Source organism: Facklamia sp. HMSC062C11 (genome assembly GCF_001810675.1).
Taxonomy (GTDB): Bacteria; Bacillota; Bacilli; order Lactobacillales; family Aerococcaceae; genus Facklamia; species Facklamia hominis.
This window is the reverse complement of the sequence record NZ_KV802382.1, coordinates 1-115343: the sequence shown is the minus strand read 5'-3', so window position 1 is coordinate 115343 and position 115343 is coordinate 1. Positions and strand designations below refer to the sequence as shown.

General features: G+C 38.5%; 109 protein-coding genes, 2 tRNA genes, 1 other RNA gene, 4 pseudogenes, 1 riboswitch and 1 other annotated feature (1 of these 118 running past the window's edge). Of the genes and pseudogenes, 28 read left to right on the top strand and 88 right to left on the bottom strand.

Annotated features, from left to right (window positions below; translation table 11 throughout):
- The 9 genes from HMPREF2758_RS02170 to HMPREF2758_RS02130 all read right to left on the bottom strand — a co-directional run.
- Positions 1–1343, bottom strand: the 5' portion of a protein-coding gene (locus HMPREF2758_RS02170) for a sugar transferase (protein ID WP_016648822.1). It extends 52 nt beyond the left edge of the window; only the first 1343 of its 1395 coding nucleotides appear in the window; its start codon is at positions 1341–1343; its stop codon lies beyond the left edge, outside the window.
- 276 nt (positions 1344–1619) lie between these two features.
- On the bottom strand, positions 1620–2594 hold the full coding sequence (locus tag HMPREF2758_RS02165; RefSeq protein WP_035392864.1) for a ribose-phosphate diphosphokinase: 975 nt from the start codon (positions 2592–2594) through the stop codon (positions 1620–1622).
- 24 nt (positions 2595–2618) lie between these two features.
- Complete coding sequence (gene glmU / locus HMPREF2758_RS02160; RefSeq protein ID WP_070608979.1) at positions 2619–3980, bottom strand: bifunctional UDP-N-acetylglucosamine diphosphorylase/glucosamine-1-phosphate N-acetyltransferase GlmU; 1362 nt, start codon at positions 3978–3980, stop codon at positions 2619–2621.
- A gap of 39 nt (positions 3981–4019) precedes the next feature.
- Positions 4020–4910, bottom strand: coding sequence for a pur operon repressor (gene purR, locus HMPREF2758_RS02155; protein WP_148128870.1), 891 nt, complete (start codon positions 4908–4910; stop codon positions 4020–4022).
- Between the two features lie 113 nt (positions 4911–5023).
- The gene (locus HMPREF2758_RS02150) at positions 5024–5869 is read right to left on the bottom strand and encodes a metal ABC transporter permease (protein WP_070608928.1); all 846 of its coding nucleotides are present in this window, start codon (positions 5867–5869) and stop codon (positions 5024–5026) included.
- A complete protein-coding gene (locus tag HMPREF2758_RS02145; protein WP_070608926.1) occupies positions 5818–6522 on the bottom strand; it encodes a metal ABC transporter ATP-binding protein in 705 nt (234 codons plus the stop codon). Before HMPREF2758_RS02145 ends, HMPREF2758_RS02150 begins: the two co-directional genes overlap by 52 nt.
- A 123-nt stretch (positions 6523–6645) precedes the next feature.
- Positions 6646–7848, bottom strand: coding sequence for a YcjF family protein (locus HMPREF2758_RS02140; protein WP_070608924.1), 1203 nt, complete (start codon positions 7846–7848; stop codon positions 6646–6648).
- A gap of 14 nt (positions 7849–7862) precedes the next feature.
- Positions 7863–8561, bottom strand: coding sequence for a zinc metallopeptidase (locus HMPREF2758_RS02135; protein ID WP_006908244.1), 699 nt, complete (start codon positions 8559–8561; stop codon positions 7863–7865).
- A gap of 147 nt (positions 8562–8708) precedes the next feature.
- Positions 8709–9998 (bottom strand): uracil-xanthine permease family protein, encoded by a 1290-nt coding sequence (locus tag HMPREF2758_RS02130; RefSeq protein ID WP_070608922.1) that lies wholly within the window; start codon positions 9996–9998, stop codon positions 8709–8711.
- A gap of 249 nt (positions 9999–10247) precedes the next feature.
- On the opposite strand from HMPREF2758_RS02130, the gene HMPREF2758_RS02125 reads away from it, so the two are divergent.
- Entirely contained in the window at positions 10248–10871 is a 624-nt protein-coding gene (locus HMPREF2758_RS02125; RefSeq protein WP_006908246.1) for a hypothetical protein, read from the top strand.
- Between the two features lie 151 nt (positions 10872–11022).
- Here HMPREF2758_RS02125 and HMPREF2758_RS02120 read toward each other — a convergent pair whose 3' ends face one another.
- The 9 genes from HMPREF2758_RS02120 to HMPREF2758_RS02080 form a co-directional block, all read right to left on the bottom strand.
- Positions 11023–12297, bottom strand: coding sequence for an RNA polymerase factor sigma-54 (locus HMPREF2758_RS02120; RefSeq protein ID WP_070608921.1), 1275 nt, complete (start codon positions 12295–12297; stop codon positions 11023–11025).
- Positions 12298–12367: 70 nt separating this feature from the next.
- Entirely contained in the window at positions 12368–13927 is a 1560-nt protein-coding gene (gene cls / locus HMPREF2758_RS02115) for a cardiolipin synthase (protein ID WP_070608915.1), read from the bottom strand.
- Positions 13928–13955: 28 nt separating this feature from the next.
- Positions 13956–14708, bottom strand: a complete 753-nt coding sequence (locus HMPREF2758_RS02110) for an iron ABC transporter ATP-binding protein (protein ID WP_070608913.1) — start codon at positions 14706–14708, stop codon at positions 13956–13958.
- Entirely contained in the window at positions 14705–15562 is an 858-nt protein-coding gene (locus tag HMPREF2758_RS02105) for an iron chelate uptake ABC transporter family permease subunit (protein ID WP_148128869.1), read from the bottom strand. The genes HMPREF2758_RS02110 and HMPREF2758_RS02105 overlap by 4 nt, the downstream gene beginning before the upstream one ends.
- Before the next feature lie 170 nt (positions 15563–15732).
- Positions 15733–16701, bottom strand: a complete 969-nt coding sequence (locus tag HMPREF2758_RS02100; protein WP_070608908.1) for an ABC transporter permease — start codon at positions 16699–16701, stop codon at positions 15733–15735.
- 36 nt (positions 16702–16737) lie between these two features.
- Positions 16738–17766 (bottom strand): siderophore ABC transporter substrate-binding protein, encoded by a 1029-nt coding sequence (locus HMPREF2758_RS02095; protein WP_070608905.1) that lies wholly within the window; start codon positions 17764–17766, stop codon positions 16738–16740.
- Between the two features lie 222 nt (positions 17767–17988).
- The gene (gene tkt, locus HMPREF2758_RS02090) at positions 17989–19989 is read right to left on the bottom strand and encodes a transketolase (RefSeq protein ID WP_070608903.1); all 2001 of its coding nucleotides are present in this window, start codon (positions 19987–19989) and stop codon (positions 17989–17991) included.
- A gap of 42 nt (positions 19990–20031) precedes the next feature.
- The gene (gene pgeF / locus HMPREF2758_RS02085; protein WP_070608901.1) at positions 20032–20769 is read right to left on the bottom strand and encodes a peptidoglycan editing factor PgeF; all 738 of its coding nucleotides are present in this window, start codon (positions 20767–20769) and stop codon (positions 20032–20034) included.
- A gap of 115 nt (positions 20770–20884) precedes the next feature.
- Positions 20885–22555, bottom strand: a complete 1671-nt coding sequence (locus HMPREF2758_RS02080) for an ABC transporter ATP-binding protein (RefSeq protein WP_070608898.1) — start codon at positions 22553–22555, stop codon at positions 20885–20887.
- A gap of 392 nt (positions 22556–22947) precedes the next feature.
- Here HMPREF2758_RS02080 and HMPREF2758_RS02075 point away from each other — a divergent pair, with 392 nt between their 5' ends.
- Positions 22948–23217 (top strand): type B 50S ribosomal protein L31, encoded by a 270-nt coding sequence (locus HMPREF2758_RS02075; RefSeq protein ID WP_006908256.1) that lies wholly within the window; start codon positions 22948–22950, stop codon positions 23215–23217.
- 197 nt (positions 23218–23414) lie between these two features.
- Here HMPREF2758_RS02075 and HMPREF2758_RS02070 read toward each other — a convergent pair whose 3' ends face one another.
- Both HMPREF2758_RS02070 and HMPREF2758_RS02065 read right to left on the bottom strand, forming a co-directional pair.
- Entirely contained in the window at positions 23415–24104 is a 690-nt protein-coding gene (locus tag HMPREF2758_RS02070) for a PAQR family membrane homeostasis protein TrhA (protein WP_070608896.1), read from the bottom strand.
- A gap of 67 nt (positions 24105–24171) precedes the next feature.
- Entirely contained in the window at positions 24172–26001 is a 1830-nt protein-coding gene (locus HMPREF2758_RS02065; protein WP_070608894.1) for a heavy metal translocating P-type ATPase, read from the bottom strand.
- Positions 26002–26302: 301 nt separating this feature from the next.
- On the opposite strand from HMPREF2758_RS02065, the gene HMPREF2758_RS02060 reads away from it, so the two are divergent.
- A complete protein-coding gene (locus HMPREF2758_RS02060) occupies positions 26303–26602 on the top strand; it encodes a hypothetical protein (RefSeq protein ID WP_070608892.1) in 300 nt (99 codons plus the stop codon).
- A 188-nt stretch (positions 26603–26790) separates the two neighbouring features.
- Positions 26791–28842: an acyltransferase family protein gene (locus tag HMPREF2758_RS02055; protein WP_070608890.1), complete on the top strand. Its 2052-nt coding sequence runs from the start codon at positions 26791–26793 to the stop codon at positions 28840–28842.
- Between the two features lie 75 nt (positions 28843–28917).
- Here HMPREF2758_RS02055 and HMPREF2758_RS02050 read toward each other — a convergent pair whose 3' ends face one another.
- From HMPREF2758_RS02050 to HMPREF2758_RS02010, 9 genes are all read right to left on the bottom strand, one after another.
- A complete protein-coding gene (locus HMPREF2758_RS02050; protein ID WP_070608888.1) occupies positions 28918–31722 on the bottom strand; it encodes a DUF1002 domain-containing protein in 2805 nt (934 codons plus the stop codon).
- A gap of 113 nt (positions 31723–31835) precedes the next feature.
- Positions 31836–32417, bottom strand: a complete 582-nt coding sequence (gene nrdG / locus HMPREF2758_RS02045) for an anaerobic ribonucleoside-triphosphate reductase activating protein (protein WP_070608886.1) — start codon at positions 32415–32417, stop codon at positions 31836–31838.
- On the bottom strand, positions 32401–34398 hold the full coding sequence (nrdD, locus tag HMPREF2758_RS02040; protein ID WP_070608883.1) for an anaerobic ribonucleoside-triphosphate reductase: 1998 nt from the start codon (positions 34396–34398) through the stop codon (positions 32401–32403). The genes nrdG and nrdD overlap by 17 nt, the downstream gene beginning before the upstream one ends.
- A gap of 338 nt (positions 34399–34736) precedes the next feature.
- Entirely contained in the window at positions 34737–36002 is a 1266-nt protein-coding gene (gene rho, locus HMPREF2758_RS02035) for a transcription termination factor Rho (protein WP_246823169.1), read from the bottom strand.
- Positions 36003–36022: 20 nt separating this feature from the next.
- Positions 36023–37297 (bottom strand): UDP-N-acetylglucosamine 1-carboxyvinyltransferase, encoded by a 1275-nt coding sequence (locus HMPREF2758_RS02030; RefSeq protein WP_070608879.1) that lies wholly within the window; start codon positions 37295–37297, stop codon positions 36023–36025.
- 37 nt (positions 37298–37334) lie between these two features.
- Positions 37335–38147, bottom strand: a complete 813-nt coding sequence (locus tag HMPREF2758_RS02025; protein WP_070608878.1) for a hypothetical protein — start codon at positions 38145–38147, stop codon at positions 37335–37337.
- A gap of 139 nt (positions 38148–38286) precedes the next feature.
- Positions 38287–38913, bottom strand: a complete 627-nt coding sequence (gene rpoE, locus HMPREF2758_RS02020) for a DNA-directed RNA polymerase subunit delta (RefSeq protein WP_070608876.1) — start codon at positions 38911–38913, stop codon at positions 38287–38289.
- A 36-nt stretch (positions 38914–38949) separates the two neighbouring features.
- Complete coding sequence (locus HMPREF2758_RS02015) at positions 38950–39366, bottom strand: DUF1934 family protein (RefSeq protein ID WP_070608874.1); 417 nt, start codon at positions 39364–39366, stop codon at positions 38950–38952.
- Between the two features lie 28 nt (positions 39367–39394).
- Positions 39395–39467: transfer RNA gene (locus HMPREF2758_RS02010), tRNA-Arg, on the bottom strand.
- Positions 39468–39557: 90 nt separating this feature from the next.
- Between HMPREF2758_RS02010 and HMPREF2758_RS02005 the strand changes: the two genes are divergently transcribed.
- The 5 genes from HMPREF2758_RS02005 to HMPREF2758_RS01985 all read left to right on the top strand — a co-directional run bounded on the left by HMPREF2758_RS02005 (position 39558) and on the right by HMPREF2758_RS01985 (position 43763).
- A complete protein-coding gene (locus HMPREF2758_RS02005) occupies positions 39558–40412 on the top strand; it encodes a lipoate--protein ligase family protein (protein WP_070608873.1) in 855 nt (284 codons plus the stop codon).
- 31 nt (positions 40413–40443) lie between these two features.
- Positions 40444–41847, top strand: coding sequence for an HD domain-containing protein (locus tag HMPREF2758_RS02000; RefSeq protein ID WP_070608871.1), 1404 nt, complete (start codon positions 40444–40446; stop codon positions 41845–41847).
- Positions 41848–41857: 10 nt separating this feature from the next.
- On the top strand, positions 41858–42268 hold the full coding sequence (locus tag HMPREF2758_RS01995) for a bis(5'-nucleosyl)-tetraphosphatase (protein WP_070608868.1): 411 nt from the start codon (positions 41858–41860) through the stop codon (positions 42266–42268).
- 92 nt (positions 42269–42360) lie between these two features.
- Entirely contained in the window at positions 42361–42903 is a 543-nt protein-coding gene (locus HMPREF2758_RS01990) for a helix-turn-helix domain-containing protein (RefSeq protein WP_070608866.1), read from the top strand.
- The gene (locus HMPREF2758_RS01985) at positions 42834–43763 is read left to right on the top strand and encodes an IS3 family transposase (RefSeq protein ID WP_148128868.1); all 930 of its coding nucleotides are present in this window, start codon (positions 42834–42836) and stop codon (positions 43761–43763) included. The genes HMPREF2758_RS01990 and HMPREF2758_RS01985 overlap by 70 nt, the downstream gene beginning before the upstream one ends.
- A 51-nt stretch (positions 43764–43814) precedes the next feature.
- Here the strand turns inward: HMPREF2758_RS01985 and HMPREF2758_RS01980 are convergent, their stop codons facing one another.
- The 9 genes from HMPREF2758_RS01980 to HMPREF2758_RS01940 form a co-directional block, all read right to left on the bottom strand.
- Entirely contained in the window at positions 43815–44558 is a 744-nt protein-coding gene (locus tag HMPREF2758_RS01980; protein WP_070608863.1) for a CpsD/CapB family tyrosine-protein kinase, read from the bottom strand.
- Between the two features lie 2 nt (positions 44559–44560).
- Positions 44561–45292 carry a YveK family protein gene (locus HMPREF2758_RS01975; protein ID WP_070608862.1) on the bottom strand — a complete coding sequence of 244 codons (732 nt, stop codon included), beginning with the start codon at positions 45290–45292 and terminating at the stop codon, positions 44561–44563.
- Positions 45293–45388: 96 nt separating this feature from the next.
- A complete protein-coding gene (locus HMPREF2758_RS01970; protein ID WP_070608860.1) occupies positions 45389–46171 on the bottom strand; it encodes a tyrosine-protein phosphatase in 783 nt (260 codons plus the stop codon).
- A 22-nt stretch (positions 46172–46193) separates the two neighbouring features.
- Positions 46194–47015 (bottom strand): DUF3021 family protein, encoded by an 822-nt coding sequence (locus tag HMPREF2758_RS01965; protein ID WP_070608858.1) that lies wholly within the window; start codon positions 47013–47015, stop codon positions 46194–46196.
- Positions 47016–47194: 179 nt separating this feature from the next.
- Positions 47195–48067, bottom strand: coding sequence for a MetQ/NlpA family ABC transporter substrate-binding protein (locus HMPREF2758_RS01960; RefSeq protein WP_070608856.1), 873 nt, complete (start codon positions 48065–48067; stop codon positions 47195–47197).
- Between the two features lie 103 nt (positions 48068–48170).
- Positions 48171–48911: a methionine ABC transporter permease gene (locus tag HMPREF2758_RS01955; protein ID WP_070608854.1), complete on the bottom strand. Its 741-nt coding sequence runs from the start codon at positions 48909–48911 to the stop codon at positions 48171–48173.
- On the bottom strand, positions 48904–49953 hold the full coding sequence (locus tag HMPREF2758_RS01950) for a methionine ABC transporter ATP-binding protein (RefSeq protein WP_016648791.1): 1050 nt from the start codon (positions 49951–49953) through the stop codon (positions 48904–48906). Before HMPREF2758_RS01950 ends, HMPREF2758_RS01955 begins: the two co-directional genes overlap by 8 nt.
- A 39-nt stretch (positions 49954–49992) precedes the next feature.
- Positions 49993–50247: a binding site (T-box leader), on the bottom strand.
- A gap of 76 nt (positions 50248–50323) precedes the next feature.
- Positions 50324–51484, bottom strand: coding sequence for an aminotransferase class I/II-fold pyridoxal phosphate-dependent enzyme (locus HMPREF2758_RS01945; RefSeq protein ID WP_070608852.1), 1161 nt, complete (start codon positions 51482–51484; stop codon positions 50324–50326).
- 68 nt (positions 51485–51552) lie between these two features.
- Positions 51553–52326 (bottom strand): nitroreductase family protein, encoded by a 774-nt coding sequence (locus HMPREF2758_RS01940; protein WP_070608850.1) that lies wholly within the window; start codon positions 52324–52326, stop codon positions 51553–51555.
- 87 nt (positions 52327–52413) lie between these two features.
- Between HMPREF2758_RS01940 and HMPREF2758_RS01935 the strand changes: the two genes are divergently transcribed.
- A complete protein-coding gene (locus HMPREF2758_RS01935; protein WP_070608848.1) occupies positions 52414–53553 on the top strand; it encodes an NAD(P)/FAD-dependent oxidoreductase in 1140 nt (379 codons plus the stop codon).
- A 58-nt stretch (positions 53554–53611) separates the two neighbouring features.
- Complete coding sequence (mscL, locus tag HMPREF2758_RS01930) at positions 53612–53986, top strand: large conductance mechanosensitive channel protein MscL (RefSeq protein ID WP_070608846.1); 375 nt, start codon at positions 53612–53614, stop codon at positions 53984–53986.
- A 280-nt stretch (positions 53987–54266) separates the two neighbouring features.
- Here the strand turns inward: mscL and rlmN are convergent, their stop codons facing one another.
- The 12 genes from rlmN to dnaX form a co-directional block, all read right to left on the bottom strand.
- A complete protein-coding gene (gene rlmN / locus HMPREF2758_RS01925; protein ID WP_051009494.1) occupies positions 54267–55379 on the bottom strand; it encodes a dual-specificity RNA methyltransferase RlmN in 1113 nt (370 codons plus the stop codon).
- Between the two features lie 5 nt (positions 55380–55384).
- Entirely contained in the window at positions 55385–55939 is a 555-nt protein-coding gene (locus HMPREF2758_RS01920) for a DNA-3-methyladenine glycosylase I (RefSeq protein WP_246823155.1), read from the bottom strand.
- 15 nt (positions 55940–55954) lie between these two features.
- Entirely contained in the window at positions 55955–56824 is an 870-nt protein-coding gene (rsmI, locus tag HMPREF2758_RS01915; RefSeq protein ID WP_070608844.1) for a 16S rRNA (cytidine(1402)-2'-O)-methyltransferase, read from the bottom strand.
- A gap of 17 nt (positions 56825–56841) precedes the next feature.
- Positions 56842–57183, bottom strand: coding sequence for a GIY-YIG nuclease family protein (locus tag HMPREF2758_RS01910; RefSeq protein WP_070608842.1), 342 nt, complete (start codon positions 57181–57183; stop codon positions 56842–56844).
- On the bottom strand, positions 57176–57952 hold the full coding sequence (locus HMPREF2758_RS01905) for a tRNA1(Val) (adenine(37)-N6)-methyltransferase (RefSeq protein WP_070608840.1): 777 nt from the start codon (positions 57950–57952) through the stop codon (positions 57176–57178). The genes HMPREF2758_RS01910 and HMPREF2758_RS01905 overlap by 8 nt, the downstream gene beginning before the upstream one ends.
- A complete protein-coding gene (locus HMPREF2758_RS01900) occupies positions 57942–58334 on the bottom strand; it encodes an initiation control protein YabA (protein WP_006908289.1) in 393 nt (130 codons plus the stop codon). Before HMPREF2758_RS01900 ends, HMPREF2758_RS01905 begins: the two co-directional genes overlap by 11 nt.
- A 15-nt stretch (positions 58335–58349) precedes the next feature.
- On the bottom strand, positions 58350–59321 hold the full coding sequence (locus tag HMPREF2758_RS01895; protein WP_070608838.1) for a DNA polymerase III subunit delta': 972 nt from the start codon (positions 59319–59321) through the stop codon (positions 58350–58352).
- A gap of 26 nt (positions 59322–59347) precedes the next feature.
- Positions 59348–59677, bottom strand: coding sequence for a cyclic-di-AMP receptor (locus tag HMPREF2758_RS01890; RefSeq protein WP_006908291.1), 330 nt, complete (start codon positions 59675–59677; stop codon positions 59348–59350).
- The gene (gene tmk, locus HMPREF2758_RS01885; protein WP_070608836.1) at positions 59674–60327 is read right to left on the bottom strand and encodes a dTMP kinase; all 654 of its coding nucleotides are present in this window, start codon (positions 60325–60327) and stop codon (positions 59674–59676) included. The genes HMPREF2758_RS01890 and tmk overlap by 4 nt, the downstream gene beginning before the upstream one ends.
- 11 nt (positions 60328–60338) lie before the next feature.
- Positions 60339–60935, bottom strand: a complete 597-nt coding sequence (recR, locus tag HMPREF2758_RS01880; protein ID WP_070608834.1) for a recombination mediator RecR — start codon at positions 60933–60935, stop codon at positions 60339–60341.
- Between the two features lie 22 nt (positions 60936–60957).
- The gene (locus HMPREF2758_RS01875; RefSeq protein WP_006908294.1) at positions 60958–61263 is read right to left on the bottom strand and encodes a YbaB/EbfC family nucleoid-associated protein; all 306 of its coding nucleotides are present in this window, start codon (positions 61261–61263) and stop codon (positions 60958–60960) included.
- A gap of 90 nt (positions 61264–61353) precedes the next feature.
- Positions 61354–63237 carry a DNA polymerase III subunit gamma/tau gene (gene dnaX, locus HMPREF2758_RS01870; RefSeq protein WP_070608831.1) on the bottom strand — a complete coding sequence of 628 codons (1884 nt, stop codon included), beginning with the start codon at positions 63235–63237 and terminating at the stop codon, positions 61354–61356.
- 163 nt (positions 63238–63400) lie between these two features.
- On the opposite strand from dnaX, the gene sufC reads away from it, so the two are divergent.
- The 5 genes from sufC to sufB are packed head-to-tail and all read left to right on the top strand — an operon-like array spanning position 63401 to position 68462.
- Positions 63401–64168 (top strand): Fe-S cluster assembly ATPase SufC, encoded by a 768-nt coding sequence (gene sufC / locus HMPREF2758_RS01865; protein WP_070608829.1) that lies wholly within the window; start codon positions 63401–63403, stop codon positions 64166–64168.
- Positions 64169–64176: 8 nt separating this feature from the next.
- Positions 64177–65334, top strand: a complete 1158-nt coding sequence (locus HMPREF2758_RS01860; RefSeq protein ID WP_070608827.1) for a SufB/SufD family protein — start codon at positions 64177–64179, stop codon at positions 65332–65334.
- Positions 65321–66562, top strand: coding sequence for an aminotransferase class V-fold PLP-dependent enzyme (locus HMPREF2758_RS01855; protein ID WP_070608825.1), 1242 nt, complete (start codon positions 65321–65323; stop codon positions 66560–66562). Before HMPREF2758_RS01860 ends, HMPREF2758_RS01855 begins: the two co-directional genes overlap by 14 nt.
- Complete coding sequence (sufU, locus tag HMPREF2758_RS01850; RefSeq protein ID WP_070608823.1) at positions 66552–67058, top strand: Fe-S cluster assembly sulfur transfer protein SufU; 507 nt, start codon at positions 66552–66554, stop codon at positions 67056–67058. Before HMPREF2758_RS01855 ends, sufU begins: the two co-directional genes overlap by 11 nt.
- Positions 67059–67061: 3 nt before the next feature.
- On the top strand, positions 67062–68462 hold the full coding sequence (gene sufB, locus HMPREF2758_RS01845) for a Fe-S cluster assembly protein SufB (RefSeq protein ID WP_070608821.1): 1401 nt from the start codon (positions 67062–67064) through the stop codon (positions 68460–68462).
- A gap of 111 nt (positions 68463–68573) precedes the next feature.
- On the opposite strand, the gene HMPREF2758_RS08900 is transcribed toward sufB, so the two are convergent.
- From HMPREF2758_RS08900 to HMPREF2758_RS01805, 10 genes and pseudogenes are all read right to left on the bottom strand, one after another.
- Positions 68574–68735, bottom strand: coding sequence for a hypothetical protein (locus HMPREF2758_RS08900; protein WP_155949074.1), 162 nt, complete (start codon positions 68733–68735; stop codon positions 68574–68576).
- Positions 68735–68914: pseudogene (locus HMPREF2758_RS09080) on the bottom strand (glycerophosphodiester phosphodiesterase family protein); the annotation flags it as partial. The gene HMPREF2758_RS08900 and the pseudogene HMPREF2758_RS09080, both read right to left, overlap by 1 nt.
- A gap of 58 nt (positions 68915–68972) precedes the next feature.
- Positions 68973–69770: a hypothetical protein gene (locus HMPREF2758_RS01840; protein WP_070608819.1), complete on the bottom strand. Its 798-nt coding sequence runs from the start codon at positions 69768–69770 to the stop codon at positions 68973–68975.
- A gap of 40 nt (positions 69771–69810) precedes the next feature.
- Positions 69811–70497, bottom strand: a complete 687-nt coding sequence (locus HMPREF2758_RS01835) for a hypothetical protein (protein ID WP_070608817.1) — start codon at positions 70495–70497, stop codon at positions 69811–69813.
- A 20-nt stretch (positions 70498–70517) separates the two neighbouring features.
- Entirely contained in the window at positions 70518–71027 is a 510-nt protein-coding gene (locus tag HMPREF2758_RS01830; protein WP_070608815.1) for a hypothetical protein, read from the bottom strand.
- Positions 71024–71662 carry an ABC transporter ATP-binding protein gene (locus HMPREF2758_RS01825; protein ID WP_006908304.1) on the bottom strand — a complete coding sequence of 213 codons (639 nt, stop codon included), beginning with the start codon at positions 71660–71662 and terminating at the stop codon, positions 71024–71026. Before HMPREF2758_RS01825 ends, HMPREF2758_RS01830 begins: the two co-directional genes overlap by 4 nt.
- Positions 71663–71677: 15 nt before the next feature.
- Positions 71678–72358, bottom strand: coding sequence for a hypothetical protein (locus tag HMPREF2758_RS01820; protein ID WP_070608812.1), 681 nt, complete (start codon positions 72356–72358; stop codon positions 71678–71680).
- A 54-nt stretch (positions 72359–72412) separates the two neighbouring features.
- Positions 72413–73216 carry a hypothetical protein gene (locus HMPREF2758_RS01815; protein ID WP_070608810.1) on the bottom strand — a complete coding sequence of 268 codons (804 nt, stop codon included), beginning with the start codon at positions 73214–73216 and terminating at the stop codon, positions 72413–72415.
- A gap of 82 nt (positions 73217–73298) precedes the next feature.
- Complete coding sequence (locus tag HMPREF2758_RS01810; protein WP_070608975.1) at positions 73299–73709, bottom strand: hypothetical protein; 411 nt, start codon at positions 73707–73709, stop codon at positions 73299–73301.
- Positions 73710–73935: 226 nt separating this feature from the next.
- Positions 73936–74652 (bottom strand): LytTR family transcriptional regulator DNA-binding domain-containing protein, encoded by a 717-nt coding sequence (locus tag HMPREF2758_RS01805; protein WP_070608808.1) that lies wholly within the window; start codon positions 74650–74652, stop codon positions 73936–73938.
- 335 nt (positions 74653–74987) lie between these two features.
- On the opposite strand from HMPREF2758_RS01805, the pseudogene HMPREF2758_RS08950 reads away from it, so the two are divergent.
- A pseudogene (locus HMPREF2758_RS08950) lies at positions 74988–75071 on the top strand (mobilization protein); the annotation flags it as partial.
- Between the two features lie 115 nt (positions 75072–75186).
- Here HMPREF2758_RS08950 and HMPREF2758_RS08790 read toward each other — a convergent pair.
- The 11 genes and pseudogenes from HMPREF2758_RS08790 to HMPREF2758_RS01760 all read right to left on the bottom strand — a co-directional run.
- Positions 75187–75306, bottom strand: a pseudogene (locus HMPREF2758_RS08790) (ABC transporter ATP-binding protein); the annotation flags it as partial.
- 2 nt (positions 75307–75308) lie between these two features.
- On the bottom strand, positions 75309–75752 hold the full coding sequence (locus HMPREF2758_RS01800; RefSeq protein WP_070608807.1) for an Msa family membrane protein: 444 nt from the start codon (positions 75750–75752) through the stop codon (positions 75309–75311).
- A 13-nt stretch (positions 75753–75765) separates the two neighbouring features.
- Positions 75766–76356, bottom strand: a complete 591-nt coding sequence (locus HMPREF2758_RS01795) for a CPBP family intramembrane glutamic endopeptidase (RefSeq protein ID WP_070608805.1) — start codon at positions 76354–76356, stop codon at positions 75766–75768.
- Positions 76357–76407: 51 nt separating this feature from the next.
- Positions 76408–76557 carry a recombinase family protein gene (locus tag HMPREF2758_RS08635; protein WP_371440317.1) on the bottom strand — a complete coding sequence of 50 codons (150 nt, stop codon included), beginning with the start codon at positions 76555–76557 and terminating at the stop codon, positions 76408–76410.
- A 208-nt stretch (positions 76558–76765) separates the two neighbouring features.
- Positions 76766–76855: signal recognition particle sRNA small type (ffs, locus tag HMPREF2758_RS01790), an RNA gene on the bottom strand.
- Positions 76856–77016: 161 nt separating this feature from the next.
- Positions 77017–77562 carry a tRNA adenosine(34) deaminase TadA gene (gene tadA, locus HMPREF2758_RS01785; protein WP_070608802.1) on the bottom strand — a complete coding sequence of 182 codons (546 nt, stop codon included), beginning with the start codon at positions 77560–77562 and terminating at the stop codon, positions 77017–77019.
- Between the two features lie 102 nt (positions 77563–77664).
- Positions 77665–78021: a hypothetical protein gene (locus HMPREF2758_RS01780; protein ID WP_070608799.1), complete on the bottom strand. Its 357-nt coding sequence runs from the start codon at positions 78019–78021 to the stop codon at positions 77665–77667.
- Between the two features lie 94 nt (positions 78022–78115).
- Positions 78116–80602 (bottom strand): ATP-dependent Clp protease ATP-binding subunit, encoded by a 2487-nt coding sequence (locus HMPREF2758_RS01775; RefSeq protein ID WP_006908311.1) that lies wholly within the window; start codon positions 80600–80602, stop codon positions 78116–78118.
- 16 nt (positions 80603–80618) lie between these two features.
- Positions 80619–81098, bottom strand: a complete 480-nt coding sequence (locus tag HMPREF2758_RS01770; protein WP_070608797.1) for a CtsR family transcriptional regulator — start codon at positions 81096–81098, stop codon at positions 80619–80621.
- Between the two features lie 228 nt (positions 81099–81326).
- The gene (locus HMPREF2758_RS01765; protein ID WP_070608795.1) at positions 81327–82493 is read right to left on the bottom strand and encodes a cation:proton antiporter domain-containing protein; all 1167 of its coding nucleotides are present in this window, start codon (positions 82491–82493) and stop codon (positions 81327–81329) included.
- Between the two features lie 65 nt (positions 82494–82558).
- Positions 82559–82639, bottom strand: a riboswitch (Fluoride riboswitch).
- Positions 82640–82673: 34 nt separating this feature from the next.
- Positions 82674–83186 carry a hypothetical protein gene (locus HMPREF2758_RS01760; RefSeq protein ID WP_070608793.1) on the bottom strand — a complete coding sequence of 171 codons (513 nt, stop codon included), beginning with the start codon at positions 83184–83186 and terminating at the stop codon, positions 82674–82676.
- A gap of 740 nt (positions 83187–83926) precedes the next feature.
- Between HMPREF2758_RS01760 and nrdI the strand changes: the two genes are divergently transcribed.
- From nrdI to HMPREF2758_RS01730, 6 genes are all read left to right on the top strand, one after another.
- Positions 83927–84298, top strand: coding sequence for a class Ib ribonucleoside-diphosphate reductase assembly flavoprotein NrdI (gene nrdI / locus HMPREF2758_RS01755; RefSeq protein WP_070608791.1), 372 nt, complete (start codon positions 83927–83929; stop codon positions 84296–84298).
- Positions 84286–86469: a class 1b ribonucleoside-diphosphate reductase subunit alpha gene (nrdE, locus tag HMPREF2758_RS01750; RefSeq protein ID WP_070608790.1), complete on the top strand. Its 2184-nt coding sequence runs from the start codon at positions 84286–84288 to the stop codon at positions 86467–86469. Before nrdI ends, nrdE begins: the two co-directional genes overlap by 13 nt.
- Positions 86470–86483: 14 nt before the next feature.
- Entirely contained in the window at positions 86484–87488 is a 1005-nt protein-coding gene (gene nrdF, locus HMPREF2758_RS01745; protein WP_070608786.1) for a class 1b ribonucleoside-diphosphate reductase subunit beta, read from the top strand.
- A 10-nt stretch (positions 87489–87498) separates the two neighbouring features.
- Positions 87499–87729, top strand: a complete 231-nt coding sequence (gene nrdH / locus HMPREF2758_RS01740) for a glutaredoxin-like protein NrdH (RefSeq protein WP_070608784.1) — start codon at positions 87499–87501, stop codon at positions 87727–87729.
- A 114-nt stretch (positions 87730–87843) separates the two neighbouring features.
- Positions 87844–88545, top strand: a complete 702-nt coding sequence (locus HMPREF2758_RS01735; protein ID WP_070608782.1) for a YaaA family protein — start codon at positions 87844–87846, stop codon at positions 88543–88545.
- An 87-nt stretch (positions 88546–88632) separates the two neighbouring features.
- On the top strand, positions 88633–89976 hold the full coding sequence (locus HMPREF2758_RS01730; RefSeq protein WP_070608780.1) for an MATE family efflux transporter: 1344 nt from the start codon (positions 88633–88635) through the stop codon (positions 89974–89976).
- Between the two features lie 90 nt (positions 89977–90066).
- On the opposite strand, the gene HMPREF2758_RS01725 is transcribed toward HMPREF2758_RS01730, so the two are convergent.
- From HMPREF2758_RS01725 to HMPREF2758_RS01700, 6 genes are all read right to left on the bottom strand, one after another.
- Positions 90067–91281 carry an ABC transporter permease gene (locus tag HMPREF2758_RS01725; RefSeq protein WP_070608778.1) on the bottom strand — a complete coding sequence of 405 codons (1215 nt, stop codon included), beginning with the start codon at positions 91279–91281 and terminating at the stop codon, positions 90067–90069.
- The gene (locus HMPREF2758_RS01720; protein ID WP_070608776.1) at positions 91268–92023 is read right to left on the bottom strand and encodes an ABC transporter ATP-binding protein; all 756 of its coding nucleotides are present in this window, start codon (positions 92021–92023) and stop codon (positions 91268–91270) included. Before HMPREF2758_RS01720 ends, HMPREF2758_RS01725 begins: the two co-directional genes overlap by 14 nt.
- A gap of 17 nt (positions 92024–92040) precedes the next feature.
- Positions 92041–93381, bottom strand: a complete 1341-nt coding sequence (locus HMPREF2758_RS01715) for an efflux RND transporter periplasmic adaptor subunit (RefSeq protein WP_070608774.1) — start codon at positions 93379–93381, stop codon at positions 92041–92043.
- A 158-nt stretch (positions 93382–93539) separates the two neighbouring features.
- On the bottom strand, positions 93540–95318 hold the full coding sequence (locus tag HMPREF2758_RS01710) for an ABC transporter ATP-binding protein (protein WP_070608772.1): 1779 nt from the start codon (positions 95316–95318) through the stop codon (positions 93540–93542).
- 4 nt (positions 95319–95322) lie between these two features.
- The gene (locus HMPREF2758_RS01705) at positions 95323–97038 is read right to left on the bottom strand and encodes an ABC transporter ATP-binding protein (RefSeq protein WP_070608770.1); all 1716 of its coding nucleotides are present in this window, start codon (positions 97036–97038) and stop codon (positions 95323–95325) included.
- Entirely contained in the window at positions 97031–97654 is a 624-nt protein-coding gene (locus HMPREF2758_RS01700) for a TetR/AcrR family transcriptional regulator (protein ID WP_070608768.1), read from the bottom strand. Before HMPREF2758_RS01700 ends, HMPREF2758_RS01705 begins: the two co-directional genes overlap by 8 nt.
- 298 nt (positions 97655–97952) lie before the next feature.
- Here HMPREF2758_RS01700 and HMPREF2758_RS08785 point away from each other — a divergent pair.
- A pseudogene (locus HMPREF2758_RS08785) lies at positions 97953–99366 on the top strand (IS3 family transposase); the annotation flags it as partial.
- 252 nt (positions 99367–99618) lie between these two features.
- Here HMPREF2758_RS08785 and HMPREF2758_RS01685 read toward each other — a convergent pair.
- The 6 genes from HMPREF2758_RS01685 to HMPREF2758_RS01660 all read right to left on the bottom strand — a co-directional run bounded on the left by HMPREF2758_RS01685 (position 99619) and on the right by HMPREF2758_RS01660 (position 105730).
- A complete protein-coding gene (locus HMPREF2758_RS01685; RefSeq protein ID WP_168163127.1) occupies positions 99619–100719 on the bottom strand; it encodes an ABC transporter ATP-binding protein in 1101 nt (366 codons plus the stop codon).
- Between the two features lies 1 nt (position 100720).
- A complete protein-coding gene (locus HMPREF2758_RS01680; RefSeq protein WP_070608765.1) occupies positions 100721–101791 on the bottom strand; it encodes an ABC transporter ATP-binding protein in 1071 nt (356 codons plus the stop codon).
- A gap of 73 nt (positions 101792–101864) precedes the next feature.
- Positions 101865–103193 carry an extracellular solute-binding protein gene (locus tag HMPREF2758_RS01675; RefSeq protein WP_070608762.1) on the bottom strand — a complete coding sequence of 443 codons (1329 nt, stop codon included), beginning with the start codon at positions 103191–103193 and terminating at the stop codon, positions 101865–101867.
- A 65-nt stretch (positions 103194–103258) separates the two neighbouring features.
- Positions 103259–104080, bottom strand: coding sequence for a carbohydrate ABC transporter permease (locus HMPREF2758_RS01670; RefSeq protein ID WP_070608760.1), 822 nt, complete (start codon positions 104078–104080; stop codon positions 103259–103261).
- Positions 104073–104933, bottom strand: a complete 861-nt coding sequence (locus HMPREF2758_RS01665) for a carbohydrate ABC transporter permease (RefSeq protein WP_070608759.1) — start codon at positions 104931–104933, stop codon at positions 104073–104075. The genes HMPREF2758_RS01670 and HMPREF2758_RS01665 overlap by 8 nt, the downstream gene beginning before the upstream one ends.
- Positions 104934–104941: 8 nt before the next feature.
- On the bottom strand, positions 104942–105730 hold the full coding sequence (locus HMPREF2758_RS01660) for an HAD-IIB family hydrolase (RefSeq protein ID WP_070608756.1): 789 nt from the start codon (positions 105728–105730) through the stop codon (positions 104942–104944).
- Positions 105731–105899: 169 nt separating this feature from the next.
- Between HMPREF2758_RS01660 and HMPREF2758_RS01655 the strand changes: the two genes are divergently transcribed.
- The 3 genes from HMPREF2758_RS01655 (at position 105900) to HMPREF2758_RS01645 (ending at position 107901) form a co-directional block, all read left to right on the top strand.
- Positions 105900–106796, top strand: coding sequence for a sugar phosphate isomerase/epimerase family protein (locus HMPREF2758_RS01655; RefSeq protein ID WP_070608754.1), 897 nt, complete (start codon positions 105900–105902; stop codon positions 106794–106796).
- Positions 106797–107501 carry a GntR family transcriptional regulator gene (locus tag HMPREF2758_RS01650; RefSeq protein WP_070608753.1) on the top strand — a complete coding sequence of 235 codons (705 nt, stop codon included), beginning with the start codon at positions 106797–106799 and terminating at the stop codon, positions 107499–107501.
- Positions 107502–107828: 327 nt separating this feature from the next.
- Positions 107829–107901, top strand: a tRNA-Thr gene (locus HMPREF2758_RS01645).
- Between the two features lie 559 nt (positions 107902–108460).
- Here the strand turns inward: HMPREF2758_RS01645 and HMPREF2758_RS01640 are convergent.
- The 3 genes from HMPREF2758_RS01640 to rplM all read right to left on the bottom strand — a co-directional run bounded on the left by HMPREF2758_RS01640 (position 108461) and on the right by rplM (position 109837).
- A complete protein-coding gene (locus tag HMPREF2758_RS01640) occupies positions 108461–108664 on the bottom strand; it encodes a CPCC family cysteine-rich protein (RefSeq protein ID WP_148128872.1) in 204 nt (67 codons plus the stop codon).
- A gap of 325 nt (positions 108665–108989) precedes the next feature.
- Entirely contained in the window at positions 108990–109382 is a 393-nt protein-coding gene (gene rpsI / locus HMPREF2758_RS01635; protein WP_006908329.1) for a 30S ribosomal protein S9, read from the bottom strand.
- Between the two features lie 11 nt (positions 109383–109393).
- Positions 109394–109837 carry a 50S ribosomal protein L13 gene (rplM, locus tag HMPREF2758_RS01630; RefSeq protein ID WP_006908330.1) on the bottom strand — a complete coding sequence of 148 codons (444 nt, stop codon included), beginning with the start codon at positions 109835–109837 and terminating at the stop codon, positions 109394–109396.
- 186 nt (positions 109838–110023) lie between these two features.
- Between rplM and HMPREF2758_RS01625 the strand changes: the two genes are divergently transcribed.
- Positions 110024–111313 carry a BaiN/RdsA family NAD(P)/FAD-dependent oxidoreductase gene (locus HMPREF2758_RS01625; RefSeq protein ID WP_070608749.1) on the top strand — a complete coding sequence of 430 codons (1290 nt, stop codon included), beginning with the start codon at positions 110024–110026 and terminating at the stop codon, positions 111311–111313.
- A 70-nt stretch (positions 111314–111383) separates the two neighbouring features.
- Here HMPREF2758_RS01625 and HMPREF2758_RS01620 read toward each other — a convergent pair whose 3' ends face one another.
- Positions 111384–113228 (bottom strand): muramidase family protein, encoded by a 1845-nt coding sequence (locus tag HMPREF2758_RS01620; protein WP_070608747.1) that lies wholly within the window; start codon positions 113226–113228, stop codon positions 111384–111386.
- A 151-nt stretch (positions 113229–113379) separates the two neighbouring features.
- Entirely contained in the window at positions 113380–115242 is a 1863-nt protein-coding gene (locus HMPREF2758_RS01615) for a LysM peptidoglycan-binding domain-containing protein (RefSeq protein WP_070608745.1), read from the bottom strand.
- Between the last annotated feature and the right edge of the window lie 101 nt (positions 115243–115343).

Sequence of the window (115343 nt, the reverse complement as noted above, 5' to 3'; positions counted from 1 at the left end):
TTAAGCGTCTGTTCTTCAATCCCCCTCGCAGAAACTTTATCGAAGAGAATTTTTAAAGTCTGAAATAGCAATTTAAAATCAAAGGCTAAAGAATACTTCTTAATATACAAGAGATCAAAATTTAGCTTACTATTGAAGTCTGTCGCATATTTTCCATAGACTTGCGCATAGCCCGTAATTCCAGCCCGAACTTGATGCCTAAGGTCATAATATGGATTCTGCTGCTTAAATTGGTTAACAAAAAAAGGTCGTTCAGGCCTTGGACCCACCAAGGACATTTCTCCTTTTAAAACGTTAATCATTTGCGGCAACTCGTCGATTCGGGTAGATCGAATAAACTTACCCACCTTGGTGATCCGTTGGTCATTGGAGCTTGCCAAAACAGGGCCAGAAACTTGCTCTGCCTCTTGGCTCATTGAGCGAAACTTTAAAATTTTAAAAACTTTTTGTCCCTTAGTTACGCGTTCTTGCTTATAAAAAACGGGTCCCGGACTATCAAAATGAATCGCTAGCGCCGTTACCAACATGACCGGCGATAACAGGACTAGAGAAGTTAAAGCCACCAAAATATCTAACGACCGCTTAAGAATAGCTTGTTCAAAAGGAATAGAAAATCCGGATAGTTCAATAATACTTTCATCCTCAAATGACATAATATTAGGATTGACCATCATTAAATTAGCAAATTGAGTGCCTAAAAATAATTTCTTATCTTGACGCATAAGATACTCATAGATTCTTAAACGTTCTGCTTCTTCAACATAACCCGTTAAATAAACAATATCAATCTGATCACTATAATCCTGTACTTTTTGATAGTAATCCTCAAATCCAACAAATACTACTTGATGTCGTTGGTTAGTCATTCGGGAGAAATTGACAACCGCTTCAAAAACCTGATCCTTTTGACCTAAAATCATAATCCGTTTTCGTCCCGACAAACGATGATATAGCCAGTAGGAAAAGGCATTAAAGACATATAAAAGCCCAGTCCCTACTAATAAATTCAGTAAAATAACCGATCTGGGGAAAGTCAGCCAAGCTCCCGCATAGCTCAAAGCCATCATAAAAACCATCATAAAGACCTGGCCTAAAAAGGTAAAATAAAACAAATCCAAATAAGTTTTATTGTAAAAAATATATGTCCCAAATAGAATATGGATCACAATAAAACCCAACAAAATCCAAAGATAAGATGCTTGAAAAGCTTGAAAGTTACGCATTGGGATTTGTGTCCAAAATTTTAAATAAAACGATACATAAATACTCAATAAGTTGACCAAGGAAGCGATGCATACTACAACAATCCGCAATAAATTATTCAATTCTTTTTTATGGGTCATTATAAACCTCTTTTCATAAAGCTAATATCGCTATTATACCATCGTATTCCATCTTTTGTTGACATTTTTAATTTATTCCATGAATTCTATTTAAAAGAAGCAGAGTCTAATCGAACTGTTTGAACGAGTGGATACTCAAAGTTAAATAAAATAACTTACATAAGTATATAATTATTATCCGTTCACTATTTAAAAACTAATTTAAAGAGGCTGTAACTAAAATGTCACAGCCTCTATGCATAATCGATCGCTTACCCCTTATCGGACGAACCATCATTATTTATTAGAAAATTTTTCATTAAATAGGGGTGAAACAGAGCGGTTTTCATGAATTCGTTTGATCGCTTCACCAATTAGTCGTGCGACCGATACAATTTCGATTTTATCAATCCGTTTTTCTTCTGGCAACAGAATCGAATCTGTTACAATCACTTTTTTAATGACGGAATTTGTCAATCGTTCAATGGCAGGGCCTGATAAAACCGGATGGGTACAGCAAGCATAGACCTCTGTAGCACCGCGATCCACTAAGGCTTGTGCCGCAATCGAAATCGTTCCAGCTGTATCAATCATATCATCAATGATAACAGCTCGTTTACCCTCAACCGATCCCACAATATTCATCACTTCAGCGACGTTAGGACGGGGACGGCGCTTATCCACAATGGCAATCGGCGACTTTAAAAATTCCGCTAATTTACGGGCGCGTGTCACGCCTCCGTGGTCTGGAGATACAACCACGACATCATCCCCCACCAAATTATTATCAATAAAGTAATTCGCGAGTAAGGGTGCCCCCAACAAGTGATCAACTGGAATATCAAAGAAGCCTTGAATTTGTGCCGCATGAAGGTCTAAAGCTACTAAGCGATTAACACCTGCATTTTCAAGCATATTGGCTACTAACTTAGCCGTAATGGGTTCACGAGACTGGGACTTACGATCTTGACGGGCATACCCATAATAAGGAACGACCACATTGATCGTTTTTGCAGAAGCTCGACGCAAAGCATCTACCATAATTAACAATTCCATCAAATGATCGTTCACAGGATTAGATGTTGATTGAACAATATAAACATGCGAACCGCGAATCGATTCTTCAATGTTAACACGAATCTCCCCATCAGCAAAGTGGGTTAAAGACACCTTACCAAGCTCGAGGCCAACCGCTTGAGCGACTTTTTCCGCTAAAGGTTGGTTGGAACTCAATGCAAAGATCTTCAACTTTGGGTCGGCGTAATGATTCATATTCGTCAAAGGAAATCCCTCTTTCTATTTGTTTGTATTAAATTTTTGCCAATAATCTGCTTTATTTACCTGTCTACTTCGTGCAATCCCCAAACTTTCTGAATCGATATCCTCCGTGATTGTCGATCCCGCAGCGATCACCGATCGATCCCCCACCACAACTGGCGAGACAATGTTTGAATTGGATCCAAGAAATACTTGGTCGCCAATCTTTGAATGATGTTTCTTTTTACCATCATAATTGCAAAAAATAACACCACAGCCAACATTAACTGATTCACCTAATTCTGCATCGCCAATATAAGCGAGATGCCCAGCCTTTGTTTCTGCGTGTAGGGTCGCATTTTTTACCTCCACAAAATTACCAATATGAACGCCCTCACCTAAATTACTATGGGGTCTTAGATGAGCAAATGGTCCAATCGTTACCTGCTTAGCAATCTGTGAATGTTCCAAGAAGGATTGACGAATTTGCACTCCATCTCCGATCACGCAGCAATCAATCTCTGAATGCGCTCCAATTAAACATCCTTTTCCAATACTGGTTTTCCCTTTAAGTTGAACACCAGCTTCTACAACTGTATCTGAGCCAATCGTAACATCCACTTCTAAGTACACCGAATCCGGATTCGTAAAAGTCACACCCTGACGCATATGATCTTCAACAAGTCGACGATTCATTAGCAATTGAGCCTTAGAAAGCGCCAAACGATCATTGACACCTAAAGACTCACTCACATCTTCCATAACATAAGCAGATACCTTTTCAGATTGATTCGTTAAAATAGAAATAACATCCGGAAGATAATATTCACCTTGAGCATTATCATTTCCCACTTGTTCTAATGCTTGGAATAAAGCCTGATTGTCAAAGATATAAGTGCCGGTATTAATTTCTCGAACAGGCCGTTCAGAATCTTTTGCATCTTTTTCTTCAACAATCCGTATAACTCCACCGTTTTGATCACGGATAACTCGGCCATAGCCTTTAGGATCGTCAATTTCTGCAGTCAATATCGTCGCTTTTGACTGACTTGTCTCATGGTATGTGAACAAATCATTTAAAGTTGATCCTTTTAGAAGTGGCGTATCTCCACAAACCACCAAGGTATTACCTGGCTTATCTTGAAGGAGTTCCTTTGCCTGTAAGACTGCATGTCCTGTTCCCAACTGCTGATCCTGTATAACAAACTGACATTGATCTGCCAATTCATGCTTAACTAAATCAGCACCTTTTCCAACAATTGTTACCTTTTCACTTACACGGCACGCATTAACCGCACGCAGTACATGTCCCACCATGGGCAAGCCTGAAATCGGATGTAACACCTTTGGCAAAGACGACTTCATCCGAGTACCCAATCCTGCAGCTAATATGACTGCCATTCTTTCCACTCAATCAACACCCCTTTTCAACACGTTTACCTACATTATAACGCTTCCTATGTTATTTATCCATCCGCCTTCGCCGATTGAAAAAAAATTCCCTAATTGGGTTTCTAGTTGATGATGCCCCACCTCATTATTATAGGCTAAGCTTGTTTCAAATAAAGCTTGATAATTTGGTAAGGCTACACGCCCTTGTGCTTTATTTTCTGCGAAAACACAAATACCAACCGCCTTAGAATTAAATTCTTCCATCAAACTTAATAAACCGGCCATCGTTCCCCCATTACGTAGAAAATCATCTACCATTAGTACTTTTGAATGAGCTTGTAGCGATTGCTTGGATAGCTCCATTTTTTGAACCACTTGGTGTGATCCAGATATATAATTAATCGAAATGGTAGATCCCTCAATTTTGGAAGATTCTCTTCTTGCGACCACATAGGGAACATTTAAAAATGAAGCCACCATCGCTGCTAAGCCGATTCCCTTGGCTTCAATCGTCACTACAGCATCAATTTTTTTTGAATAATACTTAAAGGCTATTAATTGAGCGATCGATTTTAAAATATATGGATCTTGTAGTAGATCATTCACATAAATATAATTACCAGGTAAAATCCGTTTGCCTTCCAACATCTTGTCCTGAATTAAAGTCTGTAAATCTTGAACAGCTTTTTCCGATAAAGCCGGTCTAAAAATAACCCCGCCGGATTTTCCGGTAAAGGTTTCAACGACACCTGTTTGACGAGCAAGCATAACCTCCTTGATCATCTCGATATCTTCAGAAACAGAGGCCTTTGCACACCCAAATTCCTGGGTAAAACGAGCAAAATTAATTAACTGATTGGGCGCTTGCATTAATACTTGCGTCATCGCAATTAATCGCTGGTTTCGTTTATATTTGAAAGTCCCATGATCATTCGCCATTCTTCTTACTCCTTTAACTGTTTTTTTTACTTTATCACGATTACTTAACAGTTTCAAATATAGCAAAAAGCCATGATCCAAGGATCACAGCTTTATTTAAAAAGGCAATTATGTTAAGAACGAATTTCTAAATTAGCTTGTCTTTTCTTTTGAAAAGTCTGATAAATTTTTTGCCCCAGGGTTACAATAAGGAAAATCCCCATAAAAGATAAGGTAATGCTTGCCCCAGGCGGAGTGTCATAGTTAAAAGAACATACCAGGCCCACAAGAATCCCAAGCATATTAATGATAATACCAATCACAATGCTTTGATTAAAAGAACGTGCGATCCGAATGGCAGTTGCTGATGGGATAACAATTAAAGCTGATACTAATAAAGCACCCACAATCGGCATCATAATTGAAATCGCTACACCTGTTAATACTGAAAAACAAGTAGAGATAAATTTAACCGGCAACCCCGAGGTCCGAGCGGTTGCTTCATCAAAAGACACCACATAGAGAGGTTTGCGAAAGATTAAATATAGGGCCATGACCAAAATAGCTACCGTGACTAATAATTTTAATTCATTCGCTTGAATCAGAATAATTGAACCAAACAAAAACTGATCCACTTGGAAATTACTCTGGCTCGTATTTAAACTGAGTAAAACTAGGGCTAAGGCCATCCCAGTAGACATCATCAAAGCGACTGATATTTCTGAAAAATCACGATAAATCGTTCGAAGATATTCAATACCTAGAGAAGCCAAAACAACCACTAACAAGGTTGCATAAGTCGGTGAAATGTGTAATAACAAACCTAAAGCTACCCCGGCTAGAGAAATATGAGAAAGGGTATCCGCCAATAAGGATTGTTGACGTAAAATTAAAAACAAACCGATAATCGGCGTGATAAAAGACATTGCTAATCCAGCAATGAGTGCTCGTTGGATGAATTCATACTGAAACATCTCCACGGTGACCCCTCCTCTCTGATTAAACGAATTTCACGATCATAGAAGCCCTCTATTTCATCATCAGCATGCGTGACCATCATAATTGTCTTTCCATGTTCTTTAGTCAAGTGCTGTAATAAACGATAAAAACTTTTCCTTGATTGACTATCCATACCCGCTGTGGGCTCGTCAAGCACATAAAAATCGGGGTCTAAGGCAAAAATACGTGCGAGTATCACCTTCTGCTTTTGCCCACCTGATAACTGTCCGATCAGACGATGCCGCAAATGAGCCATACCTACTGCATCAAGAGCCCGATCAACGTGCTCATAGTCTTTATCGTCGAGAGGCTTAAACCAACGCCCTTGGGAATAGCGTCCTGACTCAACAAATCGTTGAACGGTTGAAGGGAATCCCGCATTGAAAGCATTGATATTTTGAGCAACATAACCAATTGATAATTTCCCTCCGCGAGAATTTTTAGGTGCTAAATATACTTTTCCTGTAGCAGGTTTAAATAAACCGATAATATTTTTTATTAACGTTGATTTAGCTGCCCCATTTTCTCCCGTTAAAATGACAAATTCTCCTTCATGAATGGTGAAGTTAATTTGATTTAATACTTTTTCCTGATCGTAATAAAAAGATAAATCTTCTACTTTTAATATTTCCATGTGACCCCTCCGAACCACAAAAAGTAATAATTACTAAATAGCTAGGGTTTATCATAAAATGATCCGTCACCATTGTCAAGTCTAGATGCTAAATACGTGTCACCAGCATTTTTTATTTTGTCATTACTTATTATTCGATTCTAACCATTTTTTCAAGATAGCTTGACCTTGTTTGCTTGAAAACAACTTTTGACCGTGCTGCAATTCACGCTTAAATTGTTGCCTCATCAAAGTTTGTATTTGTCTCAATGGTATCCTCTTACCCTGAGATTCAGAAACAGCAATTTTTCTTAATGCTTCAATGTAAGCATAAGCCAAAGCCATCGTTAATGTTGCGGCAGTCGTTCCATTTAACAAGCCACCCCCTAAAAAAGATAAGCCTGGTACCCATTTAATCATAGAGGTTACAATATATTTGCCTAATGCTGTGGCCCCACTCGTTCCTCCAATACCGGCTAAAATGCTCATTATTTGAGCCATATCTAAAGATAAACCAAACAAAGCCGTAATCTGAGCCAACATGCTAATTTGCATAGGCACTAATAAAGAAGCGTCTGCAACAGGAATCGGGATAAAACCAATACCGAAAGCAGATGAAATATATGTTTTAGCCCAACGTTTCGCCTTAGTAACTTTCAAATCAATATCGGCTTGTTGGGCATTGATAAAAGCCTGGTGAAGCTCCTCTGGTAGAATTGCCATTGTCGTCATTATCAATTCCTTTAATCCAAAAGCAGCCATTTCTTGACCATTGGCTAATTTTACTGGCTTAGCTAAGACAGGAATAACGGCCTTAACTTGACTGAGATGGGCTTCTAAATACTGCTTAAATTCAAAACTAGCTTGACTATAGGCTTGCGTAATCACAATAATAACAGGTAGTTTTTGGCTCAGGTGCTCGATTAAAAGAAGTTCTTGTTCTTCAATTCGACCCATTCCGCCATGAATACAATAGTAAACAAAGTGAATCGCTTCTGTGGGTCCTTTTGCTTTCTGCAAATCAATCAACTCAAATATTCCTTGAATCGTTTGAGATTGTTCAGACTGACCCAATTCCAATCCCCGACTATCATATAAAGTAATAGGCATCCCCTCTTTAGTTAACTTTATCAAGTGATCCGTTACCGGTAGCCCCATACCAGTTCTTGCAACCTCCTCACGAAACAAAGCATTTATCAGCGTTGATTTGCCAGCACCTGTCTTACCGACCAATAAAATATTAACTGGTTGCATTCGATCAACTTGTTGCTGACTCTCTTGAAGTAACTCCTTCGCCATTCGAGGATTCCATTTGAATCGATTTAGCTTTTGCCAGATTTTAGCCATGGATTCCCTCCTCACTAATCTCTTCTAGATCGGTTGGATAAAAGAATTAAACGGAATATTTGTAGAGCGGTTGAAATAGTTGCTGCTAAATAGGTAAATGCCGCTGCCCGGAGAACCTTCCTTGCTGCTGGTAATTCTTCACTCCGAAATACATTTTCTGCTTCTAAGCTCTTTAGAGCACGACGAGAGGCATCTAATTCAACGGGTAGAGTCACCAATTGGAATAACAATGCTGCTGACAAGGCAATAATACCAACCCAAATCAAGCCTGTCAGTTGAAACAAGAAACCAATAATAATCAAGGGCATTCCTATCGAAGAACCGAATTGTGTCACTGGCACTAAAGCAGCTCGCCACCTTAACAAAGGATAACCCACGGCATCTTGAACAGCATGACCACATTCATGGGCCGCTACCGCTACCGCTGCAATCGATGTTTGATCATAGGTGGCATCCGATAATCTTAGCACTTTGTTTTGGGGGTCATAATGGTCCGTCAAAGCACCCCTCACCCGTTCAATACGAACATCATGGATATTATTTGCCCTTAAAATATGATCGGCAGCTTGTTGACCAGAAATATTTTTTTGGGTCGCATACTGGTTATACTTTGAAAATGTCGATTTAACAAGATATTGAGCCAGCATCACTAAGCCCATACCAATTAACACATAAATATAGGTGCTATCAAAATAAAAGCCATAAGGAAACATTGATTCTCCTCCTCTAAAGATTAGTTCTTTATATGTATCTTATCAAAAGCCTCTTAAAAAAACTATTCTTGAGCTTAGGCTTCTTCAACAAAAAAGACCGCAGGCTAGTTCCTGCAGTCTCCATGTTACCTGTTAAATTAATCGTCATTAATCATGGTCAGTTTTTTCTTCTTTTAACATTAAGTTTAAAGCAATTCCGACCAGGGCGGATAGGGCCGTCCCCGAAAGAACAAAGGATCCTCCAAAATCAAGAACTGCACCACCCAAACCTATTACCAACATGGCTGAGGCAATAATCAAGTTACGTGATTGCGTAAAATCAGTCCGATCTTGAATTAAAACTTTCAATCCGTTACTGGCAATAACACCGTAGAGTAGAATCGACATACCTCCTAGAACAGCTGGCGGAATGGTTCCAATTAAGGCATTAAATTTTCCTAGAAAACTAAGGGCTATTGCAATCAGGGCTGCATTACGAATAACATTCACAGAAGCCACTCTGGTTAAAGCGATGACACCTGTATTTTCACCATAAGTCGTATTAGCAGGTCCACCAATAAAAGCAGACACAAAAGTAGCTACACCGTCCCCTAATAGAGTACGATTTAATCCTGGATCTTCTAAGAAATTCTGCTGACAAACTTCCCCTAGAACAATATGATCCCCTGTATGTTCTGAAACAGTCACTAAAGCTATCGGTATGATTGCCCACGCTTCCGGTCCAAAATAAAAGTGATATTGCTTCCAATTTTCTATCGGTGTCGCAAATGGTAAGCTGAGATCAGGCAACTGAATCCATGCTGCTTCAATTACCGGTCCAAAATCAACCATTCCTAATAGGCAGGCTATAATATAACCTCCCACAATCGCAATTAAAAATGGAATAACTCGTATGAAACCTTTAGTGTATACTTGAATAAATACAGAAATTAATAAGGAAGCAACTGCTACAAGGACATTTCGCCAATCTCCACCAGATACGAGCCCAGCATTCGTTACGGCAGATGATGCTAATCCCAAGCCAATTACCATAATCATGGGTCCAATCACAATAGGGGGTAGAATCTTATTCAACCACTTAGTCCCTGTCTTAGAAATAATCAAAGATACCAAGACATAGACTAGTCCAACCATCATGATCCCCGTTTGAGCTGCAGAAATATCCCCACCCATCTGCTCCATAGCTAAGGACATGGCTGTAATATAAGCAAAAGAAGAACCAAGATAGACCGGAACCTTGGATTTCGTCGCTGTAATATATATTAAGGTTCCCACACCACTGGCTAGTAAAGCCGTAGACACAGATAAGCCTAAAATTAAAGGGACTAAAACCGTTGCCCCAAACATCGCAAAGACGTGCTGAAAACTAAGTAGTAACCCCTTGGCAAAACTTGGCTTTTCAGAGGGTTGTAAAATTAATGTTGTCACTTTTTCCATAGTATTCTCCCTTTTTAGGGCATAAAAAATAGCCCTTGTATTCGAAAATAGGGCCTTTAGTTAACTTGAGACTTTAGCATCCTCACAGGAATGCCTTAAAAGACCTTAAATTTCTTCTACTAGTGTAGCATATTCAACTTAGATTGCAATGCATCTGGATCGTTTTTAATATAATTTGTTAAATACTTGTTACCTAAGCGTAAGTATTATTTGTTAGAATTAGGTTGACTATGAAAAGGAGAATGCTTTATGAAAAAATTGCTAAAAAATATCAAATTTTTGCTAGTTTGCCTCATCACTTGTGTTAGTCTAGCACCCACTGTCTTTGCCAACGAATCAGAATCCATAGATCCTTTCCAACTGCCAAAGGATTTACGCTTGCTAAACGAACAACTTGAAGAACAAGCTAGCTATCCTTATCTAACACTTGATCAAGATAAAACTGTCATTCAGGACTTAAATCAAGCGATGAATAAGTACTATGAAGAAGAACTTTCTGACCAAGAAAAATCAGCCAGCCAGGAAGAACTTGTCCCAGAAAATTTAGAAAAAATATTAACCCTTGTTAATAAAGAGAGTGATCTTAGCCAACTAAATCTGGCTATTGACCAAGTCACAATGACTGTAGCAGGAGATGAAGTCCAAGTTCCACGCTTGATTCTCCCCCAATCCTATCGCTATTGTGAAAATCTTGCTAATAACCACGATGCCCGATTAATTAATCATGCATTAAGCGTACTGGGAAATCGACTGATTGTCATTGCATATTACGATCCCGCAAGCGAAGAATTAGTTCCCTTACATTTAGTTTGCAACACCCATTCAATCTATTATAATGAAGCTTTAACCCAAGATGACGTATCGATTGAATAAAATGATTTTCTAAAATATAAATAAGGTTGATGGAAGATCCCTTCTTCCGTCAACCTTACTTTTTTGAATTTTAAACTCATTAAAGATAAAAAGCATTAAAAATAGCAAAGAGAGGAATCATGTCGCAATCGACATGATTCCCTCTTTTAATTTATGGCTGATCATTATTCATGCTATCACGATAACGTTTTACTAAATGATGACTAATCATAATGCGATCTTTGGCTAATAATTCAACCACTGCTTGATCGGTAATAGCTGACCCCTGCTCGTGAATAATATTTTTTATCAAGGCTTGAATATTCAAGGCTGACAATCCTGACCGACCTACTTTAGCAGAAACATTGATAAAATCTGATAAAGAATAGACCACTTCATTAAACATCAAGTTTTTATTCATCACGATTAATCGTACCAAAGCTTCTGATAAGCCCATTTGTTCGGCTAAATCCTTCATTAAATAAGGTTTCGGAGTTGGCGTAACTTTTAAGAAAAAATCTTTTTGATGATCAATAATCAATTGACTTGCAGCAAGCATTAATTGTTCTCGCAATTTTAAGGCTTGTTCCATGCTTTGATATTGATGATAATGCTTTTGAATGTAGGCTTGCAAGTCTGAATCTTCTTGCTCGGTCATCTCTTGATAATATGTTTGATTAAACTTTAACCTTGGATAATACTGATGATTAAACTCCAACTTCACTTGATCTTGATCAATAGAAGCTTTGACATCGGGAATCGATCCCGTCACTGGGCGAGATTCAAATAAAGACGCAGGGACCGGACGAAGTGAATGATAATAATAAACACATTCCTGAATTACCGCTTCGCTCAAACCCGTTGTAGCCTGAATCGCTGCATAATCCTGATGATTTAAATTATCAAAAAAGTTCTCTAATAGATAAGCAGCTCTCGTTGGTGCCTGCTTATCTTGTAAAGTCTGCAACAATAAACATTCCTTGACATTATACGCAGCCACTCCTGCTGGTTCTAATTGCTGCAAAAGAGTAATCGCATCTAAGACAACAATAGGATCTTGATGCAGCTTAGCGGCTAATTCTTCGTAGGTATAAGGTAAATAGCCTTGATCATCAATATAGTCAATCAATGCAACCATGACATCTCGAATAACCGTGTGCCGATGCAACATTGTTTGTTCATATAAAAAAGTTTCCAAAGTTTGCGCTAACCAAGGACTTTGTTGATCCATCGCAGGATCAGCTTCATGTCCATGCCGATCTACCGGCACTTGATTCACACGATGTTCAATGGGATACTCAAACTCGATAAAAGGATTTTCAATAAGCTTATCTTCAAAGTAATACGTTAGTTGTTCTCCGTTGAGATCGAGTATTTCTAATAGGAGATCGTTCTGGAAGATATCTGATTGTTTAATTGCCTGCAAAGGCAAATCTACAACACTCATCACTTCACCTACTTTCTAAAATTGTTCTATAAATTCATTATACCGCAGATAAAGCGCTTTTTCACCCCTTCTAAACAAATGGTGCCAAAAGTCTTAACAAGGCATCGGTAATCTTACCAAAAACCGTTCTTCGTAAATGTTTCTCACGAATTCGTTTGCCTTCTTCTTGAGCCTCCAAGAAATCTGCTTTAATGGCTTTAATTTGAGGATGAAAATAAAGGAGTGTTCCTGTTTCAAAATGTAAATATAAAGAACGATAGTCTAAATTAATCGTCCCTACAATAGCAACTCGATCATCAGATACAAAGGATTTAGCATGTAAAAACCCGGGAAGATATTCATAAATCTGAACACCGCCTTCAATCAGAGGACGATAATAAGACCTCGTGATCCGATATACCATTTTTTTATCTGGAATTCCTGGTGTCATCAACCTTACATCCACCCCTCTTTTGGCTGCTAAAATCATGGCCGTCTGTAATTCATAGGAAATCACTAGATAAGGGGTATAAATATATACATAATCCTCTGCCGCATTGAGGATTTCTCGATAGACATTTTCTCCTAAAGGCTCGCTATCCAATGGTGAGTCTGAAAAAGGTTGAACAAATGAAAGTTTATTTGGATTTTCTACTAAAGCTTGACGACTTTGATCTAAACTAGCAAGATGATCAAATTTTGTAAAATCAAAATCTTCATTCTTATAAGCATTCCATAACAAAAGAAACATGTGAGCGTAATTCCAAACAGCGCCCCCTTTAACACGAATCATCGTATCCTTCCAATAACCAAAACGATTCTTCCTATTGATATATTCATCCGCAATATTAACCCCACCCGTATAAGCCACTTCGTTATCAATAATGATATATTTTCGGTGATCTCTCGTGTTATAGACTAAGGATACGATAGGGCGAACAGGGTTAAACTTTAGGGCTTTGATTCCATACCGTGCCATATCTTCCACAAAAGAATCATTCAAACGTAACAAACATCCAAAATCATCATAGATTAAGCGAACGTCTACTCCTTCTTTAGCTTTTTGCTTGAGAACGTCAAAAATCTGATTATACATCTGTCCTTCTTCAATAATAAAAAACTCAAGAAAAATGTGCGACTTAGCTGCTTTTAAGTCTGCCACTAAATCATCCATGACAGACTCTCCATTTGGGTAATAATCGACCTCTTGATTAACCAAAACAGGCATCCCGGCAAAATCTGAAACATATTTAGCAATCGAGGATAACCGATTAGATCTATACTTAAGAATTGGTAATGCATCCGGGACAGTTTGTCGATCCACTCGATGATTTTCTACTTGATTTTGAATACGTCGGGTCATTTCTTTTAAAGGGCGTTTATTACCTGCAAAAAGATAAAATAACGAACCAAGTAATGGAAAGAGCGCAATCAATATAATCCACGACATCCGATAAGCAGGACTATCATCTTTATTCATTAAATATAAAATAATTAGAAAAGAGAGCAAACTTAAGACCATATTCAGCAAAGCAGAATAACTCAACAGACCCTCAATTATTACCAAAATCCAAGCCATTTGAATGGCTATTAACAGTCCAAATACAATTAAACGAACGATTAAGAATCGTGTTTCATTTGTTTTATTCATAAAGCACCTCTTTTTTGTGGCAATCTCTTTAGTAAATAGCAACCGGCCCTCTATCCCCTTGGATAACTTCGATCTGTGTTCCATAAATTTCTTCTAAGTTCGAAGATGTGACCACCTGATAAGGAGATCCTTCTTGTATCAATTGTCCTTGTTTTAGAGTAAACAGCCAATCACAATATCGGCTGGCAAGATTCACATCATGCAGTACGGCCACAACTGTTCGCCCTAACTCTGTAACAATCTGATTCAAATAATGCATCATTTGAATTGAGGCAGCCATATCTAAGTTATTTAAAGGCTCATCTAAAAGAATATATGGAGTTTCTTGAGCTAATACCATAGCTACATAGGCCTTTTGACGTTGTCCGCCCGACAGTTGATCTAAATAACGCTGACTCAGATCTTCTAAATCTAAAAAGTTTAAATACTGCTGGATGATCCGATCATCCTCTTGATTAATACGTCCTCGAGTATAAGGAAATCGACCAAACGATACCAGTTGTTTCACTGTAACCCGCGCCGTTAAATGATTTTCCTGACGAAGAATTGACACTTGCCGAGCCAAATCATTTTTTGAAAGGGAGTCGATCGAACGCCCGTCTAAGATAACCTGTCCTTGATCACTTTCTAATAGTCTTCCCATCATCAAAAGTAAGGTCGACTTTCCCGCCCCATTCGGCCCTAGAATCGCTGAAAATTTTTCCGATGGAACTGTCAAAGTTAAGGGCCCCAGGCAAAGCTGATCCCCATAAGACTTAGTCACTCCCACTAATTCTATCATACTTGCCCCCCTTTACTATCTTTAAAAATTAAAATTAAAAAAGTAATCCCTCCGATAAACTCGATCAGGATACCCACGACTCCTTGAGCGTTAAAAAGATGATTCATCGTAAAATAAGCCAGTGAAAGAATAAAAACACCTACAACTGGCCCCATTAGAAATAAATGCCGATGATCATAAGTCGGCGTTAGATAATAGGTAAAATGTGCCGCTAAAAAACCAAAAAAGGACAAAGGCCCTACTAAAGACGTAGAAATTGCCATTAAGGCCGCCACTAATATTAAACTAAAAATTAACCAGCGACGAGTATCTAGCCCTAGACTTTTGGCTGTTTGATTTCCCAACATCAAAACATTCAAATACTTGCTTACATAAAGGGCAAGTCCAAATAAAAGTAAAACCAAGGGTATCGCTACAATAAAATTCTCAGCTTGAACATGGTTGACTGACCCAAATAAACGGGCCTGCAAAACATCAAATTCTGAGGGTGTCAACAAACGCCGCATAAACGTTGCTAAAGCAGCCAAACCACTACCTAGCATCACCCCAACTAATAGCATCCGATGAATATCTTGCGCTTGATCCTCCAGTAGCCAAGTATATAAGCATAGACAGACACTAACCATCAATACAAGTTGCAAACAAAAAGCTGGCAAACCCTTAAATTCAATAAAATGAGACATCCCCATAAAGAAGATCAGACTCGTGTGAATCAAATGATAGATTGCCTCAAAGCCAAGCAAAGAGGGAGTAACTAACCGATTATTGGCCACTGTTTGAAAAATAATCGTCGCAACTGGCTGGCAAATACCCACTAGTAAAATGGCAATGATTCCCTTTAAACGCCTCTGCATAACGGGCCAAAAAGAGGGAGAGCCCGCTGACACTGGATTATTATATAAAAGTAAGGTAAGGAGCAAGATACTAACAAGGATAGTTAAACCAATAAAATAGCGATAATATTGTCGCTTAACATCTTTTGAGGTAAACCGATAACTAGACCTTAATGGCGAATATAATTCTTTCAGCGCAAACCCTTCTTTCGTTGAATATATAATAAACCAATAAAAGTCATCGACCCCACCATGGCCAAAACAGTTGATACTGGCACTTCAAACGGCATAATCAACCAGCGCGCCAATAAATCACAAACTAATAAACAAATCATACCCAAAATCAATATAAAAGGAAGATTATTCTTTAAATGGTCACCCCAAAAAATAGCTACGATATTTGGAATAATCAATCCGATAAAAGGCAAATACCCCACTACTGCAGCTACAATACCAACAGACACCGATACCAAAAACACGCCAATAAAAGTTATTTTAGTATAGTCTACCCCTAAATTTGAAGCGATCTCTTCCCCTAGGCCGGCAATGGTTAGTTCATCTGCTAATTTATAAAAAATAATGACTATTCCAATAATTAGCCATAGATACTCGTACCGTCCCTGTTGAACTGAAGCAAAAGAAGCAGTGAACCATACCTCTAGCATTTGATTCAAGTTAAATTGTAAGGCTAAAAAATTTGAAAACGCAGAAATAACGGCCCCGGATAAAATGCCAACTAGTGGAAGAAGAACAGATTGCTTAAAGCGTAAATGACGCACTAATCTTAAAAATACTAGACTTCCCAAAATTGAAAATCCAATACATAAACTCATCTTAAACACTAAAGGGGCTGCCGGATTGATAATATAAGCCAAAATCAAGCCGAGCCCCGCCCATTCCATCGTCCCCATGGTTGTAGGTTCTACGAAGCGATTTTGAGTCAACAATTGCATAATATACCCCGACAAAGCCATCGAAGCACCCGTCAAGACCAAGGCTAACGTCCTAGGAAGTCGGGTAATTAGAAGCATTTTCCAAGCCGTTTCCGACTGCGTTAAATCATAAACTCCAACAAAAAGAGATAAAAGAAACAATCCCAGAAGAATCATCGATAATAAAATAAGCCCTATCTTTCTAGAAACTTTTACTCGTCGAATCATTTCTTCCCTCCTTTAGTAGAAGCTACTAAACATTGTTTAATTTCTCTCTAACGATGCACCCATCAATTGAGCAATTTCTTCAAAGATCTGTGTAAAAGTCTGAATCGATTCATCGGTATAAGTGCTCTTGGGTGCATAATAAATATGTCCTTCTTGAACGACCTGTAAATCCTTTAAAGCCGATGATTGTTCGATAACATCTTTGGCAGGCTTTGCTCCTTCATCGTTCGATTGAATAGCTGCATCCCGGTCTAATACCATCAGCCAGTCAGGTTTACTTTGAGCAATGGCCTCAACCGATATGTCATCCCCTTTATGGTCTGAACTTTCATTAGCAACCTCTAAAGCAGGTTGCCAATTTAGCACTTGATATATCGGACCCCATACACGGCCAAAACCTGGTGCTGCAAAGCCAATATCTCCACCTGATACTACCAGAGACATCACCTTATCCTTTCCATTATATGCCGCTTGCGCCTGAGAAACGGCTAAGTCAAAAGCTTCACAAAGCTTTTGGGCCTCTGTTTCCTTTTGAAAAATCTTCCCTAGAGCCTGAGTCGACTGCTTCATACCCTCAACCAAAGCTTTTCCCGGTTCACTGGCCTCTTCACTCACATCAAAACTAAAATCCACCACAACCGCATCAGGGACAAGCTCTTTTATTTCATCATAATAACTAGCAAACCGTTGACCCACGATGACGAGATCTGGCTGCAAGGCAGCAATCATTTCTAGATTTGGTTCACGATGATTGCCAATATTTTCAATGGAAGAATCTTTAACATAAGCATTGTCAGCAGGCATCACATCTTTGGGTACAGCGACTGGCTTAACCCCCCATTCGATTAAGCTATCAAAGGTTCGATTGTCCAAAGCCACGACTTTTTGAGGGTTCACTGGAACAGTTACTTTTCCATGAATGTCCTCAACCTCAACACTTGTCTGTTCTTGGTTTTCTCTAGCATCTACCAAAAAAGGACGGGTATTTTTTCCATAAAAAGAAAAAGCAGTCGCTACAGACATTAGAATCATCAATAACCTAAAAAATTTTCTATTTTGCTTCATAAAATATACCTCTTTTATTTACTTTATCCCTATTGTACCAAACAAGCATTGAGTAGACCATATTTTTAATCTAAAAATTATTGGTCAATAAGTTTTTAATTATTCTAATTAAAAGTAAAAATGCACCATAAAAATGTAGTGCCTCCAAAAAGTTAGATTTTTGGTCCAACTTTTTGGAGGCACTACAAAGATAACACTTCTACAACACGCTTTTTAATAAAGTTATTTAAAGCTATCTTGGAAAGCTTGACTCACTTTTTCAGCGGTAAAACCATAGTCCCCAACAACTTGGTCCCCTGGTGCTGAGGCTCCAAAACGGTCAATACTGTAAACTACCCCATCAAGGCCAACATACCGTTCCCAACCAAAGCCAGCGCCCATTTCAATCGACATCCGTTGACGAACCGCTGAAGGTAGTACTTCTTCACGGTATGCTGGATCCATTTGGTCAAATAGATTCTGGCACGGCATAGAGACCACTCTCACATTATAGCCTGCTTTCTTAAGCAGCGCTTGCGCCTCAATTGCCAAAGCAACTTCTGATCCTGTCGCAATAAGAATTCCTTGCAAGTCCCCATCTGCTTCAGGAGAGATAATATAAGCCCCTTTGCGCAAGCCATCCTCAGCCTTTTCTTGAGTGTTTGCTAAAACCGGAAGATTTTGGCGGCTTAAAACCAATAGACTTGGCGTTTCTTTGGATTCCAAAGCAACTTTCCAAGCAACCATAGTCTCATTAACATCCGCTGGTCGTAAAACATTCAAATTAGGCATTGCCCTAAAGGCCGCTAAATGTTCAATCGGTTCATGGGTCGGTCCGTCTTCACCCACTGCAATCGAATCATGCGTTAAAACATAGGTGACTGGTAATTTAGAAAGCGCAGATAGGCGAACTGCCGCTTTTAAATAATCAGAAAAGACAAAGAAGGTCCCACCATAGATCTTGCTTCCGCCGTATAGTTGAATCCCATTCATCATAGCTGCCATCGCAAATTCTCTAACACCGAACCAAATATTTCGACCCCGACGTGATTCGGGCATAAAGTCTTCTGTATCCTTAATCATCGTTTTGTTGGACCCCGATAAGTCGGCAGATCCGCCCCAGAAGTAAGGAACGCTCTGAGCAATTGCATTAATTGCTCGACCCGAGGTCGCCCGACTAGCTTCGGCCTTGTCAGCAACATTGGCAAAAGTCATCGCTTCATCATAATTGCTTGGTAATTCGCCAGCAAAGGCTGCCTTAAGGGATGATGCTAATTCAGGATGAGCCCCTTCATATTTAGCAAACAAGTCTTGCCAAGCTCGATAAGCTTTTTGACCACGGTCAATCACTTTTTCTTGGAATAAAGCTCTGGCCCCTTCCGCCACTACAAAGGCTTCTTGCGTATATTTATAGATTTCCTTAGTTTTAGTCCATGCCTCTTGACCGATTGGTGCACCATGAACTTTTGAAGTTCCTTGATTAGGTGAGCCGTAACCGATCACTGTCTTGATCTCAATTAAAGACGGCTGATCTTGAACATGCTTAGCCTTATCAATTGCTTGTGAAATCTGATTCAAATCATTACCATTCGTCACCTTTTGATAATGCCAACCTTGTGCTTCAAAGCGCCCCTTGATATCCTCAGTAAAGGCTTGATCTAAGTCTCCATCTAGGGAGATGTTATTAGAATCATAAAGAACAATGAGTTTGCCTAGCTTTTGCCGACCTGCAAAAGAGCACGCTTCATAGGAGATACCCTCCATTAAGTCACCGTCTCCTACCAGGGCATAGACATAATGATCTAAAATAGGAAATTCATCGGTATTATAAAGAGCAGCTAAATGTTCTTGGGCTGTCGCCATTCCAACCGCCTGAGCAATTCCTTGACCTAACGGCCCCGTAGTTGCTTCAACCCCTTGAGTATGGCGATATTCAGGATGTCCCGGTGTTTTAGACCCTGCTTGACGGAAATTCTTTAAATCTTCGATCGACAAATCAAAACCTGACAAATGCAATAACGAATACAACATGGCTGACCCATGACCTGCCGATAACACAAAACGATCGCGATTAATCCACTCTGCGTCTTGCGGATTCACATGCAAGTGTCCTGCCCACAAAGCATAGGCCATTGGTGCAGCTCCCATCGGTAGCCCAGGGTGCCCCGAATTGGCCTTTTCAATTTGATCAACCGATAAGGCGCGAATCGTATTGACAGCAATTTGGTCTTTCTCGTTAAACATAATAAGCTCCTTTATGATTTAATAATTCTATTATAACATCTTCTAAGCCTGAATCATTGAAAAAATTGCATTTAGTTGATAATTTGTCCCTTCTCGTCGAGCAGAATGAAGCTGTGAAGTCGAGAAAGTAGAGCGAGTATCTGCATAAATTTGCGATTCTTTAAGCCCCGCATCCAACAATAAACACACATTGGCCTGGGTCATGTCTAAATAATACTTGCCGGCTTCATGAGGATCCGGCTTAAAGTAACTCATGCGGTCCGATCGTTTTTCAAAGGCTTGATAGACGATCTCATCCACTTGATAATCGACTTGACCAATAGATGGTCCGACCATAGCCATCAAATCTTCCAGCTGACTATTAAAGTGTGCCTGCATCGATTGAACCGCTTTACGTCCAATTTCCTTAGCGCTTCCTCGCCAACCCGAGTGAACTAAACATTGAGCTTTTTTTACCGGATCATACAACAAAATAGGCGTACAATCCGCAAATTTAGTCATCAAGATGACTTCTGATTTATCAGTGATCAAGCCATCCGTATCTATAAAGCTTCGGCCAAACGCTTCTTCTTGCCCATTTTGTCCCCCACAATATTCAATGCGATCCCCATGGACTTGCTTACCCGAATAGAGCATCCCTTCTGGGAAACCTCCTGATTTTAATGCCAAGTTAATCTGCTGACAGAAAGCTTCCTCTTGCAGCTTAGCCTGACGAAAGTTAAACGAAGCACCTGCTAAAAATACCTTTAGGCCCTTTTCCTCAAAATTTTCTAACTTCAAATACTCACCTCGCTAGAATTTTTAATCGCCTAAATCATAGCATTTTTTATCTGTAAAATCGAATTAAAAAAGGAGCCGCAGCCCCTTTAGTAATCGATCCTCTTCTAATTCTCAATTATTGAATCATTTGTTCATTAACATAACGACGATAATCTTCATGATTAGCATAAAGCGCTCTGTGGCTACCCAAGCCTGTAATTCTTCCTTGATCAAAAAAGATAATTTCGTCCGCATCCACCACTGTTGATAAACGGTGGGCAACAATAATCACGGTAATCGATTCAGGGAGATCCTTGATGAGCTGAATAATCACCGATTCTTTGTCCGCATCGAGATTTGATGTTGCTTCATCAAAAATAATAATTGAGTGTTCCCTTAAGAGGGCTCGGGCAATGGATAGCCGTTGCTTTTGACCCCCTGATAAGAGATTGCCATCTTCGCCCACTGGCGTGTCCAATCCTTGTTCCATGCGAGCAAGGTCCTCACTTAAACCAACTTGTTGTAAGACTTGATGAATCTTTTGATCGGTTGGTTTAGATTTGAGACCAAATAAAAGATTATCTCGTAAACTCCCTGATATAAAAAAGCTGCCCTGAGCAATATATGAAATCGCATTGCGCCATTGATATAGGTCAATCCTATTAATTTCTTGACCATTTATGCTTATCTGACCTTTTTGAGGCTGGTAAAGACGCATCAAGAGTCGAGTTAGAGTGGACTTACCCGAACCCGAAGGACCAACAATGGCTAAACGACAACCTCTAGGAATAACTAAGTCTAATCCAGTAATGATTTCTTTATCTTGATAGGCAAATGAAACATCCTTAATTAGGATATCGCCCGCTTGAAAAACTTGGTCTCCACCCACATCCTCTTTAGCCATCTCAAAAAAACTAAATAGTTTGGCTGAGGCTCCCTTCATTCTAAAATAACTCGAAATTTGATCCGACAACCCACCCATTGGATTCAATAATTGCAGGGTAAATACTAAAAACGACATTAAGGTCCCTACCGTGATTGCTCCCGAGGAAACCCGATAACCCCCATACGCAAAAACAATCGTAATAGCCGCAAATAGAAAAGCCAAACCAACCGGCTGAGTAAAAGCCTCTATTTTTTTCTTCTGAACAGCAAGGCTAAAATTCTCCTGATTTGCTTGATCAAAATCATTAGACACCTGATCTTCTGCTGTTAATAGCTTGATAAAAGCCATATTTTTATAAATCGTTATCAATTTAGAAGTAAGCCTTGAATTCGAAGTCTGAAATTTCTCAGCGTTGGCAAATGACAGCTTAGAGATCGGGATCAATAGAGACAGCATTACCGGAAAAGTAATAACCATCGCTAAAGATAGCTTCCAATCTAAACGAATCAGGGCAATCACGGAAAAAATAATGGTAAAAATACCCAAAATAAAATTCGGTAAAGACTGCGTCACAAATTCACGGATCTCTTGACTATCCGTCATAATCCGTGACACAAACTCCCCTGACTCTTGTTGGTCAAAAAAAGATTGAGGCAAATAGATTAAGTGAGCGTTAAGACGGCTTCTAAGTGATTCAACGGTCTTTTCTCCATTTAGGGCCGCTAAAAATCCTCCCAGTCCCGCCAGTGCTGCTTGAAGGACAAACAAAAGCAATAATATGAAAATGTTCTTTAAGCTAAAATGGCCACCACCATCAATCATCGTTTTTAGAAACAAAGGAATCGTCACACTCATTAATGCCGCTAAAATAGTTAAAACAATCCCCGCTATCAGGCTCAAATCCCAACGAATCGCTTTCATTATCTAACCTTCTTTTCTATTATATTTTCCTACTTAAAAGCAAACGATATCAATCATTTCAAGGCAACTCTTTACCGAGCTCCCATAACTGGACGGTAACTTCTCGGATCTGATAAAGGTATTTCTTCATCGCTTGGTAAATAAAACGTTTTCTGCTGTCATTATACTCCCCCCGTTTTATTTGCAAGCGTTTTACCGGTCGCAATTTTCTAGTGGTTAGAGTCACAGATAAACTTAGTAGTTAGACTCATCTAGTCCAATTTTTCCCTAAAAAGTTTCCCCTAAAAACAACTTGCATCCTCTCTTATTTTTTGCTAAAATACTTTTGTTGCACTTTGTGTAAGAATAACTGTAGGCTAGCGAATAGCTTACGGCAGAAAGGAAGTATAAGCATGAAACAAGGAATTCATCCAGATTACCATCCAGTCGTGTTTATGGATACTTCAACCGGGTTTAAATTTTTATCAGGATCAACTAAAACTTCTCAAGAAACAGTTGAATGGGAAGACGGAAATACTTATCCATTGATCCGGATGGAAGTTACCTCTGATTCACATCCATTCTACACGGGACGTCAGAAATTTACTCAAGCCGATGGTGTTGTTGATAAGTTCAACAAGAAATACGGCTTTGTTGATAAAAACGCTAGAACTGAAGATTAATTTTTATAGAGGCTTGTCAGGTCAAATGACAAGCCTCTTTTTGTATTTTAACTAATAGCTCTCAACTTTTAGAATTTATCTTAAATAATAATTAGCCACACCTGTCGTTTTAATCTTCGCTTTCACTAGGAAAAAATTAATAAAAAACTGCTTGTCCCCTGATCTGGAACAAGCAGTTTTATCATTCTCTCTATCTACTACACATAACAATAGACCGTCACAAAAAGACAAGCTGAGCCCAACATCACAAAGAAGTGCCAGAAGACATGAAAGTAGGCATATTTTTCGTCAAACTTATAGAAAATCGTTCCTAGACTATAGGCTAATCCGCCAGCAAAGAGCCAAATAATTCCTGGTAAGGGTAACTTGGTTAGAATCGACCTAATAGCAAAGATAGCCATCCAACCCATTAACAAATATAAAAGTGTCGAATGTTTAATAACCCACTCATTACCGACTGCTTTTCCCATGATCCCAATTAAAGCTATGCCCCACTCCACAATCACTAAAACCAATCCTAACCAACCGCCAACTAACAATAAGGCGAAAGGTGTATAAGAACCCGCTATCAATAGATAAATCGCAGTGTGATCAAAAAATTTAAAGATGGGTCTTAAGATTGTCCGCGACATTGCATGATACATCATCGAGTTAAAATACATCAAGCACATCGACAAAGCAAAAATTAAATAGGCAATGATACTCATTAGCGACTGACTTTTGACCCCTTTCATGAACAAAAAACAAGTCGCTAGAATTGATAAGACAAATCCAACCCCATGACTAACCGCGTTAAATACCTCAAGGGATATTTGATAAACATCAGAATTCAGAATTTCTGGGCTTGAAAAAACATCCTTCACTTTGAAAGCTTTATACTGTGTCATGCGCTAACCCCCTTCATCAATCTTTCATTCATTGTAACGCAAGCTAAGTCAATATAAAAGCTTTGATCTATTTCAACATTCTTAAGCCATTTAAAATAACAAGAATCGTTGATCCTTCATGGAATAATACGGCATATGGCAAAGTAATCCAACCAAAGAAATTAGCAATAACCAAGCCAATAATCACACCTACAGCAAAAATTATATTTTCTCGAATAATTCGTTTTAATTTTCGACTGGATTCAAATTCTTGATAGAGTTTCGCCAAGTCATTTTTTACAATAACGATGTCCGCAGATTCCATCGCAACGGCTGAACCTGATCCCATTGCCACTGAAATATCTGCCAAGGCTAGGGCTGGCGCATCATTAATTCCATCACCAATCATTCCCATAATATAACCTTTATCTTGACCAGTTTTTACATAGTGAATCTTGTCTTCTGGCATCATAGCCGCTTGATATTGATCAATCCCTAATTCAGCAGCCACATGCTGTGCCACTTTTTCATTATCACCCGTTAGCATATGAACCCTAACACCCGCCGCTTGAAAATTCTTGACCGCTTCCTTAGCTTGAGGGCGAATTTGATCAGATAGTGCTAAATAACCTTGAATTTGTTGATCTTTCGACACTAGGACATAGGTATAATCTGACTGAGATAGTTTACCCTGAATCCCCTTTGGATCTGCAAAACCATTAAAATCAGACGGCTTTCCGATTTGGATCGAACCTTTTCGAAGGCCTGAACCGGTCAATTCTTCAACTTCTTGCTGACGATCCAACTTCGATAGATCGACCGCTTTAAACTTTGTCACGATCGCTTGGGCGATAGGATGGGTCGAATGCTGTTCCATAAATACCACCTCTGCCAACAATTCATCCACTAGCTCATAGTCGACCACATCAAAAGCTCCGAAGGTCAAAGTTCCCGTCTTATCACTCAATAAGTGCTCCATTTGATTCAAAGCTTCCAGAGCAGCTCCCCCTTTCACTAGAATACCGTTTCTAGCCCCTTTAGAAATAGCGGCTAAAGTAGCAGGAGTGGCTGAGGCCACTAAGGCACACGGACTCGCCACTGTTAAGAAAACCATTCCTCGATAAAAAGCTTCTTGAAAACTTAACCCTTGACCAAAATGCAAAAGCGCAATAAAGAGTGGGACCGCAATTAGTACAGACCATACATATTTATTTTCAATTTTATCAATAAACCGCGAAGCCTTACTTGGACGGTTTTCAGCCTCTTCCACCATACGGATAATATTCGAAAAGACTGTTTGATCTGCTGTTTTCGATACCTTGAGCACAAAGGACTGGCCATCATTTACTGTTCCAGCATAGACTTCCTCGCCTATATTTTTATGAACCGGTACGGACTCCCCTGTCAAAGCAGCCTCATTAACTTCAACCGCCGACTCAACCGTTCCGTCAATGGAAATTTGTGCCCCTTTAGCAATCAAAATTTGATCACCAACTTTTAATTCCTCGGTTAATACTTCTTCTGTTTCACCAGAAGGCAAAAGTCGTTGAGCTGTTTCTGGTACTTGGCTCATCAAAGCCGTAATTGCCGACGACGAGCGATCATTGGCATATTGTTCTAGGACTTCTGCGACTGCAAATATAAACAAGAGCAAAGCACCTTCTGATTCAAATCCAATAGTACACGCTCCCAAAGCCGCTAAAATCATCAACAGATCAACATTGAGTTGGCGATTCTGCCAGGTATCTACGATAGCATTTTTGGTGGCTTGATAACCTAAAAAGAATATCGCAATGTAAAAACACAGCGTTGAAACCAGGGGCAAAGATAGAAATTGGCACAAGTAACCAGCTAATAGACATCCTGTTCCTAATAATACAAACCGGCCGCTTCTTTCTTTTAACAAATACGTCAACATCTTTCTCGTCTCCTTTTTAGTCACTAATCTAAATAAGTATAAAAAAAGAGCGCACCAAAGACAGTTAATAACTGTCTCACAGTGCGCTCTGGCTCTGCTGTTACATTTTTCATGTAACCCAGCTGCATAAATAAATTTACCGCTTGTTCAGATTTATCTTATTTGATTGTAGCTTAATTATAATCATTAAAAAGTAAGCTGTCAAGTCTCTGCCTAAAAATTTATAAAAAATAAATAGTGCTTTATCGATGCGTTCATTATAGAATGGAATTAATATCTAGCGAAGAAAGGAAGACTCCTAATGAAAATAGGTCCACGTAAAATGAATCTTGAAAAAAGCATTAAGGCTCGTACCACCGGTCAAATCAAACGGCGTATCAAGCGAAGCCTCAATCCCTTTTATGGAAAAAAAGGAATGGGATGGCTAAGAAATCCGAAGAAAGCCCTCTATAATACCATCTACCGTCGTACCACCTTTTCAACCAATCCGCTTTCTTACCTAGGTAGATCTCGCAAAAAGAGCAAAAAATCAGAATCGTCCAATTCTCGTTGGTTACTCTTTATTATTTTAATAATCCTAGCCTACTATATTTTAAAATAATCTAACAAAAAAGGGACTCGCTCTAACCCCTGAGCACAAGCACTTATCGACTAAAACAGAATCCTACACTAAATACATTTATATAAGTATTATTCGTTATCCCCTTTAAAAAATTCTTTAAATAAACTTTTAATTTATTCTTATTAAGCTTATAATGACCATGAATAACATAAAGAGAGTTGAATACTATGCAAAGCAACCGCATCAAAAGCTTAGACGGCTTGAAGGGACTATCCATTCTTGCCGTTATTTTATACCATCTATGGCCAAATTTGGTTCCAGGAGGCTTCTTTTACGTCAATGCCTTCCTTGTTTTTGGAGGCTATTTTTTAGCGCGTAAGGTTCAAAACCTATCTTTTGATCAATGGAAAACAAATACCCTCCGCTTAATTCAAAAACAATTAGCCCGTCTTTGGATACCACTTCTGTGGCTCATGGCTATTATCGTATCTTTATATTTAATCATTAATCCAACTGCACTAAAAAGTATGCGGAATGATATCTTAGCATCCTTATTTTTCTTTAACAACTTCTTTCAACTAGCTAGTGATAAGTCCTATTTTACTGACATGGCCCTAGCCTCACCCTATACTCATTTATGGTATGTGGCCATTTATGTCCAATCCTTCATCGTTTCATTAATTTTATTGCTTATTAATCGATGGTTTACTGAACGGATTTGGGAGCCTTGGAGAAAGTATCAAGTCTTCTTTTGGCTAGCTATTGTTTTTATCTGTCACGGAGCTTATTGGCAACTCTACCGACCCAATACTGATCCATCAAATGTTTATTATGGTCTCTTTACACGTTACGGTTCATTCGCCACTGGGATTTTCGCATATTTTCTATTTCCAGAACTCAATAAATTATTCCGTCATCTATCCTCGCGAAAAAGCACTATTTTCATCACCCTAATCGGGACGATCGCCCTCTTCGATATGCTCTTGATGACTTTCAGCCTAAATGATAATCATCCTTGGACTTATCAAATGGGCCTAGCTTATTTTGATCTTTTAACATTGGTCTTTTTATTTGCTAATCAACGTTCTAACAAGTTTTTTGAATCAACCATCGGAAATCCTGGTCTGACATATATTGGCAAAGCCTCATACTCTTTCTACCTTTGCTACTATCCGATAACCGTCCTGGCTTTTAGTTTATTGAGGCTCTTTCAAGGGCAAGTTCTTTTATTGAAAATCATCTGCTTTATCAGCATTTTTATGATAGGTAGCCTATTTTATTACTTCATTGAATCCAAGCGTTTTACCTATTTATTTGGTAATGATTTATCCTGGATACAAGATCTTAAGACTTTTGGCTCCTTCTATACCGGAACACCTGGGCTACTCACCTTAGCTCGTAGTTTTATTTTTTGGGGGCTGTGTATGGCGTTGGGCTACGGCATTGCGATCTCTAAAAATGATAAACCTTTAGCCTTATTCCAATTAGAATATGGCAACTACCAAGCCGATCCAAGCCCCTTGAACTTTTATTATCCCTATGATCATTCCGCTAAAAACCTAAAAGACTATCTTAGTCAAGTTGATAAGACGTTAGGAACCCATTTCATTCTTCCTGTGCAAACAAGGGAAAGTCCAGTTGAGCTAGCCTTAAAAGAGGATCCGCGTCAACGAATAGATTTTGCTAGCTTAGATATTTCAGAAGAAAATCAAGCAATTATCGATGAGTTAGCTGTTTTTAATCCGATTATTGCAGAGGCCTTAACACCCCTTCAACAAGTCTATGCTCTGGAAGCAAAAGTGACCCTCTTTGGGGACTCATTAGCCAAGTTGAATGGTCCAGCTTTTGTGAATCTCTTCCGGTCCTCAAATTTCTTTGGTTATGTATCGATGCAAGTATGGGATGCCGATGAAAAGTTGGCTCAATTAATCCAAGAAGGTGTTGTCAATGATACGTTAGTCATTAATATTGGTACCAATGCCGGATTAGACGAGGAAGGGATTAGTGACTTAATTAAAGTTGCTGGCGATCGTCAGATCTACCTGGTTACAACGAACTCTGCTGTCGAGCACCTTAAACAGGTCAATGATATCATTGAGTGGGCTAGTCAAACCTATCCAAATATTCATGTGATTGATTGGCATGCTATCGCTCAAGGTCATCCTGAATATTATGATATTGATGACATCCATCTATCGATTGAGGGAATGGAGTACTTCGTTAGTTTAGTCGCTAAAGATCTTTACCAAGATAACTTTATTAATAATATAACTCCCTAAACTTTATCTTGCTTCACTCAAAAAGCCGAGTCATAACTTTTTATGACTCGGCTTTTTCAATTAATAGATTCAATTTTAGTTAAATAGCGGATACTCCAACATCACATCTGACTCATCAGGAGAAACATTTCCCGCAAAGTTCGGCGTCACTAAGGTCAATTTACCTTGGCGATTAATAAATAAATAGAAATCATTCGAATAGCCTGCATCCTCTCGGATTCCTAAAAGATTAATTCGTGTATCAACCTGAACAGTCCGTATTCCTGATTGATCTGCAGAAAAAATTCGAATTTCTTTAGATGGAATTGATTGAAGTTGGTAGCTGTAGTTTTCACCTTGATTAAAAGGCATCTGACGAAGGTCATCATAATCAAATGGGTTCGCCGAAGTATCTTCTAGGCTATGTAAAAAGATCTCACTTTGAGTAAGGAAAATTCCTTGAGGCACATTCATTCCTTGTAGGAAGAAAGTTAATTCACCACTAGCTTGCTCTGCCAGTGATTGAGTCAACAATTCCATACTTGGCGTCATTTGTTGCTCACCCATTGAATCTTCTTCCTGGTCTTCGGTAGCTGCTTCTGATACATCCTGACTAGACTCAATTGGATCCGTTTGAACATCACTGTCTCCTGAATCAGCTTCCGATAAGTCATCCGACGAGTCCTCAACTTGTTCCTGACCAGTTTCCTGGGATGGCGTAGAATCCTCTGTTTCCTCTTGAACGGCTAACCCATTGAGTACATCAACCATAGCTCGAGAAAATTTTTCTGACAAATCAGCATTTTGACTGTCTGCAAAGGCAAGCGCATTACCCTGATTAACCAAGATATGAGCTTCACCATTGAGATATCCCAAAAGATAAACATGAGGGTCTTCTGGATTACTATCCATATCAGATCGCACCGACACAACGTAAAAGACATCCGCTTGAGGGGTCTGATCAACTCGATCAATTGCAACCGTTAGATTGGATCCATTTATAGGTAGCGAGATCCCATCTAAACCTTGTGCCAGAACTAACCCATTGAAATCCCCTTGCCTAGTATCACCATATTCTAAATAGGATTGACCCATGGCCTTTGACCATTCATTATAGAAATACTCATCAAATTCCTGGCGAGCTTGCCCAGCAAATCGACTCTGACCCAAAGGATCACTCGGTAATACGGGGTCTACTTCTTCCGTATTCTCACTCGTCGTATCCTCGCTTGACTCATCGCTTGTTTCAACCGCTTCTTCAGAAGAGGCTTCTTCCTCATCTGTTGAGCTAGTATTTTCTTGGCTAGAGGCTTCCTCTTGTATCATTTCTTGGCTTGACTCTTGACCGAGAATCAGAGTCGTTTCCTGATCTTCTGCCTCTCTTGACTCTTCCATTGTCTGCAATTGATAATCAGCTGGAATCGGTGCTTTAACTGAGTGATCCTCTACTTCAACACCATACTCTCCTTTAAAGTCATAGACGGGAATAAGTGTCTCATTCGTTGAAAGATCTTTCACAGATAAATCCTCTTCGCTCTTAAATTCAACCTGATACTCTCCAATAGAACCCTCCTGATCCGGATTAACGGATAATATCGCTAAATCTATCTTGTTATCTGATTGACGCTTTAATTGATAATTATAAGCCTCTGGCGCATACCCTGTCGCAAAAGCGATTGCTTGAACCAATTGACTCATTGCAGGATTATCATGGATTTGACGAGCTTGATCCAAAGTCCTTAACCATTTTACTTTTAACGATTCCTGACTATCCTTATTCTCTGGAAGTCCTGCTAGGACTTGATAGCAGAGCGCTCGAATATAATTAAGTGCCTCGTACTCTTCTTGACTCAACGGAGCTTGGAGCTTCTCTACAATAAATGTATGCGAGTACACTGATTGACAAGCTTGAGTATCCCCTGCCTTTAATTGGACCATTAGATGATCTAACAAAGCTGGAATAATCGGATGATAACGATCAGCATCCTGATAATCCGGCAACTTAAGCTGCAAGGCTTGCTCAACCGTTAAACTTCCCTCTTGATTGGTTAAAATTTCTTCCCAACCCGACCCAATCACAGATACTTGTAATTGATCAATCGTCTCTTTACGTCTTGCAGCATCCGTTTCGGCAAAGTCCTGTGCAAATTTTAATAATTCTTGTAATAAATCATTGTTCAAACGATGATCCACTTTAGCTGCTTGAAGTTGATTCATTACAATCAGAGATATTTGATCTGCATTAATCGTAGTATTGTTAGTAATCTGATTAACAATATCAATCTTAATATGAGAAATAATCTGGTTAATCTGATAATTATTGATCTGGGTAATATTTTGGATATTTTGAACAACTTTTATTTCTTTACCTGCCACATCTACATCGTGATTGTCAATCTTTTGTCCTGTTTTTTCAAGCAAGGCATACACACCCACTAGGGCTCCTTCACCAGTTACTTGTATCGGTGTGGCAATTCTTATTAGAACATCTTTAGCCCCCGAAGTGATGGCAGCATTTTGATAAGTCGTTGGTGTCACCATCGTAATATTTTGAGGGGTGACTACTTGAATTTGTACGCCATAGCCAGGTGCTTGTGGAATAATGAAAGCTGAAGAATAGACACCCGTTGCTGAATTCGATCCATCCCGAAGATAACGATTAATCGTATTTCCATCAATTCGTAATGTTTGATTGGTTGGGGTATTCACTGCCCCCAAGTATTGACGCGTCATCGTTTCTTGGTCTGGAGACAAGGTAGCCCCTAAAGATAAAAGTTCTTTTGATTCTTTAGCCAAGACTCGTGGCATGTCTGCACTAAAACTCGTTAGTAATGGTGTCATACTAGGAAAAAGCAGCATCAAGCTAGCACCCGCTAACATAACTTTTAATTGTTTTTTCATGGTAATCCCCTTCCTCCTTAATTAGTTATTTCTATTATACCTAATTATAAAGCGGTATCAATGTCATTAAAATAAAAAGGCCGGTTCATTATCCGACCTCTTTAAAACGATTACTAATCATCAATATAGAGAACCACCCTACCTTGACGATAAGTTTCTTTAACATCAATAATGCGTTGATTACGGCTTCCTCGAAAAGCCTTGGTTAAATCCATTTCAGCTAATAAAAACCGCCCATCAACTAAGACATCGACCATCTCTAAAAGAACTAACTTATCCCTAGACTCTTCTTGCAACTCTTCGAAAGTATAACCTGTCCAGGACCAAATATCCTTACTCTGTCCAAAACGTTGACGCACTTTTTGACATAAGGGCACAAGCACATTGGTATTCAAGAACGGCTCGCCCCCTAACAGCGTTAATCCCTGACAATAAGGTGCTGACAAATCATTCAATATCTGCTCCTCTAATTCAGGCGTATAATCAATCCCATAATTAAAATTTTGCGCCGCCGCATTATAACATCCTGGGCAAGCAAACAAACACCCCGAAACGTAGATAGAACAACGAACGCCCTCTCCATCTACAAAGTTATAAGGTTTATAATCTGCAATTTTACCTTTTGACCAATCCTTGGCCAACCATTCCTTTGGGCGAGGATTTTTTGGTAATTGTGAATTATCCCTTGTGGTCAAAGGTCTCACCCTCTTGATTTTCAATTTTTATACGAGCTAATCGATGCTGATCAGCATCTACTAAAGATGATCCATGCATGTTTTTTACACGAGCATTGATTTCCTTTTGACGGCCTTCAATATAAGGACGTTTCATCGGATTGCCTAAATAACCGCAAGTACGCTTTACCACATCACAAGTATCTGGATTTCGATTTCCACACTCTGGACACTCAAAGCCTTTAGCCGTCGCCTTAAATTCACCGTCAAAGCCACACTCATAGCAATGATCAATTACGGCATTAGTCCCTAAGTATCCTACATAATCATAAGCAAAATCCCATACTGCCTCTAAAGCTTTAGGGTTTTGCTTAATATTAGGGTACTCCGCATATTGAATAAATCCACCCGTTGAATAATGAGAATAAGGCGCTTCGAAGGTTAATTTTTCAAAAGGGGTCCAATCTTTTCGTACATCTAAATGGAAGGAGTTATTATAGTACCCCTTATCAGTAATCCCCTCAATCGCTCCAAATTTTGCCTTATCCAACCTACAAAATCGATCCGTTAAGGATTCACTAGGCGTCCCATAAACCGAAAAATGATAGCCATATTCATCCCCCCACGCATCTGTATGTGCTTTGAGGTTCTTCATTACATCTAAGGTAAACTGACGTGCTGTTTCATCCGATTCCCAATCAGGACCAAAAAACACACTCCCCACCTCATATAAACCGATATAGCCTAACGAAATCGTGGCTCGGCGATGATTAAATAACTGATCTACATCTTCCCCGTCTTTAAGGCGTTTCCCAAAAGCTCCAAACTCATAAAGAATTGGCGCATTTTCAGGTTTTGCTTCCTTAACCCGTTTAATTCGATACAAAAGGGCCGTTTTAGCGATGCTTAAACGTTCCTCAAGAATCTCCCAAAAAAGATCCTTATCACCTTTTGACTCCAAGGCAATCCGCGGTAAATTTAAAGTCACCACCCCTAAATTCATTCGACCTGCATTCACCGCTTTTCCAGTCTCTGGATCTACCCATTTTTGAGGAAAAGAACGGCATCCCATACTCGTCTTAACATCTCCAGTAATCTCTGTTAATACTTTTGCTGAGATCACATCCGGATACATCCGCTTAGTGGAACATTCAACCGCTAATTGTTTGATATCATAGTTTGGATCTTCAGATTTGAGGTTAATACCATCCTGTAAAATAAAGACTAATTTAGGAAAGATCGCTGTACGTTTATCTTTTCCCAAGCCCGCAATGCGAATTTCAAGCATGGCTTTTTGAATTTCTCGAGCATACCATGAAGTACCTAGCCCAAAACCGAAAGTAACAAAAGGGGTTTGTCCGTTGGAAGTATACAGAGTATTCACTTCATATTCCATACTTTGACAAGCGTCATGAATTTCCTTAGCGGTGAGCTCTTTAGCATATGCTTCTTGTTTGGCAGGGTCTTCAATCCATTTTTGAGCCTTTTTAAAGTGCTTTTGATAAGAGATTTCAGCATAAGGAGCCAACACTTCATCGATTCGATCAATGGATGTTCCTCCAAACTGACTGGACGCAACATTGGCAATAACCTGGCTCACTAAAGCCGCTGCCGTTTGAATGGATTTAGGGCTCTCCACTTTGGCGTTCCCAATCTCAAAGCCATTTTTCAGCATACCTTCTATATCTACTAAACAGCAATTTGTCATTGGCATATAGGGTGAATAATCTAAATCATGAAAATGAATATCTCCCTTAAGATGTGCAAAAGCAACAGACTTAGGCATCATTTTTAACCCAACCGCTTTAGCAACACTTCCAGCCGTTAAATCCCTTTGTGTATTAAATACATTGGCATCTTTATTTGCGTTTTCATTAATGACGCGCTGATCTTTATTAATTAATTGTTCCATAGCTTTTTCTAAGCTTGTCGCATTGGTATAAGCTTGATGCATTTCCTGATTCATCCCAGTAAATTGCCATCGATATCTTGTCGTTTCCATGACTTTCATTCCTTTCAAAAAGGAACAGCATACGATTTAGACCATTCCTCATCACTAAAATAAATATAAAAAAACACAATATTTAGTAGATACTTATTATTTCATCACTACATATAGTATCATATCAGATGCAAATGGATTTTCAAGGGATATTTTGCCTTGTTCAAATTTGAGGAGTCACAAAGCCAATGACATCCACCTTTCCTTATTCAAATTTATTTTTTTCACAAACCCAATCAAAAAGGCCATGGCACTCGACCACAGCCTTTAAAAACTTTTTCTTCTAACACTCACTTCAAGAAGGAGGGGCAGATTAAGCTATATAGATCATTATTCATCTATTTTGGAAGCATCTTCTCTAGGGCTTGTAAAAAGGAAATTTGATCTTCTGATCGACTTAAAAGCTGAATCAGCTGGTCGGTTATCTCTAAAGTTTCTCTACCTAATCCCTTTCGTAACCGCCAAATTAAATCCAACGTATGGTCATCCATCAAGTACTCTTCTCGCCTTGTAGACGAGTTTTTAATATCTAAAGCAGGAAAAATACGCCGATTAGCTAACTCACGTGACAAGTGCAATTCCATATTCCCTGTCCCTTTAAATTCTTCATAGATAATCTCATCCATTCGTGAGCCAGTATCCACCAATGCCGTAGCGAGGATCGTTAAAGATCCACCATTCTCAATATTACGAGCTGAACCAAAAAAACGCTTAGGAAAGTAAAAGGCAGCTGGATCAAAACCACCTGTAAGTGTTCGTCCAGAAGGCTTAACCACCAAATTATATGCTCTTGCCAAACGAGTAATCGAATCTAATAAAATGACGACATCCTCACCACTCTCAACAAGCCTTTGGGCATGTGCCAACAATAGCGAGGCTACCCGAATATGATTGCTTGGTGTTTGATCAAAAGTAGATGCAACCACTTCGCCTTCAACAAACCGTTCAAAATCGGTTACTTCTTCAGGTCTTTCATCAATTAGTAGGACGAATAAATGGGTCTTAGGATAATTATGACGAATCCCTCGAGCAATTTCCTTTAACAGAGTTGTTTTCCCTGCTTTTGGTGGAGCCACTATCATCCCCCTTTGACCAAAACCAACTGGAGAGATAAGGTCGATTAAACGGTTGGATAAAACCTCTTGGGCATAGGATAAATGTAACGGTCGATCAGGATATATGGGTGTCAGCGAAGCAAAATGATCACGGTGAACCATTTTTTCCGGATTTTGACCGTTAACAGCAGATATTTGCATCAACCCACTATAACGCTCATTTTCTTTCGGCGGCCTAGCTGGACCCGAAATTCGATCGCCATTTCGTAAGGAAAAGCGACGTATTTGTGAATCCGAAATGTAAATATCCTCACTAGAAGGTGAAAAATTAATGGGCCGAATAAACGATAAGGAATTTTGATCTCTGGATAAATCTAGGATTCCTTCAACTTTAAAAAATCCTTGCTTTTCTTCTTGATGCCGCATTACTGCTAAAGCTAATTCCTTTTTGGATAAATTCGAAAAATCGGGAACACCGAGTTCCCGAGCATACGCATAAAGCTGTTTTACTTCTTGCTTTAATAAGGTTTCTAACGAAAAATCATTCATACGCATTCATTGATCCCTTGCTAATCTTCCACTTGATCATCATCAATCATTTGGATATCCGCTCCAATGGCTTGAAGTTTTTCAATAATATTAGAATAGCCACGTAAAATATTATCAACGCCAGTAATAACTGTCTCACCCTGAGCCATCAATCCCGCTATAAATAAACAGGCTCCCGCACGTAAATCACTGGCCTTTACCTGAGCCCCTGTTAATTGAGTAGGACCTTCAACGCGAATAATATCACCATCGACCTTGATATTGGCTCCCATTCGATTCAGTTCTGGAATATGTTTGATACGTTGTGGATAAATCGTATCTGTAATTGTCCCCTTTCCAATTGCCTTCGTTAATACAGGGGTTAAAGGTTGTTGTAAGTCTGTCGCGAAACCAGGATAAGGTTGAGTTTTCAGAGAAACCATCTTTAAATCATCAGAATGATGCACCAAAATAGAATCTTCACTGATCTCCATGCGAGCACCCATCTCGTCCAACTTAGCAATAAAACTTTCAATATGTTCAAAAATAACATTATTAATTCGAACTTCTTGACCAATCGCAACTGCCATTGCAAGGTAGGTACCAGCTTCAATCCGATCTGGGATAATCGTATGTGAAGTGCCTGTCAGATGATCCACACCTTCAATTCGAATAACCGAGGTCCCAGCTCCTCGAATCTTGGCTCCCATCTTATTTAATAAAGTCACTAGATCAATAATTTCAGGTTCTTTGGCTGCATTTTCAATCACTGTTTTTCCCTTGGCCTTCACAGCCGCTAAAATAGTGTTAATCGTTGCCCCCACCGAAACTACGTCCATATAGATTCGCGTTCCTTGTAAACCTTCTGACCCCGTTGTCAAGGTAATCACACCATATTCATCTTCTACCTGAGCACCTAACGAGCGAAAAGCCTTGATATGCTGATCAATTGGTCTTGGCCCTAAAAAACATCCTCCAGGAAGTCCAATTACCCCTTCTCCAAATTTTGAAAGAGTCGCTCCCATAAAATAGTAGGATGCCCGTAAACTTTGAATTTTTCCAGTCGGCATAGGAATTGATTGCATTTGTGTTGGATCAATTTTTAACACATTATTTTCAAAGGAAGTCTTAACCTTAAAATCATTTAGTATATCGATCAGTGAATGCACATCTTGAATATCTGGCACCCCTTCGAGAACAACTTCTGAGTCCGCTAGTATTGCTGCTGGCATTAAAGCCACAATTGAATTTTTGGCACCATTCACATTGATTTCACCAGTTAAAGGACGGCCACCACGTATTACTAATTTTTTCAAACTATTCACTCCTAAAAAATTATCGCAGATACTCTGCTTATTTATTAAACCCAAGCTGATATTCTTGTCGAATTGCTTTTTCAATCAATTTAAGACCTTGCCATTGCTTCATATCCTTTAAACCAGCTTTATTAGCTAGGCTAATTACATCATGATGGATCTCAGAGCTGTTTTTGCCAATACGGTGAAGCAACCATGCATCATCGACATGGATAAGCTCATGGGCCACAATATTCCGTGTATATTTTTCGATTTGTCGCATTGCTTTGGCTAAATCGACAATATGCCGATCTTGACTATTAGCTTCAATAATCTTCATTAAATGACTAGAAGATAGGTAATGGTCATAATTAAAATATTCACCATAGTATTTATTAAACGTAGCTTGAACTAAATTGGGATGCGACTCAATCTGATCTTGATTCCACCGAATTCCACGATAGATCGAACGCCCTTCCACAGTCTCTTTAAAGACTTCAATTAGGTATCGATCCAAATCAGCTAGAATATGTTCTTGGACTAATAAGCGAAATATATCCACCAATAAAGGGGTCAATTGCCTTAAATAATCATCATAAGCCCCAGATCTTAATTTCAATTCCATGGCTTGAACGCACCGATAAACGCGCTGTTGTAAAAAGCTAGGTGCCACTAAGAATGAAAAACCTAAATCCACAGCCCTCTTTTTGATACGGTCCAAATCCCCTATCAAATAGGCCTCCCGTAAATGTAGAAGATCCAACAAACGATCAGTAACTTCTACTTTTTCCTTAATGATCCATTCTTCAAAAGCGGGAAAGTACCGATGATTGAGTAAAAAGCTACCTATTGCTTGTACTGATTGATCCATAATCTGACCTCCTACTCGAAAGCTACTTATAGGCGTATTTTATCATAATCCCGATCGACATTCGACCCTTGAATCTACAAAAAAGAGGAGGCTGTGAGCTTATGCTACAGCCTCTATACATAATCCTTGAAAGAATATTCTATTCTTCCTCGTCATCTTCATCTTCGAAGTCGTCTTCGTCTTCATCCTCAAAACTTTCCTTTTCATCCAAGTCAATCTCATCTTCACCTAACTCAGATAAATCGCTCGCATATTCGTTTAATTCTTCATCTTCATCATCTTCCTCGACATCGGCGACTAAGACTTCCATTGCATCATCTTCATCTTCGAGGTCCTTATCTTCTTCGTCATCATAGTCATAAGCATTATCACCGTCTTCTGGATCATCATCATTATAGTCAATCGCATTATCTTCATTATCCGCAAACGCGTTATGTTTCCGTTTTTTACGACGTTTCCGTTGTGAGTTCTCTTCTTCTTCAGATGAGGTAATAATTTCTTCATCAATCTCATCGACCGCATACCAAGCTCTCAGACCCCAGCGGTTATCTCCTAATGAGATAAAGCGCCCGTCGATATTTAAGTCAGTATAAAAACGTGTCATTTTCGCCTCTACAAGCCCATCCGACAAATCTAAATAATCTTGAATCTGCAAAAGAAGCTCTGTAAAATCAATGATTTCTCCACTTTCTTCTAAGATGGCATGTGCAACTTCAATTAAGGACAGCTCAGATTTAACTTGACCTTCAAATTCTTTTAATTCCATCATTATCCCCCTTATATACTTCATTATCTTAACTTTTTAATCGTTGAATTTCAATTGAAAATGATAAGAGCCAAAAACTTCTTCCGCTTGACTTAAATCATATTCCAATTCTATCTGAAACCGATCTTGTTCCTGAACAATCATCAATTGTTTTGTTTGGATTTTAAAAGCAATCGGCCCCATCTGTGTTTGATAGTTAACCTGTGTGGGATAGGTCTCGCAAAAAGTAAAAATCCCTTGATTTTTCCGGATCTCTAATAACCAATCATTTGAATCATTTTTTAACCATTTAAGAATGACTTGTTCATCGGATACATCTTGATAACACAATCGACTAAATGTCTTTAAATGGATAATTTCCGCCTGAGCGATCTGATTCAAAGTGTCTTGGATTTGACCCTCTTGATTTTTTATTGATTGTTGGACGTGAATCGTTTTTTGACTGACCTCCATAGACCCTCCTCACTTATTTCAAAGAAAATACACCAGGACGGACTCGAACCATCATTTTTCGCTTAGGAGGCGAGAGCTCTATCCCGTTGAGCTACTGGTGCATCATGAGACAATTTTACTTGACTTCACCCCATTATAACGCATTTTTTGGTATAATCAAAGTGCTAAAAAAGAACAAAAGGAGTCGAACTATGCCTCAAATTGACTATCAAGACTTTATTAATCAACATCAAATTCTTGTTTTCGATGAGAAAAACAACCCGGATAAAGATCAGCGGGATGTGGCCTTAGCCTATCAAGATACTTTTTTAAGGTACCTGCAAGTGATCAATGATCAAAGAAAAGAAGATCAAAAGCCCTATAGCATTTTGCATTTTTACCCTCTTAATGTGGATACCGTATACCTAGGTGCTAAAGACAAAACCCTCGCCCAATTCAGCAAAGGGGTAGAGTTTCTTAAAGAACAAGGATATGTCGTCTCCCTCCGATCTCATGGTGGTCTGGGAGTTGTCGAAGATACCGGAATTTTAAACTTCGCACTGGCGACAGATAATCGTTCTGTTAAGCTCGCCATCGAAGAAGCTTATCAATTAATTATCGACTTAGTACAAGCTAGCTTAGATAATTCATTAAAAGTTGAAGCCTATGAAATCGTCGACTCCTATTGTCCGGGAAGTTATGATATTGTAATCCAGAATAAAAAAGTAGGTGGCATTGCCCAACGACGTTTTAAAGATGGCGTCACGACTGCGGCTTATATTGGCGTGCAAGGCGACCAAATTCAACGCGGTGAGCTAATGAGAGATTTCTATAAAATTAGTCATGCTGATGATCGCTTTCCACAAGTTAATCCCCAATCAATGACCACCCTAAGTGACTTGATCGGTCAAGAAATGACGGTCGCCGATTATCAAAATCGACTCTTACAAGTATTTAACGCCTATAATACGGTTCAATTCGGTAACTATGGAGACGAACAACTTCACAAGCTTTACTTACCTTTATTCGATAAAGCCTTCCAACGCAGCCAACAAATTCAAGCTTAACCAATTTTGATTACCTTTAAGGAGTGAGCGGATGTCCCCATTTGACCAAGCAATTCAAGCACAAAAATTACCGCGTGAGAAAGTTTTTCGTGATCCAGTTCATGACTATGTCCATATTCGTGACAAAATTATCCTTCAACTCATTGATACCCAAGAATTCCAACGCTTACGTCGTATCAAACAACTAGGTACCTCTTCTTATACTTTTCATGGAGCTGAACATTCTCGCTTCAACCATTCCTTGGGAGTCTATGAGGTCACCCGTCGAATAATCAGTCAATTTGACCGAAACTATCAATCAAAAGAAAATAATGATGGCTTATGGCAAAGTCAAGAAAGAATGGTCGCTATTTGTGCAGCCTTGTTACACGATATCGGACACGGTCCCTTCTCTCATACTTTTGAAGGAATTTTTGGAACCAACCATGAAGAACTCACCCAGGCTATCATCACCTCGCCCGAAACTCAAATCAATCAAATCCTTAGTCAACTCGGTACCGACTTTCCTCATAAGGTTGCCTCTGTTATTAATAAGACTTACCCCAACCAACAGGTCGTCCAACTGATTTCCAGTCAACTCGATGCAGATCGAATGGATTATTTACTAAGGGATGCTTTTTATACGGGAGTTTCGTACGGAGCTTTTGACCTAACCCGAATTTCACGCGTCATCCGGCCTTACCAAGATCAAATCGCTTTTGATTTCTCAGGAATGCATGCCGTTGAAGATTTCTTTATCAGCCGTTACCAGATGTACATGCAAGTCTATTTTCATCCTGTCTCACGGGGTATGGAGCAAGTTTTAAAGGCTCTCTTTGCAAGGGCCAAGGATATCTACTTCAATCTTCCCGGCACAAACAAACTCGAATCCGCCATTGAACTACTCGAGCCCTTTCTAACCGGCAATTGGCAAGTTAGAGACTATCTTCAATTGGACGACCATGTTGTAAGTGCCTATTTTCACCTGTGGGCCCGAGAAAAAGACCCCATTTTATCTGACCTAGCCCAAAGATTTTTAAACCGGCAGCCCTTTAAATCAATTATTACCAGTCAAGCCGAACGCGAACAATTAAAAACAGCAGTCTATACTGAGCTCATGCATTTTGACTTTGATCCAGACTATTACCTCTTCGAAGACTCTTGCTTTGACCTCCCCTATGACTACTATCGACCTGGTCACGAAAGCCGAAAAAATCAGATTGAATTAATCACAAAAACCCAGCAAGTCATCGAACTATCAGAAGTTTCCAGCTTAGTTCGTTCGTTAGCAAGTCAGGTTCGTGGCGACCATCGAATCTTTTTTCCCAAAGAATTACTTAGCCAAATTCAAAAAATTGCTCCTGAAGAACGCAATGCCAATCAACAGATGATTCTGCTAGCCTATCTGAACGAACACGAAGATGTTACCTATCACATTCAAGAACGCTTATTCTAGGAGATAAATTATGAAAAAAGAAAAATCATGCGGTGCCATTTGTTATCAACTTAAAAATCAGCAAATCTATTTTTTATTGATCCAGCATAAAAACGGTGGGCACTGGGCTTTCCCAAAAGGCCATGTAGAAAACAATGAGACCGAGGAAGAAACTGCCTTAAGAGAAATCTTTGAAGAAACCCAACTAGAAGTTGAACTCAACACGCAATTTCGAAAAACCTGTCAATACTCTCCTAAAGAGGGAGTAAGCAAAGAAGTGGTATATTTTATCGCTCAAGCACATGACCCAAACGTACAAACACAACAAAGTGAGGTATTAGCTTATGACTGGCTCAATTATGACTCTGCCTTCAACCGCTTAACTTACGCTAACGACCAAACAATTCTAAGTGCGGCAAACAACTTTCTTTTAAAGGAATAAAACTGATTACAAAAAGAACCCCCTCCACAAAATTTATGGTGAGGTGACCCCCAAAAGTTAGAGTTAAAAACTAACTTTATGGGGGTCATTTTATGTCTAAAAGATATAGTTACAAATTTAAAATGCGTGTTGTTGAAGAATATTTTGAAGGAAAACTAGGTTATAGAACATTAGCGAATAAATATAATATTTCTACTGAAAGTCTGGTTAGACAATGGGTTAATAACTATAAGGATTGTGGGAAGAATAGCTTGAAATCTCGCGAAGGAAAAACAAAGTATCCTTTAGAATTTAAACTTAATGTATTACACTATAAGCAAGAAACTGGGGCTTCCTACAGAGAAACCGCCAAAAAATTTGGTTTAAACAATCCATCTCTTATCGCAAACTGGCGGCGGGCTTATCTTGAAGGAGGGGCTAATCAGTTAAATAATCCAATCGGGAGGCCTTCTGACATGCATAAGAAGCCAAAACTAAGTAAAAAATCACAAAGAATGAATCTTAGCGAAAAAGAGGAACTCGAACTTTTACGTCAGGAAGTAACCTATTTAAAAATAGAAAACTTATACCTAAAAAAGCTAAAGGAATTGGGTCTGAAAGACCATCGAGATCCCAACAGACCCAATTCGCTATAGAAATTTTTGAAAAGGGATTTCAGCTAAAGGACATCTTAACTGTTCTGGAGTTACCAGAAAGTAGCTATCATTATCACAAAAATCGGTTAGATCAGTCGAATCCAGATGAAGCTTTAGAAAAAGAAATTCTATCTATTTTTAAAGATTCAAAGGAAACTTATGGTTATCGACGCATTACTGCTGAATTAAAGAAGCGTTTGGATGAAAAAATTAATCATAAGAAAGTTCAGCGATTAATGAAAAAATTAGGCTTAAAATGCACGAAGTTCTGGAGAAAATCACGTAGGTATAATTCTTATAAAGGTAAGGTTGGCAAGACCGCACCGAATCGTTTAAATCGTCGTTTTAAAGCGAAATATCCACTCCAAAAAATTGTCACCGATGTGACAGAATTTAATACAATCGATGGGAAGAAACTTTATTTAAGCCCGATGATGGATTTGTTTAATTCAGAGATTATCGCTTGGAATATCAGCGCTCACCCGACCATAGATTTTGTGATAAAACCTTTAAAGGAAACGATACGTATGATTGAAAGAGACGCTGTATATCGAACCACCATTCATAGCGATCAAGGTTGGCAGTATCAACACAGACAGTGGGTCAACTATTTGAAAGAAAATAAAATCTTTCAAAGTATGTCTCGAAAAGGAAATTGTCTCGATAACTCACCGATGGAAAACTTCTTTGGGATTTTAAAACAAGAAATGTATTATGGTGAACCTTTAATGAGTTATGATCAATTAGAACAAAAAATAAATGAATATATTAACCAATATAATAACCAGCGAATAAAAGAAAAATTGAACGGTATGTCTCCAGTTGAATACCGAAAACATACCGCTCAATTAGCTGCTTAATTAAAACTCCAACTTTTGGGGTTCACATCATGGGAGGGGGTCTTTATATCTCTATTCTTCGTGGCGATAGTAGGAATAAGAATAATAGCCACCTTTTTCCTTACGGTCAACATCATTAAGGACATAGCCCAATACATTAGCATCGACATTTTTTAGCGCCTCAGTTGCCGCTTTGACTTCTTCCTTTCGAACATAACCTGAACGGACAACTAAGATAGCACCATCGACTTTACCGGCCATTATCTGAGCATCCGTGACCGAATTAACAGGTGGAACATCATATATCACCAAATCAAATTGTTTGGATAGCATCTTCATCACCATATTCATTCGAGCTGATGATAGAAGTTCGGCTGGGTTTGGTGGGATCGGTCCTGAAGGTAAGAGATAAACTCCAGTCTCCTGATCACACCGAATTTCCAAGCCAGCTTCAGGATCTTGAGAGACCAAGAGAGAAGTTAGACCCTTTTCATTCGAGATCCTAAATGTCCGATGGAGCGTTGGCTTACGAAAATCCGCATCCACTAAGAGAACAGACTTTTCCGTTGACGCTTGAATTACCGCTAAATTTGAAGATATCAACGTTTTACCTTCAGCTGGAATAGCCGAAGTGACCATAAGAGACTTAAGGTTCTGATCAACTTGCGAAAAATCTATATTTGTCCGCAAGGTTCTAAATTGTTCAGCATAAAGCGACATCGGATCTGCTTGTACTACTAAAGGGGCCCCTAAAGGTTGTTCTTTTAAAAATTTTTCCGCCTTTGCTGTTCGTTTCTTTAATAAATTACCAAACATAATTAGCCCCTCCTTCTATTTACTTTCTTTTGGCCATGTTTTCGGGCTTTTTTACGGTCTTCCTTACTAATACTATAAACTTCTCCTAACTTGATCATGCCTAACCCATTGAGGAAATCCTCATTTTTAACAGTCGTATCCGATAATTCTTGGACAATAACCACTAAAAGGGAAAGGGCACCACCAAGCACCATTCCAATTAAAGCAGATAAAATCGTGCGAGGAGAAACGGCCACCGGATTATAGTTAGCAGACGATAGTAAATATATATTTGAAATTTTATCTCCGTATATTCCTTTCAAGGTCTCTTGAAAAGAAGTCACCACATTATCAACCACTTCTTGAGCCAGCTTTGGATCGGGCAAAGTAGCAGACACCTCAAAAGCTTGAGAATTTTGTGATTGCTCAACATCAATAGAATCAGATAATTGTTCAGCCGTCACTTGTCCACCCATTTTTTGACTAACCTCTGTTAACAGAGATTCCGATTGAATGATATCCTTGTAAGTATTAATCAAATTAATTGAAGTCTGTAAATCATTATATTGAATGGTCTGACTGGAATTAGACTCCTGATTGACAATCAATTCTGCCTTTGACTTATATTGAGGGGTTATAAATACTTTTGTCACTACTACAGAGACGATAATCCCCAATAAAGTCATAAAAAAGATGGTCTTAAAATGTTTTAAAAACAATTTCCATAAGTCTAATAACGAAATTTCCTCTTCCATAATTCCTCCATAAATAATAATTAAAAATATTAAAAAGCACTCTAGCCCTATTATCCACGAACTCGGGCTAAAGTGCAATGCTTAAAATTAATTTCCTTAAAACCATTTTGTAAATCGTTTAAAAAAATTTTTACCTTTCTTTATATGAACGGAATCCCTTTGAACCACATCTCCATTTAAAATAGCCTTAGCATTTTGCTGGAATTGTACGACTTTCTCCCGACCAAAGTCTTTCTCTAACTGAGCGAAGGCCTTTTGATAATGAAAAGAACGCCAGTCTAAATGATGAGCGTCAGATGCTAAGACATGCACCAGCCCTTGATCGATCATATCATAGGCATATTGATACAATTCCTTACCGTATACTCCTGCAATACAAGAAGTCGTCACTTGGCTCAGACACCCTTGATTGATCAAATCAGCTAATAAAGAAAAATCAGCTTGAAAAGCAAGATTACGCTCAGGATGTGCAATCACCGGAGTCAGACCCATATCCAAAAGGTTCTCGAGAATGGCAATCTCTTCTTGACTCGCTTGCTGCGTTGGAAATTCACACAAATAGTAATTCCCCTGATCATCTAAAGATAATAAATGCTCCGCATAGAGGTCATCAAGCAAGTGTGAGGTAATCCGAATCTCTTGACTGGCATGCAAGGTCAGAGGAATTCCTTCTTGATCATAGATGGATTGCAAAGCTTGTGTCGCTGCTCTGACATTCTTGGCATAATTATTATAACGGCCGTTTCGATGGTGGGGGGTTAAAATCTGATGACTCACCCCTTGTTTAACCGCCTCTTTAGCAAGTCCAATTGAATCTTCCAATGTCTGTGCCCCATCGTCAACTCCTGGCAGTAAATGACTATGAATATCAACTATCAAGAAAATGCTCCTTTCCTACAAGCTAATCTTTCAAAGACGACGCTTCTTCCTCATTAGCTTCTTTATCATCATAAGCCAATACATGGGCTGAACTTTTTTCTTCAGTTTGATAGATATAGTCTTTATCCTGGTCTAGATCTGAGATATCACCTTCAAGGCGATGATCTTCTACTTGATCATCTTGACGATCGGGCTCCTGGGAATCATCCATAACTTCGTCAAGCTCGTCTTCATGAGCTTGAATGTCTTGGCTCTGAGATTCTTCCTCTGCCTTTTTGGCTTCTTTTCTGTTCCAGAATTTCAAAACATTCCAATCAAAGGCTTTCGATTCTCCAGCATGCTCTACATTTTTTAATGAAGAATCATCGAGATCTGTAGCTACTTCTTCATTCGTCCTGTCGCTTCCTTCTAACTCATCAGTATAAGTTACTTGCCCAGGAACTGGCGATTGATAACCCCCAGCTTCAACCTCGCTGATATTTGATGTCTTTGGCGATTGGTCTTGATTTTTATAGTAATAATAAGCCAGATATCCTAATAGTGCCAAGCCAGCTAAAATCAAAATCACCATAAAAACTCGTGTCCAATCAATCACGATCCATTGATTAAACAAAGCGACCAATAAAATGGCTAAAGCAGAAAGTCCTATATGAACCCCAAATCGACGACGGTATTCCCACTCTTCGATACCATAAATTAAGAATAATAACCCTAATACAACCCCAAGAACAACTACTGATAAAAAAGTATAAATTTTAGGGATGCCCCAATTCACAATCAATCCATAAACTAGTAATACAGACAGTAACCCACACTGAATAAGATTAGCGACTCGCTTCATCATGACCATTCCTTCCTTTAAAATACATTGATTGATCCAATTATAACATAGATAAAAAGTTGGATATACTCATCCCGATCGATTATCCTTAAAGGATTAGCTAAAAATCAGCTGGATACTTAACCCAGCTGATTTTATACATTCTTATATCAAAACGAACGTTCGAGCGATTAACCCTAATTTTATTCTTTTTCAAATTCAGAAGCAATATTTAAAGGTAAGTCATCTTTTTCTGACCAAGCGGGGACGTCTGAGCCTTTAGACACTTCGCTCAATTTATCCGTCACCTCTTGACTATGATATAGCTCCACAATATGTAAATAAAGTGAATTTTCTTTTTGGTCTGCACGAGCAACGATTACATTCTTATAATCAATCGGTAAACTTGAGATATCTTCGGCATCATTATAAATTGCTTGATCGTCAGACAATCCTGCATCCGTCGCAAAATTATTATTAATGGCTGCTGCTGCCACATCTGGCAAGGCATTAGCTAATTGAGAAGCATCTAATTCTTGAAACTTGATATTTTTATCGTTTTTTATGATATCCGCAACCGTCGGTAAAACACCCTTGGATTTATCAACTTCAATTACTCCCGCTTGTTGCAAAGCTAGCAAAGCGCGACCACCATTAGTCACGTCGCTAGGAATAGCGACTGTATCCCCTTCTTTAAGCTCATCTAAGGACTTTATTTTTTCAGAATACAACTTTAAAGGTGCCACATAAGAGAAGCCGATCGCCTGTAAATCTTCTTTATTTGATTCGTTCCAGTCATTTAGATAAGCCACATGTTGAAAAGCATTGAGATCAATTGATCCATCTGCTAAGGAAATATTAGGTTGAACATAATCATTAAAGAGAACAATCTCCAGATCAATCCCCTCTGATTTTGCTTTATCTTGGACAACCTTCCAAACATCCTCTTCATATTCCGAAGCAACTCCCACCTTCACACTTTCACCCTCAAAAGACTTATCTTGAGCGTGAATTGTCCCCGTCAATAATGAAGCAATTAAAAATACAGATGCAATGGTTTTAAACAATTTTTTCATAATCAATTTCTCCTTTATAATTTAATCTATCTTTGTAGTTTCTATACGACAGAATATCTGTTATCGAAATCTTTTGGACAGTTCACTAAAGCTTATCCCTTGTTTAGTCGCGATGATCGCATAAACGGATCAATCCATTGAAGATCACTTGACTAATAAACACGATCACTAAGATTAAGACAGTTGCCACTAAAATAACATCCATCCTTGAACGCTGGTAACCTCTAGCAATCGCGACAGTGCCTAATCCCCCGCCACCAACAGCCCCAGCCATCGCTGTCAGTCCTATCACACTAATAATCGTAGATGCTGAGACCCTCAACAGGCTTGGAAGCCCTTCCCTCAAATATACTCGAGTAATAATATCCCAAGGGGTTGATCCCATCGCTAAAGCAGCTTCAATCACACCGGGATCTACTTCCAGCAAGGCAATTTCAACTTGTCTAGCAAAAAAAGGAATCGTACCTGCGATAATTGGAACAGCTGCGGCAGACGGACCGATTGATGTACCAACAATCCAACGAGTAACTCCTACCAGTAAAGCCAATAGAATGATAAAGGGAATCGACCGGAAAATATTGATAAACGAGTCCAAGATCTTATAAATCGTACGGTTAGGTAAAATCCCCTTAGGCCCCGTAACAGTAATTATAACCCCAATAATTAAACCTAGTAACCCTGCAAAAATAATCGTTAAGCCAAGCATATAGACCGTCTCAATAAAGCCCTTCACAAACTCATCTAGTAAAGGCCAAGCATAAGGTAAATGCTCTGCCATCCAATTAGAAAAATTTGGAAATTGCTCTTGAATGGAATCAAACAGTTCGATTCTTAAATTATCCATGATATTCCTCCTTATTCGATTGAATTAACTCAACTTGAACCTGTCTTTCCTTGAGATAAGCTAAGGCTTTTTCGAGTTGTTGGTCTGAGGCATCAAAGGTCACCAATAGATTCCCAACGGAGACCCCTTGAAGTACTTCAACGTTCCCATATAAAATATTGACATCTAAGCCATATTCTTTGGCTAAATGGGTAATAATCGGTTGATTCGTTCCCGATCCAACATAAGATAAGCGTGCAATCGTTGGTAAATTCTGTGAACTTGCTTGAATTTTATCTAAAACAACCTTTACCTCACGATCAAAATGGGTAGCCGTATCTATAAATTCCTTGGTCAACGCTTTACGTGGATTGGTAAAAATATCAACGATCGATCCCTGCTCTAAAATTTTCCCATTTTCCATCACCGCCACTCGGTGGCATAAATCTTTTACAACTGCCATCTCGTGCGTAATAATCACAATTGTCAAATTTAATTTTTGATTTAACTGCCGTAATAAGTCTAGAATCGATTGAGTCGTTTTAGGATCCAAGGCAGACGTTGCTTCATCACATAATAAAATATCTGGATCATTAGCCAAAGCTCTTGCGATCGCTACCCGTTGTTTTTGTCCGCCTGACAATTGGTTAGGATAAGCGGCCGCTTTATCCGCTAAGCCTACTAAGGTTAATAAGTCCTGGACCTTTTCTTGCTTTTGACTTTGAGTCAATTTAGATCCTTTCAAAGGAAAAGCAACATTATCTGCAATCGTTCTTGATTCCATTAAATTAAAATGTTGAAAAATCATACCTATTTTCTTACGTGCCTGACGTAACTTACCAGCAGATAAAGCTAGCATATCTTGTCCTTTGACCAACACCTGTCCCTGGCTAGGTCTTTGCAATAGGTTAATCGTTCGAACCAGAGTAGACTTACCAGCTCCCGAGTACCCCACGATACCATAAATTTCTCCTGCCTCAACTTTCAAATTCACATCACTCACTGCGGTTATTTCCCGATCATCCACTTGAAAATGAACCGTTAAATCCTTTAATTCGATCATTCTCATAACTCCCTTCTCCATAAAAAAATCTCGTCCTCAACAAAGGACGAGAAGAATTCGTGTTACCACCTTATTTTGTAGATCCATCACTGAAGCTACCTCAGCCAGTACGCAAGACTTACCGTCTTGTTATACTGCTGCCTATCTAACGGGTGCTGCCGTCTAGTCTTATTGCTATGCATTCAGACTAGCCACTCAGTGGCCATTTTCAATTGGGTTAGACTACTTACTTCCACCAACCGTAAGCTCTCTATCAATCCACGAACAATTTACTTTCCACTTCAACGTGTTTCTTAAACTATTGACCTTATTCTACCAACTATTTATCAAATGTCAATGCTTTTTTAATAAATTAAGAAATATTCTCACTTTACTCGGCCTTCTTAAATGCTGTCATCCGCTGAACAGCTTGTTGCAACAAGTCCATGCTAGCAGCATAAGATAAGCGACAATAACCTTTACCAGCTTGACCAAAGCAACTGCCTGGAATCAAGCCCACGCCAGCTTGGTGAGCAAGGTCTAAACAAAACTGATAATCATCGGCTTGATAGCTTGCTGGCACTTTAATAAAGAGGTAGAAGGCTCCTCTAGGAGAAGACACTTCATATCCCACCTCAGTCAAAGCAGCAACTAAATAATCCCGACGCGTTTGATAAGATTGGCGCATCGAGGCAATCACTTGATCTCCTTGAGTATAGGCTGCCAAAGCCGCGTACTGAGATTGTGTCGAAGCTGCTGTTACACACGCTTGATGCACTTTAAAGACTTCCTGTATTAAGGCTTGAGGGCCACACACGAAGCCCATGCGCCACCCGGTCATAGCGTGAGATTTAGAAGCCCCATTTACTAGTAGAGTCTGATTTGGAATGAACTGAGCCAAGGAGACAGGGTCTTGGTCAAAATTCAAAAAGGAATAAATCTCATCCGCAATGACAAGTAGTTGATGCGTCTTAATAACTTGTGCCAAGGCTTGCACTTCCTGAGCACTGTATGCTTGACCCGTCGGGTTAACAGGGTGATTAAAAATTAACAACCGTGCTTTAGGATGCGCTTTAACCGCTGATTCCAGAAGTCCTGGCGTTAATTTCATAGACTGTTTCGATAAATCAATCGGAATCAACTCTCCCCCAACAACACTAATTTGAGTTTTATAGGCCCCATAATATGGAGAAGGAACCAACACCTGATCACCTGGATTTAAACACGCCATTAAGCAAGCAAATATCCCTTCGGTCGCCCCATTTGTAACGATAATTTCTTGATCAATTGAATAATCCAAGCCAAAATGGCGTTTTAAAAAGGCTTGAATAGCCTTTCTTAAAGCAATAAGACCTCTTGAATGGCTATAACCATTATCTGTTGCTTGAATCGCCTGGATGGCTGCTTCTTTTATAAAATCTGGTGTATCAAAATCAGGCTCCCCAATCGTCAACCGGATCAAATCAGGAATATTTGAAATTTGATCATCAAAAGCGCGTATCGGACTTTGGCTTGCCTTGGCTAAATTTTTATTCAATTGAAATTCTCCCATTCGAAGAAACCACCTTTCTTAACGGTTCTATTTTAGCACATTATTTATCGATGTTTAATCAACAAAGATTAATCCCCATACTCTGTTTCATCTTCTAACCATACATCAAACCCTTGACTTTGAACAACTCGCATCAATTGGGCACGTTTCTTTTTTCCCTGTGCCAATTTGCTAATGACTTGATTAGTAAAGGTGTCCGATCGTTGATCCTTGTTTCGGGTATCATAGTAATGGCTCATAGCCTCATCGTAGGCTTGAAAAGTCTGGTCATAATTGGCCAAATAAGGATAACTATTTTCACCCAACTTCATATTAACCGGAATACGCGGTTTTTTCTCAGGTTGATCATCCGGATACCCCATACCCAAGCCTAGAATCGGAAAAGTTAACTCAGGTAACTTCAGCAATTGAATAACCCTAGTCGGATCATTCAAAATAGAGCCAAAAAAGACCGCTCCTAAACCGGAGGCTTCCGCTGCCAAAGTTAGGCTTTGTGCTTGTAAGTAGGCATCTGCTAGGCCTTGAAAAAAGTTATCCATTGATCGAAATTTGGATCCCTGATAACCCTTGGATTTGGCAATTTGACTATTTCTATAAAGGTCTACAATAAAAATAAATAATTCTGGTGTCTTTGCCAGATAAGGCTGACAGGCTACTTGAGCCAACTCTGCCTTTAACTTAGGATCTGTTACCCTAATCCATGACGCCATTTGCATGCCCGTTGAAGTAGCTGTACGGTTCATGGCTTCAAGCATAGTCGTTAAATCTTCCATTGGAATAGCTTGATCCTTAAAAAAACGAATACTACGATGATTTAATAAGGTGTGAATCGTTGAGTTCATCCTTATTCCCCCTCTTTGCTTTTAGTCCTCATTAGTCTAGAATAGCATTAAACAGGTCCTAAAATCCAATTAGAAAGAGGTCTATTTATGAAAGATCAAAAAATAGCCATTATTGGTGGTGGCATCGTCGGTTCCACCGCTGCCTACTACCTTAGCCGTAAAAACTATGACGTAACCCTGTACGATCATGGAGTCGGTCAAGCGACTCGTGCTTCGGCCGGCATTATTTGCCCCTGGTTTTCAAAAAGACGCAATAAAGCTTGGTACTTTCTTGTATCAAAAGGAGCCGAATTTTACCGCCAGTTTATGGAAGATCTTTCCCAAGACGGTTATAAAACCGATGGTATTTTCCAAGAAGATACTGCCCTTCTTCCACGAAAAAAAGATAAAGACCTTCAATTCGACCTAGATCAAGCCGCTAAGAAACGTCCAGAATCTCCATCTATCGGATTTGTTAAATCACTAACTAGCCAAAAAATCAAAAAAGCATTTCCTCTCTATGAATCTAATCTACCCGCTAGCTGGATTCAAGGGGGCGCTCGCATTGATGGTCTCGCCCTCATTCAAACCCTCCAGCAAGCAGTCAAAGATCGTGGCAAACAGGTGATTCTCGATAAAGCCAGCTTTCAAAGATCTCCTCAAGGAAAATACTTAATTGAAAGCCATGACTATACAGAGTCCTATGATCAAATACTCCTAGCTGTCGGACCATGGTTACCAGAACTCTTAAAACCCTTTGGTTTAGCCTGTGACATCCGTCCACAAAAGGGGCAGCTTTTAAGCTTTTATGATAGCGACTGGACGAATAAACATTGGCCTGTCATCATGCCACCGGGTGAAGTAGATATTATCCCTTTTAATAATGGAGAAATCGTCATCGGTGCTTCTCACGAGGACAATCAGGGATTTGATTTAAAACCGGATGCAAAAGTTCTTAACGAGCTGCTTCAACACGCTTATAACTATGTCCCAGCACTCAAGAATCGATCGATTCATTCAACAAGAGTTGGTACCCGGGCCTATACTTCGACATATGATATATTAGTTGGTGCAGTTCCTCAATTAAACAACGTTTGGGCCATCTCTGGCTTGGGTTCCTCCGGACTAACTTCCGGACCCTACTTAGCTAACCAATGGGTCCAATTGCTTGACCAAGGTAACTGGGAAATTGATGCATCGCTATACCCAATTGAGCAATATATCTATCCTCAATCAATGAGCAAATAACTTGAAGCTTTAGACAAAATAGCCTATATTTAAGATATTGAATATAGGAGGTATTTGTATGTGGAAGGAATTTAAAGCGTTTATCGCTAATGATAATATTATTACTATGGCAACTGGGATCATTATGGGATCAGCATTTACCAAAATCGTGGGCTCCTTAGTCGATAATATTTTCATGCCTTTGATCGTAGCCATCACAGGACAAGCAGATGTGACAGGACTTGCTTTTAATATTGGAAATACGACATTACAATATGGCCAGTTTTTACAAGCCATTATTGACTTCATCTTAATTGCTCTTTTCCTTTATTTAACGCTTAAAGCTTTAGAAAGAGTTCAACATAAGAAGATTGTTTCACCGGATCCTGAACCTGAAGGCCCTAGCGAAACTGAATTGCTACAAGAAATCTTAGGCGAATTGAAAAAAAGATAACAAAATAAACGGGTAAGTAGGTATTGAAACAACTCTACTTACCCGTTTGTTATTTATAGATGGATTACTCTGTATTTTAACAGGCCGAATGTTCTGCACCAAGAAAATGCTGAACATCGACGACAGTTGAATAAACGTTTGATCTAAACCAGACAACACCTCATCAATGATAGCCATCTAATAAGGTTCATAAAACAAACATCGGTTTCTGTCATAGGAGTTTCCACTATACAAAAAGCGATGTTTTTAATTAATTAAAATTTTCTATATCTAGTCAATATTATCCACTAACCCGCTGACGTCGTTTGCGCTCATATTGGCTTCGAAGTTGACCACAAGCAGCTTCGATCTCTGTCCCAAATTCTTTACGAACTACACAGTTGATATTATTTTGCATCAAGATATCAAAAAATTGGGTGATTGCTTCCGGTTTAGATCGACGGTAGGGATTTTCAGGAACAGGATTATAAGGAATCAAGTTGACATAGGCGAGCTTTCTCATCGGTTGCAAAAGATCAGCCAATTCTTGAGCATTGTCCGGACTGTCATTCACTCCATCAATCATAATATGTTCAAAAGTGACCCGTCGATTAGTCAAACGCGTATATTCATAAATGGCGTCAAAAAGTTCTTCCATAGGATACTTACGATTAATCCGCATCATGGAAGACCGCACATCATTATTCGATGCATGGAGTGATACAGCTAGGTTCACCTGAATACCCTCTCGTGCAAACTCACGAATTTTAGGTGCCAAACCGGAGGTCGATACCGTCATATGACGTGCCCCAATCGCTAAACCTTTATCATCATTTACGATTCGTATAAACCGCATCACATTCTCGTAATTGTCAAAAGGCTCTCCAATTCCCATAACGACAATATGACTAACCTTCTCGCCTTCTCCTCGTTGATCTAAGTAACGTTGGATATACATAATTTGGGCGGTAATCTCACCCGTTGTTAAGTCTCTTTGCTTGGGTAAAAGACCCGACGCACAAAACTTACAACCGATATTACAGCCTAATTGAGTCGTTACACAAACAGATAGGCCATAATTATGGTACATCAAAACGGTTTCGATCATCGAATCATCTTCTAACTGGAATAAAAACTTCGTTGTTTTATCTTCAGCTCGTTGCACCACTACCTCTTTGAGTGGGCTAAAAGTAAAATGTTCCTCCATCCGCTGTCTAAGCGCATCTGATAAATTTGTCATCTCTTGGAAGGAAGAAACTCGTTTGCGATAAAGCCATTGCCAGACCTGATCGGCCCGAAATTTCTTTTCTCCCCACTCTAAAAATTGTGCTCCCAATTGTTCACGAGTTAACCCATAGATTGATTCCTTTTCCACCTTTTTATCTCCTTCTATTTTCTCCTCTAAAATACCCATTCTTGCTATCTAAACGAACAATTCAAGTCATGGTCATTGATCACTCCAATTGCTTGAAGATAGGAATAAATAGTGACTGATCCGATATATTTAAAACCATACGTCTTCAAAACCTTGGTTACCTGATCACTCAAGTCAGACCATTTTGCCAGCGCCTCTCCAGATTGACGCTCGACCACTTGGCCTTGTGTAAAGGACCAAATAAAGTGATCAAAAGAACCATAATCCGCTTGCACTTGCAGGAAGGCCTGAGCATTTTTTATACTAGCTTCAATCTTACCTCGATGACGAATAATCCCTCGATTCATTAATAAAGACGCTACTTTATCTGATTGATAGTGGGCAATCACCCGATAATCAAAACCATCAAATGCCTTTTCAAACTCAGCTTCTTTCGATAAAACGAGCTGCCAGGATAAGCCTGTATGAAAAGTCTCCATTAGCAAATATTTGAACAAATAGCGATCTCGATGCTCTGGCTTACCCCAAACTTGATCATGATAAGATATGTAATACGCCGGTTTACCTTGAACCCATTCGCATCGTTGACTCACAATCATTCCACCTTTACATCCTCATTCTAATTCATGATAGGCCGCATAAACCCTTCGCTTATCCACTTGATATTGGTTTGCAACTTCTTTAATAGCTGCTTTAGCAGATAAATCTTTTTCTACCATTAATGCTTGAACCTTCATTTTATAATCTTCTGAGCCAAGTTCTTCCGCTTGGCAAATTCGCTCCTCTTCTAAGTGGACCATCAAGACTATTTCACCTTTAATGGTCTGATCAGCAACATAGGCTTGAACTTCACTAAGACTCCCTCTTAAATATTCCTCAAACTGCTTAGTGAGTTCCCGTCCAATGACAATCGCCGTATCTGATGACCACTGACTGGCCATTATTTTTAGTGTCGTCTTAAGCCGATAGGGAGATTCATAAAAAATCAAACTCTGCTTCTTTCCCCTAAGATCCTGCAACAATTGAAGTTGATCCGACTTTTTGCGTGGGAAAAAACCATAATAAGTGAACTGATTAGCAGGTAAACCGGATGCCACTAAAGCGGTTAAGGCCGCATTAGCCCCTGGCAGCGCAATCACCTGAAGCCCTTGTTCTAATAAAGCTTGTACCAAGGGATGGCCGGGGTCATTAATCAAAGGCATGCCAGCATCAGAAATCAAGGCCAAGGTTTGACCCGATTTAATTTGTTCGACATAGGCAGCGACTTTTTCTTGACTAGAATGTTCATGAAAGGATTGGACAGGCGTTTCTATCTGATAGTAGGACAACAAATAGTGACTGTGCCTTGTATCCTCAGCTAGAATCAAATCGACCTCTTTAAGAACTTCCACCGCTCGGTAGGTCATATCCTTGAGATTCCCAATCGGTGTCGGCACTAAATAAAGGCATGAATGTTGATTCTGAAAACTCTTTTGAACCTGCATACAACTCCTCCTTTCATTTACGCTTGGTCATCAGTTTTTTCTAGAGAGAAATCTCGCATCACATAGGACGAATCCCCTAAATTAGCCAGACCTTGTTCTTTTAAATAACGTTCTTTCTGCGGCCTCGTCAATTGCTTAAAATGATACTCTGCTGACATAGCCAAAGACTTGCTAGACCATTTTTCACAATAGATTAAGCGCACAGGCCGCCTTGTAGAAGGGCGAGTATACTTAGCACCCTTACCCTGATTATGGCAGGCAATGCGTTGGGCTAAATTTACCGTGTACCCTCCATAAAGGGTTTGATCACTGCAGTAAAGCACATAAAAATAAAAACCATCTTCTCTCAATCTATCCATAATAGATCCGCTCCATCTGTGGGCTATAGCTGTTATCTAGTTGGTGGACTATGATCGGTGGCTCTACCTTTATCCCTTGGCGCCCACCGCGATAAATCGCCTCAACAAGTACCCCATTCGCTCGTTGGTCTGGCTTGGGATAAATAAATTTTAAGCGGTTCACAGCAAAGTGATGCGCTAACAAAGCTTCTAGTAAATCATCCATTCGATTTGGACGATAAACGATCACTAGTTTCCCTTTATCCTTCAGAAGAAGTGCTGCCTTTTCTACCCATTCCTCTAAGGTCAACTGAATCTCATGTCGGGCAATCGCATGACAGTTATTTTTATGAAGGCGGTGAGAAGAATCCAACTTAAAGTAGGGCGGGTTACAGGTGATCAGGTCAAATTCCTTGATCGGTTTCATTAATTGACGAATATCTCCCGTTATGATTTGAATTTGTTCATCCAATCCGTTTAATTGAACTGATCGTCTTGCCATTTCTGCGATGGGTTCTTGAATCTCAATGGCCTTAATCTCCGCTTGAGTCTTAGCCGAAATCAATAAGGGAATAATGCCGCCCCCACTACAAAAATCCATAATTCGATGAATCCTCTTATTCAAAGGAGCAAAATCAGCTAAAAGCACAGCATCCATCGAAAAAGGAAAATAATCAGGGTTTTGAATGATATAGCGCTGTTCCCTTAAAATATAATCAACCCGCTCATTCCCACGAACCAAAGCAGCTTGTTCTGGGGATAAAGCAGGCATCAAAGTACTACTTGTCATTTTGCTGATCTCCTAAAGAATCTAGAATATCTTGGCAAAAAATACACTCCTCACGCAAATCACGTTTCTTACCAAAATAATGATGACAAATATGAACCCCTTCATCATAAAATGTCTGAAGACGTTGACGACCCGAGGGAGCTCTTGATGGACTCAGCGGATCGCTTTCTTGAATCTGATCTTGCGATTCATAAGTATCTTCTCCCGTCAAAACTTGAGATAAGGTCATCTGCTCGACAGCGTCATATTGTTGCATCCGAAGCCGGTTATTCTCTAATGTCAACCGATTAACCTCTTGCTTCAATTCAAATACCGTTTGGTTTACTGCTTTCATTTGATCTTCCATTTTTTGAACCAGCATTTCCAAAGATTGATTTGACATAGGCAACCCTCCTTTTTATGACTTCTTTATCTGATTATCTAGTGCTAATTGCTCATAGGCTAACTGCGGCGTCACATTGGCCATTAAAAACTCTTTACATTTTAACAGAGATTGTTCAAAGTCAAAAACTTTTTTTTCATCAATTTGCTTAAATTCTTCCCATCGACTTTGAAAATGGCCTTTCAAATAGTCTGTCTTATCAAGATAGGAATCCAATAACAAAGCACCAGCTACCGCCATCAGGTAATCCACACCACAAACTGCAAACTTAAAATTCAAAAACTCCTTCAACCCTTGCTGAACCCAGACAAAGGCTCGAGGCTTACCTGCTAATAAATAAGTCAAAAATTGATCTAAAGCTTGAATATATCGACTAAACGTCTCCTCCTGATAATCTGCTAACAATAGATGACGATTAGCCGCCGAAAAGCAAGTCATTAATACAGCGTGTTCCTTAGAAAGCCCTTGAGATACCATTTGTTGAACAATCTCTTCCATTGAGATAGGATCCACTCTAAGCTCTTGCGTTCTGGATCGAATGGTTGGCAATAATTCATCGGACTGATTTGCCAACAAAAAGAGGTACACGTTCTCTCCTGGCTCTTCTAAAAAAAGTAAAAGTGCATTCGCAGCCGAGGTGGAAAGCAAATCCGCTTGTTCAATACTAGCGATTTTAAAATTGGCCTCCATTGGACTCGTTGTCAACCAATGCTTAAGCTGTCTTATTTGTTCTACTTTAATTGACCTTCCATCTGGTTTAACCACATAATGATCCACAAATTGCCCACGTTCGACCTTTTGGCAGATTGAACACGACAAACAGGCTTGTCCGGATTCATCTTTATTGGGACAAGCCAGATCTTGAATAATTGCCTGAGTTAATTTAACCTTCGTCTGATGCCCTTCACCTGTCAAAAGATAAGCATGAGATAAATGATTCTGCTTAATTAACCCTCGAAAATACTGCTTAGCTAACGCTAATTTCATATAGAATCCAACCTTTTAAGGATTGATTAAAAATGATGGAAAGAGTCAATTGGAAGCACAAAAACAATTGCTCCACCAACATCTACCTTGAGTGGATAAGTATTAGTTACTTCTAAGTTCATATCTAGATGAATTGGCGACGAAACAAATTGCTCACGAGATTGACAAGATTGCTTAATAATCTCCAAAACCTCATCGATACGTTCATCCTCAATCCCAATCAAGAAAGTTGTATTACCTGATCTCAAAAAACCACCCGTCGAAGATAATTTAGTGGCGCGAATATTATTCTCTAGAAAAGCTTTTCCTAGAATCTGTTGGTCTTGGTCTTGCACAATGGCTACTAATAATTTCATATTTGTTCCTCCTTATGACTAATAATTCCCTGCTGACACAAAATACGATAACATTTTTGACTAATCGCCTCAACGCTTTCCTGACCATCAAGAACCACGATTCTTGGCCAATTTTTGGCTAAGTCCAGGTATGTTTGGCGAACTCGCTGATGAAATTCCAAGGCCTCACGGTCTAAGCGGTCAAATTGCCGCTTTCCTCTTGCTTGATAGATTCGCTCCAAACCCACTTCTGCAGGTACATCAATCAAAATGGTCAAGTCAGGCAGATGATCCTCAATCGCGAACTGATTTATCTGCCAAACTTTATCAATCCCTATTCCACGCGCCATCCCTTGATAGGCTAGCGATGACATTACAAAGCGATCACTCACAACTAGCTTCCCTTGCTCCAAATTAGGTAAAATCGTCTCAACTAAATGTTGACGACGACTAGCCGCTAATAATAAAGCCTCCGCCCGATAATCCATGGCTGTGTTCTCTACCGCTAGAAGGACTTGGCGAATCTGCTCAGCAATTGGAGATCCTCCTGGTTCTCGCGTATAGGCCACTGGGATCGAACTTTCAGCGAGTTTTTCTTTTAACTGATTTATAATCGATGTCTTCCCCGAACCATCCGGCCCTTCAAACGCTACAAAAAACCCCTTAGTCACCAAATCCACTCCTATAATTCTCGTCGACCTTCAATCGCTCGATATAAGGTCATCTCGTCGGCATATTCAATATCTGAACCTACGGCTAATCCATGTGCAAGACGGGTCACTTTAATTCCCGAAGGCTTGATCAAGCGGGATAAATACATGGCGGTTGCTTCCCCTTCAGCAGTCGCATTAGTAGCAACAATCACTTCTTTAACACGTTCATCCTGTAGGCGTTTAATTAAGGAAGCAATGTTCAACTCCTCTGGCCCTAGCCCTTCCATAGGTGAAAGCACCCCTTGCAGGACATGGTATAACCCATGATATTCTTGCATTCGTTCCATCGACATCACATCACGCGTATCTTCAACAACTAATATGGTCGAATGATCTCGCGTTTCGTCTTGACAGATTCCGCAAGGATTTTGATCGGTAATGAGTCCACAGATATCACAATAAGATAGATCTCGCTTCACATTAATCAAAGATTGGGCAAAAAACGATACATCTGCTTCAGGCATTTCTAAAATATAAAAGGCTAGCCGCGCTGCAGTTTTAGCACCAATCCCCGGTAATTTAGTAAAGCTATTGATTAACTTTGCAATCGGTTGTGGGTAATCCATGGTCAAGCTCCCTCCTCATCGCTTAGAAAGGTAAGTTTAATCCTTGGGTAAACCGTCCCATCTTTTCTTCCGTCGCCTGATCGACCTTCACAAAGGCTTCATTAAGTGTCGCAATCAAAATATCTTCCAACATGGCCGGATCCTCCGGATCTACCAATTCAGGTTGAATTTCTAAACGTAAGACTTGTTTCTTCCCGTTCACAGTAACCTCAACCAAATGATTATGATCACTGGCAGTGAATTCACTCGCTTCCAAATCAGCTTGAGCCTTTTGCATATCTTTTTGCATTTTTTGCACTTGTTTCATCATATTATTCATGTTTACCATATGAAAACTCCTTTAGATTCTGATTAATGTCACTGTGCTTAATCTCATTATATAATAGATTTCCTCTAAAAACTATAATTTATCCCCAGATTAGCGGTCGGGATAGATGCGAACATGGTCTTGACCGAATAACTCTAAAGCCTTATCAACTAGGGGATCTTCTTGAGAAATCTCTTCTAAATTTGCCGAATCACTATCGGTATCTGATTCAATTGAAAATAAGGAATTATTGGCAGATGCCATGGGCTCCTCTTCGTCTTCTTCTAATACTCTAGCCGATTGACCTTCTGTCACATTGAGCTGAACGGGTTGACCACCATTTCGATCAAATAATAATTTATAGTCAGCTCGCACGCCTTGCCAATCATCTTTTGCAATCCAGACAAGCTGAATGGTTTTATTTAATAATTGTGTCAGCTCATATTGTAGCAAAGATAGAAGACGCTCATCGGCTTGAACCAGGTGAACTTGCCCCGCTTGACCCAGTGCGACCAACAAATGATCTGGTCCCGCCGCTAAGGGTTGACTGTTTACCAACTTCACCCGTTCTAAAGGAGGAAGAGCCTCTAATAAGTTCGGCCAAATTTTCTTAACAGCTTGAATATCCACTAAAGTTGCCTGATTTAATACTTGATAGATCGCATTTAAATCAAGCTGATACGCTTCCTGGGCAAAACCCGGACGTTGACGGGGATGAAGCCTCACTGATGTTTTTTCTTCCTGGGCGGGTAATGGCTCACTCTTTCTTGGCACCCTTTCTTGCTGTAGAAGCTGGTCAATCAGTTTTTGTTGCGATTGCACTTGTGCTTGGAGACCAGCCAACGTCTCTTCCATTTGCGCTAGTTCTGAAGAATCCGCTTGAACGGGATGGCTCATAGATTGTGCCATCAAATCCTGCCGCCAATCCGACCGACTGAGTCGTAAGGTCATCACTTCAACATAAACTTCTGCTTGGGAGGAGAAGCGCATTTGATCCAGGGCTTGATTTAAGCCAGCAATCAGATAATGATAGAAGTCTGCTGGAATTTTTTGATTCATAGTCGCTAATTCGTGGTCGTTCAGTAAGCTAAAATTAACCTGAGTGAATTGACTTAATAAAAGATCTCGAACAAATAGAATCAAATCTTCAATAAATCGATTAGCTTGCTTTCCTTGCGAGAGAGCTTTATCTAATATAGCAAGAGCTTGCCCACTTTCTTTAGCAAAAACCGCCTCTATATATTGACAATAAAGTTGCTGTGAAAAAGATCCTGTCACTGAGAGGGCTGTTTCTAAATCCAGTCGTTCTTGGGAAAAAGACAAGGCTTGATCTAATAAGCTAAGGGCATCACGCATTCCTCCTTTAGCACATCGAGCAATCAGAGCTAGCGCTTCATCATCATATGAACGATCCTCAAACTTTAAAATCTCTGACATATGGGCAATCAGATCTGTATCCTTAATCCGTTGAAAATCAAAGCGCTGTGTTCGTGATAAGATCGTTGCTGGAATCTTGTGTGGCTCAGTGGTTGCCAGAACAAATAACACATGACTCGGCGGCTCCTCCAAAGTCTTCAATAAGGCATTAAAAGCTCCGGTTGTTAGCATATGTACCTCATCGATAATATAGACCTTATTTTTAACAACCGTTGGTGCATAGCGAACCTTATCTCGCAAATCTCGGATCTCATCAACCCCGTTATTAGAAGCCGCATCAATCTCGATCACATCACTGACTTGCCCTCTCGTAATCGCCTGACAGACCTCACACTCATTACAAGGATTCCCATCAACTGCATTCGGACAATTAACTGCTTTCGCTAAGATCTTAGCTGCAGAAGTCTTCCCCGTACCACGAGGTCCCGCAAACAAATAGGCATGACTCATCTGATCATGAGAAATAGCATTCTTAAGCGTTTGGGCGATCATTGTCTGTCCCACTAATTCATCAAAAGTTTGTGGGCGCCATACCCGATATAAAGCCTGATAAGTCATGAGGATCCTCCTTTAGTCTCTTTCAATCTATTATAGCGAATTATCCTGTTTTTAGCGAACCCATTTAGCAAGTCCCAAAAGCCAGTTAATCGGTGCGTATCGCTTCAATCCAAGCAAATTTATGTTAAAATATAGCCTGAAAGCATACGAAAGGAAGAACTTCATGTCAAAATTAGAAATTATTGATTTACATGTTGAAATTGAAAATAAAGCCATCCTTAAAGGAGTCAACCTTACCATTCAAAGTAATGAAGTGCATGCCATCATGGGACCCAATGGAACCGGAAAGTCTACCCTCTCTCAAGCAATTATGGGTCATCCTGATTATCAGGTAACCCAAGGAAGAATCCTTCTGGATGGCGTCAATCTTCTAGACCTCGATGTTGACGAACGAGCCCGTCAAGGATTATTTATGGCAGTCCAATATCCTAGTGAGATCTCCGGAGTCTCTAACGCGAGCCTAATGCGAACCGCCATGAATGCCCACCGCTCAGAAGATGATCAGATTTCAATTTTTAATTTTTTAAAAAAATTGGATGAAAAAATGGCCCTATTAGATATGAATCCAGAAATGGCTGAACGTTATGTCAATGAAGGGTTCTCCGGAGGAGAAAAGAAACGTAACGAAATTTTACAAATGCTTATGATTGAACCACGCTTTGCCATCCTCGATGAGATCGACTCTGGGCTAGATATTGATGCCTTGCAAGTCGTATCCAAGGGTATCAACTCATTAAGAGGCGAGCAATTTGGAGCTTTAATTATCACTCATTACCAACGTCTACTTAACTATGTCACACCTGACTTTGTCCATATCATGATGGATGGACGCATTGTTAAGTCAGGTGGCCCAGATCTAGCACTTGATCTCGAACAAAAGGGCTATAAAGAATTAGCCGTGGAAAACAACATTCGATTAAACGAAGAATAGGTGATTTTATGCAAGCTATTCATCATATTAATGAACTCAAACAAGCCGCTTACTCAACGTACCCCCAGCTATCTTTACCCAAAATCGAACGGCTAAATCTTAACCAGTGGCAACTTTTTGATAACCCAGAAAACACACCAGAAATACCCTCTATCGATCAAAAACAAGGGGATATTCTCATTTGTGATTTTCAAACAGCTATCGAAAAGTACCCTGACCTCTTTATTAATTACTTAGGCCAAGCTCTCCCCTTAGATGATAGCTCCTTATCAGCCTATCATCTCGCCCATTTATCTCAGGGACTTTTCATCTATGTCCCTGAAGGCTATCACCATCATGAAAAGCTTGAATGGACCCTGGATTTTTCAAAGCAGTCCCATCAATACCTTCTCCTCGTACTTGGCAAAAGAAGCCAGCTTTCATATTTAGAAAAGCTAATAAATAATACACCAAGCGACTTTAGCCAATCATACAGTTTAGAGGTCATCCTTGAAGAGGAAGCCAAGCTGGACTACCAAGCTATTGATCAAATGAAGTCCCACGCCTCTAACATCCTCACTCGTCGTAGTCTCATTAAGGATAGAGCCATTGTAAATTGGACTATTGGTGCTTTTAATGAAGGAAATTCCTTGGAGGATTTTGATTGTAAATTAAGTGGCCTTGCTGCCGAAAGTTATCTCAATATCACTGCTATTTCTAATCTTTCCAACCACCAAGTCATCGATTCAAAAATCAATAATTGGGGAGCTCATTCAATCGGTCATATTAAACAATACGGTGCTGCCATTGAATCCGGTCGGCTCTCTATGAACGGAATTGGGAAAATCCATAAGAATGCCAAGTTGGCTGATGCTCAACAAGAAAATCGACTTTTAATGCTGTCGGATGGTGCAAGAGGGGACGCTAACCCTATCTTATTAATTGATGAATTTGAGGTGACTGCGGGACACGCCGCTTCCATTGCTCAAGTGGACCAAGAACAACTATGGTACCTAATGAGCCGAGGAATCCCTTTAATTCAAGCCAAGTTTCTAGTAATTCGTGGTTTCTTAATGCAGTCAGTCAGTCAAATTAAAGATCCCACCATCCGCCAGTTACTTTTAGATCAATTAGATATTAAACTCCAATCCCTAACCAAAGAGGGGGATCATCATGGCCCAGCTTAATGTTCAAGCCCTTCGCCAAGAATTTCCAATTCTCCACCAAAAAGTACAAGGTGAAAAGCTCATTTACTTTGATAATGCCGCTACTTCTCAGACCCCTCAGTCTGTCTTAGACCGGATCGTCTATTATTATCAACACGAACGGGCCAACGCCCACCGAGCCGTTCATAGTCTCGGGGCTCGTACAACCGAAGCCTTTGAAACGAGTCGGCAAAAAATTGCCGATTTCATTGGGGCTGGGTCAGCTGATGAGATATCCTTTACTTCCGGGGATACCGAAAGCTTAAACCGAGTTATTCGTGGACTTATTGAACCGCGACTCCAAGCCGGTGACCTTATCCTAACGACCCGTTTGGAGCACCATTCAAGCTTGGTGCCCTTACAAGAAGTTTGTCATCGAAGTGGTGCCAAGCTCGTATTTCTAGATTTGGATGAAAATTTTCAAATCACCAAGGAATCCTTGGCACCCTATGACCAAAATCCTAAGGTCAAAGCACTAGTAACTCAACATATTTCCAATGTGCTAGGAGTTGAGCAGGATATTCCTTATCTGAGTCAGTGGGCTTTAAGACAAAGCAATTGCCTCTTCTTGGTCGATGGCGCTCAAGCAGTAGCTCATCAAAAGTTAGACCTTGCTAAATGGCAAGTTGCTGCCTACACATTTTCTAGTCATAAAATGTACGGACCCATGGGTCTAGGAGTGACCTATATCCGCCATGACCTCCTCGAACAGGCCCAGCCTGTTTGCTTTGGGGGCGAAATGATCTATCAAGTCAAAGACGATATTTCTAGCTTTAAGGAAGCACCTTGGAAATTCGAAGCAGGCACCCAGGCAATTGCCCAAATTATCGGATTAGCTGAAGCGATCAATTGGATCCAAGCTATCGGAATCAAGAACCTACATCAACAGGAAGCAGAGCTTGGCCAAAGGCTATATCAAGGGCTTACTCAAGTTGAAGGTCTAGAAATCTATACGCCTCAATCCTTTGCCAAAAATGGTATTATCGCTTTTAATATCCAAGCTATCCATCCTCATGATGCTGCTACAGCTTATGACCAGGCGGGTATTGCACTTCGAGCAGGCCATCACTGTGCCCAACCTTTAATGCGTCTGTTAAAAATTCCTGCCAGCCTAAGAGCAAGTCTAATGGCCTATAATACAAAAGAAGAAGTTGACCGTATGATAGAAGTGAGTCACAAAGTAAAGGAGTTTTTTAATTATGGCGCTTAGTCGCTTAGAACAATTATATCGGGCCGTGGTTTTAGATCATTCTAGCCATCCCCACCATAAGGGACAACTAGACCACCCCACTCATACCATGGAATTACTTAATCCCTCTTGCGGGGACATGATCCAAGTTCAAGCTAATGTAGTAGAAGGAATTATTCAAGACCTAGCCTTTGAAGGTTATGGGTGCTCAATCTCGATTGCCTCCGCCTCCATGATGTGTGATCTCTTAATTGGTAAATCCATTCAAGATGCTATCTCACTAGTCCATGACTTTAATCAATTAGTCGGCGGACAAGTCGAGCCTGATGAAGCTATTAAGGATGATGATACCCTTAATCACAACTTACAAGAAGCTAGCTTTCTTTCAGGAGTCAAACAGTTTCCTGCCCGCTATAAATGTGCCATTCTATCCTGGCGCGCTTTAGAATATGGTTTAAAAGATAATCTCGATCAAGAAAAACTCAGTCGCGATGGTATCGTGAGAAAGGAGGACTAGTCTATGTCCGATGTTCCAGTATTAAATGAATATGAATATGGCTTTAAAGATGATGCTAAGATTCTCTTCTCCACTGGTCGTGGTCTAAATGAAGATGTCATTCGAGCTATCTCCAAAGAAAAAAAAGAACCCCAATGGATGTTGGATTTCCGTCTAGAAGCCTATCAACTTTTTAAGGAAAAATCCCAAAAGCTCCCAACATGGGGTGTTGATTTATCAGAAATTAACTTTGACGATTATATTTATTATCTAAGAGCCAATGATAAACCCGCAAGATCTTGGGATGATGTCCCTGAAAAAATCAAAGAAACTTTTGAACGCTTAGGTGTCCCCGAAGCAGAACGTGCCTTTCTAGCGGGAACCACTGTTCAATATGAATCAGAAACCGTCTACTCTCGCATGAAGGATCAAGTAGATGAACTAGGTATTATCTTTACGGATACAGATACAGCCCTAAAAGAACACCCTGAACTCTTCAAAGAATACTTTGCTACGGTGGTTAAGTCGGGCGAGAACTTCCAGACAGCTTTAAATTCGGCCTGTTGGTCTGGTGGTTCCTTCATCTACATTCCTAAAAATGTTAAGGTCGATATGCCACTTCAGGCCTACTTCCGCTTAAACAATCCAAATGTTGGCCAATTCGAACGGACCCTAATCATTGTAGACGAAGGTGCTTCTGTCCACTATGTGGAAGGCTGTACAGCTCCCACTTATTCCGAAACATCCATGCACACCGGCGTCATCGAAATTATCGTTAAAAAGAATGCCACTTGCCGCTATACCACCATTCAAAACTGGTCTCATAATGTCTATAACTTGGTTACCCAACGTGGTACCGTGGAAGAAGGCGGCACCTTGGAGTGGGTGGATGGTAACTTAGGATCTTATAAAACCATGAAATACCCAGCCTGTATTCTCAACGGTCGTGGCGCTCGAGGAACAGTCTTAACAATTGCCTTTGCTGGTGAAAATCAACACCAACACTCTGGCGCTAAAATTTTCCATAACGCCCCACAAACTTCTTCAACGATCGTTTCTAAGTCCATCTCTAAAGATGGGGGTCGCGTCGATTATATGGGGCAGCTCTACTTCGGTAAAAATGCAGATGGCGCCAAGTCACACGTTGAATGTGACACGATTATCATGGATGAAAAGTCCAAATCAGATACCGTTCCTTTTAATGAAGTTCATAACCCCAATGTCAGCCTAGAACATGAGGCCAAAGTATCTAGAATTTCTGAAGAACAGCTCTTCTATCTCATGAGCCGAGGCATCTCTGAAGCTAAGGCTACCGAGATGATTATCATGGGATTTGTAGAACCCTTTGCTAAAGAATTACCTTTAGAATATGCCGTCGAACTCAACCGACTTATCGCTTATGAAATGGAAGGATCAGTGGGGTAATCCACTCAACAAAACAATCACCCTGCTTGATCAAGTGATCAAGCAGGGCTTTTTGTCATGCTTAAACTATATTAAAAAGTTAACAAAATACGGTCCTATTCAATTGGATCATCAAACAAGTCCTTTAAAGCATAAAACCGAAACATGATTAAATGATGCAATCAATAGACAGTCCACTAAATCATATCCTTGAACTAAAGCCAAGACCGCTTCTAAGCGCGGAGTGATCACTAAGTCTGGAGCCAGTCCTGACCATAATGGTAAGTGCATCATTAAACGAATGTCAGACCTTTAACCCATCCCCTTCCATTGGAAATGAGGTTGATGGTTGCATCATGAATCACTACTAGCTGATGATCTTTTGTCAAATGAACGTCCTACTCCACCCCATCAATCAAGTATTCAATAGCTTTTTGAAAGGCTAGGAGAGTGTTTTCCGGATAACATGCAGAATAACCTCGGTGGGGTAAATTTTTGTGGTCTCTAGTCCTTTAAAAAATAACCTTAAAATTAGATCTGATCTGCCAAGCTTTTAATCTCATCTTGGTTCAACTCAGCTTCATTGGAATACTTCACCCGCTTGATCGATTGAATCACTTTACCATCTTGTTCGATCTCAAAGTTGACAATCTGCTTGGAAGCATCATCAATCTCAATCGTCCAGCGTCCATGTCGAAACATTGACTGGTCTTTATTCATCTGCCCTTCAATGCGATAACTTGATCCCTCTTCTGTCATCTTAAGGTTCTGTAGCTGTCCGACACTTACTAAAATGAAATCATAAAAGAGCACTTTGGGAGAAAGCAAATCCTGCAGCTGACCTTTCTGTTGGTAAAAAGTCTTCTCACCATCGGAATATTTGGTATAAAGCGTTCCTTGGTCATAATAGACGATCTGACTGGACTCAGGAAAAATCAATTGTTCATAGAACAGACCCTGTTTCTTATTAAATACTCCTTTTAATTCTGCCTTTTCACTGCCTTCATACTCGGTCATCTCGTAATGATAGGTCATCTGATCATTAAAATTAAATTGCATCATAGAATCAAAAACAAGCTTTTGAATTGCCGGATCTATATCCGTTGTAGGATCTTCTGTAGAACTCAGTGCCGATAGCGTTCCTAGATAGGTCGGCTCTTGTATATAAGGCTCCTGCTTACTTGTATTGGATGGGTTATCCACCACTGTGCTAATTTCATCTTCTTTTTGCATATGATTCATCAAAGATTGATAGGCTACATACAGCCCTCCCACAATTCCTAACCCTAAAATTACTAAAAAGACCCGGCTAAGTATCTTTTTATTCATTACCTTCATCTCCTTAATCTGATACTTCTCTTCACAAAAGCTAAGTTTCATTGGCTCGTCTTACTCGACTAAGCCGAGTAAAAACGAGATAAGATAAGATCAAAAGAATTAAGAGAATCCCTCCCCTGAAAAGCACCATCCTCCAACCCTCTTCCGTATATGGCTGAGGCATAGCCCACTTCCACTCAGGACGGGTATAAAACGAAAAGACCAAAACTGCTAGATCTAATCCCAAACCTAGGTAGCCAAGCCCTAAGCAATAACAAAGGGTCTCCATTAATAACATTCCCATCATAGTTAAAAAGAGGTTAACCCCTAAATACACCAATTCCCCTAGCGGCAACTCATAAGCTTGCTGCCAAAAAAGACTTAGCACGATCAAAATCCCCACATAAAGCATAATGTAAACTACCATAGCCAATATGACCAAAATCCAAAGCAAGCGTGGCTGTCTAATTCGGATATATACCCACACACTCTGTTGAGCAATCACTTGCCCGAACCAATTAAAAGACAAAATCAAGGGAAAAATATACAGAAAGAGCCAGTGGTTGTTATTCATTAAGCGCTCCGGATCAACGATCGAGAAAAAGCCCCAGCTGGAGTCGTTTTCTAAGCAAAAAGCCAGCCAGTTCATAACAAACAAGAGAATCATGATCACTATTATATGACGCAAACGAAACAACTGATACAATTCTTGACGCAAAAATATCAAAGTCCCCTTCACAATGATCCCCCCTTCAATTACTAATCAGCAGGTCCCTGATAATCCCAAGTTCTTTGAAAGGCTTTATGGACGTTATCTTCAATCAAAGTATCATTGACCGCTATAATCAACTCATTCTCTCCGTGCTTGAAATCCTCATCCCTAAAAGCAAAAAAGAGTCGAAAACCCCATTCCTCAAACTGTGGTGACCCAAAGACTGGCCAGGTCCTCGCTTGTCGATTAATAATCATAGTCAAGCCCATAGCTTTTTCCTTGGTATCCCTTAAATCCCCTTCGATCTCCACCTTTAAGATATAATCTTGGTCTGGATTTAAGATAACTGGGAACTTCTCTCTAAAGTCTTCTTTTTCCTTACCTTCTAATAAGGATATTGAGCGAATTTTTAAGGGGTGTCCTTGGGCAACCAGGGTCTCCTCCATTGAATAGAGCTCCGGCTTGATGCCTTCTTTCGTCACATTAACATAGATAATTCTAGCCAATAAGCATATTAATGAAGCCAATAAGGCAATTTTCAACCTTTTTTTCTTCATCGTTGCCCACCTACTATCCGTCCGTCTGATATCTCGTAGACGTGATCTGCTACTTGATCAATCAAGTGTTGATCATGGCTAGCAATTAAAAACCCCTTCCCCTGAGCCTTCATCTCTGTCACCAAGCCCATAAAAGCTTCTACCGAATCCTTATCCAAACCATTGGTCGGTTCATCTAGGAGCACCAGTATTTGATCTTCCATCATAGCCTGAACGATGGCTAGCTTCTGGCGCATCCCCAAGGAATAATTCTTAACCTGGGTATCCTTATGCTGATAGAGATCAATGGCCTTTAAGAGCTTCATCGTTAAGTCTTCTTGATATTGATCCTTGATAGAAGCTAAATAAACCAAATTATCAAGTCCTGTAAAATGCGGGATGAAGTCTGGATTTTCAATAATAACTCCCACATCGATCGGTAAAGGATGATTAAAAACTACCGGCTGTTCTTCTAGAAAAACTTGGCCTTCTTGTAATCTCATACTACCAATAATTGCACGTAAGAGCATAGTCTTCCCCGATCCATTATGACCCACCAAGCCCACCACTTCTCCCTTATCAACAAAGAGACTCACTCGTTCTAAAACTTGCTTTTTGCCAAATGATTTAGATACTTCTTCTACCCTTAATAACATATTCATTCTCCCTCACTAAATGATAACTTCCCGACGGTACATTAGCCACTCATCAAATCGGTAAAAAATATACATAATAAAGATCGCTTTCATCAAGAGCAAGCAGACACTGAACCAATTAAAGGGGCCTTCACTATAAAAGAAAGCAACAAAAAACTTATTCAAAACCAAGTGCGGCAAGAACATGCCTAAAGAAAGCACAATTAAAAGTGCGATTAATCGCTTGTTAAGAACTGTCTCCAACAAGTAATCTAAAGACCCTAATATAACTAATAATACAAGCTGTTGCATCAGACTAAATATAAATAACTCTATCTCTTGCAGTTGCCCAAATCTAAATAAGCAAAATAACAAGTTGGAAAAATTAAAAATTAGCATCAGCCCTAAAACAATTAATAATGCCTTCCATTTATAGATACATCGGCATTCAACACTATATCTAACACTCTCAAATCGTGTTAAATAAACTCTTAATAAGTAGAGCAGGATTAAAAAAACGGGAATAATGACCCACCTTAATTGATTGGCGTCAAAAAGTTGACCATAATTAAATTGAAGCTGGTCTAATAGCTCGTCCTTATTAGCTAAATTCTGCATGATCAAACCTAGAATATTAATGCCTATCATCAGCGCCAGAAAGCAAAGGGTTCTCCGAAAATGAACTCTTATCTTCTCAATTCGAATGATATTCTTCATAAAAGACGACTCCCCTACTTAATTAAACACACCTTGTCCTTCGCCTTAGTAGAGTTAATTAACATCTCTTAGACTGCCCTTATATTTGAGATAGAAAGAAAAAAAGCTCAATAAAAAGATAGCTAGCCAAAACAGCAACAATTGTGTTAATTCTGCTGAACTTGAAAGCGTCAAATCAAAAATATATAATAAATATTTGTAATCAATCCACCAAACGCCTAGAACAGCGAACACGTTTACAAGCAAGTAGCTTGATAAAAAAGGAAAAAGGAACTCAAAGTAACGCGCTGAAATCCAATAAGAAACAGCCAAGCCCATACACGAAAAGATGCCTGATAAAACAAATATAATTGACATCAACAAAATCAAAATAAGCAAGGGATGATTTGTATATAAATAATAAATCAAGCCAGGATTCATACTAATCTGATCTTGAAGAACATCTGGTAAACACATGGGATAAATTAAAAATAAAAAAACAGCGTGAAAGAAGTAGGTAAATGTTCCTGCTAAACCTCCCGATATAAAGGCAGTTATCCATTGTTGCTTGTAATAATTCTTTCTCCCCCACCGGACCTCTTGCTTCAATATCAAATTCCACTTAAGATCTTCTCGGTAAAGCCCCGCTCCATAGAAACTAACAATCAGTGGCAAGGTCAAAAAATAGATCTCTGTTCCATAGCTAGTATGGTCAATTCCCATCAACCGCGCGAAAACTGAAGGTTCATACATATAGTTAGTCCGATTAAAGGTCAAGAAGTGGAGTAAAGTAATTCCAATTGAATACAACAATAAAATCAAGCCGTTTTTTTGTATAAATAGACGTTTTAGATCTTTTCTTAAATACCTATAGTCCATTGTCAAGCCCCTTTCATAATAAGGAGGTGCATAGCGTCCTTCTAACTATGCACTTCCTTATCATCTGTTCATTCAAGTCAAACTAATTACAATAGATACAATCAGGACTCCAGACTCCTGTTACATGTACATTATCCCAGCCGCCATTTTTTCTTACGCCCAACTTACAAGAGCGATAATTCCATTCATAAGTATATTGATGAATAAAATCTGCCTGACCAGGCGCTAATACAACCGTCGAAGAATTCACATTTTCTCCTCCAGGCCCAACAATAAAGCAATTGATAGACCTAGCATTTGAAAGGCTAGTTATACTGGCATATGAAGAACTTGCATCCGTTTTTGCACGCGGTTCAGTATATTTAGTATTTCTAAATTTTAAGTCAAAAGAAAAACCAGTATCCTGGTGATTATTGGCTGATACCATACTCGTTCCTAACAAGCCGAAAAGGCTAACAGCTAATAAGGCATTTTTTATAATTCCTTTTTTCATAATCTTTTTCCTTTCTTTTTTAATACGATCCATAATAAATAAATGCGCTTTACTATATTAAACAAACCTCCTATTATTACCTCCGCTTATTCTGTAAGCCCTTACTATTATGACGGTTCTATTATATAAAGCATATATACTGTTGCATAGATCTTATAAAAAATTGGCCTCGAATGCCCCATTTATCAATCTTTTTTGGCCTCGAATAAGTCTCGACATCACTTCATCACGCTATAAAACAATCTAACCACTCACTATTTAGAACTGCTTTCATTCTGGATGGACTCAGCTTCACATTTTCTTGATTTTTTAAGGATAGAATCTTTTTACTTTGATCAATTTTTTCTATATTCGAACAATTAACTAAAGTATCACGCTGAACATATTCGACTCGAGGGCGTAAATAATCAAAATGTGTTAAAGTGGATCGAACGTACTCTTTTTCCCCATTGATACAATGAATCTCCACATAGTGAGAACCACGCAAATGCTTAAAGTAATTAATTTGATTCAAATCAAGATCTGCCAGTTTAGACATCTTCGGATCATGCTTTAGAAGCAAGTCATAGAAAATATTCTTTAAGTGTTTCAAAGTATCATTGCCTAATCCCGTTATAATACAATCTTGACAAGTTAAGCTGTGAGCATAAAGCAGTTGAAGGATCCTTGGCGAATGGTGAAGGATTACTGTTCTTTCTAACAAATCTAAATCAATTAATTTCAGGAAGCAACTCATCAATGATTCTCCTAAAAGCCCTCGACAATCCAAAAATAAGTAACAATCTCTTGGCCTCTCCTGATAAACAAGAAATTCTAGATCTCTGTTTAAGTTTTCAATTAACTCAAAAAATTCCAAATCAACCCAATTTTGTTGGATAAAGGCTAACTGATCCTTTATCTCTCGCCAATGCCGCCTTTGTTGAGTGATAATTACTAGCCTCATGGTTTTCCTCCGCTTCTGATTTAATCGTTTTCTACATTAAATTCTAACTCAATAATATTTAAAGCTCAATTAATAACCCTTACAATACAGTTAAATGAATCTCTACTAAAGCTATTGTTCCTATTAAATAGCTTATGTTCCTGGTATTAACCAAAAGACTTTAAAATAAATAGGGTTGATGGAAGAAATTTTATCTTCCATCAACTCTCTCTTTCACCATATTCTTCTAATAGCCAGACTTTATGTTTCTGAAAGAAACAAAGAAGGAACCAAGCAGGGTTTAGCTGCTTGATTCCTTCGGAAATTAGGTCATCAACCTTATTTGACATGGAGCCTCTTTAAATAAAGAACAATTTTCTGACCTTGTTCAGTATAGGGAAAACTATGAAAATTATTATGGGAAGGAAGTGGAGAGGTAACATCTTCACTTCTCACTCTTATAAATTTTTACTATTTTCGATTTCTCTAAAATAATCTCAAAGTTATCTAGTCAATGTTACCAGTGATGCCTTCGTCAAAGTATAAACCTGCAAACCCATTTCTTCCAATGAGTCCAACTATTTCTCCCTTATTAAGTTTAAAACTTACATCATCTAAAGAGTAGAAGTCATTAGTCTTATACTTTTTACTCAAATGACTTACTTCTAGTAACATCTCTATTCCTCTTTTTTATTCTTGTCATTTTCTGACTTTGAAGTAATAATTTTTGTTATTAAATAACTAATAGTCACATACATTATTAAGGTAAATATAAGTTGTGATAAGTCTATTGGACTATTTGCAATTTCGATAGAGGTCTCCCCTACTTCTCTACCAGATCCTAATCTAAAGGCATCCCATTTTCCATTACTCTTAACAATAAGACCAAAGATTATATAAATTATAAAGCTTGTTATAGGTAATAAATAGTGGTGATTGTTAACCTCGTTTGTAAGCTTATATTCCTTTTTTATTAATATAGAATTGACAATTATAGGTAATATTAAAACTAAAAGAACTATACCCATACTCATTTTGTCTATAAATAAAGCTAGAATCAAAAAAATCAACGCATTGATTATAATTGATTTTAAGTAAGTATTTTTTGTAGTGTTTTTCATAAAAATCTCCTTTTTACATATAAAAAAAATCTACTAAAGAATTGTTTAGCCAGTGAAGTGCAAAAGCATTTTCATATCCAAACTTATCATATAAAATATATAGGACAATAGACATAGGAAACTTGCTTATTATATTTATAAGTACATCTACATTTAAATGTAATATTAAAGCAAATAATATGGATCCTATTACTATTGCGTATTTCTTATCAAATCCTCTTAAAAGTATTTCAAATATTATGAACCTAAATAAAAATTCTTCACTACTAGCCACAATTAAATTTCTAAAAATATTTATACTATTAATCTTCAATATATATTTAAAAAATATAAACCCTATTAAGATATAAATTGTATAATTTTTAAGGTTAATCTTTAAATATCTATAATCTATGCCATAAATTTTTTTAGCGATAAAAAAAGGTATAATAACAAAAAAAATGAGCATACACACAGTTAGCCAGCAAGTAGATAGAAGATTAAAATTTTGATTATTAGAACTTATAATGGTTAAAAAACCAGATAAGGCATAACTTATACCAGCAATAGCTATTAAAGCAAAAGATATTAAAATAGATTCAGTTTTTTTAGAATTGTTGTTCATAGCTTCTTCCTTCCTAAATAAAGGGGAAAAGCAATTGTTTTTCCCTAAGCTTTATGTGATAAACTCCGATAAGTCTGTATTATTTCTTCCTAAACGATCTAGCTCCGTGACAACTACAATATCTCCATCACGAATATAATCAATCAAATTCAGTAATGCTTTTCTATTGGTATTAGCTCCACTCTGTTTATCATAGAAAATCTTTGAGCAGTTTTCTCTAATTAAGAAATTTGTCGCTCTAAATTTTGTTCATTTGAACTAACACGAACGTACCCTACCTACTTTCAAATTCCAACCTCTATTCTAAATTAAAAATGTATTATGAACAACCCTATTGAACACTTTAAAAGACTATTAAATGAATATTTTAAAATTGTTAAATAGAGTATACTCTATTTAACATAGAGCCAAAATAAAAAAAGGCACATGGCTTTGTCACTTATAGCTGCTACCTTCCGGTCCTGACTCGGTTCGTGACGCCACCATTGCCATTTTTATAGTATCATACGATGCATCCTTTGTAAAGTTATAAAAATCACCTACTCAATGACACTCGCCCAATCAAAAAGAAAACCTTTAATATATAATTTTGTGATGCTGAACCCATATTATTTAAACTATCAATTTTCTAATTAAAAAGGGACCTGTGTATAAAGCTGTTTATAAGTCCGCATTATCCACAGTTTTTGTGGATAACTTCTCAAGTTTCTTTCTTTTTCTCAATTTTTTGAAAAAATCTTTCATCATTTGACTACAAGGAGCATCAAGGACCCCTTCGATGACTTGGGTCTGATGATTAAAGCGATCTTCCTGAGCTAAATTCATCAAAGAACCTGTACAGCCGCCCTTAGGATCACGACAAGCATAAATAATCGTATCTATTCTTGCCAGAACTGCGGCCCCGGCACACATGGGACAGGGTTCTAAAGTAACATAGAGTCTAGCTCCTTCTAAACGCCAGGCTCCTAAATAATGGTTAGCGGCTTCAATCGCTTGAATTTCCGCATGCCCCGTCGCTAAGTTCTGAGTCTCTCTAATGTTATGCCCACGACCAATTATCTGCCCCTGATAGACAATCACAGCGCCTATTGGTACTTCATCTTTTTCTTGGGCTTTTAGCGCTTCCTTCATCGCTTCTTTCATCCAATACTCATGGTTTTCTCTTTCTTCATTGGATAAATTCATCACGTGGATCAATTCCGGCATCCAATCGCTCCCTCTATATTCATTTAAGTTAATTATAGCGATAAGCAAACAAACAAAAAAGCCAAGTAAGCATATAGTTACTTACTCGGCTTAAATTTTTGATTAGTTTAAAAAGTCTTGTACCTTATCACCAGCATCTTGAGCAACTTCTTTAACCCGATCTACAATATCATTGAAACCTTGGCTCGCTTTTGAATTCATGTCGCTAGTCTTATCTGCTAAGGCCATTAATTTATTAACTTCTGCATCTGATAACTGATCGACTGCAGCCACTAATTTGTCTGAACCATTTAATTTATAACGAACATACGCCTTTACTTTTTCACGGTTAATTATGCCTGCTACGTGATTATGAGTATCTTCATCAAAATACGCATAAAGTGCCAACCCTGCCACTGTTACCAAGGCAGCTGACCCCAATAGAAAACCACCTAAACTAAACTCTTTATTTTTACGCATCTTAACATTCCCCTTTCAAAAAATATTAACTACACTCTAATTATAGCAAAAATCCTGTTGAATGAGTAATTATTTGCATCCGTAACAAGATAACTTAGTCTTGTCGCTTTGTTTGACTTCGATTATTAATATTAATCTCACCGGATCGACCACCAATCGTGATTTGATCGCCTAATTGGATATCTCCCGCTAGTAACATTTCACTCAATTGATCTTCAATTTGTTTTTGAATAGCCCGGCGAATTGGTCTTGCACCATATTCTGGATCAAATCCTGCTTTAGCGATAATATCAACTGCGGTATCTGTCATTCTAGCCTTAATTTCCATTTGAGCTAAGCGATCAACAATCTCATGTGCTTGCAACTTAACAATCTGACGAATCGCTTTTTTGTCTAAAGAATGGAAGACAAGCGTTTCATCAATTCGGTTAAGAAATTCTGGTCTAAATGCTCGTTTTAACTCTTCCAATACTCGTTTTTTCATTGCGTCATAATCATCACTATAATCCACAGCACCAAAGCCAACCGCTTTATCATCCCTTAAGGCGGTTGCCCCAATGTTAGAGGTCATAATAATAATCGTATGTCTAAAGTCTACCGTCCGTCCTTTTCCATCGGTTAACTGACCATCATCGAAAACTTGTAATAAGATATTAAAGACATCGGGATGAGCCTTTTCAACTTCATCCAGTAAAATCACAGAATAAGGTTTTTGTCTAACTTTTTCTGTTAATTGACCAGCCTCATCATAACCAACATAACCTGGGGGAGAGCCAATTAAACGAGCCACGGCGTGTTTTTCCATGTATTCAGACATATCAACACGAATCATATGATCTTTAGAGCCAAACATTGACTGTGCCAATGTCTTCGCTAACTCAGTCTTCCCAACACCCGTTGGTCCTAGGAATAAGAAGGAGCCAATGGGTCTTTGAGGACTCTTAAGCCCTGACCTAGCTCTTCGAATGGCTCGAGCAACTGCCGAGACGGCTTCTTCTTGTCCGATAACACTCTCATGAAGTTCCTCCTCCAAATGCACTAAACGTTTGGATTCCGCTGTATTCATTTGTTGTAAAGGTACCCCCGTTGCCATAGCTGTCACTTCCGCTACTTCCTTTCGGGTCACTTGAGGGCGAGTCTTTGATTCTTGTTCTTTCACTTTTGATTTTTGACTAGCTTTTTGAATGGCTTTTTCGATTTTTTCCTCTTCGGTACGCAATTGACTAGCTAAATCAAAATCACGTTGTAAAATAGCCTCTTCCTTACGCTTGGCAACTGACTTCAATTGAAGATCTAACTCTGCCATTTTTGATGCTTGTTGGCCTTGATTAATGCGAACAAGCGCTGCCGCTTCATCGATCAAATCCACTGCCTTATCAGGCAATTTTCGCTCTGTCATATACCGCGAAGATAACTTGACAGCAGCATCGATTGCCTCATCTGTAATCGTAACCTGATGATGGTCCTCATACTTACTACGCAAGCCATTAACAATTTGAATGGTTTCAGCCGCAGAAGGCTCATCTACCACTACTTTAGAAAATCGCCGCTCCAAAGCAGTATCTTTTTCGATATGTTTTTGGTATTCATCAAAAGTTGTTGCGCCGATAGTTTGGATTTCTCCCCGAGCAAGGGCTGGTTTTAAGATGTTTGCGGCATCAATCGCTCCTTCTGCTCCACCAGCACCGATTAAAGTATGTAATTCATCAATAAAAAGAATCACCTTACCTTCTTGATGAATCTCTTCAATGATCTTCTTCATCCGTTCTTCAAATTCCCCTCGATACTTCGTTCCTGCCACTAAAGCGGCAGTATCAAGCATCATCAAACGCTTTTTGGCCAAATCAGCCGGTACCTTTCCGGTCACCATGTCTTGTGCTAATCCTTCTGCAATAGCAGTTTTACCCACACCGGGTTCTCCTACTAGGACCGGATTATTTTTACTACGTCGAGATAGTATTTGAACCATTCGCCTAATTTCTTCTTCACGACCAATAACAGGGTCTAACTTTCCATCACGAGCCAACTGAGTTAAATCCCTAGATACAGCATCTAAGGTTGGCGTTTCACTATCTCCTTGACCTTTTTGACGAGGACGACTGCTACGTTTACTTTGATTATCCGAGCGCTGCTGTTGATTCAAGCCTATTTCATCAAAAATGGCTTTGCGTAACTGAGAAAGATCGATATCTAAATTTTTTAGTAAAACAGTAGCTAATATTTCTTCCTTTAAAATACCTAATAATAAGTGCTCAGTCCCTACCTTAGAAGCTCCTAAACGCTTAGCATCATTAGAGGCAGACATAATCACTTTTTTGCTTCTAGGAGAATAAGGGATAACCACTTCTCCATGGCTCTTAAACTTCCCTAATTTCCCATGGACTGCCTCAAGGGCCTTCAACAAAGCACCATAATCTGCGCCAAATTCCCTCAATAATTTCCCAGCAATCCCATTTTCTTCGCGGGCTAAGCCCAAGAGAATATGCTCAGTCCCTACCGCTTGGTTATTTAGATAATAAGCGTGTTCAGCTGCAATTAGCATGGCTTCTCTAGCGCTTTGTGTAAATAATTCTTCAAACATACGATCACCTCTAATTTCAATAATTATTTTGAGTTAGTTCATATTTTAATTGTTGCAAAAAACGATTAAGTATCAAGGCTCTGGCCGCTTGATCTTGCGCGGAAATCGACTGAAGAAGATCTTTATCGATAACCGATAGCATCAGCCGCCCCTCACGCTGAGAAATAATATCATCTCGGATGAGGGTTTCAATGATATTCGCAGCATTCCGATAAGAAATCTTATCTCCTACTAAAGCCATCATTTGATCCACTTCATCTGCATTGGAAGTTAGCTGAATTTTTAAAATTCGGATATAGCCTCCACCGCCCCGCTTACTTTCTACTAAATATCCGTGTTCTTGAGTAAAACGGGTATTAATGACATAGTTAATCTGAGATGGCACACAATCAAATCGATCCGCAATATCCGATCGTTTTATCTCTAATCGTTGACTTTCTTGCAAAAATTGCTTGAGATATTCTTCAATAATATCCGACATATTACGGCGTGTCATTTTTTTGCCTCCTATCGTTTTATTTATTAACATTGACTTTCTTTGACTATAATACCTGATGGACTTTCTTCTTTCAAGTATCTTGCTCAAGAAGATCGAACCATCTCCCCTCTTACAAGGGTTGCTAATGTTCTATATATCCAGTATACTCAATTGGTCAAATATGGTCAACCCAAACCTCTCCTCAGTATTAGCAGCCAAGATACAATGACTGCCAACCCCTTGTCTTTACTGAGCTTTACTTGGTTCTAAGAAACGAGGGGCAAAGTAATCAATAAACACGGCTCCCAAAGGTGCTGTTAGGAGAATAGCTACCGACGCGGCAATCAGAATAAGTTGGCCTGATTGAATCCCAGCCATAAGCGGAATTCCTCCTAGCGAAGCCTGAACGGTTGCTTTTGGCAAATAAGCTCCCATGATAAAGGCTTTTTCTTTACCATTGAATCCAGCATGAATAATTGATAGAAACACCCCAATCATTCTAAAAAGAAGACCAACTACAATCACACACACTATAGGCCAGCCCGCTTGCAGAGCTAATTGTCCGTTGACTTGAACTCCTAAGAAAGTAAAAAGCAGTACTTCAGCTATAGGCCAGATCTGATTAAATGAACGAGCTAAGTAACTAGCCGCTTGAGGGTCATTTTTATGAATCATAATATGCAAAGTTAACACTGCTAAAACACCTGAATAGGGGATCCAATGAGTGATAATAGCTTCCATTCCCATAAGGAGTAATGAAAGAGTCAAAGATCCCAATAAACCCTCCATTTTGACAGAGCGATAAACCAGATAAGCACCTAAACCCACTAATCCCCCTGATAACAGGGTTAACGGGACATTCACTAAGGCCCCCCAGCTAAAAGTGCCTCCTTGACTTAGCTGCATAAAGCCTGCAAATAAAACAAAAATTAATATATCGTCCATCGTTCCCCCTGCTAAAATCAATTGCGGAATAGCTTTTTGAGTTCCTAGCCCCCTATCCATCAGATTAGACATTCGAGGCACTAAAACAGCTGGCGACACAGCCGCTAATACACTCGCTAATAACAAGCCATCTACATAGGATATATCGAGTAAAGCAGGTGCGAATAGGCTAATCCCTAAAATTTCACAAAGTGCAGGAACAAAACACATCATGACAGCAGGACGTCCGACTTTAACTAGATCCTTAAAATTTAAGGTCAAGCCAGCCTTTATCAAGATAATCATCAAGGCTACTTGACGAATCACCGCTGCTTGATCGACTAAAGCCGGCTCCAATAAATCAAAACCGAATGGCCCCAAAGCCATCCCAGCTAATAGATAAGCTAAAAGTCGGGGCATCTTTAAAGCGTCCGCCACCTTTCCTCCTAAAAATCCTGCCAAAAACACCATACCCAAACTGAGTAACATTTATTTTCCTCCTTCTAAAAGGGCTTATTGAAATTTTCCATAAAAAAACTTCTACAAGCCCAAATAAGCTTGTAGAAGTCATTAGTTCTTAGAACGGTTCGACTCACGCTTTGTAAGCCAGGAAGCACTTCATTTCCTCAATAAAGCTATCATAAATCAATTCACTCAACGATGCAATCTTTATTCAACTTTTTCAAAAATTGTCTCGTTGAGACCAACTAGCTTGTCACCATCATGAACCTTTAACCGATAAATGGCCTTATCCTCAAAATAAATAATCAATTCTTCATCTTCAAGTTGGTAATTTACTGGCGAGAAAGTAATTTGAACTCTGGGGGCTAAACCATAATCTGAAAACTCAAGCCGAGGAAGGATGCTTTTTTCTAGATCTTCTGTGGAATCCTCTTCTGCAGGATCCAACAGTCCCATTCCTGATTGATTGACCATACGATTACGCCAATCAAGTAAATCTTGCAAATAAGGATCGTTTGACGCTTTTTCCAATTTGGCCTTGGAATTAATCACTAAGGATAACTGATCCTCTTGAATATCGAACCCTAAAAGAATCGAATCGGAGTTTTCATTTTGATAGAATCCATCAATGTCAGATAAATCTTGAGCACTGATCCCCTTAGAGAAAGGCAAGCAAAATAATATAAGTAGAGAAATTAAAAATACATGATATTTTTTCATTGTTCCACCCCTTATCTATTGATAGGTAAGTACATCCAAATAAGTCATTACATAATCTAACTCACTAATATACGAAGAATCAAAATAAAGATAACCTGAATAGCAACCCTCTGTCCAATATAATATTTTAGAAATTTCTTTATTTCCTACTATATAATTACCTAGATTGTACTGGCCTCTCTTGTATTATCTAACAGCACTTTTTGTTATTAGTTTATAAGCAACAAATGGGGAAACATTTTCCACAGAATTATGAGCACCTAGATCAGTAACAGAAACCATAAAAAATAGAATCGATACAAGTAGATAGCTTCTCATCTCTAATCATATCTTTATAAAATAGCATAGTATGCGCTTACTATAGAATAATATTAATAATTTTTATAACAATCGTCAAGTTCAAAGCTTAAAAATTTAAATATTTACATAAAAAGCAATTAATACGGTCTGTTGGTCTAACCGTTTAGAAATCTAAGAAGTAACTAATTTGAACTCAAAACTGAGTGCTTTTCATTTACCAAAAATTTTCTTGTGCTATAATGAATACCGTTGAACAACAGCTCTGTATAGCCTCACACCTGAATAATTATCACGATAACAACACAATATATTGTATTAGATTATATCTGATATCCAATATATTGTGTTTTCATCTTGAAGGTCCGGTCGCTATCTGCTAGAATAGGACTAGCTAGTTGGAAAGACGTTATATAAAATCTTTCCTAGAAAGGGGTCTATCTATGATTATTTTTCAATCGGTCATTGGAAACACACGGGCCTTCGTTCAAAAATCAGGCTTAGAATCCCTTGAGATTACCCCTGAAAATTTTGACGAAATCAAAGTCAACCAGAACTTCATCCTCGTTGCACCAACATATGACCATGAAACAACTTATATCCTCGATGAATTCATGAAATACCAGGATAATTACAAATACTGCCAAGGTGTTTTTGGAGGAGGAAACCGTAATTTTATGGATCTTTTCTGTTATACCGCCAAAAATATCAGCAAGTACTTTGACGTTCCCCTCTTACATCTTTTTGAATTCCAGGGAAGTCAATATGATGTCGATCAACTAATAAAGGAGCATCAAGATAAATGTCAGAACTAAAATCCATCAACAAACCTGAAGAAATTACTTATTTCCAGTTAAATAACCAAATCAATATCCCGATTAACGGTCAGATTCCCCTAGAAAAAGACAAAGAAGCCGTTCGGGCTTATTTTTTGGAACACGTAAACCCAAATACTGTCTTTTTCCATAATCTAGAAGAAAAAATTGGCTATTTAATTGATAAAGGCTATATTGAAGGGGATTTTATCGCCTTATACTCTAAAAAATTTATCAAGTCTTTATTCGACCATCTCTATCAACAAAAATTCCGTTTTAAATCTTTCTTAGGAGCCTTCAAATTTTATACTTCTTATGCGATGAAGACTCGTGACGGCAAACGCTATTTAGAACGCTATGAAGATCGTATCGCTTTTATGGCACTCTATTTGGCTCAAGGAGATGAAGACTTAGCTTGGCATTTAGCCGACGAACATATTCATCACCGACTACAAATGGCCACCCCAACCTTCCTAAATGCCGGAAAGAAAGCCCGTGGTGAAATGGTATCCTGCTTCTTGTTAGATGTTCAAGATAATATGGAATCGATTGGACGTAGCGTCAACTCTGCTCTCCAATTATCTAAACGCGGTGGCGGTGTGGGGGTTAATCTTTCTAACTTACGAGAAGCGGGAGCCCCTATTAAAGGAATCGAGAATGCCGCTTCTGGAGTCGTTCCAGTCATGAAGCTCTTTGAAGATTCTTTCTCTTATGCTAACCAACTGGGTGCACGTCAAGGCGCAGGTGTAACCTATCTATCCGTCTTTCACCCTGATATCTACGCTTTTCTATCCACCAAAAAGGAAAATGCCGATGAAAAAGTTCGAGTAAAGACCTTGTCACTTGGTATCGTAGTACCTGATCAATACTATCACCTTCTTAAAAGCAATGAACCTATGTATCTATTCAGTCCTTACGATGTTGAACGAGAATATGGTGTCCCTTTCTCGTATGTGGATATCACCGCTGAATATCATAATCTGGTTGCTAATCCACGCATTCATAAATACCAAACTCGCGCTCGTGAACTAGAACAAGAAATCTCAAAATTACAGCAAGAATCCGGTTATCCTTATATTATTAATATCGATACCGTGAATCGCGCTAATCCGATTGATGGACGTGTCATCATGTCCAATCTTTGTTCAGAAATATTCCAAGTCCAAGAGCCTTCCATCCTCAACGAAGATTTAAGCTACAAAGAAGTGGGAAGCGATGTTTCCTGTAATTTGGCCTCGACTAATATTCTACAAATGCTCGAGGGGGATGATTTTGAAAAATCGGTTGAAACAGCCATTCGTGCTCTGACCCAAGTATCTAATATGACGCATATGCATGCTGTTCCAACCGTAGAACGAGGAAATGAACTCCATCATTCAGTCGGCTTAGGAGCTATGGGATTACATACCGCTTTAGCTTACCACCATATTGAATATGGATCCCCTGAAGGATTAGAGCTCACTGACCTTTACTTCCGTTGCTTACGTTTTTATGCATTAAAAGCCTCAAATAAAATTGCCAAAGAACGGCAAGAAACGTTTGCTAATTTTGATAAGTCGGACTATGCGGATGGTTCATACATCCAAACTCACTATCTTGATACTGAAGAAGTGACCATTCACTCCGATAAGATCAAGGAAATCTTTAAAAAGATTCAAATCCCTCAAAAAGAAGATTGGCAAGCCTTAAGTGAAGCTATTCAAAAAGATGGTCTCTATCATTCTTATCTATTAGCGGTTGCTCCAACCGGATCAATCTCCTATATTAATGAGACTTCTTCTTCCTTGCATCCAATCGTTCAACGAGTTGAGCACCGACAAGAAGGACAAGTAGGAGCTGTATTCTACCCAACCCCTTATCTATCCAATGATACCCTACCTTATTTTGTCTCTGCCTATGACATGGATCAACGTAAAATTATTGATACCTATGCAGCTGCTCAAAAGCACATTGACCAAGGAATGGCTATGACCCTCTTCATGCAATCCGAGTTACCCGATAACTTCTACGAATGGAAGGTCAATCGTACCAATAAGATGACTACGCGAGATTTAAATATCCTAAGAAATTATGCCTATCGTCAAGGTATTAAATCTATCTACTACATCCGTACGTTTACAGGCGACGAAGAATTAGGTGGAGCCAATACCTGTGAGTCTTGTGTGATCTAAGAAAGGAAAGCATTATGAAAGATTATTTTAATCAAATTATTCATGGAGATGTTCAAAATCATAAAGTCGATTATTACAAAGCAATCGACTGGAACCAAGTAGAAGACACCCTCGATAAACAAACCTGGGAAAAACTCACTAGCCAATTCTGGTTAGATACTCGAATTCCCGTATCCAACGACCTTGCTGATTGGCGATCTCTATCAGATATTGAACAAGATGTTGTCAATAAAGCTTTTGTAGGACTGACTCTTCTTGATACGCTTCAATCAGAAGAAGGGGCCAATGTCATGCGTTCCGATATCCGTACACAACACGAAGAGGCCGTTTTAAATAATATCCTCTTTATGGAGTCCGTCCACGCTAAATCCTATTCCACAATTTTTATTTCTCTAAACCCTAGCCAAAAAATTGATGAAATCTTTGATTGGGGTAACAGTAATCCCTATCTACAATATAAAGCTAAAAAAATCAATGAGGTTTATCAAAATGCAGGCCCACTTGAGAAAAAAGCTGCCTCTGTGCTTCTCGAATCTTTCTTATTCTATTCTGGATTCTTTGCACCTTTGTGGTATTTAGGAAATGCAAAATTAGAAAATGTCGCCGAAATTATCAAACTCATTATCCGCGATGAATCTGTCCATGGTACCTATCTAGGATATAAATTCCAATTAGGCTACCGCGAACTTGTCGAAGAAGAGCAATATCGATTGATGATGTGGGTCCACGAGTTACTAGAGGACCTCATGGAAAATGAAGTCAAATTTGCTGAAAGTGTTTATGACCAAATTGGTTGGACAGAAGAAGTTAAAGTCTTCATGCGTTATAACGCTAATAAAGCCCTACAAAACCTCGGCTTTCCACCTTTCTATGATGACGGTACTGCTGAACATGTCAACCCGATTGTTATGAACGGCTTATCTACCAACACAACGAACCATGATTTCTTCTCACAAGTTGGCTCCGGCTATTTGATGGGCCATGTAGAAGCCATGGAAGACGACGATTATAATTTCTAGGAGGAATACCATGTCTAAAATAACCATTTATTCAAAACCTAACTGCTCCCAATGTAATTTTACAAAACGATTTTTAGATGATCAGAACATCGCTTATCAGGAAATTGATGTCATGCAAAATGACGATGCCTTACAACACATTAAAGAACTCGGCTTCCTATCACTACCTGTAGTAGAAGGTCCCGACTTTGAAAGTTTTAACGGCTTCAATTTAATGAAATTAAAACAATTAGTTCCATAAAATTGATGGCCAAAGAACTAACAGTGATTAATAAAGAGGCTGTGACATTCATGTTGCAGGCTCTTTTATTGTTAGGAAGTCTATTCTTATATACGCTTAGAAAGGATCCGACTCATGAACCTTATCCTCTTATCTCCAAGTAAAGAAATGAGTGACCAACAAGGAACGCTATCCGTTAATTGGTCAACAAACAGTTATCAAGTTGCTACAGCCTTACAAAGCCTTTCCTTAGATGATATTCAAAAGCAATTTCATCTATCTGATAAGCTAGCTCTTCAAACATTCCACCATCATCAACATCTCTTTGATAAGCAAGCTCTGCCGGCTTACCAAGCCTATCAAGGCTTAGCCTTTCGTCAAATCGACTGGTCAAACATTCAATTAGACTATGCCCAAGAACATCTAGCCATCCTTTCTGCTCTTTATGGACTTGTGAGACCCTTAGATCCCATTAATCCTTATCGACTTGACCTCAAAATCCCCTTAAAGATTCAACATACTTCCTTAAAAAATTATTGGCAAAAACGGATTTCTCAAGCTCTCGAAGAACAACAAATTTATAATTTAGCTTCCAAAGAATTCTTTGACCTGGTCAACTTACCCCCGCAACAAATTGTTCAAGTTGACTTTTATCAGGATGTTTCCCTAACAAAAAAAGCCCCGTCAGCTACTTGCAAAAAGCTACGCGGAGCACTTGCAAATCACCTATTACAAAGTCAATCTTTTTCCTGGGATACTTTTTCTTGCTTTACATTCGACCAGTACCAGTTAAGCGCTACAAAAAGTCAAAAAAATCATTTAATCTACCATCGTTAAATAAACGGCTCAAAACATTGAAAAGCTGATGGTCTTTTAGCTACTTTCGTCTATAATAGAACTATCGTGTCAAAAGGAGTGTTTCGAGTGCTTAATGTCAAAGATTTTTATAAAGAAATGCTAGCCATCGCAATCCCTATTGCTCTACAAAACTTAATTGTTTCTAGTCTTAATACCTTAGATACCGTCATGATCTCCACATTAGGATCTGCGGCGATAGCCGGTGTAGGGCTTGCCAATCAAGTCTTTTTCTTTTATTCCATGATCTGTTTTGGAACAGGGACCGGTTCCTCCGTCATGATTTCTCAATATTATGGACGGCGGGATTTTGATAATCTCAAAAAGGTGAATGCCCTATCTAATTTGATCGCCTTTGGCACAGGGATTATTTTTACACTTCTCGCGATCCTAATCCCTCAACAACTAATTGGTCTAATGATCAAGGACCCTTTGGTTATTGAAGCCGGAGCAAAATACCTTCGATTAGTAGCTCTATCCTACATTTTAACTGGATTCTCTTTTTCAACTGGGATTTCATTAAGAAGTACCGGAAATCCGAAAGCCCCCTTGGTCGCTGCAATCGTAGGCTTCGTTTGTAATGCTTTTTTTAATTATGTCTTTATTTTTGGAAAATTGGGCTTCCCAGAATTAGGTATTCTTGGTGCAGCTGTAGGGACAATAATCGCACGAACAGCCGAAGCGAGCATCTTACTTTATGTGAGCACACGCTATCACTGCCCACTTCGGGGACGATTGGAAGAACTTTTTGACTTTAGTCAAGAATTTATTCAACGCTTTATCAAAATTACACTACCCGTTATTATCAACGAGACTTTCTGGGGTCTCGGTCAAATTATGTATTCCGTCGCCTATGCAAAGGTTGGAACAGATGCTACTGCCGCCATTCAGATCGTTATCGCTATCCAAAATATGGCCTATGTTCTAGTTCGTGGCTTATCTAATTCATGCACCATCATTCTAGGAAAGACGATTGGGCAAGGTCTAATGGATGCTGTCTCCCCCTATGCCATGCGATTCTTCAAATTAGGAACCCTCTTAGCTTTGATTATCGCTTTGTTTATTGGCTTAAATCCAGACCTACTCTTGTCCTTCTTTGGTCACTTAAGCCCTGTGGTATATGACTTATCACGTACTTTGCTGATCTTTGTTGGATTCCTATTTACTGTTCGTGCCTTCAATTCCATCCTCGTCGTAGGTGTCCTTCGCGGCGGAGGCGACACTCAGTATTCAATGTACCTAGAAATGGGCTCGGTCTGGCTCGTTGGAGTTCCACTCGCTTTTATTGGAGCGGTAGTCTTAAAATTACCGATCCAATGGGTTTTTCTCATGGCCTCAATGGAAGAAATCACCAAAGCTTCCTTTGGTCTTCTACGAGTAAGATCCAAAAAATGGGTGCATGAAATCAATTAAATAACGCATTATCGCTTAAAAAAAAGAGGCTGTGACTAAAAAGTCACAGCCTCTTTAACATTTCTACAATTCGATTTTGAATACTATTTTCTAGCGTAAAATTTCAATTAAATTCTTATGTGCAGCCTGCCTAGCTGGTAAATACCCCGCTGCTATCCCGATAAACACTGAAATTACAACCGTCACAAAAGCCGTTAGAAGATCATAGGCGGGCTTAAAGGGCAGAAAGTTCCCTGCAATCTTCGCGATGATAAATCCTAAAACATAACCAATTATCCCTCCAAAGGTAGTAATGACAATTCCTTCTAATAGAAATTGCCATTGAATCGATAACCGAGTCGCACCCACTGAACGACGAATACCAATTTCTTTTGTACGCTCAGACACCGAGATATACATCATATTCATCACTCCAACACCAGCAATAAATAAGGAGATCCCTGCAATTGAGGTAATAAATAAAGTAATCATCGTTAATTGCTTACTAATCTCGGCCATTTCTTCCGTTCGATCATAGTACTCATAACTTCCACTATCTTTTTCCTTACCGCTTTCTTTAAGGTATTCGGCAATCCGTTTATTGGTTCCTTTCATATCCGCATCATCCTGATAAAATACCTTGATCGAAAAATTAAAGGTGGATTGTTGTGAAAAACGCTCATAAGTCGCTTTAGGTATCGCTAGTTGAATTGGGTCAGCCATCCATCCCATTAAATTATCTTGCTCTTGGTCCATCGGCATCTGATATACACCTACGATCGTATAATCCTGTCCATCAAGATTGATCGCTTTGTGGTAGGCTTCTTGTGGCGAAGCAAAGAACATACTCGCTGCCATTTCTTCAATAATTACATATGGTTTCTTAGCCTTCGAATCAGATGAATTTAGATTCCGCCCCACCACCATGTTAAAATTTGTCTCTTCCTTGAGGCTAACATTCATATATTCTTGAGTCTTGCGAAAAGAAATTTGCATATACTGCTCGGTTACATCCTGACCATCCAGTTGTACTTCATCGACCCCTGGAAAAGAGCGTATATGCTCTAGATTGTCTTCGGAAAAAGGCTGCAATGTTCCGGGATCAGTGTCTGAACCCGTCATATTATAATAAAAACTTTGACTTCTTCGACCCTTTTCATCCTTAGCTAAGGAATCCAATGTCTGTTTCTCAAATCCCTTTCCCAAGCTTAAAATAGTGATTACTGCCGCAATACCAATCACAATTCCGATCAATGTTAAAAAAGTTCGACGTCCATTCATCTTAAGGGTAGCAAGAGAAGATTTAAGAATTTCACTTACGCGCATCTATGGCTTCCTCCTCTTCTTGACGGAACTTAAGCGCCAATCCGCTTGCTTCCTCAGCTGATACGTCCTGTACCTGTCCATCTAACATTAATAAGTGACGACTGGCATAGGTCTGAAGACTTGGGTCATGAGTGACCATAACAATCGTAACTCCCTCTTCCTGGTGTAACTTTGAAAGAATTGCCATAATTGCTTTTGATGTTTTCGTATCTAAAGCCCCAGTTGGTTCATCTGCAATCACAAAATCTGGTTGATTCACCAATGCACGCGCAATCGCTACACGTTGCCGTTGGCCACCGGATAACTCATGAGGCTTTGCGGTCATTTTCTGTTCAAGCTCCACTTTTTTTAGGACTTGCTCAACCTTTTGCATTGATTGATGATGAGAATAACCAGCATAGAGCAATGGCAACTGCACATTTTTGGAGACGGTCATATTATCTATAAGGTTAAAACTTTGAAAAACAAAGCCTACCTTTTGATTACGCAATTGAGAAATTTGAAAATCATTTCGATCAGAGACAGGCTCTCCTTGAAAAAGATACTCTCCTTCAAATTGATTATCCAAAAAACCTAAGACATTAATAAATGTCGACTTTCCCGAACCAGAAGCCCCCATAACAGACACAAATTCGCCTTCATAAATGGATAAATTAATATCCTTTAAAACATGAAGGGATTGATCACCATTTTTAAAATATTTATTGAGATGTTGTACATGAATGAGTGGTTGATTGGTCATAAATATTTCCTCACTCTCTAAAATCCACTCGGTGGACTCATCGCTCCAGATTGATTATCTTCATCCATCCCACCTAGCTGCATCACCTCAATTTTTTGTCCATCCTTAAGGTCGAATGGATTTAGAACCACTTGCTGACCTTCTTCTAAACCAGACTGAACAACCCGTTGCAAGCCTTGATTTTCCAAATCAACTTCTTTTTTATGAACAATACCTTCTTGATAAACAAAGACATAGCTGTGACCATCCTCTTCCAGTATCGCCTCTTGTGGTAAAACTAAACCAGTCGGTGTTATTTGAACTTTAACGGTAAATCCTGGTTGAATAAATTCATCCGGAGAAACTGTAAATCCAAACTGTGTAGACGATGAACCACCTGCTAAATTGCTTTCAGAAGCAGTAGCATTATTGCCAGAGTCCCGTTGACTTGGAGCGGAACTTGCCGGTGGTATCTCATCATAACGTACTAAGGTTCCACTAACATAACGGTCCTCCGCATTAATATAAATCTGAACAGGAATATCCTTAGCTAGTAAATAAAATTCATACTCAGTTACTGATCCTTTAATTTGAACTCCTTGAGAAATAATCCGCACTAGTGGAACCGAATTGCTCGTTTTTCCGTCAGGATTAAGGATCACCTTACCATCATATTCCGCCCGAACTTCTCCCCGCTGTTTTTCATAGAGCCGTTGCAATTTAATTTCAACATCTTCGATTTGTTGATTCACCTGACGTATCTGATCCTTGGCAGCTGCAGCCGGGTCTTCCTGACCTGCTGTTTGAATGCTATTCACTTGAGATTGATAGGCTTCCTCATCTAAGGGTGTCTCACTCACTAAGGGTTGCCCCGATTTCCCGATCAATTCCGAAACATAATAATAATATTGACCATCCTTCGCCCAATAGCCTTGTAATGTATCGCCTTGATAGTTATACAAAAGACCTGTTTGCTTAGATAAATTATCAATCAATCGATTACGATCATTATATAATCGAGTTTGCTCCCGCAAGGCATCCTCGATGTCATGTTGCAAGTCTCCAGTTTGAATATACTTATACAAGAGGTCGCCTTTTTTGACCTGTTGACCATCCTGCACCAAAATTTGATCAATCTGTCCCTTTTCAGCATCATAAAAATAGGAATTATCTGCCACTAGTTGGACCGTTCCATCGATGGTCACCGGATCCTGGGGATAAAGATCCATCACTTGATAACCCGTCGAATCTATATTGGACATCTCTGCTTCATTTCCAGCTTGAGTGCCTTTTACAAATTGATTGATAAAAAATGCTAATAAAGATAGAGTCACTAAACCAATCCCTATCCCAACAAACGCTCCCTTTTTCAACTTCATTTCTGTACCACCTTTTGCAGTTTGTCATCTAATTAAAACTGATTTGATAACTAATTTTAACATAGAAACGTTTTCCTGACTAGATATCTAAAAAAGTAACGCCAATTTTCTGATAACAGAAAATCAGCGTTTAAAATCAATCATTCTTAGCTATTGAATTAGGCAAACTGTGCATTGTATAAACTAGCATAGAAACCATTTTTTTCTAATAAAGTCTGATGATTTCCTTGTTCTATGACATCCCCTTGATTCATAACAATGATATTATCTGCATCACGAATTGTTGACAAGCGATGGGCAACAACAAAGGAAGTGCGATTCTCTAAAAGCTTAGCCATCGCTTCTTGAATTAAAACTTCCGTCCTTGTATCCACTGATGAAGTCGCCTCATCAAGAATAATCACTTCTGGATCAGATAGAAAAGCCCGAGCGATTGTAATCAATTGTCTTTGACCTTGTGATAAATTATTTCCATCCTCAGTTAAAAGCGTTTGATAGCCATCAGGTAGCGTGGAAACAAAGTCATCTACATGCGCTGCCTTGGCAGCCTGCAAGATAGCCTGATCACTCACTCCCTCATTACCATATTTCAAATTATCCCAAATACTCCCTGCAAATAGCCAGGTTTCCTGCAATACCATGGAATAATGGCTCCGCAAATCTTCTCGGGTATAATTCCGAATATCAATGCCATCATAATAGATAGCCCCTCCTGTTACATCATAAAACCGCTCTAAGAGATTAATAAGCGTTGTTTTACCAGCTCCCGTTGGACCAACAACGGCGATCATCTGACCCGGCTTTACCCTTAAGTTAAAGTCCGTCATCAATAATTGACCCGGCTCATAGCCAAATTGAACATGGTTAAACTCAATCTTATACTGGCTATCTCTCTTTTGCGAATCTCCTTGAGGGTGAATCATTTCTTCCTCGTCTAACAATTCAAATACACGTTCGGTAGATGCTAAAGTCATTTGAATGGAAGCAGCAAGATTAGCAAGCTGCCTAAAAGGACCAGAAAACTGATTGGTATATTGAAAGAAAGATTGAACTGTTCCTATTGGAATCTTACCCTCTAATACCCCAAGACCACCAATAATCGCTACTAAAATATAGATAATATTCTTCGATAAATCGACTAAGGGATTTAAAATACCTGCATAAAATTCAGCTTTCCAAGAGGCTTCATTTAACTGATCACTCTTTTGCTCAAACAAGGCTTTTTCATGATCGATCTGATTATAGACCTTGATGGCTGTTTGCCCTGAATAACGCTCTTCAATAAAATCATTCACATTTCCTAGTAAAACTTGTCTTTGACGAAACAAGTTTTGAGAGCGGCCAGAAATGATTCGAATAATCAAGTAATTCAAAGGAATCAATAGAACAACCACCAAGGTTAAAATACCACTCATCGATAACATCGTGAAAAATATGGCGAGTATTTGAACAAAGGAAGTCACTGCTTGTGTTAGTGATGGTCCCAAGGATGAAGCAATCTGATCCACATCATTGATGGCCCGCGAAAGGATTTCCCCGTTAGCATGACTATCAAAATAAGAAATCGGTAGATGACTCATCTTTTGCTTAATTTGCTTACGTAGATCATACACCGTATTTTGAGCGATTCTTAAAGTGATAAACTGTTGAAAGTACCGGAAAAAACTAGATAAAAGATAAGCTCCCGCTAAAATAACTAAAATACGTCCCATCCCATGATAATCAATTTGGTAATGACCATCATGCCATCCAGCCTTAACCCCTTCATAAATCAAGGTCGTAATCCAACCTAGAATTCGTGGAAGTTGGGCTTGTAAAAAGGCAGAAAAAGCAGCTAAAATTAAAACAACTAAGAGCCATAAACGTCGGCCTGCCATAAATTGATACAAGCGTTTTGCCGTATCCATAAAGGAGCGGTTCTGTTTCTTTTCTTCCATATGACTATCCCTCCTCTTTTATTTGAGATCGAACAATCTCTTGATATACCGGATTATTATCTAACAAACTTTGATGACTCCCACGCCCTACAATTTGACCATTATCTAAGACCAGAATTTGATCGGCATCCATCACGGTACTTACACGTTGTGCAATAATAATTATGATAGCATCCTGAATATTTTCCTGGAGAGCTTGGCGAAGCTTGGCATCAGTCTTAAAGTCTAATGCTGAAAAAGAATCATCAAACAAGTATATCGCTGGTTGGCTAACAATCGCTCGAGCAATGGATAAGCGTTGCTTTTGTCCTCCCGAAAAATTATTCCCTGCTTGTTCAACACGGGCATCTAAGCCCTCTGGCAAATCTCTTACAAAGTCTGCTTGAGCAATATCAAGGGCCCGCCATAATTGTTCATCTGTCGCATTGCTTTTACCATATAACAAATTCGAGCGAATAGTCCCCGCAAAGAGCATCGCTTTTTGGGTAGCATAGCCAATACAAGTTCTTAACGCTTCCTGGTCCAATAGGCGAACGTCAACCCCATTCAAACGAACCGCACCCGCAGAAGCTTCATACAATCTGGGTATAAGGTTTGCGATGGTGGTTTTACCCGAACCAGTACCTCCAATAATTGCTAAAGTCTCACCTTGATTCACTGTAAAATTAAGCTTAGAAACCGCTGGTCTTTGGGCTTGTGGAAAACCAAAATCAACCCCTTGAAAACTTAATTGCCAAGGACCATCTTGAGGAATGGGTCGAGGATCCTTCACGCTTTGAATCGAGGCTTTAGTATCTAATACTTCCAATATACGATCAGCCGAAACTTGTGCTCGGGGAATAAAAATAAATAGCATGCCTACCATTAAAATGGACATCAAAATTTGATTGGAATACTGGATGTAAGCAATAATATTTCCCACCTCCATGATTCCAACCTCAATCAGCTTAACCCCTTGGGTGAATATCAAGACATTCGATACGCCCACCACTAACAATAATGAAGGGAGTAATAATGACATAATTGAAAAACCTTTCACATTAGTATCCCGATAATCCCGATTCACCTCATCGAATCGCGCTTCTTCGTAAGTCGACGTATTAAATGCCCGAATAACCCGAACCCCTGTCAAACCTTCACGAAAAACCTTGTTTAACCGATCCATAATTGATTGCACTCGACGATAAATAGGTGTCACAATACGCATAATCACAAAGACCAAGACACAGATCAAAGGTAATGTAATCCAATAAATCCAGGCTAATTCACTTTGAGTTTGATAGGCGAAATAGGCTGATACTGCTACAATTATTGGTGTCATAACAATCATTCGCAAAGTCATCATGGTAATTATTTGAATCTGCATCACATCATTGGTTGTTCGAGTAATTAATGTTGATGTCTCGAAACGCGATAAATCATCTTGCGAAAAAGCCATTACTTGTGAAAAAATTTGTTTACGCAAATGATTCCCTAACCCTTGTGACTCCTTGGCGCACATTCTAACCGATATAAAAGCCAACACAATCGTCATCAATGATGCCACTAGCATCCAAGAACCATATTGCCAAATCCCCGACTGACTACCTGTTCTTGCCGCCACATTTAATATCTTAGCAGCTATTGTCGGCAAAAATAATAAGCTAACTGCCTCAAAAACCATTATTGAAAAAATGATGGCTAATTTCTTTTTATCCAACATTCCCCAGATTCTAATCATTCAATATCTCCCTTCTTAAAGTCCCTTCCAACAACCATTGTAACCGCTGTTCAAATAATTCTTGACAATCATCCAATGTCCAATGGTTCACCAAGGCTTTAGTAATACAGTGTGTTAACACAAAATGATAAAATTCAATAAAATTCCCAATATCTTTCTGCTCAATGACAAGATATTTCTCGAAATAAGTCAGCAATTTTTCTTGATCCAAATTTTTTGACTGATGAACCCATCGACTCGCTTGATAGATACGTTTTACTAATTGAAAATCAGCATGCAGTAACACTTGCCTTAAAAATTGACTATAGTGAGAGGTCAACATGAACTCAATATATTGAGAACCATGATTTATAAGTGCTAATTTTAAATCTAAGTCCAAGGTTACATCTGATGTAAATTGATCCAGTTCAAGAAGAACTTGCTGAAATAAATAAGAAAAAAAATCATCCAAATCTTCAAAATATTGATAAAAAGACCCTCTTGGGATCTCTGCACTTCGAATAATATTAGATACAGAAGCTTGACTCTTCGGTCGTTGAGAAAACTCCATAATCCCCGCCTTCACTAAACGGTCTTGCTTTTCTGGACTTAAATTTAAAAAAGTTTGACTTGGCATAAGCTTCCCCCTTAAAATGACACCGTGTCGCTTTATGTCCAGTATATATGACAGGGTGTCACATTTCAAGCGGGTAGAGGTAGTATTCACCTCTAATAGCTAACCTAAGAACACTCATTAGAATTATACTCGGAAAAAATTAGAGTACAGAGGCTATCCCAAAAGTAGAGCAGGCGATAACTAACTTCAATCGATCGGTTGTTTCAGATAGTATTAAGAAATAATAAACCTTCATCACAAATTATACCGACCCCAAAAAGTTAGACCTAAAATCTAACCAATGGAGGTCGGTTTTTGTATGGCAAAATATAGCTATGAATTAAAAAGAAAAAATGTGAATGATTACTTATCGGGTAAAGGTGGTTATGAGTATTTACGTAAAAAGTATCAGCTTACTTCAACCTCTCTAATAAAAACATGGGTCGCTAATTATAAAGCGATGGGGGACGAAGGATTGAAGCGGTCGAGAAGGAACAAGGTTTATTCTTTCGAAAAAAAGATGGCATTTGTAGAATATTACTTAACAAGTGAGATTTCTTATCAAAAGTTAGCGGTCAAAGAAGGTATTACCAATCCTGCTATCATCGCTAACTGGGTCTGCCGTTATCATGCGGTAGGTATCGATGGTTTAAGGTCTCTAAAGAGAGGACGTAGGAAAAATTTGAGCCTTCTAATGAATCGCAGCCTTCGAATTCAAATAAGGACTTATCAATGAATACGACCGCTGATGACAGCCAAACTAACCATATAAAGCAACTCGAAGAAAAATTACTACACTTAAGAATTGAAAATGCCTTTTTAAAAGAAGCGAGGAGACTACGTCTAGAGGACGAAGCCAAAATGAGAGAACGGTGCAAATCATAAGTAGTCTCCGAGGAGCTTTCAAGTTAAAGGATCTTCTCTCCTATACCCATATGCCTAAGTCCACTTATATGTATTGGCAGAAACGTTTTGATCGCCCTAACCCGGATCAAAAGATTGAAGAAACGATGCTTCAAATTTGAAATGAACATAAAGATTATGGCTACCGCAGAATGAAAGCGGTATTGAATAAACAAATGTTCAATGTGAGTAAGAATAAGGTTCAACGTCTTATGCAGAAGTTAGATCTTCAGGTGAACTCTTATACACGTAAGAGTCGTAAATATAGCTCTTACAAAGGAAAAATCGGCAAAACAGCACCCAATCGGATTCACCATCGTTCTGATAGCTCGATTCCTCACCAAAAAATTACTACGGATACGACTGAATTTAAGTATTATGAAGTGGACTCTAAGAACCGTTTGGTTGCCCACAAGTTTTATTTGGACCCTTTTATGGATCTATTTAATGGAGAAATTCTAAGTTTTCGAATCGATCTTAAGCCTTCGGCTAAAAATATCATGGAGGGGTTAGAAGAAGCCATTAAGATCACCTCTGATTGCCCTTATCGACGTACCTTTCATTCAGACCAAGGGTGGGCTTACCAGATGAAGGCATACTCATCAAGGCTAAAAGAAAAACGAATATTCCAAAGCATGTCACGAAAAAGAAATTGTTTGGACAATGCGGTCATGGAGAATTTCTCTGGCCTTTTGAAACAAGAAATTTACTACGGTAACGTCTATTACAGCTATTCATCCTTAAAGAAGGCGATAGAAAAGTTTATTAGATATTATAACCAAGACCGTATCAAGGAGAAATTGGGGTGGATGAGTCCAATTGAATATCGCCTTAGTCTGAAAAAATGTCAAAAAAATAGCGTAGTAGCGATTAAACTACTACGCAAAAAGTCCAACTTTTCGGGGTCACCTCACCCTTCCCTGACCCTAAAACTTAAGCAAACAAAAAAGATTGAGGTTCGTAAGCAGCACTCTGGAATCCTGAAAAGCTAGAAGGCGTACTGCTTAAGAAACTCAATCTCATTTCAATCTTTATTATAAAAGGGTCAGGGAAGGGCTAGGAAATCATCCCAATTTAAAAGTCTATAAAATTCTGTTTTGAGTTTTTGCATCAAAACAGTAGAAACTATCAGATTTTATTTGAATACTCACAGTATCACCTTCTTTTATCATCTCATTATTTGATGATTTAACTCTAATTTCTTGTTTTTCAATCAAAACATGATATATCACATCCGCTCCAAGAAACTCAATTCTTTTGACTTTTCCATGATAACCATCAGAACCTAATGATAATTCAATATTTTCTGGTCTAACACATAAAACAACCTCTTTAATTCTTGGGTTCTCCCCTTTGATATGATATAGTTTGTCCTTTAAATGTGAATTCATACCAACAAATTTTGCACTGATTTCTTCATTATTTAAATTTATATCAAAAGAATTTATTGTTGGTGATCCAAAAAAATTAGCTACAAACAGGTTCTGAGGATTGTTATATATATCTAGAGGTTTACCTACTTGTTGAATCTTACCTTCATTTAAAATAATGATTCTGTCCGCTATATTCATTGCCTCAATCTGATCATGTGTAACAAATACACTTGTTAAGTTAAATTTGTTATGAATTCGCTTTAAATCAGTTCTCATGCTCACCCTTAATTTAGCATCTAAATTTGAAAATGGTTCGTCCAACAGACAGATCTTTACATCCCTAACCAAAGCTCTAGCAATAGCTACCCTTTGCCTTTGACCACCTGATAGATTTTTCGGCATTTTATCCAGGTAATCCGTTAGTTCAACTATTCGTGCAATATGTTTAACTTTTTCGTTTATTAAATCTTTATTTACTTTTTCAAGTCTTAAACCAAAGGCGATATTTTCATAAACTGTTAGATGCGGATATAATGCGTATTCTTGAAATACCATAGATATACCTCGTTCAGACGGTGGTATGAGGTTTGAAACCTTATCATTTATTATTAATGTTCCGCTCGACAATGACTCTAATCCAGCAATGATTCTTAACAAAGTTGACTTGCCACATCCTGAAGGGCCAAGTAAGACGATGAACTCACCTTGATTAACTGAAAAATCTATATGTTGCAAAGTATATTTTTTTGCACCATCATATTTCTTAGATACTCCTTCTATTCTGATCGCTTTCATAATTGAACCTTTCATATTAATAAATCCGCTCATTTGTTTGGATATTGAAAAAGACAAGTTTTTCAAGATCAATTGTAAAATTTATCTTGTCTCCATCCTTCATATCCAACACTTCCTTACTTAAAATATAGTTTCTAACTGTAAAATTCACATCTCCAAATTGAAGAGTTATCAATGAATAATCACCATAAATCTCTTGATGTAAAAGGGTACCAGTTAAAGATCCTTCACTATTTAGATAAATATCTTCTGATCTAACCCCCAAAATAACCCTTTTATAGTTAGAAAGTTGGCTTTCATACTTTTCAGGGGTTTGTATAATCTCTTCGTTTATCATAAGTTCATTACCATAAATAGTTGCTTCAATTAAATTCATTGGCGTGTCTCCAATAAAAGTAGCTACAAATGTATTTGAAGGATTTGAGTAGATGTTTTTAGGAGAATCTATCTGCTGAATCCTTCCATTATTCATAACAATTACTTGAGTTGATAGTGACATAGCTTCTGATTGATCATGGGTTACATATAAAAAGCATGCATTATTACTACGATAGATTTCAGAGATCAGTTCCCTCATTTCTATTCTTAACTTAGCATCAAGATTAGAAAGTGGCTCATCCATGAGAAAAAGTTCCGGATTTCTGACTAAAGCCTTAGCAATTGCAACTCTTTGTCTTTGTCCACCCGATAATTGACTTGGACGGTGATCAAGCACTTCTTTTAGTCCTAAATGTTCAACAATTGCCTCTACACTATTTCTTTTATTGTTGGAGTTTATTTTCTTTATTTTTAAATATAGTTCAATGTTTTCCTTAGCTGTGAGTTGTGGATATAAGCCATAACTTTGAAAAACCATTGCAATATTTTTATTTTTCCCTCTAGATATATCTCTCGAGTTTAAAATGATTTTACCAGATGATACAGATTCAAGACCTGCTATCATCCTTAATAATGTAGTCTTCCCACAACCTGAAGGCCCAACAATTGTAATAAATTCTTTCTTATTAAACTCAAATCTCACGTCTTTCAATGCAGTTTTCCCATCAGGATATATTTTACTAACATTTTGTAAGCTCAAATTAAACACTACCACCCCTCCTTACCAAATATAAAACTATGTTTTATCTTTGGTAAGGAGACGTTATCGTCTCCTCCATCACTTACTGATTTTCATAAAATTCGTCTAGAATAGTTTGAACCTCTGAAGAGATCTTGTCATTTGCTTCGCCTGCAGTTAGCTCACCTAGTGATAATTTTTCCATAGTTTCTTTAATAACTGTTCCAACATCAGCAAAGTTCGGAATGTATGATGGAATAACAACTTCAGGAGTATTTAAAAGGATATTAAATGGAACTTCCAATTTTGGATTGTTCTCAATATATTGTTTATAGTCATCCAATTCCGTTACTTGTTTATTAATTGGAACATAGCCTGTACCATCTAACCAACTAACTTGATTTTCAGCAGAAGCCATATATTGCACAAACAGCCAAGCAGCATCGATGTTATCCTTTTCACGATCTAAAATATATAATCCTGACCCACTAGCATTTGCTCCTCCGATGTCTTCTGAAGATACCGTTGGAATAGCTGTAACTTCCCATTCAAAGCTATCATCAACTAGTTCGTTTACAATCTGAATTCTTGAACTAGACATGATTGTAATAGCATTAACTCCCAATGCAAATTCTTCGTTTTCTGCTTCTGCGATTGGTTTAATAGATTTACTTCTTGCTACTTGCTCCCATTTTTCTAAAAATTTCAAAAGATCGCCGTTTTCCCCTGCTAGGAACTTATCAAAAGGTCCGTCATGGCCATTATTATTACTTCCAAATGGAATACCACCTTGACCTTGAGTTGTAACCAAGTTTTCTAACTTATATAAATCAATCTGAATATTCAGTGCATTTTCGACTGATTCTGACTTACTCAAAGCTTCAGTTGCAATTGCTAAGTCTTCTAGAGTCTTAGGTGACTGATCAATTCCAACTTCAGAAAGTGCATCCTTATTTACATACATTAGAAGTGCTGAAATCGCGTATGGAACTCCGAATAATCGATCATTAATTGAATATGCAGCCCTAGCGCTATCTAAAATATCTTCTTTGTTTAAAATAGAATGATCTTTTTCGAATAGATCTTCTGCATATACTGCATTCGCATAATCTCTTATAACTGGTACACCTTCAGCCGATAATTGAATCACATCAGGCATATTTTCAAGATCGTTAGCTGACATAGCTGTCATTAGTTTTTCAGTATTTGGCCACTCCTGTTGAACAGGAATAACCTTAATACCATTTTCTTTACCAATTGTTTCGTTAAACTGATTAACTTGCTTTTCTAATAATTGTGTGTAATCTCCACTCATTGTATGCCAAAAGGTTATTTCTTTAACAGTTTCACTTGCGTATACTTTGATTGTTGTAATAGGAACACTAATCAAAGCTAATATAGATAACACAATGGATAATAATTTTTTCTTCATTTTTTTATCTCCTTCTAATCTTCAGCAACATCAACATTAAATCCTTTAGGCCTCACCTCCAATAATCATTCTTTTATACCTCCATCTACCATGCCTTCGATTATTTGACGACGAAAAATTAAAAAGAATATAATAGTTGGTAATAGTGCTATCATTGTTCCAGCCATTACAGGCCCATAATTAATAGATTCACGATTTTTCATTAAAGTAATACCAATTTGAATTGTTCTCATATCTTCCGTAGTAGTTATAATTAAAGGCCAAAGATAATCATTCCACATAGATATAAATGAAGTGATAAATACAGTTGTTATAATCGGCCGACAAATCGGAATCAAAATTTTAAAAACAAATTGAAAATTTGAGCAACCATCCATTTCGGCAGACTCTCTAATGGCATTTGGAAAACTCAGAAAATTTTGACGCATTAAAAGAACTGCTGAAAGTAATACAAGTGAAACCGAACAAATTCCAAGATATGTATTTACTAATCCTAATCTAGAAATAAAAGCATAATTAGGCATAAGCATAATATCAGATGGGATTAAGGTACAAATGATGATTAATCCAAAAATGTACTTTTTACCTTTAAACTCCAGAAATGCAAACGAGTAAGCAGACATGATAGCAATAATAATTCTTGAAATAGAACTTATGAGGGCAACTATTATTGAATTAAACAGATAACGAAAAATAGGTATCTGTTCAAAAGCAGTTTTATAATTTTCAAATGTAATATTTTTAGGGAATAGCCTACCCGCTTGAGTGATAAGTTCCTTTTTTGGCATTAATGAAATTGAAAAACCATAAATAATAGGAGAAATAATTATCAGACCAATAACCACTGCAAACATTTGCTTAAGAATAGCTAAATATTTTTTATTCATTGTAATATACAATCCTCTTTTCTAGCCTAAAAATTATTATCATTACAACCAACATCATGACTATTGCTACTAAAGTTGCTGCATTAGCAAGAGTATAATTTCCAACTGCAGAAATTTTTCGATATATGTATAACATAATTGTCATTGTCGAATTATCAGGGCCACCTGCCGTTAGAATGTTTGAAATGCTCATCATCATCATGCCACCTGGAATATCCATTACCAGCAAATAGAAAAACACAGGCGATACAAAAGGATAATAAACATACTTTACTTTTTGAATAAAATTCATTACATCTATGACTGAACTGTCTAATATTGATTGTGGAATAGACCTGATGGCTGGCAAAAAGAAGACGAATGCGTGTCCGGTAGAAATCCATATTCCTACTAAAGAAACTGAAATCAATGCCAAATTTGGATCTCTTAACCATTGAATTTTTTCACCGATAAGGTTATTAATTAACCCAATATTAGGTGAATACATTAAAGAAAAAATCATACAGATTGTCGGAGTAGCAATAGCTATAGGCATTGCATATAAAGCTTCATATACAGGAGATAAGAAACTCTTCTTCCGGGATAAAATTGCTAATAATAATCCTAATATTTTTGATAAAGGAACTGTTATTATGACATATAAAAGTGAATTCTTAATTGCTTGGTGAAATTCCGGATCATTGATTATCTCTTTTAAATTCATCATCCCTACAAATTCGATGATCTGACCTAGCGAATCAATTTTATAAAAAACTTTATAGATCGTATCTACTAGAGGTCGAATAATAAATATCGTAATATAAATAAGTACTATAGCTAAAAGTAAATATGGAATAATTTTTTTGTTTCTCATATAATCACCTATGCTTCTAAATAATACTTACTAATCCCTTCAATAACACCCTTTGCATAAGCTCCTTCAGTAATTATATCTGCCACTTCTAAAACCCTACGAGAGGCATTTGAAACTGCTATACCAATATCCGCATACTGTAACATTTGGATGTCGTTTGGAGCATTTCCAATAGCAATAGAGGTAGAATCTATATCATAATATGTCTGAACATATTGCAATCCCGATGCCTTATCAATGAATTTTGGAGAAAATTCAATTTGATATTGCCCATAAGTAGTTATTGTAAAATGATCATTTAGATTGGAAGTCTCAAGTTCAGCAATCAAATCAGAGTATTTTTGTTCCGTATCTCTAAATAGAATTCGATTAACATGCTTTCCTTCTTGCAAGTGATCCACCAATCTTTTTGGTCTTCTATAGGTTGACTGTGGAAATTTCCCAGTAGGAGGAATTTTAGTCACATCTTGATACTCATCGAAATCATCAGAAAATAAAATGAGGAAACCTAAATTATGAAGTTTACTAATAAGATCGATCATATGATCAACACTAACATATCTATTAAAAACTACTTCGTCTTTTAAAAAGATGGTTGCCCCATTATTCAAGACTACTGGCAGGAAAGGATCAAATAACTTTAATAAATTTCTCATATGCTTATATGGCCTACCTGTAGCAAACGTAAAAGGTATATTATTCCTCTTCACAACATTCGCAAGAATCAAAATATCTTCTATATTATTAGATGAATGATCAACAACTGTTTCATCTACGTCAGAAATTACAATCTTCATAAGCCCTCCTGTTGGTATATACCAAAATCTAAAATTATCATACCATCCGTTTGTAAATATCCTGTAAATTTAAAGTTAGGATTAATCTAGTATGTAAAAGTTAGGTAAAAATATTTTTGCTCGACTTTACAATCTTTTTGGGTTAAATTAGCATTTAAGGAGGAATATTATGAAACTTTCAACTTCAACTAACTTAATTCACTATAGGCCATATGGCTCTTCTAAAGATATTAAGGACAATTTAAAAATTATTTCTCAAGCTGGATTTGAATATGTAGATTTAAATTTTTATGACTGGTCCAGACCAGGGTCTCCATTTCTAGATGATAATACATGGAAAGCATGGACCGATGAAATTATACAAACATGTGAACAATTAAACTTAAAGTTTTATCAAAGTCATTCCTACGTTTATGACTTTTCAGAAGCTGATTTCAATAGTCAATATTATCAGCAAGAAATGAAATTAGTTAAGCGTTCACTAGAAATAGGAAAAAGAGTCGGAGCTACTGTTATGGTAACCCATCCAATTACTAATAAAGTTGGACCATACTCAAGGAGCAAATCGCTAAAAATTAATAAAGATTTTTATTTAGAAATTATAGATTACTGTTACAAAAATAATATCTCTCTCGCATTTGAAAATATGGTAGACTCTTATACATTTGGAAGAAGACGGTTTGGATCTACTGTAGAAGAATTATTGGAATTGATGGAAGAGCTAAATGCGCCAAATGTAGGAATATGTTGGGATTTTGAACACGGCGTAAAGGCAAACATAGAAGATCAAAGTCAATTATTATATCTTATCCATGATCATTTAATTGCAACACATGTTTCAGATTGTCATAGTAGGTTTGATACAGATCTTATGCACGTTTTACCTTTTTTAGGAAATTTAAAATGGGAAAACATTATTAAATCTCTACGTGAAATTGAATATGATCACATGTTTAGTTTAGAAGTCCACCATTTTACGCATAATATGCCTGATGAATTGTTAATTCCAGCTGCCAAATTTACATATGAATTAGCAAGTGCACTAATAAATCTAGGAGTTAAATAGATGAAATCAAGCGACAAAATATTTAGTTCAATAAAAGAAGATATTTTATCAAATACCTTGAATCAAACGTCCTTCAACGAAAGAGATTTAGCTAGTCGTTTTAATTGTAGTAGAACAACTGTAAGAGTTGCTTTAAATAAATTAATATCTACTGGTTTACTAGTTAAGAAAGATAGGTCGGGATATTACATCAATCGTTTTCTTTTAACTAATAAAGAGTTCTATTCTATGCAACAAAACAGCCTTATTAGTCTTACTAAAGCAACGAAAGGACATCATAAAGTAAAAAATGAGGTTTTAGAGTTTGAAATATGTAATGATAATCCAGACATATATAGGAAACTATTGATGGATAAGACTGAACGATATTACAGATATAAGCGGTTAAGATTCCAAGACGAAATACCTATTATTATTGAAGAATGCTTCATTCCTCTGAAAATTACAAATAATTTAAAAATATCTGACTTAGAAAATTCAATAATAAAATTTTTAGAACATGAAACTGGCGAAAACTATCTAAATGCTTGTATCTCGATTTCTTCAGAGTGTTCTTCTGGGGAAGACCAACGATTATTGATTCTAGAAAAAAACGAGCCTATAACCCTAATAGAACGAGTTATTTTATCAAACAAGGCCGAACCAATTATGTACTCTAAGGTTAGAAATCACTATAAGTACTTTAAATTTGTAATCAATGAGTAGTATCCCCCCCTCACCCCCACTTCCATCACATACACCTTGCAATAGATTGAGTTTCCCTTGACTTTAGCCTTCCAGCCCTGCGGGCTTCCAGAGCTAGACAAGGTGAACCTCAATCCTTTTTTATCTACCCTCTCAGATTCCAGTGGGGGTGGGGAGGGGGAAAACAAAAAAACCTCAAAGCAAACTAGTATGCTTGTAATGACACCAAAATTCATGTTTTTCACTTTTTAACATCTTTCTTGTAGTAAATAAGACGATATTAAATACAAACTGAACACTTGCAAAAATGGCCATTAGGCGTATAATAATGGGTGTTGTTAAAAGATAGCCGGATTAGCTCAGTCGGTAGAGCAGCACATTCGTAATGTGAAGGTCGTAGGTTCGATTCCTATATCCGGCATATATAGAATGAAAAGAAATGTGATTTAGCTTAACATCAATATTTTAGTCTTTTAAATATTTTAAAAAGACAAAAGGTTCAATAAACATTCTGCAATTATTTTGAAATTTTAAACCTCTGAAAAGCTGATTGCAGAATCCAGCTATAATAGGGATTACCCTTCTCAAAAAGAGAAGGGCTTTTTTTCTGCAAAAAATAAACCTTCCTAAAAGGATAGGTAGGTGTGGACAATTAAACGGTCTAACAGGATCACTTTTTCAGTTATAACTCACTATTTAAACCCAAGAACTCTTCATAAAAATAAAAATTAATTCCTGCAGAAATCAATCATTTTCTCCGATGCAGGAGATACAAATCACCTACAGCATACCATCAACCTATTTGATGCCTTTATTGTAGAAGACATAGCAGGTACAGCTACACTTAAATCCCACTTTTTAGCGATCCAATATACTCTTATTGTTTGAATTGTAAGCAAGCATAAAACTAGATCAGCAACTTAAAAACAACAATATTAGACTATCCTTTTGTCATTATATACCTCTTATGAGCAATTTAATTACTTAATCTTTAACCCTTTTGCATATGCTTCTTTTGCTTCAGCTAAGGTCATTTTATTAGGACCTCCGTCAATGTTGATTTCACCTGTGTTTTGCCAATGACACTTATCACAAATATCGTAATCTCTTACTTCCGCACCACAAACTGGGCAATGTAACCATACTTCACCATCAATAATCCAGGTCTTTTCTGACTTGTCCATCATAATACTCCCTTCCTTCTTTTAATTTAAAAGCTGTCGTTATTCTTTTTGCTTTCAAGTTCTCCTAAGCAAAATAGGCTTCTATTTATCATACCCAATTCTCCGACTCTCTGTATCATATCCTATAATATTTTTAGCGATGGGAGATGACAATAACTCAGCAGCCTTTTTCTGATAAATATCTTTTGGATATCCCCAAATTAGTCAATCAATCTGCAATTTTATGAGTGATAATGATGGAACGTATTTAAAACGTATTAAACTAAAAAAACACCCTTTCCACCGAAGTGGAAAAGGTGCTGAAAACCCTGATATAACAATAATATTAACGTTTTGAGAATTGAGAAGCCTTACGAGCTTTCTTAAGACCCGGTTTCTTACGCTCAACCATCCGTGGGTCACGCGTTAACAATCCTGCCGTTTTTAAGGCAGAACGGAAATCAGGATCTACATTTAATAATGCTCGAGCAATTCCATGACGGATAGCTCCTGATTGACCAGAGAATCCACCGCCTTGAACATTAACAATCACATCATAAGAACCTAATGTTTCGGTTACATTGAATGGTTGTTTAATAACTTCTTGTAAGTGCGCAAAGGGGATATATTCTTCTAATGATTTACCATTAACAGTAAATTCACCAGTTCCTGGCACTAAACGAACACGTGCTGATGAGTTTTTACGACGACCTGTTCCTAAGTATTGTACTGTAGCCATTTAATCCCTCCTTAAATTAATGATGTAATGTCTAATTCTTTTGGTTGTTGTGCTGCATGTTTGTGGTCTGCACCTTCATAAACAAATAATTTAGTGAATTGTTTACGACCTAAACGGTTATCTGGCAACATACCTTTGACAGAACGTTCAATTAAACGCTCAGGCTTGTTGTCACGCATTTGACCAGCGGTTGTAACACGCATACCACCTGGGTGACCAGAGTAGTTATAATATTTTTTATCAGTCGCTTTTTTACCTGTTAAGGCAACTTTTTCTGCATTAATAACAATCACAAAATCTCCTGTATCAACATGTGGAGTGTAAGTTGGTTTATTTTTACCACGTAAGATTGAAGCAACGACTGTAGAAAGACGTCCTAAGGGAACATCTGTCGCATCAATTAAGACCCAGTTGCGTTCAACTTCGTTTTTCTTAGCCATATATGTTTGACGCACGTTATTTTCCTCCATTACTTTCTTCTTGTTTACAATTACTATGAGTTTCCGGGGCTCATTAGTGGGGTAAACAATACCGTTACTTATCATACCGCCATTTCATATAAATGTCAATTTAAATTTAATAAAATTCAGACTAGTTAAGGCCTTTACCCCGACTCATTCCTCCTATGCTATAATAATTCTATGATTAAAAAAGGAGTGAGTAAAGTGACTAATTATGATGTCATCGTCATCGGTGCGGGTCCTTCAGGCATGATGGCAGCCATTCAAGCTCGATTATGCGGTGCCCGCGTTGCCATTCTTGAAAGAAATAATCAAGTAGGTCGCAAGCTACTATTAACCGGAGGAGGACGCTGTAACGTCACCAATTCAGCTGATCATCAAGAACTCATTAACCACATTCCTGGTAATGGAAAGTTCCTATATTCCTCCCTTGACCAATTTGACGCCTCCGATATTATCGATTTCTTCACAAAAGCCGGTATTGAACTTAAAGAGGAAGACCATGGTCGAATCTTTCCAGTTAGTAACTCTGCCCGTAGCATTCGAGATACTCTATTAAATAAAATTAAGGCGTTAAAAATTGACTTATTCTTAAATCAAAGTCTAAAATCAATTCAAAAAAGCCCTCAAAGTCAACACATCCAATCTATTAGAACTCAAAATGGGTTAGAACTTACCACTCAGTCATTAATTTTAGCAACTGGGGGGAAATCCTATTCTCGTACCGGTTCACAAGGAGATGGTTATGGCTTTGCTCAAAAATTAGGCCACTCAATCACTCCTCTTTATCCCACAGAAGTTCCTCTTCTGTCCAATGATCCCTTTATCCAATCAAAGGAACTACAAGGAATTTCCCTAACGGATATTAATCTATCTTTGATAAATGAAAGAAATAAGATCATCACGCAACATCGAATGGGGATGGTCTTCACTCACTTTGGTTATTCTGGCCCAGCGGTTTTGCGCTGTTCAGGTCATGTTAATCTTTGGCTTATGAAACACCCTCAGACAGTTGCTCAACTGAGACTAGATTTAACACCGGACTGGACAATTAGCACTTTGGATCAATTCGGTCAAACCCACCGTCAGAAAGAACTCGTCACACTTTTAAAACATTGGATGCCTGAAAAATTAGCCCGTTTAATTCTCAAAAATTTGAATCTAGATGGTCATCTGGCGTATAAGAATCTCAGTCCTCAACTAGCGCAGGACCTATGGACCCTAATAAAAGAGTTCCCTTTGACCGCCTACCAAAGCCAAAACCTTGACAAGGCTTTTGTAACTGGAGGAGGCGTCAACTTGAAAGAAGTCGTACCACAAACGATGGCCTCAAAATTAGTCAACGGATTATACTTCTGTGGCGAATTACTAGATATTAATGGCTATACCGGCGGTTTCAATATGACTACTGCTTTTGTCACAGGAGCTGTCGCAGGTCGTCATGCAGCCTTGGAATTAAAGCAACCATAAAATAGCAAAATGTCCTTTAGCTTTTAGACGATGTCTAATGGCTAAAGAACATTTTTAATAAATTTTTACTTTAGTTGGATGCTTCACTCGTCGATGATTCTTCAGTGCTATCTGAAGCTGTTTCTTCAGACACCTCCGTTGTTTCTGTTTGATTCAACGGATTCTCCTGACTTTCATCGAAATATTTAGGATCCGAAACCTTTAAGATACCAGATACAACAGCTGCTGTTTCTGGAAGCTTATTCCACTTACGAAGATCTTCAACCGAAACATTATAGGAAGCTGCAATCGATTCTAGCGTCTCTCCCGGTTGAACTTCATGATAATCAACCCACGGATTACTTACAGCAATCTCTTCATCAACATACACGACATTGTCGAGTAGTCCATTCCAAAATCTCAAAGCTTCTACACTCACGCCATATTCTTGCGAAATAGAGGCTAAGCTATCTTCTTTTTTAACCTGGTGAATTTCTGGTTTTTGATCCGGTTGAGTCACTGTCAACTCGTCTCCCACCTTCACTTCACTATTATCCTCAAGTTGAGACCACTGTCTGATTTGAGATTCAGATACGCCGAATAATGTTTCCACATCCGACAATTTATCAGTAACTTTCAGCGTATATTTTAGAGGATAAACCGATTTTAAAGGACGTTCTTGACCAAAAGAGGTAACCACTTGAGAAGGATCAGAAACATATAATTCTTGACCCGTTTGAAGTTCGTCATTTAACAAATTATTCCATTGACGTAATTCTTTTTCAGAAATTTGGTACTGGTCGGCAATCTTCTTAAGGTCATCACCTTCTACAACAACGTGTTTGCTTAAGTTAATCTGAGCGGGATCGAGAGCCAATGTATTTGGATCCGTTAATTCATCGCTTTCTTTCGTTTTTGGGCGACGAATGGTTACTTCTTTCTCCTGATCTTTATGTGATCCTGCTGCATTCGGTGTTTGCCCTCGACTTGAAGATGCATCTTGTGATGAGGAAGAGTCTCCACTAGAGGCACTTGGCACTTGTGTACTTGAAGATTGGTTATTTCCTGATTGACTCGTACTTCCAGAAGGTATATAGATTACCTGTCCAGGGTAGATCATGGTTGAAGATAATCCATTATAAGCCATCAGTGTTTCCATGGATAAACCATAAGCTAATCCAAGATCATAGAGATTATCCCCTGCTTTAATCGTATAGGCATTCCCACTTGCTTGACCATATGAAGGAGAAGCTGAATTGGAAGAATAAGAAGGAGTCACACTTTGACCTTGGCTAGTCGAATTACCGTAAATTGACAAACGATATCCTGGATAGATAAGATCCGATACTAAACCATTCCAAGCTTTTAATTGTTCTACGCTCACACCATAGTACTGTGCGATACCCGACAGGGTATCTCCTGGAGAAATCGTGTAATTTCCTTGACTAGTTGATGAGCCTTGACCAACTTGTCCAGTCGAAGATTGTCCAACGGAAGTGGTTCCACCACTGGCAACCGCTAGCTGATCTCCAGCAAAAATATAATTTGACGAGAGGCCATTCATAGCTTTTAACTGGTCTAAAGACAGACCATATGCTCGAGCAATATTATACAAGGTATCCCCCGGCTGAACCACATAGGTCGCACCAGATTGTGACGGACTGGATGAAGGCGTTGAGCTAGAAGGCTGAGTAGAACCAGCACCTTCAATCATCAATAAGTCTCCGACATCAATCAAAGATGAAGATAAATTATTCATCCGCATAAGTGTATCTGGGCTTAACCCATAACGCTGAGCAATTCCATAAATTGTATCGTTCGGTTGTACAGTATAATAAGTTTGACCTTGGACCTTTAATAAGGGGTCAATCGTCAAGGCGGCAACAGCCGATAAAACTGCTGCTGATTTTATCCATTGTTTTCTTAATATTGTCATTATAATCCCCTCTTTCTCTTTATAAGTGTCTCTCAGCCTCATTATAACATTTTCTAACGTCAAAAAAAACTTATTCTACATATTGTCACTGAAACGTCATAAGTCAATTACAAAAAAGAGCCGCCTCTTAATAGCAGCTCTTACATATATTCTAGCGTCCAAAGAAGTGATTAATCCCTTTTACTAATCCGTCTACCAATTTAGCTTGATAAACCGAATTCGTAACTTGTTTAAATTCGGAATAATTATCCATAAATCCAAGCTCGACTAACGCAGAAGGCATGTCAGTTGTACGAGTGACATGAAGATTTTGAGGCCTTGCTCCCATATTTTTAGCACCGGTTTCATTGATTAAGGCATTTTGTAAACTTTGGGCCAATCGTTTATTCTCATTTAATTTTTCGTTTGTTTGATTTTCTGGCGTCATAAAGCCTGGCCAATCAACTGAGCGATCATGATACAAAGTGACGATTCCTTTTGCAGAACCTGCCAAATTAGCTGGCATCGCATTATGGTGAATCGATACAAAAATATCCGTCTTTAGGTCGTTTGCCAAAGCATTCCGTGCTTCTAGACTGACAAAGCGGTCATTTTTACGTGTCTCAAAAACCGAATAGCCTTGGGCTCTTAACCGATCTGAGACTTGGCGTGCAATCTTTAAGTTTAAATCTTTTTCCTTGACGCCAAAATTATCCGTACCGGTTTCTGCACCTCCGTGACCTGCATCAATAAAGACTGATCGACTTATTTGAGCCGCCGGTTTTTGTGGAGTTTGGCTAGCAGGTTGACTAGGTTGACCCACATTAGGCGTTGTTTTTCCAGACTTAACGACCAATTGATTTCCTGGATAGATATAATTGGACCTTAGATTATTAAGGCGCTTCAATTCTGGAATGGTAATACCATGCTTGGTAGCGATCGCCCACAAGCTATCTCCCGCTTTAACGGTATAAGTAGCTGGCCCTTGAGTTGTTGCTTGATTTGTTGCTTGATTTTTTGCTTGGTGATTACCTGAGTTTTGTGAAACAGTCGGTTTCTTGTCAGGGGTTGGACTAGCATTAGTGTTAGGCTGCTTCACATAAAGCTGGTTACCTGCATAGATATAATTTGATTTTAAATTATTCCATGTTTTAATATTTTGAATAGTGGTACCATACTTGGTTGCAATCGCCCATAGACTATCACCAGGCTTCACTGTATAAACATTCGCAGTAACCGATGGTGATGGTTTAGTTACCACCGGTTTTGAAGGTGTTGGGTTAGCCTGATTATTGGGGGTAGGTGTTGATATAACTGGACTAACACGCAATTGATTACCCGCATAAATATAATTCGAGCGTAGGTTATTCCACTGCTTTAGCTGCTGGATGGTTACACCGTGACGAGTAGCGATTGCCCATAGACTATCACCAGGACGAACAACATAGCTTTTTGCGGCAGAAGTTGGCTGCGTTGGCTGTACAGATGGCTTATTCACTTTAGTATCAGTAGCCACTTGATTATTCTTTGTTGGAGTACTTACTTGAACAGCCAGTTGCTTACCTGGATAGATAAAATTTGAAGAAAGATTATTCCATTGTTTAAGTTGCTGAATGCTTGTTCCGTACTTGTTAGCAATGGCCCATAAACTATCTCCTGCCTTTACCGTATAATACCCACTCGATTGAGGGACCGCTGTCATTCCAGTCCCAGTCGGTTGAGGTTGGGACTGAGTAACTGTACTGGTCGATTGATTGCTAGGTTGAACCGATGCCTGTTCAGTCGTTGACGCTTGCGGTTGGCTAACGATTAATTGATTCCCTGTAAAAAGATAATTGGAAGACAGATTATTCCATTGCTTTATATTATCCACGGTCACACCGTAACGATCAGCAATTAATTGTAAATATTCTCCATGTACCACGCTATGTATTTTAACTTCTTGAGCATGAGCGGTTTGTGCAGAAAGAGCCAAAGCAGCTGATCCCGCAACTGCTAAAGCTGAAAATTTAAAACGATTAGAATGTGGATTCATTAGCGGTAACTCCTTGATCTATTTTATAATTCTATCATACCATAGATTGTATCATAAAGGGATTAAATCTAAAAAGAGGCTGTGACATAAGTCCACCAAAA

What these genes read in the sequence shown, in the direction of transcription:
- HMPREF2758_RS01650 (WP_070608753.1), top strand. Translation starts at nt 106,797, where the DNA reads ATGAAATCAAGCGACAAAATATTTAGTTCAATAAAAGAAGATATTTTA.
- recR (WP_070608834.1), bottom strand. Translation starts at nt 60,935, where the DNA reads ATGGATTACCCACAACCGATTGCAAAGTTAATCAATAGCTTTACTAAA.
- tkt (WP_070608903.1), bottom strand. Translation starts at nt 19,989, where the DNA reads ATGTTTAACGAGAAAGACCAAATTGCTGTCAATACGATTCGCGCCTTA.
- HMPREF2758_RS01795 (WP_070608805.1), bottom strand. Translation starts at nt 76,356, where the DNA reads ATGAACAACAATTCTAAAAAAACTGAATCTATTTTAATATCTTTTGCT.
- HMPREF2758_RS01780 (WP_070608799.1), bottom strand. Translation starts at nt 78,021, where the DNA reads ATGCGTAAAAATAAAGAGTTTAGTTTAGGTGGTTTTCTATTGGGGTCA.
- cls (WP_070608915.1), bottom strand. Translation starts at nt 13,927, where the DNA reads ATGAATAAAACAAATGAAACACGATTCTTAATCGTTCGTTTAATTGTA.
- HMPREF2758_RS02145 (WP_070608926.1), bottom strand. Translation starts at nt 6,522, where the DNA reads ATGGAAATATTAAAAGTAGAAGATTTATCTTTTTATTACGATCAGGAA.
- HMPREF2758_RS01895 (WP_070608838.1), bottom strand. Translation starts at nt 59,321, where the DNA reads ATGAAATTAGCGTTAGCTAAGCAGTATTTTCGAGGGTTAATTAAGCAG.
- HMPREF2758_RS02070 (WP_070608896.1), bottom strand. Translation starts at nt 24,104, where the DNA reads ATGACACAGTATAAAGCTTTCAAAGTGAAGGATGTTTTTTCAAGCCCA.
- HMPREF2758_RS02050 (WP_070608888.1), bottom strand. Translation starts at nt 31,722, where the DNA reads ATGAAAAAACAATTAAAAGTTATGTTAGCGGGTGCTAGCTTGATGCTG.
- HMPREF2758_RS02065 (WP_070608894.1), bottom strand. Translation starts at nt 26,001, where the DNA reads ATGTTGACGTATTTGTTAAAAGAAAGAAGCGGCCGGTTTGTATTATTA.
- HMPREF2758_RS02140 (WP_070608924.1), bottom strand. Translation starts at nt 7,848, where the DNA reads ATGGCTAAAATCTGGCAAAAGCTAAATCGATTCAAATGGAATCCTCGA.
- HMPREF2758_RS02165 (WP_035392864.1), bottom strand. Translation starts at nt 2,594, where the DNA reads ATGAATCATTACGCCGACCCAAAGTTGAAGATCTTTGCATTGAGTTCC.
- sufU (WP_070608823.1), top strand. Translation starts at nt 66,552, where the DNA reads ATGGCGCTTAGTCGCTTAGAACAATTATATCGGGCCGTGGTTTTAGAT.
- HMPREF2758_RS01665 (WP_070608759.1), bottom strand. Translation starts at nt 104,933, where the DNA reads ATGAGAAACAAAAAAATTATTCCATATTTACTTTTAGCTATAGTACTT.
- HMPREF2758_RS01910 (WP_070608842.1), bottom strand. Translation starts at nt 57,183, where the DNA reads ATGGATAGATTGAGAGAAGATGGTTTTTATTTTTATGTGCTTTACTGC.
- HMPREF2758_RS01815 (WP_070608810.1), bottom strand. Translation starts at nt 73,216, where the DNA reads ATGGACTATAGGTATTTAAGAAAAGATCTAAAACGTCTATTTATACAA.
- HMPREF2758_RS02075 (WP_006908256.1), top strand. Translation starts at nt 22,948, where the DNA reads ATGAAACAAGGAATTCATCCAGATTACCATCCAGTCGTGTTTATGGAT.
- HMPREF2758_RS02130 (WP_070608922.1), bottom strand. Translation starts at nt 9,998, where the DNA reads ATGGAAAAAGTGACAACATTAATTTTACAACCCTCTGAAAAGCCAAGT.
- HMPREF2758_RS01620 (WP_070608747.1), bottom strand. Translation starts at nt 113,228, where the DNA reads ATGACAATATTAAGAAAACAATGGATAAAATCAGCAGCAGTTTTATCG.
- HMPREF2758_RS01800 (WP_070608807.1), bottom strand. Translation starts at nt 75,752, where the DNA reads ATGAAAAACACTACAAAAAATACTTACTTAAAATCAATTATAATCAAT.
- HMPREF2758_RS01685 (WP_168163127.1), bottom strand. Translation starts at nt 100,719, where the DNA reads ATGAAAGGTTCAATTATGAAAGCGATCAGAATAGAAGGAGTATCTAAG.
- tadA (WP_070608802.1), bottom strand. Translation starts at nt 77,562, where the DNA reads ATGCCGGAATTGATCCACGTGATGAATTTATCCAATGAAGAAAGAGAA.
- purR (WP_148128870.1), bottom strand. Translation starts at nt 4,910, where the DNA reads ATGGCGAATGATCATGGGACTTTCAAATATAAACGAAACCAGCGATTA.
- HMPREF2758_RS01670 (WP_070608760.1), bottom strand. Translation starts at nt 104,080, where the DNA reads ATGAATAAAAAATATTTAGCTATTCTTAAGCAAATGTTTGCAGTGGTT.
- HMPREF2758_RS01765 (WP_070608795.1), bottom strand. Translation starts at nt 82,493, where the DNA reads ATGTTACTCAGTTTGGGTATGGTGTTTTTGGCAGGATTTTTAGGAGGA.
- nrdH (WP_070608784.1), top strand. Translation starts at nt 87,499, where the DNA reads ATGTCTAAAATAACCATTTATTCAAAACCTAACTGCTCCCAATGTAAT.
- HMPREF2758_RS02135 (WP_006908244.1), bottom strand. Translation starts at nt 8,561, where the DNA reads ATGTTTCCTTATGGCTTTTATTTTGATAGCACCTATATTTATGTGTTA.
- rho (WP_246823169.1), bottom strand. Translation starts at nt 36,002, where the DNA reads ATGAATGATTTTTCGTTAGAAACCTTATTAAAGCAAGAAGTAAAACAG.
- glmU (WP_070608979.1), bottom strand. Translation starts at nt 3,980, where the DNA reads ATGGCAGTCATATTAGCTGCAGGATTGGGTACTCGGATGAAGTCGTCT.
- HMPREF2758_RS01975 (WP_070608862.1), bottom strand. Translation starts at nt 45,292, where the DNA reads ATGGAAGAGGAAATTTCGTTATTAGACTTATGGAAATTGTTTTTAAAA.
- HMPREF2758_RS01955 (WP_070608854.1), bottom strand. Translation starts at nt 48,911, where the DNA reads ATGGATAATTTAAGAATCGAACTGTTTGATTCCATTCAAGAGCAATTT.
- HMPREF2758_RS01875 (WP_006908294.1), bottom strand. Translation starts at nt 61,263, where the DNA reads ATGGTAAACATGAATAATATGATGAAACAAGTGCAAAAAATGCAAAAA.
- HMPREF2758_RS01710 (WP_070608772.1), bottom strand. Translation starts at nt 95,318, where the DNA reads ATGGAAGAAAAGAAACAGAACCGCTCCTTTATGGATACGGCAAAACGC.
- HMPREF2758_RS01705 (WP_070608770.1), bottom strand. Translation starts at nt 97,038, where the DNA reads ATGATTAGAATCTGGGGAATGTTGGATAAAAAGAAATTAGCCATCATT.
- HMPREF2758_RS01655 (WP_070608754.1), top strand. Translation starts at nt 105,900, where the DNA reads ATGAAACTTTCAACTTCAACTAACTTAATTCACTATAGGCCATATGGC.
- HMPREF2758_RS01900 (WP_006908289.1), bottom strand. Translation starts at nt 58,334, where the DNA reads ATGTCAAATCAATCTTTGGAAATGCTGGTTCAAAAAATGGAAGATCAA.
- HMPREF2758_RS01825 (WP_006908304.1), bottom strand. Translation starts at nt 71,662, where the DNA reads ATGTTATTAAGGGTAGAAGAAGTATCTAAATCATTTGGCAAAAAGCAA.
- HMPREF2758_RS02055 (WP_070608890.1), top strand. Translation starts at nt 26,791, where the DNA reads ATGCAAAGCAACCGCATCAAAAGCTTAGACGGCTTGAAGGGACTATCC.
- HMPREF2758_RS01660 (WP_070608756.1), bottom strand. Translation starts at nt 105,730, where the DNA reads ATGAAGATTGTAATTTCTGACGTAGATGAAACAGTTGTTGATCATTCA.
- nrdI (WP_070608791.1), top strand. Translation starts at nt 83,927, where the DNA reads ATGATTATTTTTCAATCGGTCATTGGAAACACACGGGCCTTCGTTCAA.
- HMPREF2758_RS02095 (WP_070608905.1), bottom strand. Translation starts at nt 17,766, where the DNA reads ATGAAGCAAAATAGAAAATTTTTTAGGTTATTGATGATTCTAATGTCT.
- HMPREF2758_RS01625 (WP_070608749.1), top strand. Translation starts at nt 110,024, where the DNA reads ATGATTAAAAAAGGAGTGAGTAAAGTGACTAATTATGATGTCATCGTC.
- HMPREF2758_RS01935 (WP_070608848.1), top strand. Translation starts at nt 52,414, where the DNA reads ATGAAAGATCAAAAAATAGCCATTATTGGTGGTGGCATCGTCGGTTCC.
- HMPREF2758_RS02005 (WP_070608873.1), top strand. Translation starts at nt 39,558, where the DNA reads ATGCCTCAAATTGACTATCAAGACTTTATTAATCAACATCAAATTCTT.
- HMPREF2758_RS01700 (WP_070608768.1), bottom strand. Translation starts at nt 97,654, where the DNA reads ATGCCAAGTCAAACTTTTTTAAATTTAAGTCCAGAAAAGCAAGACCGT.
- HMPREF2758_RS01995 (WP_070608868.1), top strand. Translation starts at nt 41,858, where the DNA reads ATGAAAAAAGAAAAATCATGCGGTGCCATTTGTTATCAACTTAAAAAT.
- HMPREF2758_RS01760 (WP_070608793.1), bottom strand. Translation starts at nt 83,186, where the DNA reads ATGAAAAAATATCATGTATTTTTAATTTCTCTACTTATATTATTTTGC.
- nrdD (WP_070608883.1), bottom strand. Translation starts at nt 34,398, where the DNA reads ATGGAAACGACAAGATATCGATGGCAATTTACTGGGATGAATCAGGAA.
- nrdE (WP_070608790.1), top strand. Translation starts at nt 84,286, where the DNA reads ATGTCAGAACTAAAATCCATCAACAAACCTGAAGAAATTACTTATTTC.
- HMPREF2758_RS01715 (WP_070608774.1), bottom strand. Translation starts at nt 93,381, where the DNA reads ATGAAGTTGAAAAAGGGAGCGTTTGTTGGGATAGGGATTGGTTTAGTG.
- HMPREF2758_RS08900 (WP_155949074.1), bottom strand. Translation starts at nt 68,735, where the DNA reads ATGATGCACTTACCATTATGGTCAGGACTGGCTCCAGACTTAGTGATC.
- HMPREF2758_RS01940 (WP_070608850.1), bottom strand. Translation starts at nt 52,326, where the DNA reads ATGAACTCAACGATTCACACCTTATTAAATCATCGTAGTATTCGTTTT.
- HMPREF2758_RS01960 (WP_070608856.1), bottom strand. Translation starts at nt 48,067, where the DNA reads ATGAAAAAATTGTTTAAAACCATTGCATCTGTATTTTTAATTGCTTCA.
- HMPREF2758_RS02100 (WP_070608908.1), bottom strand. Translation starts at nt 16,701, where the DNA reads ATGATTCGACGAGTAAAAGTTTCTAGAAAGATAGGGCTTATTTTATTA.
- HMPREF2758_RS01675 (WP_070608762.1), bottom strand. Translation starts at nt 103,193, where the DNA reads ATGAAGAAAAAATTATTATCCATTGTGTTATCTATATTAGCTTTGATT.
- HMPREF2758_RS02110 (WP_070608913.1), bottom strand. Translation starts at nt 14,708, where the DNA reads ATGATAGAATTAGTGGGAGTGACTAAGTCTTATGGGGATCAGCTTTGC.
- HMPREF2758_RS01830 (WP_070608815.1), bottom strand. Translation starts at nt 71,027, where the DNA reads ATGAAGAAAAAAAGGTTGAAAATTGCCTTATTGGCTTCATTAATATGC.
- HMPREF2758_RS01770 (WP_070608797.1), bottom strand. Translation starts at nt 81,098, where the DNA reads ATGACACGCCGTAATATGTCGGATATTATTGAAGAATATCTCAAGCAA.
- sufC (WP_070608829.1), top strand. Translation starts at nt 63,401, where the DNA reads ATGTCAAAATTAGAAATTATTGATTTACATGTTGAAATTGAAAATAAA.
- rsmI (WP_070608844.1), bottom strand. Translation starts at nt 56,824, where the DNA reads ATGCAGGTTCAAAAGAGTTTTCAGAATCAACATTCATGCCTTTATTTA.
- HMPREF2758_RS02105 (WP_148128869.1), bottom strand. Translation starts at nt 15,562, where the DNA reads ATGCAGAGGCGTTTAAAGGGAATCATTGCCATTTTACTAGTGGGTATT.
- HMPREF2758_RS01855 (WP_070608825.1), top strand. Translation starts at nt 65,321, where the DNA reads ATGGCCCAGCTTAATGTTCAAGCCCTTCGCCAAGAATTTCCAATTCTC.
- HMPREF2758_RS02015 (WP_070608874.1), bottom strand. Translation starts at nt 39,366, where the DNA reads ATGGAGGTCAGTCAAAAAACGATTCACGTCCAACAATCAATAAAAAAT.
- HMPREF2758_RS01725 (WP_070608778.1), bottom strand. Translation starts at nt 91,281, where the DNA reads ATGCGCGTAAGTGAAATTCTTAAATCTTCTCTTGCTACCCTTAAGATG.
- HMPREF2758_RS02000 (WP_070608871.1), top strand. Translation starts at nt 40,444, where the DNA reads ATGTCCCCATTTGACCAAGCAATTCAAGCACAAAAATTACCGCGTGAG.
- HMPREF2758_RS02080 (WP_070608898.1), bottom strand. Translation starts at nt 22,555, where the DNA reads ATGAAAGCGATTCGTTGGGATTTGAGCCTGATAGCGGGGATTGTTTTA.
- HMPREF2758_RS01980 (WP_070608863.1), bottom strand. Translation starts at nt 44,558, where the DNA reads ATGTTTGGTAATTTATTAAAGAAACGAACAGCAAAGGCGGAAAAATTT.
- rlmN (WP_051009494.1), bottom strand. Translation starts at nt 55,379, where the DNA reads ATGGGTATTTTAGAGGAGAAAATAGAAGGAGATAAAAAGGTGGAAAAG.
- dnaX (WP_070608831.1), bottom strand. Translation starts at nt 63,237, where the DNA reads ATGACTTATCAGGCTTTATATCGGGTATGGCGCCCACAAACTTTTGAT.
- HMPREF2758_RS02060 (WP_070608892.1), top strand. Translation starts at nt 26,303, where the DNA reads ATGAAAATAGGTCCACGTAAAATGAATCTTGAAAAAAGCATTAAGGCT.
- HMPREF2758_RS01990 (WP_070608866.1), top strand. Translation starts at nt 42,361, where the DNA reads ATGTCTAAAAGATATAGTTACAAATTTAAAATGCGTGTTGTTGAAGAA.
- HMPREF2758_RS02025 (WP_070608878.1), bottom strand. Translation starts at nt 38,147, where the DNA reads ATGGATCAATCAGTACAAGCAATAGGTAGCTTTTTACTCAATCATCGG.
- HMPREF2758_RS02125 (WP_006908246.1), top strand. Translation starts at nt 10,248, where the DNA reads ATGAAAAAATTGCTAAAAAATATCAAATTTTTGCTAGTTTGCCTCATC.
- HMPREF2758_RS01805 (WP_070608808.1), bottom strand. Translation starts at nt 74,652, where the DNA reads ATGAGGCTAGTAATTATCACTCAACAAAGGCGGCATTGGCGAGAGATA.
- nrdF (WP_070608786.1), top strand. Translation starts at nt 86,484, where the DNA reads ATGAAAGATTATTTTAATCAAATTATTCATGGAGATGTTCAAAATCAT.
- HMPREF2758_RS01965 (WP_070608858.1), bottom strand. Translation starts at nt 47,015, where the DNA reads ATGATGAAGCGAGTCGCTAATCTTATTCAGTGTGGGTTACTGTCTGTA.
- HMPREF2758_RS01905 (WP_070608840.1), bottom strand. Translation starts at nt 57,952, where the DNA reads ATGACAAGTAGTACTTTGATGCCTGCTTTATCCCCAGAACAAGCTGCT.
- HMPREF2758_RS01860 (WP_070608827.1), top strand. Translation starts at nt 64,177, where the DNA reads ATGCAAGCTATTCATCATATTAATGAACTCAAACAAGCCGCTTACTCA.
- HMPREF2758_RS01615 (WP_070608745.1), bottom strand. Translation starts at nt 115,242, where the DNA reads ATGAATCCACATTCTAATCGTTTTAAATTTTCAGCTTTAGCAGTTGCG.
- HMPREF2758_RS01920 (WP_246823155.1), bottom strand. Translation starts at nt 55,939, where the DNA reads ATGATTGTGAGTCAACGATGCGAATGGGTTCAAGGTAAACCGGCGTAT.
- HMPREF2758_RS01640 (WP_148128872.1), bottom strand. Translation starts at nt 108,664, where the DNA reads ATGGACAAGTCAGAAAAGACCTGGATTATTGATGGTGAAGTATGGTTA.
- HMPREF2758_RS01840 (WP_070608819.1), bottom strand. Translation starts at nt 69,770, where the DNA reads ATGAATAAAAAGATACTTAGCCGGGTCTTTTTAGTAATTTTAGGGTTA.
- HMPREF2758_RS01775 (WP_006908311.1), bottom strand. Translation starts at nt 80,602, where the DNA reads ATGTTTGAAGAATTATTTACACAAAGCGCTAGAGAAGCCATGCTAATT.
- rpoE (WP_070608876.1), bottom strand. Translation starts at nt 38,913, where the DNA reads ATGGAATTAAAAGAATTTGAAGGTCAAGTTAAATCTGAGCTGTCCTTA.
- sufB (WP_070608821.1), top strand. Translation starts at nt 67,062, where the DNA reads ATGTCCGATGTTCCAGTATTAAATGAATATGAATATGGCTTTAAAGAT.
- rpsI (WP_006908329.1), bottom strand. Translation starts at nt 109,382, where the DNA reads ATGGCTACAGTACAATACTTAGGAACAGGTCGTCGTAAAAACTCATCA.
- mscL (WP_070608846.1), top strand. Translation starts at nt 53,612, where the DNA reads ATGTGGAAGGAATTTAAAGCGTTTATCGCTAATGATAATATTATTACT.
- HMPREF2758_RS01890 (WP_006908291.1), bottom strand. Translation starts at nt 59,677, where the DNA reads ATGAAATTATTAGTAGCCATTGTGCAAGACCAAGACCAACAGATTCTA.
- HMPREF2758_RS01945 (WP_070608852.1), bottom strand. Translation starts at nt 51,484, where the DNA reads ATGGGAGAATTTCAATTGAATAAAAATTTAGCCAAGGCAAGCCAAAGT.
- HMPREF2758_RS01735 (WP_070608782.1), top strand. Translation starts at nt 87,844, where the DNA reads ATGAACCTTATCCTCTTATCTCCAAGTAAAGAAATGAGTGACCAACAA.
- HMPREF2758_RS02120 (WP_070608921.1), bottom strand. Translation starts at nt 12,297, where the DNA reads ATGAGTGTTGTAGATTTGCCTTTGCAGGCAATTAAACAATCAGATATC.
- HMPREF2758_RS01820 (WP_070608812.1), bottom strand. Translation starts at nt 72,358, where the DNA reads ATGAAGAATATCATTCGAATTGAGAAGATAAGAGTTCATTTTCGGAGA.
- HMPREF2758_RS01950 (WP_016648791.1), bottom strand. Translation starts at nt 49,953, where the DNA reads ATGATCGAATTAAAGGATTTAACGGTTCATTTTCAAGTGGATGATCGG.
- HMPREF2758_RS01720 (WP_070608776.1), bottom strand. Translation starts at nt 92,023, where the DNA reads ATGACCAATCAACCACTCATTCATGTACAACATCTCAATAAATATTTT.
- HMPREF2758_RS01810 (WP_070608975.1), bottom strand. Translation starts at nt 73,709, where the DNA reads ATGAAAAAAGGAATTATAAAAAATGCCTTATTAGCTGTTAGCCTTTTC.